The sequence below is a fragment of the Frigoribacterium sp. Leaf172 genome (genome assembly GCF_001424285.1).
GTDB lineage: Bacteria > Actinomycetota > Actinomycetes > Actinomycetales > Microbacteriaceae > Frigoribacterium.
In genome coordinates, this window is the sequence record NZ_LMPB01000002.1 from 1 (window position 1) to 115,343 (window position 115,343).

At 70.1% G+C, this 115,343-nt stretch carries 86 protein-coding genes, 1 tRNA gene, 3 rRNA genes and 1 pseudogene (1 of these 91 running past the window's edge); 60 read left to right on the plus strand and 31 right to left on the minus strand.

Annotation, left to right across the window (positions count from 1 at the left end; all coding sequences use genetic code 11):
• The first annotated feature begins 648 nt into the window (after positions 1 to 648).
• The 23 genes and pseudogenes from ASF89_RS06380 to ASF89_RS06495 all read left to right on the plus strand — a co-directional run bounded on the left by ASF89_RS06380 (position 649) and on the right by ASF89_RS06495 (position 27,842).
• Positions 649 to 2,170: ribosomal RNA gene (locus ASF89_RS06380) — 16S ribosomal RNA — on the plus strand.
• A 477-nt stretch (positions 2,171 to 2,647) separates the two neighbouring features.
• Positions 2,648 to 5,771 (plus strand): 23S ribosomal RNA (locus ASF89_RS06385).
• 173 nt (positions 5,772 to 5,944) lie between these two features.
• A 5S ribosomal RNA gene (gene rrf / locus ASF89_RS06390) occupies positions 5,945 to 6,061 on the plus strand.
• Together the 16S, 23S and 5S rRNA genes form the textbook arrangement of a ribosomal RNA operon.
• 897 nt (positions 6,062 to 6,958) lie before the next feature.
• Positions 6,959 to 7,918: a hypothetical protein gene (locus ASF89_RS06400; RefSeq protein ID WP_200937131.1), complete on the plus strand. Its 960-nt coding sequence runs from the start codon at positions 6,959 to 6,961 to the stop codon at positions 7,916 to 7,918.
• Entirely contained in the window at positions 7,911 to 8,915 is a 1,005-nt protein-coding gene (locus ASF89_RS06405; protein WP_235484013.1) for an HAD-IIA family hydrolase, read from the plus strand. Before ASF89_RS06400 ends, ASF89_RS06405 begins: the two co-directional genes overlap by 8 nt.
• A 13-nt stretch (positions 8,916 to 8,928) precedes the next feature.
• Complete coding sequence (locus tag ASF89_RS06410; RefSeq protein ID WP_156463337.1) at positions 8,929 to 9,117, plus strand: hypothetical protein; 189 nt, start codon at positions 8,929 to 8,931, stop codon at positions 9,115 to 9,117.
• Positions 9,114 to 9,941: a TlyA family RNA methyltransferase gene (locus ASF89_RS06415; protein WP_235484014.1), complete on the plus strand. Its 828-nt coding sequence runs from the start codon at positions 9,114 to 9,116 to the stop codon at positions 9,939 to 9,941. The genes ASF89_RS06410 and ASF89_RS06415 overlap by 4 nt, the downstream gene beginning before the upstream one ends.
• A 5-nt stretch (positions 9,942 to 9,946) precedes the next feature.
• Positions 9,947 to 10,867: an NAD kinase gene (locus ASF89_RS06420; RefSeq protein WP_235476507.1), complete on the plus strand. Its 921-nt coding sequence runs from the start codon at positions 9,947 to 9,949 to the stop codon at positions 10,865 to 10,867.
• A complete protein-coding gene (recN, locus tag ASF89_RS06425) occupies positions 10,864 to 12,570 on the plus strand; it encodes a DNA repair protein RecN (RefSeq protein WP_055813220.1) in 1,707 nt (568 codons plus the stop codon). The genes ASF89_RS06420 and recN overlap by 4 nt, the downstream gene beginning before the upstream one ends.
• A gap of 129 nt (positions 12,571 to 12,699) precedes the next feature.
• Positions 12,700 to 14,427: a CTP synthase gene (locus tag ASF89_RS06430; RefSeq protein WP_156357372.1), complete on the plus strand. Its 1,728-nt coding sequence runs from the start codon at positions 12,700 to 12,702 to the stop codon at positions 14,425 to 14,427.
• Complete coding sequence (locus ASF89_RS06435; protein ID WP_055798094.1) at positions 14,424 to 15,029, plus strand: NUDIX hydrolase; 606 nt, start codon at positions 14,424 to 14,426, stop codon at positions 15,027 to 15,029. The genes ASF89_RS06430 and ASF89_RS06435 overlap by 4 nt, the downstream gene beginning before the upstream one ends.
• A 42-nt stretch (positions 15,030 to 15,071) precedes the next feature.
• Positions 15,072 to 16,034 carry a site-specific tyrosine recombinase XerD gene (gene xerD / locus ASF89_RS06440; protein ID WP_055814693.1) on the plus strand — a complete coding sequence of 321 codons (963 nt, stop codon included), beginning with the start codon at positions 15,072 to 15,074 and terminating at the stop codon, positions 16,032 to 16,034.
• A 95-nt stretch (positions 16,035 to 16,129) separates the two neighbouring features.
• A complete protein-coding gene (locus ASF89_RS06445) occupies positions 16,130 to 17,041 on the plus strand; it encodes a ParA family protein (protein WP_055798087.1) in 912 nt (303 codons plus the stop codon).
• Positions 17,025 to 17,867: a ScpA family protein gene (locus tag ASF89_RS06450; protein ID WP_055813221.1), complete on the plus strand. Its 843-nt coding sequence runs from the start codon at positions 17,025 to 17,027 to the stop codon at positions 17,865 to 17,867. Before ASF89_RS06445 ends, ASF89_RS06450 begins: the two co-directional genes overlap by 17 nt.
• Positions 17,857 to 18,543 carry an SMC-Scp complex subunit ScpB gene (gene scpB, locus ASF89_RS06455; RefSeq protein WP_082489845.1) on the plus strand — a complete coding sequence of 229 codons (687 nt, stop codon included), beginning with the start codon at positions 17,857 to 17,859 and terminating at the stop codon, positions 18,541 to 18,543. The genes ASF89_RS06450 and scpB overlap by 11 nt, the downstream gene beginning before the upstream one ends.
• Positions 18,533 to 19,315: pseudogene (locus tag ASF89_RS16085) on the plus strand (pseudouridine synthase); the annotation flags it as partial. The gene scpB and the pseudogene ASF89_RS16085, both read left to right, overlap by 11 nt.
• A 1,466-nt stretch (positions 19,316 to 20,781) precedes the next feature.
• A complete protein-coding gene (locus ASF89_RS06465; protein WP_055814696.1) occupies positions 20,782 to 21,858 on the plus strand; it encodes a prephenate dehydrogenase in 1,077 nt (358 codons plus the stop codon).
• Positions 21,855 to 22,658 carry a (d)CMP kinase gene (gene cmk / locus ASF89_RS06470; protein WP_082489846.1) on the plus strand — a complete coding sequence of 268 codons (804 nt, stop codon included), beginning with the start codon at positions 21,855 to 21,857 and terminating at the stop codon, positions 22,656 to 22,658. Before ASF89_RS06465 ends, cmk begins: the two co-directional genes overlap by 4 nt.
• Positions 22,659 to 22,709: 51 nt before the next feature.
• Positions 22,710 to 24,179 carry a ribosome biogenesis GTPase Der gene (der, locus tag ASF89_RS06475; protein WP_369814553.1) on the plus strand — a complete coding sequence of 490 codons (1,470 nt, stop codon included), beginning with the start codon at positions 22,710 to 22,712 and terminating at the stop codon, positions 24,177 to 24,179.
• A 382-nt stretch (positions 24,180 to 24,561) separates the two neighbouring features.
• On the plus strand, positions 24,562 to 24,909 hold the full coding sequence (locus tag ASF89_RS06480; protein WP_055798077.1) for a hypothetical protein: 348 nt from the start codon (positions 24,562 to 24,564) through the stop codon (positions 24,907 to 24,909).
• Complete coding sequence (locus tag ASF89_RS06485) at positions 24,909 to 26,654, plus strand: hypothetical protein (protein ID WP_055813224.1); 1,746 nt, start codon at positions 24,909 to 24,911, stop codon at positions 26,652 to 26,654. The genes ASF89_RS06480 and ASF89_RS06485 overlap by 1 nt, the downstream gene beginning before the upstream one ends.
• Positions 26,655 to 26,725: 71 nt before the next feature.
• Positions 26,726 to 27,181: a hypothetical protein gene (locus tag ASF89_RS06490; RefSeq protein WP_055813227.1), complete on the plus strand. Its 456-nt coding sequence runs from the start codon at positions 26,726 to 26,728 to the stop codon at positions 27,179 to 27,181.
• A 160-nt stretch (positions 27,182 to 27,341) separates the two neighbouring features.
• Positions 27,342 to 27,842 (plus strand): hypothetical protein, encoded by a 501-nt coding sequence (locus ASF89_RS06495; protein WP_369814554.1) that lies wholly within the window; start codon positions 27,342 to 27,344, stop codon positions 27,840 to 27,842.
• A 19-nt stretch (positions 27,843 to 27,861) separates the two neighbouring features.
• Here the strand turns inward: ASF89_RS06495 and ASF89_RS06500 are convergent, their stop codons facing one another.
• The 4 genes from ASF89_RS06500 to ASF89_RS06515 form a co-directional block, all read right to left on the minus strand.
• On the minus strand, positions 27,862 to 28,740 hold the full coding sequence (locus ASF89_RS06500; RefSeq protein WP_055813231.1) for an ABC transporter permease: 879 nt from the start codon (positions 28,738 to 28,740) through the stop codon (positions 27,862 to 27,864).
• Positions 28,737 to 29,819, minus strand: coding sequence for an aliphatic sulfonate ABC transporter substrate-binding protein (locus tag ASF89_RS06505; protein ID WP_055813232.1), 1,083 nt, complete (start codon positions 29,817 to 29,819; stop codon positions 28,737 to 28,739). The genes ASF89_RS06500 and ASF89_RS06505 overlap by 4 nt, the downstream gene beginning before the upstream one ends.
• Positions 29,816 to 30,754, minus strand: a complete 939-nt coding sequence (locus tag ASF89_RS06510) for an ABC transporter ATP-binding protein (RefSeq protein WP_082489847.1) — start codon at positions 30,752 to 30,754, stop codon at positions 29,816 to 29,818. Before ASF89_RS06510 ends, ASF89_RS06505 begins: the two co-directional genes overlap by 4 nt.
• A 70-nt stretch (positions 30,755 to 30,824) precedes the next feature.
• A complete protein-coding gene (locus tag ASF89_RS06515) occupies positions 30,825 to 31,754 on the minus strand; it encodes an HNH endonuclease (protein WP_055813236.1) in 930 nt (309 codons plus the stop codon).
• A 162-nt stretch (positions 31,755 to 31,916) separates the two neighbouring features.
• On the opposite strand from ASF89_RS06515, the gene ASF89_RS06520 reads away from it, so the two are divergent.
• The 5 genes from ASF89_RS06520 to ASF89_RS06535 all read left to right on the plus strand — a co-directional run bounded on the left by ASF89_RS06520 (position 31,917) and on the right by ASF89_RS06535 (position 39,967).
• Positions 31,917 to 31,993 (plus strand) — tRNA-Pro (locus ASF89_RS06520).
• Positions 31,994 to 32,369: 376 nt separating this feature from the next.
• On the plus strand, positions 32,370 to 34,334 hold the full coding sequence (locus ASF89_RS06525; RefSeq protein WP_055814702.1) for an N-6 DNA methylase: 1,965 nt from the start codon (positions 32,370 to 32,372) through the stop codon (positions 34,332 to 34,334).
• A 527-nt stretch (positions 34,335 to 34,861) separates the two neighbouring features.
• Entirely contained in the window at positions 34,862 to 35,758 is an 897-nt protein-coding gene (locus ASF89_RS15665) for a hypothetical protein (RefSeq protein WP_156463338.1), read from the plus strand.
• Positions 35,759 to 36,278: 520 nt separating this feature from the next.
• Positions 36,279 to 36,428, plus strand: coding sequence for a hypothetical protein (locus ASF89_RS15670; protein WP_156463339.1), 150 nt, complete (start codon positions 36,279 to 36,281; stop codon positions 36,426 to 36,428).
• A 1,304-nt stretch (positions 36,429 to 37,732) separates the two neighbouring features.
• Positions 37,733 to 39,967: a DUF262 domain-containing protein gene (locus ASF89_RS06535; protein WP_055813240.1), complete on the plus strand. Its 2,235-nt coding sequence runs from the start codon at positions 37,733 to 37,735 to the stop codon at positions 39,965 to 39,967.
• A 125-nt stretch (positions 39,968 to 40,092) separates the two neighbouring features.
• Here the strand turns inward: ASF89_RS06535 and ASF89_RS06540 are convergent, their stop codons facing one another.
• Entirely contained in the window at positions 40,093 to 41,361 is a 1,269-nt protein-coding gene (locus ASF89_RS06540) for a hypothetical protein (protein WP_055813243.1), read from the minus strand.
• 81 nt (positions 41,362 to 41,442) lie between these two features.
• Positions 41,443 to 42,726, minus strand: a complete 1,284-nt coding sequence (locus ASF89_RS06545; RefSeq protein ID WP_055813245.1) for an exonuclease domain-containing protein — start codon at positions 42,724 to 42,726, stop codon at positions 41,443 to 41,445.
• Positions 42,727 to 43,124: 398 nt separating this feature from the next.
• Between ASF89_RS06545 and ASF89_RS06550 the strand changes: the two genes are divergently transcribed.
• Both ASF89_RS06550 and ASF89_RS16290 read left to right on the plus strand, forming a co-directional pair.
• The gene (locus ASF89_RS06550; RefSeq protein WP_156463340.1) at positions 43,125 to 43,613 is read left to right on the plus strand and encodes a hypothetical protein; all 489 of its coding nucleotides are present in this window, start codon (positions 43,125 to 43,127) and stop codon (positions 43,611 to 43,613) included.
• A gap of 35 nt (positions 43,614 to 43,648) precedes the next feature.
• Entirely contained in the window at positions 43,649 to 44,257 is a 609-nt protein-coding gene (locus ASF89_RS16290) for a GIY-YIG nuclease family protein (protein WP_369814539.1), read from the plus strand.
• Between the two features lie 254 nt (positions 44,258 to 44,511).
• On the opposite strand, the gene ASF89_RS15675 is transcribed toward ASF89_RS16290, so the two are convergent.
• From ASF89_RS15675 to ASF89_RS06580, 6 genes are all read right to left on the minus strand, one after another.
• Complete coding sequence (locus tag ASF89_RS15675) at positions 44,512 to 44,688, minus strand: hypothetical protein (protein ID WP_156463341.1); 177 nt, start codon at positions 44,686 to 44,688, stop codon at positions 44,512 to 44,514.
• A 29-nt stretch (positions 44,689 to 44,717) separates the two neighbouring features.
• Complete coding sequence (locus ASF89_RS06560; protein ID WP_055813255.1) at positions 44,718 to 45,272, minus strand: hypothetical protein; 555 nt, start codon at positions 45,270 to 45,272, stop codon at positions 44,718 to 44,720.
• Between the two features lie 273 nt (positions 45,273 to 45,545).
• Positions 45,546 to 46,235 carry a hypothetical protein gene (locus ASF89_RS06565; protein WP_055813258.1) on the minus strand — a complete coding sequence of 230 codons (690 nt, stop codon included), beginning with the start codon at positions 46,233 to 46,235 and terminating at the stop codon, positions 45,546 to 45,548.
• Positions 46,235 to 46,921, minus strand: a complete 687-nt coding sequence (locus tag ASF89_RS06570) for a GNAT family N-acetyltransferase (RefSeq protein WP_082489849.1) — start codon at positions 46,919 to 46,921, stop codon at positions 46,235 to 46,237. Before ASF89_RS06570 ends, ASF89_RS06565 begins: the two co-directional genes overlap by 1 nt.
• Before the next feature lie 161 nt (positions 46,922 to 47,082).
• Positions 47,083 to 47,427: a hypothetical protein gene (locus ASF89_RS06575; RefSeq protein WP_156463342.1), complete on the minus strand. Its 345-nt coding sequence runs from the start codon at positions 47,425 to 47,427 to the stop codon at positions 47,083 to 47,085.
• A 7-nt stretch (positions 47,428 to 47,434) separates the two neighbouring features.
• Entirely contained in the window at positions 47,435 to 47,797 is a 363-nt protein-coding gene (locus tag ASF89_RS06580; protein WP_055813264.1) for a hypothetical protein, read from the minus strand.
• A 119-nt stretch (positions 47,798 to 47,916) separates the two neighbouring features.
• On the opposite strand from ASF89_RS06580, the gene ASF89_RS06585 reads away from it, so the two are divergent.
• Positions 47,917 to 48,399, plus strand: coding sequence for a hypothetical protein (locus tag ASF89_RS06585; RefSeq protein ID WP_055813266.1), 483 nt, complete (start codon positions 47,917 to 47,919; stop codon positions 48,397 to 48,399).
• A 269-nt stretch (positions 48,400 to 48,668) separates the two neighbouring features.
• Here ASF89_RS06585 and ASF89_RS06590 read toward each other — a convergent pair whose 3' ends face one another.
• Positions 48,669 to 49,934 (minus strand): ROK family transcriptional regulator, encoded by a 1,266-nt coding sequence (locus ASF89_RS06590; protein ID WP_162240687.1) that lies wholly within the window; start codon positions 49,932 to 49,934, stop codon positions 48,669 to 48,671.
• Between the two features lie 106 nt (positions 49,935 to 50,040).
• On the opposite strand from ASF89_RS06590, the gene ASF89_RS06595 reads away from it, so the two are divergent.
• The 6 genes from ASF89_RS06595 (at position 50,041) to ASF89_RS06620 (ending at position 58,475) form a co-directional block, all read left to right on the plus strand.
• The gene (locus ASF89_RS06595; protein ID WP_055813272.1) at positions 50,041 to 52,524 is read left to right on the plus strand and encodes a glycoside hydrolase family 2 protein; all 2,484 of its coding nucleotides are present in this window, start codon (positions 50,041 to 50,043) and stop codon (positions 52,522 to 52,524) included.
• 253 nt (positions 52,525 to 52,777) lie between these two features.
• Positions 52,778 to 54,481, plus strand: coding sequence for an ABC transporter substrate-binding protein (locus ASF89_RS06600; protein ID WP_082489851.1), 1,704 nt, complete (start codon positions 52,778 to 52,780; stop codon positions 54,479 to 54,481).
• A gap of 65 nt (positions 54,482 to 54,546) precedes the next feature.
• On the plus strand, positions 54,547 to 55,536 hold the full coding sequence (locus tag ASF89_RS06605; RefSeq protein WP_055798018.1) for an ABC transporter permease: 990 nt from the start codon (positions 54,547 to 54,549) through the stop codon (positions 55,534 to 55,536).
• Between the two features lie 103 nt (positions 55,537 to 55,639).
• The gene (locus ASF89_RS06610) at positions 55,640 to 56,620 is read left to right on the plus strand and encodes an ABC transporter permease (protein WP_055798015.1); all 981 of its coding nucleotides are present in this window, start codon (positions 55,640 to 55,642) and stop codon (positions 56,618 to 56,620) included.
• Positions 56,617 to 57,573 (plus strand): ABC transporter ATP-binding protein, encoded by a 957-nt coding sequence (locus tag ASF89_RS06615; protein WP_055798012.1) that lies wholly within the window; start codon positions 56,617 to 56,619, stop codon positions 57,571 to 57,573. Before ASF89_RS06610 ends, ASF89_RS06615 begins: the two co-directional genes overlap by 4 nt.
• The gene (locus ASF89_RS06620; RefSeq protein ID WP_055813275.1) at positions 57,570 to 58,475 is read left to right on the plus strand and encodes an ABC transporter ATP-binding protein; all 906 of its coding nucleotides are present in this window, start codon (positions 57,570 to 57,572) and stop codon (positions 58,473 to 58,475) included. Before ASF89_RS06615 ends, ASF89_RS06620 begins: the two co-directional genes overlap by 4 nt.
• A 183-nt stretch (positions 58,476 to 58,658) precedes the next feature.
• Here the strand turns inward: ASF89_RS06620 and ASF89_RS06625 are convergent, their stop codons facing one another.
• Positions 58,659 to 59,090 carry a GNAT family N-acetyltransferase gene (locus tag ASF89_RS06625; protein WP_055813278.1) on the minus strand — a complete coding sequence of 144 codons (432 nt, stop codon included), beginning with the start codon at positions 59,088 to 59,090 and terminating at the stop codon, positions 58,659 to 58,661.
• A gap of 133 nt (positions 59,091 to 59,223) precedes the next feature.
• On the opposite strand from ASF89_RS06625, the gene ASF89_RS06630 reads away from it, so the two are divergent.
• The 7 genes from ASF89_RS06630 to ASF89_RS06660 all read left to right on the plus strand — a co-directional run bounded on the left by ASF89_RS06630 (position 59,224) and on the right by ASF89_RS06660 (position 67,836).
• Complete coding sequence (locus tag ASF89_RS06630) at positions 59,224 to 60,873, plus strand: ABC transporter substrate-binding protein (protein ID WP_082489852.1); 1,650 nt, start codon at positions 59,224 to 59,226, stop codon at positions 60,871 to 60,873.
• On the plus strand, positions 60,870 to 61,952 hold the full coding sequence (locus ASF89_RS06635) for an ABC transporter permease (RefSeq protein ID WP_082489853.1): 1,083 nt from the start codon (positions 60,870 to 60,872) through the stop codon (positions 61,950 to 61,952). Before ASF89_RS06630 ends, ASF89_RS06635 begins: the two co-directional genes overlap by 4 nt.
• Positions 61,949 to 62,890, plus strand: coding sequence for an ABC transporter permease (locus ASF89_RS06640; protein WP_082489854.1), 942 nt, complete (start codon positions 61,949 to 61,951; stop codon positions 62,888 to 62,890). The genes ASF89_RS06635 and ASF89_RS06640 overlap by 4 nt, the downstream gene beginning before the upstream one ends.
• Positions 62,887 to 64,845, plus strand: coding sequence for an ABC transporter ATP-binding protein (locus ASF89_RS06645; RefSeq protein WP_082489855.1), 1,959 nt, complete (start codon positions 62,887 to 62,889; stop codon positions 64,843 to 64,845). The genes ASF89_RS06640 and ASF89_RS06645 overlap by 4 nt, the downstream gene beginning before the upstream one ends.
• On the plus strand, positions 64,842 to 65,051 hold the full coding sequence (locus ASF89_RS06650) for a hypothetical protein (protein ID WP_055813281.1): 210 nt from the start codon (positions 64,842 to 64,844) through the stop codon (positions 65,049 to 65,051). Before ASF89_RS06645 ends, ASF89_RS06650 begins: the two co-directional genes overlap by 4 nt.
• A gap of 86 nt (positions 65,052 to 65,137) precedes the next feature.
• Complete coding sequence (locus ASF89_RS06655) at positions 65,138 to 67,099, plus strand: CocE/NonD family hydrolase (RefSeq protein ID WP_082489946.1); 1,962 nt, start codon at positions 65,138 to 65,140, stop codon at positions 67,097 to 67,099.
• The gene (locus ASF89_RS06660; protein ID WP_235484017.1) at positions 67,096 to 67,836 is read left to right on the plus strand and encodes a TetR/AcrR family transcriptional regulator; all 741 of its coding nucleotides are present in this window, start codon (positions 67,096 to 67,098) and stop codon (positions 67,834 to 67,836) included. The genes ASF89_RS06655 and ASF89_RS06660 overlap by 4 nt, the downstream gene beginning before the upstream one ends.
• Before the next feature lie 46 nt (positions 67,837 to 67,882).
• On the opposite strand, the gene ASF89_RS06665 is transcribed toward ASF89_RS06660, so the two are convergent.
• From ASF89_RS06665 to ASF89_RS06680, 4 genes are all read right to left on the minus strand, one after another.
• Positions 67,883 to 68,056 (minus strand): CsbD family protein, encoded by a 174-nt coding sequence (locus tag ASF89_RS06665; protein ID WP_156463343.1) that lies wholly within the window; start codon positions 68,054 to 68,056, stop codon positions 67,883 to 67,885.
• Between the two features lie 198 nt (positions 68,057 to 68,254).
• A complete protein-coding gene (locus tag ASF89_RS06670) occupies positions 68,255 to 71,740 on the minus strand; it encodes an ATP-binding protein (RefSeq protein ID WP_055813287.1) in 3,486 nt (1,161 codons plus the stop codon).
• Positions 71,737 to 72,690 (minus strand): DUF4194 domain-containing protein, encoded by a 954-nt coding sequence (locus ASF89_RS06675; RefSeq protein WP_055813290.1) that lies wholly within the window; start codon positions 72,688 to 72,690, stop codon positions 71,737 to 71,739. Before ASF89_RS06675 ends, ASF89_RS06670 begins: the two co-directional genes overlap by 4 nt.
• Entirely contained in the window at positions 72,687 to 74,486 is a 1,800-nt protein-coding gene (locus ASF89_RS06680) for a DUF3375 family protein (protein WP_055813293.1), read from the minus strand. Before ASF89_RS06680 ends, ASF89_RS06675 begins: the two co-directional genes overlap by 4 nt.
• A gap of 97 nt (positions 74,487 to 74,583) precedes the next feature.
• On the opposite strand from ASF89_RS06680, the gene ASF89_RS06685 reads away from it, so the two are divergent.
• The 4 genes from ASF89_RS06685 to ASF89_RS06700 all read left to right on the plus strand — a co-directional run bounded on the left by ASF89_RS06685 (position 74,584) and on the right by ASF89_RS06700 (position 81,859).
• Positions 74,584 to 76,053, plus strand: coding sequence for a hypothetical protein (locus tag ASF89_RS06685; RefSeq protein ID WP_055813296.1), 1,470 nt, complete (start codon positions 74,584 to 74,586; stop codon positions 76,051 to 76,053).
• A gap of 136 nt (positions 76,054 to 76,189) precedes the next feature.
• On the plus strand, positions 76,190 to 77,149 hold the full coding sequence (locus ASF89_RS06690; RefSeq protein ID WP_055813299.1) for a RimK family alpha-L-glutamate ligase: 960 nt from the start codon (positions 76,190 to 76,192) through the stop codon (positions 77,147 to 77,149).
• A 177-nt stretch (positions 77,150 to 77,326) separates the two neighbouring features.
• Positions 77,327 to 80,776 carry a TM0106 family RecB-like putative nuclease gene (locus ASF89_RS06695; RefSeq protein ID WP_235484018.1) on the plus strand — a complete coding sequence of 1,150 codons (3,450 nt, stop codon included), beginning with the start codon at positions 77,327 to 77,329 and terminating at the stop codon, positions 80,774 to 80,776.
• Positions 80,777 to 80,785: 9 nt separating this feature from the next.
• Entirely contained in the window at positions 80,786 to 81,859 is a 1,074-nt protein-coding gene (locus tag ASF89_RS06700; protein WP_055813303.1) for an SseB family protein, read from the plus strand.
• A gap of 261 nt (positions 81,860 to 82,120) precedes the next feature.
• Here the strand turns inward: ASF89_RS06700 and ASF89_RS06705 are convergent, their stop codons facing one another.
• The 4 genes from ASF89_RS06705 to ASF89_RS06720 form a co-directional block, all read right to left on the minus strand.
• Complete coding sequence (locus ASF89_RS06705) at positions 82,121 to 82,582, minus strand: hypothetical protein (protein ID WP_055813307.1); 462 nt, start codon at positions 82,580 to 82,582, stop codon at positions 82,121 to 82,123.
• A 64-nt stretch (positions 82,583 to 82,646) separates the two neighbouring features.
• The gene (locus ASF89_RS06710; RefSeq protein WP_055813310.1) at positions 82,647 to 84,464 is read right to left on the minus strand and encodes a DEAD/DEAH box helicase; all 1,818 of its coding nucleotides are present in this window, start codon (positions 84,462 to 84,464) and stop codon (positions 82,647 to 82,649) included.
• 80 nt (positions 84,465 to 84,544) lie between these two features.
• Positions 84,545 to 86,056 (minus strand): threonine/serine exporter ThrE family protein, encoded by a 1,512-nt coding sequence (locus tag ASF89_RS06715; protein ID WP_235476459.1) that lies wholly within the window; start codon positions 86,054 to 86,056, stop codon positions 84,545 to 84,547.
• Between the two features lie 204 nt (positions 86,057 to 86,260).
• On the minus strand, positions 86,261 to 86,797 hold the full coding sequence (locus tag ASF89_RS06720; RefSeq protein ID WP_055813313.1) for a hypothetical protein: 537 nt from the start codon (positions 86,795 to 86,797) through the stop codon (positions 86,261 to 86,263).
• Between the two features lie 239 nt (positions 86,798 to 87,036).
• Between ASF89_RS06720 and ASF89_RS06725 the strand changes: the two genes are divergently transcribed.
• Together ASF89_RS06725 and ASF89_RS06730 are read left to right on the plus strand one after the other, a co-directional pair.
• A complete protein-coding gene (locus ASF89_RS06725; protein ID WP_082489948.1) occupies positions 87,037 to 88,197 on the plus strand; it encodes an SDR family oxidoreductase in 1,161 nt (386 codons plus the stop codon).
• A gap of 233 nt (positions 88,198 to 88,430) precedes the next feature.
• Positions 88,431 to 90,098 carry an alpha-amylase family protein gene (locus tag ASF89_RS06730; protein ID WP_055813316.1) on the plus strand — a complete coding sequence of 556 codons (1,668 nt, stop codon included), beginning with the start codon at positions 88,431 to 88,433 and terminating at the stop codon, positions 90,096 to 90,098.
• A gap of 8 nt (positions 90,099 to 90,106) precedes the next feature.
• Here the strand turns inward: ASF89_RS06730 and ASF89_RS06735 are convergent, their stop codons facing one another.
• On the minus strand, positions 90,107 to 91,549 hold the full coding sequence (locus tag ASF89_RS06735) for an APC family permease (protein WP_055797959.1): 1,443 nt from the start codon (positions 91,547 to 91,549) through the stop codon (positions 90,107 to 90,109).
• A 161-nt stretch (positions 91,550 to 91,710) separates the two neighbouring features.
• Here ASF89_RS06735 and ASF89_RS06740 point away from each other — a divergent pair, with 161 nt between their 5' ends.
• A complete protein-coding gene (locus ASF89_RS06740; protein WP_055797956.1) occupies positions 91,711 to 92,013 on the plus strand; it encodes a putative quinol monooxygenase in 303 nt (100 codons plus the stop codon).
• Positions 92,014 to 92,102: 89 nt separating this feature from the next.
• On the opposite strand, the gene ASF89_RS06745 is transcribed toward ASF89_RS06740, so the two are convergent.
• Both ASF89_RS06745 and ASF89_RS06750 read right to left on the minus strand, forming a co-directional pair.
• Positions 92,103 to 95,459 carry a DEAD/DEAH box helicase gene (locus ASF89_RS06745; RefSeq protein ID WP_055813319.1) on the minus strand — a complete coding sequence of 1,119 codons (3,357 nt, stop codon included), beginning with the start codon at positions 95,457 to 95,459 and terminating at the stop codon, positions 92,103 to 92,105.
• 40 nt (positions 95,460 to 95,499) lie between these two features.
• Positions 95,500 to 97,035 carry an MFS transporter gene (locus ASF89_RS06750; protein ID WP_235484019.1) on the minus strand — a complete coding sequence of 512 codons (1,536 nt, stop codon included), beginning with the start codon at positions 97,033 to 97,035 and terminating at the stop codon, positions 95,500 to 95,502.
• A gap of 75 nt (positions 97,036 to 97,110) precedes the next feature.
• On the opposite strand from ASF89_RS06750, the gene ASF89_RS06755 reads away from it, so the two are divergent.
• The 3 genes from ASF89_RS06755 (at position 97,111) to ASF89_RS06765 (ending at position 101,318) form a co-directional block, all read left to right on the plus strand.
• Positions 97,111 to 97,731 (plus strand): TetR/AcrR family transcriptional regulator, encoded by a 621-nt coding sequence (locus tag ASF89_RS06755; protein WP_156463344.1) that lies wholly within the window; start codon positions 97,111 to 97,113, stop codon positions 97,729 to 97,731.
• Positions 97,732 to 97,959: 228 nt separating this feature from the next.
• Positions 97,960 to 98,820, plus strand: coding sequence for an HAD family phosphatase (locus ASF89_RS06760; protein WP_200937134.1), 861 nt, complete (start codon positions 97,960 to 97,962; stop codon positions 98,818 to 98,820).
• Positions 98,817 to 101,318: a glycoside hydrolase family 65 protein gene (locus ASF89_RS06765; RefSeq protein ID WP_055797946.1), complete on the plus strand. Its 2,502-nt coding sequence runs from the start codon at positions 98,817 to 98,819 to the stop codon at positions 101,316 to 101,318. Before ASF89_RS06760 ends, ASF89_RS06765 begins: the two co-directional genes overlap by 4 nt.
• Positions 101,319 to 101,434: 116 nt before the next feature.
• Here the strand turns inward: ASF89_RS06765 and ASF89_RS06770 are convergent, their stop codons facing one another.
• Positions 101,435 to 101,800 carry a hypothetical protein gene (locus ASF89_RS06770; protein ID WP_055813326.1) on the minus strand — a complete coding sequence of 122 codons (366 nt, stop codon included), beginning with the start codon at positions 101,798 to 101,800 and terminating at the stop codon, positions 101,435 to 101,437.
• Between the two features lie 60 nt (positions 101,801 to 101,860).
• Between ASF89_RS06770 and ligD the strand changes: the two genes are divergently transcribed.
• On the plus strand, positions 101,861 to 102,877 hold the full coding sequence (gene ligD / locus ASF89_RS06775) for a non-homologous end-joining DNA ligase (protein ID WP_055813330.1): 1,017 nt from the start codon (positions 101,861 to 101,863) through the stop codon (positions 102,875 to 102,877).
• A gap of 34 nt (positions 102,878 to 102,911) precedes the next feature.
• Here ligD and ASF89_RS06780 read toward each other — a convergent pair whose 3' ends face one another.
• Positions 102,912 to 103,994, minus strand: coding sequence for an ATP-dependent DNA ligase (locus ASF89_RS06780; protein ID WP_055813333.1), 1,083 nt, complete (start codon positions 103,992 to 103,994; stop codon positions 102,912 to 102,914).
• A 39-nt stretch (positions 103,995 to 104,033) separates the two neighbouring features.
• Between ASF89_RS06780 and ASF89_RS06785 the strand changes: the two genes are divergently transcribed.
• Positions 104,034 to 104,321 carry a hypothetical protein gene (locus tag ASF89_RS06785; protein ID WP_055813336.1) on the plus strand — a complete coding sequence of 96 codons (288 nt, stop codon included), beginning with the start codon at positions 104,034 to 104,036 and terminating at the stop codon, positions 104,319 to 104,321.
• A gap of 48 nt (positions 104,322 to 104,369) precedes the next feature.
• Positions 104,370 to 105,989, plus strand: coding sequence for a molybdopterin-dependent oxidoreductase (locus ASF89_RS06790; RefSeq protein ID WP_369814540.1), 1,620 nt, complete (start codon positions 104,370 to 104,372; stop codon positions 105,987 to 105,989).
• Here the strand turns inward: ASF89_RS06790 and ASF89_RS06795 are convergent.
• Positions 105,976 to 106,758, minus strand: a complete 783-nt coding sequence (locus tag ASF89_RS06795) for a response regulator (RefSeq protein WP_082489858.1) — start codon at positions 106,756 to 106,758, stop codon at positions 105,976 to 105,978. The genes ASF89_RS06790 and ASF89_RS06795 overlap by 14 nt on opposite strands.
• The gene (locus tag ASF89_RS06800) at positions 106,755 to 108,398 is read right to left on the minus strand and encodes a sensor histidine kinase (protein WP_200937136.1); all 1,644 of its coding nucleotides are present in this window, start codon (positions 108,396 to 108,398) and stop codon (positions 106,755 to 106,757) included. The genes ASF89_RS06795 and ASF89_RS06800 overlap by 4 nt, the downstream gene beginning before the upstream one ends.
• Before the next feature lie 139 nt (positions 108,399 to 108,537).
• On the opposite strand from ASF89_RS06800, the gene ASF89_RS06805 reads away from it, so the two are divergent.
• The 3 genes from ASF89_RS06805 to ASF89_RS06815 all read left to right on the plus strand — a co-directional run bounded on the left by ASF89_RS06805 (position 108,538) and on the right by ASF89_RS06815 (position 112,709).
• Positions 108,538 to 109,974 carry a cation:dicarboxylate symporter family transporter gene (locus ASF89_RS06805; protein WP_082489950.1) on the plus strand — a complete coding sequence of 479 codons (1,437 nt, stop codon included), beginning with the start codon at positions 108,538 to 108,540 and terminating at the stop codon, positions 109,972 to 109,974.
• A gap of 123 nt (positions 109,975 to 110,097) precedes the next feature.
• Positions 110,098 to 111,099 (plus strand): zinc-binding dehydrogenase, encoded by a 1,002-nt coding sequence (locus ASF89_RS06810; protein ID WP_055813345.1) that lies wholly within the window; start codon positions 110,098 to 110,100, stop codon positions 111,097 to 111,099.
• The gene (locus ASF89_RS06815; RefSeq protein WP_235484022.1) at positions 111,096 to 112,709 is read left to right on the plus strand and encodes an NAD(P)/FAD-dependent oxidoreductase; all 1,614 of its coding nucleotides are present in this window, start codon (positions 111,096 to 111,098) and stop codon (positions 112,707 to 112,709) included. Before ASF89_RS06810 ends, ASF89_RS06815 begins: the two co-directional genes overlap by 4 nt.
• Positions 112,710 to 112,787: 78 nt before the next feature.
• Here the strand turns inward: ASF89_RS06815 and ASF89_RS06820 are convergent, their stop codons facing one another.
• On the minus strand, positions 112,788 to 114,911 hold the full coding sequence (locus tag ASF89_RS06820) for an ATP-dependent DNA helicase RecQ (protein ID WP_055813349.1): 2,124 nt from the start codon (positions 114,909 to 114,911) through the stop codon (positions 112,788 to 112,790).
• A gap of 86 nt (positions 114,912 to 114,997) precedes the next feature.
• On the minus strand, positions 114,998 to 115,343 hold the 3' portion of the coding sequence (locus ASF89_RS06825) for a DoxX family protein (protein ID WP_082475173.1). Its footprint extends 149 nt past the window's final position; 346 of the gene's 495 nt are visible here — the last part of the coding sequence; its start codon lies beyond the right edge, outside the window — the gene reads right to left on this strand; it ends in the stop codon at positions 114,998 to 115,000.

The window sequence follows — 115,343 nt, forward strand, 5'->3', positions numbered from 1 at the left end:
CGAACAGCCCCCTTCGAAGGTGCGCGTCGTCGTGTCCACGTGCCCCTCCGCGGCCGTGTGTGGCTGTGTGGGGGCCGATCGGCTTGTTTTCGGGCTTTTTGGGTGCGACACGCCCGGGATGCGTGGAGGTTTGGACGTGTGGGCGGATGTCCGTGTAGTGTTCTTTCTTGTCACCCCAAAGGTGCGGCGGAGCGAAGCTCCTCCGGCCTCAAGCGGGACCGACTTCCAAGTCCTCGAGTTGCCGATTACGGCCTCGGACCAAGCAAGTTGCAACACTGGGAAACATGATGTAGGTTCGTGACTCGTTCCAATCGGAACGGATGCTTCTTCGGGAGCTGCTCTTCGGAGTGATTGTCACCGGTTTTACAGAGTGATTTCTGGTGCTAAGGTTTCACAGCTGCCTCGGACGAGGGCCTTTATAAGGTCGGGTTTCGGGTGCGTTTGGTCCTTGAGAACTCAACAGCGTGCACATTGTCAAATGCCAAATTATACCCTGGCATTGCTTGTGGCTTCACCGTTCGGTGGGGTTGTGAGTGGTGTTTAGGTTTCTTTGAGATTGATGGACAACAACAATCGTCAGATTGTTTTGTTCTTTGGTCAGCATCAAATTCAGCAGTTCCGGCCTATTCCGGTTGGACTGTTTTTTCTTTTACGGAGAGTTTGATCCTGGCTCAGGACGAACGCTGGCGGCGTGCTTAACACATGCAAGTCGAACGATGAACTGGAGCTTGCTCCAGGGATTAGTGGCGAACGGGTGAGTAACACGTGAGTAACCTGCCCTTGACTCTGGGATAAGCGCTGGAAACGGCGTCTAATACCGGATACGAGCTTCAGCCGCATGGCTAGGAGTTGGAAAGAATTTCGGTCAAGGATGGACTCGCGGCCTATCAGCTAGTTGGTGAGGTAATGGCTCACCAAGGCGACGACGGGTAGCCGGCCTGAGAGGGTGACCGGCCACACTGGGACTGAGACACGGCCCAGACTCCTACGGGAGGCAGCAGTGGGGAATATTGCACAATGGGCGAAAGCCTGATGCAGCAACGCCGCGTGAGGGATGACGGCCTTCGGGTTGTAAACCTCTTTTAGTAGGGAAGAAGCGAAAGTGACGGTACCTGCAGAAAAAGCACCGGCTAACTACGTGCCAGCAGCCGCGGTAATACGTAGGGTGCAAGCGTTGTCCGGAATTATTGGGCGTAAAGAGCTCGTAGGCGGTTTGTCGCGTCTGCTGTGAAATCTGGGGGCTCAACCCCCAGCCTGCAGTGGGTACGGGCAGACTAGAGTGCGGTAGGGGAGATTGGAATTCCTGGTGTAGCGGTGGAATGCGCAGATATCAGGAGGAACACCGATGGCGAAGGCAGATCTCTGGGCCGTAACTGACGCTGAGGAGCGAAAGCATGGGGAGCGAACAGGATTAGATACCCTGGTAGTCCATGCCGTAAACGTTGGGAACTAGATGTGGGGGCCATTCCACGGTCTCCGTGTCGCAGCTAACGCATTAAGTTCCCCGCCTGGGGAGTACGGCCGCAAGGCTAAAACTCAAAGGAATTGACGGGGGCCCGCACAAGCGGCGGAGCATGCGGATTAATTCGATGCAACGCGAAGAACCTTACCAAGGCTTGACATATACCGGAAACGTCCAGAGATGGTCGCCCCGCAAGGTCGGTATACAGGTGGTGCATGGTTGTCGTCAGCTCGTGTCGTGAGATGTTGGGTTAAGTCCCGCAACGAGCGCAACCCTCGTTCTATGTTGCCAGCACGTAATGGTGGGAACTCATAGGAGACTGCCGGGGTCAACTCGGAGGAAGGTGGGGATGACGTCAAATCATCATGCCCCTTATGTCTTGGGCTTCACGCATGCTACAATGGCCGGTACAAAGGGCTGCGATACCGTAAGGTGGAGCGAATCCCAAAAAGCCGGTCTCAGTTCGGATTGAGGTCTGCAACTCGACCTCATGAAGTCGGAGTCGCTAGTAATCGCAGATCAGCAACGCTGCGGTGAATACGTTCCCGGGCCTTGTACACACCGCCCGTCAAGTCATGAAAGTCGGTAACACCCGAAGCCAGTGGCCTAACCCCTTGTGGGATGGAGCTGTCGAAGGTGGGATTGGTGATTAGGACTAAGTCGTAACAAGGTAGCCGTACCGGAAGGTGCGGCTGGATCACCTCCTTTCTAAGGAGCATGTACCAGCCCTGCTGTTTACACAGGGATTATCTGGTCAAGTCAGTTTCGAAGCGAATGTCTTCGTCTGGCGCTCATGGGTGGAACATTGACAATGGCTCTTCGTTGAGGGCATCAGCATCAGTACGACATCTTCGGGTGTTTGGAACGTGAGGGTGTTCGAGGTGGGGAGTGTGCACGCTGTTGGGTCCTGAGGGACCAAACTTCCCTGCGCTTCGGTGTGGGGGGTTGAACTCCTCTGGGCCATATGAGTCCTGCATTATTAGCAGGGTGAGTATGGGACCCGCCCGTATTTTGAGAACTACACAGTGGACGCGAGCATCTTAGTCGCAAACGGTATCTGGCCTTCGGGTTGGGTGGTTGTTTGTGATACTAAGTGCAATTTCTTAGACCAACCCGCTCCTTCGGGGGTGTGGTTGGCGAATGAGATAACACTGAGCTGCCGGCTTCGGTCGGTGGCAACTTTGTGGTCAAGTTTCTAAGAGCAAACGGTGGATGCCTTGGCATCTGGAGCCGAAGAAGGACGTAGAAATCTGCGATAAGCCTCGGGGAGCTGATAATCGAGCCCTGATCCGAGGATTTCCGAATGGGGAAACCCCGCCAGGCATTTTGACCTGGTGACTCCCGCCTGAATATATAGGGCGGGTAGAGGGAACGTGGGGAAGTGAAACATCTCAGTACCCACAGGAAGAGAAAACAAAAGTGATTCCGTCAGTAGTGGCGAGCGAAATCGGAAGAGGCTAAACCGGTCATGTGTGATAGACGGCGGTCGTTGCATGGTCGGGGTTGTGGGACCCGTTGTCCTGTTCTGCCGGACAGGAGCAGTTACAGCGCAGTATAGGCGAACAGCTTTGAATGGCTGGTCATAGAGGGTGCGAACCCCGTAGCCGAAATGCTGGCGCTGGCTGAATGGGGATCCCAAGTAGCACGGGGCCCGAGAAATCCCGTGTGAATCTGTCAGGACCACCTGATAAGCCTAAATACTCCCAGATGACCGATAGCGGACAAGTACCGTGAGGGAAAGGTGAAAAGTACCCCGGGAGGGGAGTGAAATAGTACCTGAAACCGTTTGCTTACAAACCGTTGGAGCCTCCTTGTAGGGGTGACAGCGTGCCTTTTGAAGAATGAGCCTGCGAGTTAGCGATATGTGGCGAGGTTAACCCGTGTGGGGTAGCCGTAGCGAAAGCGAGTCTTAATAGGGCGATCCAGTCGCATGTCCTAGACCCGAAGCGAAGTGATCTATCCATGGCCAGGTTGAAGCGACGGTAAGACGTCGTGGAGGACCGAACCCACTTCAGTTGAAAATGGAGGGGATGAGCTGTGGATAGGGGTGAAAGGCCAATCAAACTTCGTGATAGCTGGTTCTCTCCGAAATGCATTTAGGTGCAGCGTTGCGTGTTTCTTGCCGGAGGTAGAGCTACTGGATGGCCGATGGGGCCCAAAAGCTTACTGACGTCAGCCAAACTCCGAATGCCGGTAAGTGAGAGCGCAGCAGTGAGACGGTGGGGGATAAGCTTCATCGTCGAGAGGGAAACAACCCAGACTACCAACTAAGGTCCCTAAGCGTGTGCTAAGTGGGAAAGGATGTGGAGTTGCATAGACAACCAGGAGGTTGGCTTAGAAGCAGCCACCCTTGAAAGAGTGCGTAATAGCTCACTGGTCAAGTGATTCCGCGCCGACAATGTAACGGGGCTCAAGCACACCACCGAAGTTGTAGATTTCGTATTATAGACAAGCCTTCGTGGTTCAGTCGTACGGAGTGGTAGGAGAGCGTCGTGTGGCCAGTGAAGCGGCGGTGTAAACCAGCCGTGGAGGCCACACGAGTGAGAATGCAGGCATGAGTAGCGAAAGACGGGTGAGAAACCCGTCCTCCGAAAGACCAAGGGTTCCAGGGCCAGGTTAATCCGCCCTGGGTAAGTCGGGACCTAAGGCGAGGCCGACAGGCGTAGTCGATGGACAACGGGTTGATATTCCCGTACCGGCGAAGAACCGCCCAAGCTAATCCAGTGGTGCTAAGAGTCCTAACCCGGCTGAGTGGATCCCTTCGGGGTGATGCCGGCCGGTCTAACGCTCGACCCCATGCTGGTGCGGTTAACGTATTAACAGGTGTGACGCAGGAAGGTAGCTGAGCCAGGCGATGGTATCCGTAAGGTGAACCTGGTGTAAGGATGTAGGGCTGACGATAGGCAAATCCGTCGTCAATGCGCCTGAGATCCGATGCGTACCCCGTATGGGGGAAATCAGTGATCCTATGCTGCCGAGAAAAGCATCGACGTGAGGTTCAAGCCGCCCGTACCCCAAACCGACTCAGGTGGTCAGGTAGAGAATACCAAGGAGATCGAGAGAATCGTGGTTAAGGAACTCGGCAAAATGCCCCCGTAACTTCGGGAGAAGGGGGGCCGGAACCGTGATGGGATTTACTCCCGGAGCGGGAAAGGCCGCAGAGACCAGTGGGAAGCGACTGTTTACTAAAAACACAGGTCCGTGCTAAGTCGCAAGACGATGTATACGGACTGACGCCTGCCCGGTGCTGGAAGGTTAAGAGGAAGGGTTAGCGCAAGCGAAGCTCAGAATTTAAGCCCCAGTAAACGGCGGTGGTAACTATAACCATCCTAAGGTAGCGAAATTCCTTGTCGGGTAAGTTCCGACCTGCACGAATGGCGTAACGACTTCCCAGCTGTCTCAACCGCGAACTCGGCGAAATTGCACTACGAGTAAAGATGCTCGTTACGCGCAGCAGGACGGAAAGACCCCGTGACCTTTACTACAGCTTGGTATTGGTGTTCGGAGTGGCTTGTGTAGGATAGGTGGGAGACTGTGAAGCTTGGACGCTAGTTCAGGTGGAGTCATTGTTGAAATACCACTCTGGTCACTTTGGATATCTAACTACGAACCGTGATCCGGTTCTGGGACAGTGCCTGGTGGGTAGTTTAACTGGGGCGGTTGCCTCCCAAAAAGTAACGGAGGCGCCCAAAGGTTCCCTCAACCTGGTTGGCAATCAGGTGTCGAGTGTAAGTGCACAAGGGAGCTTGACTGTGAGACTGACAAGTCGAGCAGGGACGAAAGTCGGGACTAGTGATCCGGCAGTGGCTTGTGGAAGCGCTGTCGCTCAACGGATAAAAGGTACCTCGGGGATAACAGGCTGATCTTGCCCAAGAGTCCATATCGACGGCATGGTTTGGCACCTCGATGTCGGCTCGTCGCATCCTGGGGCTGGAGTAGGTCCCAAGGGTTGGGCTGTTCGCCCATTAAAGCGGTACGCGAGCTGGGTTTAGAACGTCGTGAGACAGTTCGGTCCCTATCCGCTGCGCGCGTAGGAAATTTGAGAAGATCTATCCCTAGTACGAGAGGACCGGGATGGACGAACCTCTGGTGTGTCAGTTGTTCTGCCAAGAGCACCGCTGATTAGCTACGTTCGGAACGGATAACCGCTGAAAGCATCTAAGCGGGAAGCCGGCTTCGAGATGAGATTTCCATACCCTTCGGGGTGAGAGGCTCCCAGCTAGACTACTGGGTTGATAGGCCGGATGTGGAAGTGGGGACTAACGACCCATGGAGCTGACCGGTACTAATAAGCCGATAACTTGACAACACTCCCTCCCTGTAGAGGTGGGGGAAAGATTGCTCGCGTCCACTATGTGGTTCCCGAAATACGGTCGGGAACAAATGAACAGACAGTCGTCTGCTGTCACCTTTCGGGGTGGTGGTGGGTGCATGGTCTGAAACAGACTTCACCATCAACTGTTGTTGGTGTGTGGTAAATGTTTCGGCGGCCATAGCGAGAGGGAAACGCCCGGTCACATTCCGAACCCGGAAGCTAAGACTCTCAGCGCCGATGGTACTGCAAGGGGGACCTTGTGGGAGAGTAGGACACCGCCGGACTCCTTTTAGTAACACCAGATGGGCCCCTTCTTCGGAAGGGGCCCTTCTGCGTTTAAGGCTGCAAGGGGGACCTTGTGGGAGAGTAGGACACCGCCGGACTCCTTTTAGTAACACCAGATGGGCCCCTTCTTCGGAAGGGGCCCTTCTGCGTTTAAGGACGTCTCGGATCGCCGCTCCCAAGCCACGGGACGGCAGGTAGACTCGACCCCTACAACACAACAGCTGGCAGAGATTTTGAGGAGCACCTCCGTGAGTGACCGAGACGACGACGACCGTAGAGACCGTCCCCGACGCTCCGACGACTCCGGTTCCGCTGCCGACCGTCGCCCCGCCGACGATCGGCGCGGGCCTCGCCGAGACCAGTCTCGTGACGGTCGTCCTCCACGAGACGACAGGGCACCTCGTTCCGATCGTCCGTTCTCCGGTGATCGTACCCAACGCTCCGACCGTCCTTCCGGTGATCGTCCCCAGCGTGGGGATCGCCCATCGTACGGTGATCGTCAGCAGCGTTCGGATCGCCCGTCGTCGGGCGACCGTCCCCAGCGGGGCGATCGCCCGTCGTACGGTGATCGTCCGCAGCGTGGGGATCGCCCGGCTTACGGTGATCGTCGGCAGCGTTCGGACCGTCCTTCGTCGGGCGACCGCCCGCAGCGTGGGGATCGCCCGTCCTACGGTGATCGCACCCAGCGTTCCGACCGTCCGTCTTACGGGGAGCGGTCCCCTCGACCGGACCGCGCCTCCTCGGGGCGTCCGGGAGGAGACGACCGCCGTTCGTCGAATGGGCCGCGGAGCGGGGGTCCGCGCACGGGTCGCGAACCGTTCCGCCCTCGCGAGACGCCTGAGGACCGTGATCCCTTCGGCCTCAAGTCCGTGCGTCCCCCTCAGGACGTCGCGCACGTGCCCGACGACGTCGAGCCTCGCGATCTCGACAAGGTCGCCCGGGGGGAGCTGAAGACGCTCAGCAAGGACAACGCCGACTGGGTCGCTCGGCACCTGGTCATGGCGGGGCGCCTCATCGAGGAGGACCCGGAGGAGGCGCACAAGCACGCCCTCTCAGCGGGTCGTCGTGCCGGGCGCATCGGCGTCGTGCGCGAGACCATCGCGATCACGGCCTACACCGTGGGTGACTACGCCATGGCGTTGCGCGAGCTGCGGACGTACCGACGCATCTCGGGGCGCGAGGACCACCTCCCTCTGATGGTCGACAGCGAGCGCGGCCTGGAGCGCCCGGAACGGGCACTCGAGCTGGGTCGCTCGGTCGACCCGGGCACTCTCGACGTCCCTGTGCGGGTCCAGCTGGCGATCGCGATGTCCGGCGCCCGACTCGACCTGGGGCAGGCCGAGGCCGCGCTTCGCGAGCTCGAGATCCCGCAGCTCGATCGGACGAAGGCGTTCTCGTACAGCCCCGACCTGTTCGACGCCTACGCGACGGTGCTCGACGACCTCGGCCGCGAGGTCGAAGCTGACGAGTGGCGCGCCCTCTCGGAGCGCGCCTCCTCGGCGATCGAACGGCACCTGCAGGGTGACGACGGCGAGACCGTCGAGATCGTCGAGGAGGAGCTCGAGTTCGACGAGACCGAGCTGCCGCTCGATTCCATCGACGAGGTCGACGAGGTCTATGAAGCCGACGGGGTCGATGAAGGCGACGTGGCTGAAGTAGCCGACGTGGCTGAAGTAGCCGACGAGGCTGACGAAGTCGACGTGGCTGACGAGGTCGCGGTTGACGAAGACGAGGCCGGCGAGGCCGAGGTCACGGACGGCGGCGAGCTGGCTGACGGTGACGACGAGGCGGACGGCGAGGTCGGCGTCGAGTCGCACCAAGGGGACGACTCCGAGGAGGCGCACGATCGTGGCTGATGCGCCCACACCGCTCGAGGGTGTCGACACCGTCCTGGCCGATCTCGACGGCGTCGTCTACCGGGGCAGTCAGGCCATCGATCACGCGGTCGAGTCGCTGACGGCCATCGCCGAGACTCGACGCGTCGGCTACATCACGAACAACGCGTCGCGCACGGCTGCGGCCGTCGCCCAGCAGCTCGCTGCCTACGGTCTGAACGTGACCGCCGACGATGTCGTGACGTCCCCGCAGGCGGCCGTGCGCCTCCTCGGTGAGACCGTCCCTGCGGGGTCGACCGTGCTGGTGGTCGGGGGAGAGGGGCTGACGTCCGTTCTCGAGGAGAACGGCTACGTCGTGACCCGATCCGCCGACGACGAGCCGGCCGCGGTGATGCAGGGGTTCAGCCCGGAGGTGGGCTGGCCTCAGCTGGCCGAGGCGTCGTTCGCCCTGCACACCGGCATCCCCTGGATCGCGACCAACACCGACTGGACCATCCCGCAGGAGCGCGGCATCGCGCCCGGGAACGGCACTCTCGTGTCGGCGGTGCACACCGCGGTCGGGCGTCTGCCCGAGGTCGCGGGCAAGCCCGAGACGCCCATCTTCACGGCCGCCGTCGAGCGGTTCGGTGCGACGAAGGCGCTGTTCATCGGCGACCGCCTCGACACCGACATCATCGGCGCGAACCGCGCGGGTCTCGTGTCGGTGCTTGTCCTCACCGGCATCGACGGCTCCAAGCAGCTCCTGTCGGCCGAGGCCGCCTCGCGCCCCGACTTCATCGTCGGGGACCTCCGCGAGCTGCAGCAGCCCTATCCCGAGATCGTCGAGCACGACGAGGACGACGTGCGCGTCGTCAGCGTCCGCGATGCGAGCGTCGCCGTGCGCGGCAACGTCGTCCGCGTGCTCTCCGCGGGCACGGATCCGACCGATCTCGTCCGGGCGGGCACCGCCGCGGTCTGGGGGACGAATCGGGCGATCTACGGCCTCGACGTCGACCCTGCCCTGCACGCGGCTGACTAGGGTGGACGCCACCATGGACGACCACCCCGAGATGACTTACGCGCCCACGGACGGTACGGAGGCCATCGAGGGTCTGGAGGCGCGCCTCCGGGACATCGAGCAGCAGCCGCTGGTCTCGCGCGCCGCGGCGTTCGGCGAGCTGCACGACGACCTGCGTCGCGTGCTCGAGGGCGCCGGCGACGACACCGCGGCGCCGTCGTGATCGACGCGCCGACGGCTCCGGGGGCCGACGGGGAGCGCCTGGACTCGGCCCTCGCACGGCGGGGCCTGGCTCGTTCGCGGACGCACGCCGCCCGACTGGTCGCCGACGGTCTCGTCTCGATCAACGGCTCGGGTGTCGTCAAGGCGTCGGCGCGGGTGTCCGAGACGGACCGCATCGACGTGGCGGGTCTCGACCACTACGTCAGCCGCGCCGCGCACAAGCTCATCGCCGCGCTCGACGGGTTCGGCGTCGACCCGGGAGGACGCGTCGCGCTCGACGTGGGCGCCTCGACCGGCGGGTTCACGCAGGTGCTGCTGGAACGCGGCGCTCGGCACGTCGTGGCACTCGACGTCGGGCACGGACAGCTGTCGCCCGGGGTGCGGTCCGATCCGCGGGTGACGACCGTCGAGGGCGTCAACGCGCGGTACCTGACGCGACCGCAGCTGAGGGCCATGTCGGCGGAGTCCGCCTCGATCGACCTGGTCGTGGCCGACGTCTCGTTCATCTCGCTGACGATGGTGCTGCCGGCCCTCGTCGAGAGCGTGGGTGTGGACAGCGACTTCGTGCTGCTGATCAAGCCGCAGTTCGAGGTCGGTCGTCAGGGCATCCGCGAGGGCGTCGTGCACGACCCGGGGCTCCGGAACGAGGCGGTCACGAGCGTGATGTGGGCCGCGCACGACCTCGGGCTCGGAACCGCGGGGCTCATCCCCTCACCGGTCGTGGGAGGCGCGGGCAACCAGGAGTACTGCGTCCGGTTCTCGGCCTCCGCCGGGACGAATCCGACAGAATGGCTCAGCACGGCCGACAGCTTGACGGGAGCGTGAGAGACATCACTTCGACGAGACACATCCTCGTCGTGTCGCACACGGGGCGACGCGACTCGATCGACGCCGCCCTCGTGGTCTGCGGGCTGCTCGCGGCGGCCGACGTCGTGCCCGTCCTGCCCCACGACGAGTACGACGACATCAAGGCCGCCGAGCCCGGGCTCGCGCGAGTCGGCATCCTCGGCGACGACGTCGGCTGCGACGACCTCGAGTGCGTCATCGTGCTGGGCGGCGATGGCACGATCCTCCGCGCCGCCGAGCTGACCCGGGGCACGTCGGCTCCGATCGTCGGAGTCAACCTCGGCCATGTCGGGTTCCTCGCCGAGAGCGAGCGCGACGAGATGACCGACACCGTCCGCCGCGTGCTCGCCCACGACTACGACGTGGAGGAGCGCTTCGCGCTCGACGTGACCGTGACCCGCGGCTCCGAGGTCGTGTACCAGACCTGGGCGATGAACGAGGCGACGGTCGAGAAGGCCTCGCGAGAGCGCATGCTCGAGGTCGTCATCGAGGTCGACGGTCGACCCCTCTCGTCGTTCGGCTGCGACGGGGTGGTCATGTCGACCCCCACCGGCTCGACCGCCTACTCGTTCTCCGCCGGCGGCCCCGTGGTCTGGCCCGAGGTGCAGGCCCTGCTGCTCGTTCCGCTCAGCGCGCACGCCCTCTTCGCCCGGCCCCTCGTGGTCGGCCCCGACTCCGTGCTCGCCGTCGAGGTGCTCAACCGCACCGAGGCGAAGGGCATCCTCTGGTGCGATGGTCGCCGCGAGCACGACCTCCCGCCGGGAGCCCGGGTCGAGTGCACCCGCTCGACCCAGCCCGTTCGCCTGGCGCGTCTGCGGCACGGCCCGTTCACCGACCGGCTCGTCGCGAAGTTCCACCTGCCCGTCACGGGCTGGCGCGGCCCCGATCAGGCGGCTACGTCGTGATCGAAGAGATCTCCATCCGCGATCTCGGCGTCATCGGCCGCGCGACCCTGCCGCTCGGACCGGGCTTCACCGCCGTCACGGGCGAGACGGGTGCGGGCAAGACCATGGTCGTCACCGCGCTCGGACTCCTGCTCGGGCAACGGGCCGAGAGCGGCATCGTCCGCTCGGGCAGTGCGCAGGCCGTCGTCGACGGTCGCTGGCTCGTCGCCGCCGACGGTCCGGTCGTCGACCGTGTGACCGAGGCCGGCGGCGACGTCGACGACGGCGAGCTGCTGCTCAGCCGCGTCGTGTCGGCCGAGGGTCGCAGCCGGGCCATCGTGGGCGGTCGCGCCGCTCCCATCGGCGTCCTCGGCGACCTCGCCGACCACCTCGTGGTCGTGCACGGTCAATCCGAGCAGATCCGCCTGAAGTCCGCCTCCGCGCAGCGCGCCGCCGTCGACGCGCACGGGGGAGCGCCGCTCGCCGAGGCCGCGACGTCGTACCGGGTCGCCTACGAGGCCTGGCTCGCCGCCCGCGCCGAGCTCGACGAGATCACGCGAGACCGCGACGCCCGTCGCGCCGAGGCAGACGACCTCCGGGCCGCCATCGCCGAGATCGAGGGCGTCGCTCCGGTCGCCGGAGAGCTCGACGAGCTCGACGCGTCCGCCGAGCGCCTCAGCAATGCCGAAGACCTGCGTCTCGCCGCCGGACTCGCGCACGAGATCCTCTCGACGGAGGCCGTCGACGGCACCCGCGACGTGCTGGGTCTCGTCGAGGAGGCGCGGCGCCAGATCGATCGCGTCGCCCCGCACGACCCCGCTCTCGCCCCGATCGCGGACCTCCTGGCCGAGATGAGCGTGCAGGTCTCCGAGACGTCGTCACGGCTGTCGAGCTATCTGGGCGGACTCGACGGCGATGCCGCCGGCGACCTCGAGGCCGTGCAGACCCGCCGGGCCGACCTGGCCGCCCTGGTCCGGCGGCACGGGCCGACGCTCGACGACGCCATCCGCCTCCTCGACGACGGCAGCCGTCGTCTGCTCGAGCTCGACGGCGACGACGACCGCCTGGCCCGGCTCGACGACGAGGTGCGCGAGTTCCGGACCGAGGCCGAGGCCAGGGCGGGGAGGCTGACCGAGCTGCGCCGCGCCTCCGGGGCGGATCTCTCGGAGCGGGTGAGCGCCGAGCTCGGAGCCCTCGCGATGACCGGGGCCGAGATCGTCGTCGAGGTGTCGCCGCGCGACGACCTCGGGTCCTCGGGGGCCGACGTCGTCTCGCTGCTGCTGCGCCCTCACCCGGGCAGCGAGCCGCGGCCCCTCGGCAAGGGTGCGTCGGGCGGCGAGCTGTCGCGCGTCATGCTCGCCCTCGAGGTGGTCATGGCGGGGTCGAGCGATGTGCCCACCTTCGTCTTCGACGAGGTGGACGCCGGGGTCGGGGGATCGGCCGCGATCGAGATCGGGCGACGGCTGGCCGCGCTCGCGGAACGCGCCCAGGTGATCGTCGTGACGCACCTCGCCCAGGTGGCGGCGTTCGCGACGAACCACCTCCGCGTCGTGAAGGACGCCTCGGGCGAGGTCACCGCGAGCAGCGTCCAGCAGCTCGAGGGCGACGACCGCGTCGCCGAGATGGCGCGTCTGCTGTCGGGACTGCCCGACAGCTCGAGCGGACTCGATCACGCGCGCGAGCTGCTCGATCTCGCCCGCGACCGCGCCGACACACGTTCGTAACACCCGGTGGCTGGTCTCGGCCCCTCGCGTGACATAGGATGGAATCCCGTGGTGAACGTACAGAACTTGGGCCTTGATTCCTCCTCGATCGACGGGAGCGGCCCTTCTGACGCCGGCTCGTCCGACAGCATCGACCGCACGACGGGGGCCTCGCAGCCCACCGTCACGAAGCACATCTTCGTCACCGGAGGCGTCGTGTCGTCGCTCGGCAAGGGCCTCACCGCAGCGAGCCTGGGCAATCTGCTCACCGCCCGCGGTCTGCGCGTCGTCATGCAGAAGCTCGACCCGTACCTCAACGTCGACCCGGGCACGATGAATCCGTTCCAGCACGGCGAGGTGTTCGTCACCGACGACGGAGCCGAGACCGACCTCGACATCGGGCACTACGAGCGGTTCCTGGACATCAACCTCGATCAGGCCGCGAACGTCACCACCGGCCAGATCTACTCGACCGTCATCGCGAAGGAGCGCCGCGGCGAGTACCTCGGCGACACCGTCCAGGTGATCCCGCACATCACCGACGAGATCAAGCGCCGCATGCGTCAGCAGGCCGAGGGCGACCTCAAGCCCGACGTCATCATCACCGAGGTCGGCGGCACGGTCGGCGACATCGAGAGCCAGCCGTTCATCGAGTCCGCCCGTCAGGTGCGTCACGAGCTCGGCCGCAAGAACGTGTTCTTCGTGCACGTCTCGCTCGTGCCCTACATGGGCGCCTCGGGCGAGCAGAAGACCAAGCCGACGCAGCACTCGGTCGCCGCGCTCCGCTCGATCGGCATCCAGCCCGACGCCCTGGTGCTCCGCAGCGACCGCCCCGTCAGCGAGGGCAACAAGCGGAAGATCGCCCTCATGTGCGACGTCGACGAGGACGCCGTCGTCAACGCGATCGACGTGCCGAGCATCTACGACATCCCCACGATGCTGAACGACCAGGGCCTCGACGCCTACATCATCCGCCACCTCGGTCTCGACGAGAAGGCCGGCGAGGTCGACTGGTCGGGATGGCAGTCGGTGCTCGACGCCGTGCACGAGCCCAAGCACGAGGTCACCATCGGTCTCGTCGGCAAGTACATCGACCTGCCCGACGCGTACCTGTCGGTCACCGAGGCCCTCCGCGCCGGGGCGTTCGCGCATCAGGCGAAGGCCAAGCTCGTCTGGATCCCCTCCGACGACTGCGAGACCCCCGAGGGCGCCGCGAAGGCCCTCTCCGAGGTCGACGGCATCTGCGTCCCCGGCGGCTTCGGCATCCGGGGCATCGAGGGCAAGCTCGGCGCGCTCCGCTTCGCTCGCGAGAACGGGATCCCGGCGCTCGGCCTCTGCCTCGGTCTGCAGTGCATGGTCATCGAGTACGCGCGCAACGAGGCCGACCTGGCCGGCGCCTCCTCGTCGGAGTTCGACCCCGACACCGAGTTCCCCGTGATCGCCACGATGGCGGAGCAGGTCGACATCATCGCCGGGGGAGACCTCGGCGGGACCATGCGACTCGGTCTCTACCCGGCGGCGCTGACGCCCGGTTCGCTGGCCGCCGAGCTCTACGGCTCGGAGCTCGTCGACGAGCGCCACCGTCACCGTTACGAGGTCAACAACCAGTACCGCCAGCAGATCGCCGACGCGGGTCTGCGCTTCTCGGGCACGTCGCCCGACGGCACGCTCGTCGAGTACGTCGAGCTCGACCGGGCCGAGCACCCGTTCTACATCGGGACGCAGGCGCACCCCGAGCTGCGGTCGCGTCCGAACCACGCGCACCCCCTCTTCAGCGGGCTCGTCGAAGCGTCGCTCGACCGCCAGAACTCGAGCCGTCTGTTTGCCGACGACGCGGACGACGCGACCGGCGCCCTCACCGAGACGGCGACGGCATGAGCGACTCGCGACCTTCGGCGGGTGGGGCCGGTGGGCGCGACTCGTCCGGTCTCCTGGCGGACGAGCCGTTCGAGCCGCGCGTCATCTCGTCCGACGTCGTCTTCGAGGGCGCCGTCTGGAACGTCCGTCGTGACGCCTTCGACTACGACGGGTCGACGATCGTCCGCGAGTACGTCGCCCACACGGGTGCGGTGGCCATCCTCGCGGTCGACGACGAGGGCCGGGTGCTCGTCATCCGCCAGTACCGTCACCCCATCCGCTCGCGCGAATGGGAGCTCCCCGCCGGTCTGCTCGACGTCGACGGCGAGCCCGAGCTGGCCGCCGCGCAGCGCGAACTCGCGGAGGAGGCGGACCTCGTCGCGACCGACTGGCGCGAGCTCGTCGTGTTCAAGACGACCCCCGGCGGCAGCGACGAGACCGTGACCGTCTTCCAGGCGACCGGTGTCTCGGCCACCGAGACGGCATTCGCCCGTGAGGCCGAGGAGGCCGACATCGAGGTGCGCTGGGTCGCCCTCGACGACATCGTGTCGGGCGTCCTCGCCGGTCGGCTCCGCAACTCGATCCTCGCGATCGCGGCGCTCGCGGCCCACGCCTCGCGCTGACCACCCCGGTCGACGAGTCGTGACGGAATGACCGGCCCCCTGATGACCGTCGAGCAGGCCGTCGACCGGTACCTGCGGCACGTGACGGTCGAGCGGGGGCTCTCCGTCAACACGGTGGCGGCGTACCGACGCGACCTCGCGCTGTGGCAGGCGCATCTCGAGGAAGCGCACCGCGCCTCCCCGGGGGACGTCACCGTGGCCGACGTGGCCGCGTTCCCGGTCGCGCTCTCGACCCGGCCCGAGCGGCCCCTCGGCGCGGCGAGCATCGCGCGGGTGCTGTCGTCGGTGCGGGGGCTGCACCGGTTCCTGCTCGAGGAGGGGCTCGTCGACGCCGACGTCGCGGCGACGACGCGACCGCCCAAGCTGCCGAGTCGGCTGCCGAAGGCGATCTCGGTCGCGCAGGTCGAGGCGCTTCTCGCGGCCACGGACGGCGACGACCCCGTCCGCGTGCGGGACAAGGCCCTGCTCGAGGTCCTCTACGCGACCGGGGCGCGGGTGAGCGAGGCGGTGTCGCTGAACGTGGACGACGTCGTCGAGGGCGATGTCGTCCGTCTGTTCGGCAAGGGCGGCAAGCAGCGCATCGTGCCCCTCGGCGGGTTCGCTCGCCGAGCGCTCGACGCCTATCTCGTCCGAGCCCGGCCCGTGTTCTCGGCTCGGGGCGAGGCGTCGCCCGCGCTGTTCCTCGGGGCGCGGGGGGCCCGGCTGTCGCGTCAGAACGCCTGGCTGGTCATCCGGGCGGCGGCCGAGCGCGCCGAGCTCGGAGTCGACGTCTCGCCGCACACGTTCCGCCACTCGTTCGCCACCCATCTCCTCGAGGGCGGAGCCGATGTGCGGGTGGTGCAGGAGCTGCTCGGGCATTCGTCGGTCGCGACGACGCAGATCTACACGCTCGTGACGGCCGACGCCCTCCGCGACATGTACTCGCAGGCGCACCCCCGGGCTCGATGGAAGACACCGCGGCCCGGCGCCGCAGGGCCGGGCGCGGTCGCGGCATCCCACTCCTGACCAGGCAAAACCCTCAGCCACGGCATGAACCTTCTTCGGTCGGGAGCCGGGCGCGGCAGCCCGCCCCCGTCGGGGGTCGCGGTTACCATCGTCGTGTGAGCACCAAGCCGACATCGAGCACCCCCGCCCTCTTCGAGAGCGCTCCGTCGACCCCGGCGTCGACCGGGCCCGTCAACGGCCCCACCGGTCGCCCTCGCACCGAGTTCCCCGTCCCCGCGCCGCTCGACGGGCACGGCCCCGCCCGCATCATCACCCTCTGCAACCAGAAGGGCGGCGTCGGCAAGACCACGACGACCATCAACCTCGGCGCCTCGTTCGCCGAGTACGGCCGCCGCGTGCTCGCCATCGACTTCGACCCGCAGGGCGCCCTCACCGCGGGGCTCGGGGTCCAGGCTCACGATCAGGCGACGATCTACGACCTCATGATCGGTTCGGAGCGCGACGCGCACGCCGTGATCGTGCCCACCCGGGTCGAGAACCTCGACGTCATGCCGGCCAACATCGATCTGTCCGCCGCCGAGGTGCATCTCGTCAACGAGGTGGCCCGCGAGCAGATCCTCGCCCGCATCATCCGCCAGGTCAGCGACGAGTACGACGTCATCCTCATCGACTGCCAGCCGTCGCTCGGCCTGCTCACCGTCAACGCCCTGACCGCCGCCCACGGCGTGCTCATCCCGCTCGAGTGCGAGTTCTTCGCCCTGCGCGGCGTCGCGCTGCTGGTCGAGACCATCGAGAAGGTCCGCGACAGGCTCAACCCGGCCATCACGCTCGACGGCATCCTCCCGACCATGTTCGACTCGCGCACGCTGCACAGCCGGGAGGTGCTCGAGCGCGTCGTCGAGGCCTTCGGCGACGAGGTGCTCGAGACCGTCATCGGCCGCACCGTCAAGTTCCCCGACGCGTCCGTCGCCGGCACGCCCATCACCCAGTTCGCCCCCGAGCACCCGGCGGCCCAGGCCTACCGGCAGTTGGCCCGAGAGCTGATCGCGCGTGGCGCCGCGGCCTGACGCCGGCGTCGTGATCGACGCGTCCTCCGCCCCCGGTGCCGCCGGCACCGGGTTCGCCGTCACCCTCGACAACTTCAGCGGCCCGTTCGACCTGCTGCTGTCGCTGATCGGCAAACGCGAGATGGACGTCACCGAGGTGGCCCTCAGCGCGGTCACCGACGAGTTCATCTCGTACCTCAAGACGGTCGACACGGGCGAGAACCTCGACAAGGCCAGCGAGTTCATCGTCGTGGCCGCGACCCTGCTCGACCTCAAGGTCGCGGGTCTGCTGCCGCAGGGCGAGCTCGTCGACGCCGAGGACGTCGCACTGCTCGAGGCGCGCGATCTGCTCTTCGCCCGGCTGCTGCAGTACCGGGCCTTCAAGCAGGCGGCCGAGTGGTTCGGCGAGCACGGCGCCTCAGAGGCCGCCCGGCACGCCCGAGCGGTCCGCCTCGAGCAGAAGTACCGGGTCACCACCCCCGAGCTCGTGTGGACGCTGAGCCCCGCCGACTTCGCGGCGCTCGCGACCCTCGCCCTCACCCCCCGCGAGGTCCCCACGGTCGGGCTCGACCACCTGCACGCACCGCTCGTGAGCATCCGCGAGCAGGCGGCCGTCATCGTCGCGATGCTGCGCAGCCAGGGCGGCCTGACGTTCCGCGAGCTGGTCGCGGGCGTGAGCGAGCGAGGCGTCGTCGTCGCGCGGTTCCTCGCCCTGCTCGAGCTCTATCGCCACGCGAGCCTCACGTTCGAGCAGATCGAGCCGCTCGGCGAGCTCAGCGTCCGGTGGACGGCGCTCGACTGGGACGACGACGCGCTCGAGAGCCTGGGGGCCGACTATGACGACTGAGGCGACCGGCGTGCGAGAGCCGACCCGCGCCTCCTCGGGGCGCCGCGCCTCCTCGGGGCGCCGCGCCTCCTCGACGACCGACACGTCGTCGGGGGCCGCCGTCGACGAGCGGGCCGCGGGCCCCGCGGTGCCCATCGCCCGCTCGCTCGAGGCGATCCTCATGGTGGCCGACGAGCCGCAGTCGCTCGTGTCTCTGGCGGCGGCGGTCGGTGCGCCGACGGCCGCGGTGCGGCAGGCGGTCGAGGGGCTCGTGGCCGACTTCGACGGCTCGGACGGCGGCACCCGCCGCGGCTTCGAGCTGCGGGAGGTCGGCGGGGGCTGGCGTTTCTACGTCCGACCCGAGTTCGACCCGGTCGTCCGCGATTTCGTGCTGACGCAGAACCCGTCCAGACTGTCGCAGGCGGCTCTCGAGACGCTGGCGGTCATCGCCTACAAGCAACCCATCACCCGCAGCAGCATCGCGCAGATCCGCGCGGTGAACGTCGACTCGGTCGTCCGCACGCTGCTCGGGCGCGGTCTCATCACCGAGTCGTCCACCGACTCCGAGACCGGAGCCATCACCTACGAAACGACGGAACTCCTGTTGACCCATCTCGGCATCAATTCTCTCGATGAGCTGCCGCTCATCTCCCCGCTGCTCTCCGACGGTCAAGAAGGGTTCGACGATGTCGCCTGAGAACGAGAACGATCTGCCCTCGGGCGAGCGTCTGCAGAAGGTCATGGCCGCCGCCGGCGTCGCCTCGCGTCGGGTGTCCGAAGACCTCATCGCCGCCGGCCGGGTCACGGTGAACGGCAAGGTCGTCACCGAGGCCGGTCGACGCATCGACCCCGAGAAGGACAAGGTCGTCGTCGACGGCAGCGCCGTCCAGCTCGACACCACGCGCCGCTACGTGATGCTCAACAAGCCCGTCGGCGTCGTCAGCACCCTGAGCGACGAGAACGAGCGACCCGACCTGCGGCAGTTCGCGAACGAGTTCGAGGAGCGCCTGTTCAACGTCGGCCGCCTCGACGTCGAGACCTCGGGTCTGCTGCTGCTGACCAACGACGGCGAGCTCGCCCACGTGCTGTCGCATCCGTCGTTCGGCGTCACCAAGACCTACATCGCGAAGGTGCGCGGCGTCATCACGCCGAACGTCATCGCTCAGCTGCTGTCGGGCGTCGAGCTCGACGACGGCCACATCGCCGCCGACAAGGCGGCGCTCGTCGGCGGAGGGGCGGGTCTCTCGCGCTCGAACGACTCGTCGCTGATCGAGATCACGCTGCACTCCGGCCGCAACCGCGTCGTCCGCCGCATGCTCGAGGCCGTGGGCCACCCGGTCATCGACCTCGTGCGCCGCTCGTTCGGTCCGTTGCACCTCGGCACGCTCAAGGTCGGTCACATGCGCACCCTGAACAAGGCAGAGCTCGGAGCGATCCTGACGATCGCCCGCGACGCCACCGCCTCGCCCCGGGTCGACGCCGCCCCCGTGACCGAGAGCGCCGACGCGCCGGTCGTCGAGGCCGACGTGGTCGAGGTGGCGCTCGACGACGCCGAGGTCGAGAAGGAGTTCTACGACGAGGACGACGAGGAGTTCGACCCCGCCACCGACGCCCGCGACGCCAAGCGCCGCCGGGGCCCGTCGGGTTTCAAGGGCGACACCGGCGCCGCGACGTCGCGTCGCTCCGAGGTGCGACGCCAGCAGGCCGGTCGCCGCGAGAACCGCGACGACCGCGGCGCCGGAGCGGCCCGCCCGGCTCGCGACGACCGGGGTGGGTACCAGGGTCGCGACGACCGTGGGGCTCGTCCTGACAGTGACTCGCGTGGTGGGTACCAGGGTCGCGATGACCGTGGGGCTCGACCCGACCGCGATTCTCGGGGTGGGTACCAGGGTCGCGACGACCGTGGGGCTCGTCCTGACCGTGACTCGCGTGGTGGTTACCAGGGGCGCGATGACCGTGGGGCTCGTCCCGACCGCGATTCCCGGGGTGGGTATCAGGGCCGTGACGACCGTGGTGGGTACCAGGGTCGCGACGACCGTGGGGCTCGCCCTGACCGCGACGCGCGGGGCGGCTACCAGGGGCGCGACGACCGCGGGGCTCGTCCCGCGCGCGACGACCGCGGGGGATACCAGGGGCGTGACGACCGTGGCGGCTATCAGGGTCGCGATGACCGTGGGGCTCGTCCGGCCCGTGACGACCGTTCCGGTCGACCCGATCGCGGCGGATACGTCTCGCGCGACGATCGCGGTGGCCGCCCCGACCGCGGAGGCTTCGTGTCGCGCGACGACCGTGGCGCGGCCCCTCGCGGCGGCGACCGACCGTTGACCCCCGGCGAGGAGCGCGCCGCGGGCTACCCGAACCGCGACCAGAACCGCGACCCGCGCACCGGGCGCCCCTCCGGCGTCCGCGCCGGTGGTCCCGGTCGCGGCGGTCGCGAAGACCGCAGCGGCGACCGCGGTGCCGACCGCGGCGAGCGTGGTGGCGGCTACCAGGGCCGCGATGACCGTGGCGGTCAGCGTGGCGGGTACCAGGGTCGCGATGACCGTGGCGGCGAGCGTGGCGGGTACCAGGGTCGCGACGACCGCGGTGGTCAGCGTGGCGGGTACCAGGGTCGCGACGACCGCGGTTCCGATCGTGGCGGATACCAGGGTCGCCCCGACCGGTCGAGCGACCGCGGCGGCTACCCCGGGCGCGACGACCGGGGCGGCTCGCGCGGCGGACCGGCTCGTGACGACCGCGGCGGCGACGACCGCCGTGGCGGCTCACGCGGCGGCGACCGTCCGTACAAGCCCCGTGGCGACGACGGAGGGCGTGGTCCTCGCGGGGGTGGCCGGTCGTGACCGAGCCGACCCGCGCCTCCTCGGCTGACGCGGTCGGCTCCGACGGACGCACCGGCGGTCTCGTCGCCCACGACCTCGACGAGGGCAGCCGTCGGCTGGTCGGTCAGGTGAGGATCGTGGGCTCGGGCCTCCTCGGCACGAGCATCGGGCTGCGCCTCCGGCAGCACGGCGTCGACGTCATCCTCGACGACGTCTCGCCCGCCGCCCGCAGCCTGGCCATCGACTACGGCGCCGGGCGCGCCCCCTCCGACGACGACCGGCCCACGCTGGTCGTCGTCGCGGTGCCGCCCGACGTCACCGCCACCATCGTCGCGAGCGAGCTGCAGAGGTTCCCGGAGGCGCTCGTCACCGACGTCGCATCGGTCAAGGTCGCGCCGCTGGTCGAGCTGCGGGCGCTCGGCGCCGACGTCTCGCGCTACATCGGGTCGCACCCCATGGCCGGTCGCGAACGGGGCGGGGCCGTCTCGGCCCGCGCCGACCTCTTCATCGGCCGCCCCTGGGTGATCGCCGGGCACGACGACATCACCTACCGACGCGCCGCGGCCGTCGAGGATCTCGCGCTCGACCTCGGCGCGACCCCGATCGAGATGACACCGGAGGAGCACGACGCCGGCGTCGCGCTCGTCAGCCACGTGCCGCAGGTCGTCGCCAGCCTCATGGCCAGCCGACTCGCGGAGGCACCCGACTCGTCGCTCGACCTCGCCGGTCAGGGCGTGCGCGACGTCACGCGCATCGCCGCGAGCGACCCCGCGCTGTGGGTGCAGATCCTCGGGGCGAACGCCTCGCGCGTCGTCGACGTGCTGCGGGCCCTGCGGGTCGACCTCGACGGGGTCATCGACGCGCTCGCCGAGCCCGAGGCCCCGGGAGCGCGGCGTGCCGTGGCCGAGGCCATCGGCTCCGGCAACGGGGGAGTCTCGCGCCTGCCCGGCAAGCACGGATCGACGGCCCAGTTCAGCTCGGTGATCGTGCTCGTCGACGACACCCCCGGGCAGCTCGCCCGGCTGCTCACCGAGATCGGTGAGATCGGCGTCAACCTGGAAGACCTGCGCCTGGAGCACTCGCCCGGCGCCCCGGTAGGACTCGCGGAGGTGGCCATCGTGCCCGACCAAGAACAACGACTCGTCGCCGAACTCGAACGGCGCGGCTGGACCGTCGCGGGAGCGTTCGCATGAGCGCCGCGGGTGACCAGGGCATCGACCCCGCCGTCGACGTCGAGCGCGCGCCCGGCGAGCACGGCGTGGGGGGACCGGCCGGCGAGGCGCACACGGCCGAGCTGCGCGACGAGACCGCCGAAGCCGTCCACCGCCGCATCGTGGTGGCCGTCGACGGACCGGCCGGCAGCGGCAAGTCGAGCGTGAGCCGTGCCTCCGCCTCCGCCCTCGGCTTCGCGTATCAGGACACGGGCGCCGCCTACCGGGCGTTCGCGCTCCACGCGCTCGACACCGGCGTCGACCTCGACGACGCCGACGCGATCGTCGGGGTGCTGCCCTCGTTCCGGTACGACATCACGATCGACCCGGCCCGCGCCTCCTCGGTCACGGTCGACGGTCGCGACGTCACCGACGAGATCCGCACCCCGCGCGTCACCACCGCGGTCAGCCACGTGGCCAAGCTCCCCGAGGTCCGCCGGTACATGGTCGACCTGTTCCGCCGCATCATCGCGTCGACCGACCGGCCCGGCATCGTGACCGAGGGGCGCGACATCACGACCGTCGTCGCACCGGACGCCCAGGTGCGGATCCTGCTGACGGCGAGCGAAGAGGCTAGAATGGCCAGGCGTTCCGCCGAGGTCACCGGGCAGAGTGCCGATGAGACAGCTCGGCAGCTGTCGAACCGTGACCGGCTTGACAGCAAGGTCGTCGACTTCATGACCGCCGCCCCCGGCGTGTCGACCGTCGACTCCACCCATCTCGACTTCGACCAGACGGTGAACGCCGTGGTCGGGCTCGTGCGAGCGAGCACCCCCTCTTAATAAGGAATCACCATGGCAGACGACGACAAGTACCCCGAGCTCGACGAGCAGATGGTCGGCCGCATCCAGGCGATGCCCGACGAAGACGCCGACCAGCGCGCTCGTGCCCTGCGCGCGGGTCTCGCCGACTACGACCTCGACGATGAGGACGTCGACGTCCTCGAGGGCGGCGAGTGGGACCCTGACGCCCTCACCTACGCTCCGGCCCTGCCGGTCCTCGCCATCGTCGGCCGCCCGAACGTCGGCAAGAGCGCCATGGTGAACCGGATCCTCGGGAGGCGCGAGGCCGTCGTCGAAGACAAGCCCGGCGTAACCCGTGACCGGGTCTCGTACAAGGCCGAATGGGGCGGACGCCGATTCACCCTCGTCGACACCGGCGGGTGGGAGCCCGACGCGATCGGCATCGACAAGTCCGTCGCCATGCAGGCCGAGATCGCCGTCGACCTCGCCGACGCCGTGCTGTTCGTCGTGGACGTCAACGTCGGGGCCACCGCCACCGACGAGGCCGTGGTGCGCATGCTGCGCGCCTCGCACAAGCCCGTCATCCTCGTCGCCAACAAGAGCGACGACGCCCGCAAGGACCTCGAGGCCGCCTCGCTGTGGTCGCTGGGTCTCGGCGAGCCGTTCCCCGCGTCGGCGCTGCACGGCCGCAACGTGGCCGACCTGCTCGACCTCTGCATGACCAAGCTGCCCGCCGTGTCGACGGTCGCGAAGGAGGAGATCGGCGGACCCCGCCGCGTCGCGATCCTCGGTCGCCCGAACGTCGGCAAGAGCTCGCTGCTGAACAAGGCCGCGGGTGAAGAGCGCGTCGTCGTCAACGAGCTGGCCGGCACGACCCGCGACCCGGTCGACGAGCAGGTCGAGATCGCCGGGCGCGTGTGGACCTTCGTCGACACCGCCGGAATCCGCAAGCGCGTGCACCTGCAGCAGGGCGCCGACTTCTACGCCTCGCTCCGCACCTCGGCGGCGCTCGAGAAGGCCGAGGTCGCCGTCGTCGTCATCGACGTGACCGAGTCGATCTCGACGCAGGACCTGCGGATCATCGACCTCGTGCTCGAGTCGGGCCGCGCGCTCGTGCTCGCCTTCAACAAGTGGGACCTCCTCGACGATGACCGTCGCCGCTACCTCGAGCGCGAGATCGAGCAGGACCTCGATCACGTGTCGTGGGCGCCGCGCGTCAACATCTCGGCACGCACCGGTCGTCACCTCGAGAAGCTCGTGCCCGCGCTCGAGCTCGCCCTCGAGTCGTGGGACACCCGCATCCCGACCGGCAAGTTCAACGCCCTGCTCGCCGAACTCGTCGCCGAGCACCCGCACCCGCTGCGCTCGGGCAAGCAGCCCCGCATCCTGTTCGGCACCCAGGCGGCCAACCGCCCGCCGACCTTCGTGCTCTTCACGACCGGGTTCCTCGACCCGCAGTACCGCCGCTTCATCACGCGCCGCCTGCGCGAGATCTTCGGCTTCGAGGGCACGCCGATCACCGTGAACATGCGTGTGCGCGAGAAGCGCAAGCGCGCGTAGTCGTCGCTCGGTCGCAGTGCACCAGGAGGTAGACACGACGCCAGGTGTGAACCCGGCGTCGTGTCCACCTTCTGGCGTCATGGGGTGGTGCGGGGTGTGCGGGCGGCCGGCTGCTCGCTTCGGCGCCACGTCGTCGACATACCGCCGCCTTCTCGTGTGGCGGCGTGTCGATTCGGTGGCGGAATGGGGGCGAGCGGCGGCTGCTCGGGGGGTGGAGGGACTCTCTCGCGCCTCCTGGGGGCGGTGTCGGTCTCGCTCCCTCCCCAGGGGCGACGGGGCGGCGACGCTCTGACCGGTGCTTCCCCGCCGAGCTTTCCCCTTGCTAGTGTGATGCGAATCACATGCGATATGGCTATGTCGCGGAGCGAGGGCGAGGGTGCGAGTGGCGGATCTCGAGGTCGACGAGTCGGAGATCGCGGCGGTGGCGTCGGCCGTGTCGGCGGTGCATGCCCGGGTGGGGCTGGACCGGGCGCTCACCCGGGGCTCGCTCGACGCGGTCGGCGCGGTGCGGGTGGCCGAGGTGCTCGACAGCGTCACCGAGCGGTTCGCGCGGCGGGTGGAGCTGCTGCGGGATGTCCTCGAGCGACTCGGCCGGTTCCCTGACGCGTTCGTGCACGAGGTGTCGCGTACCGAGGCGGGGCTCGTGAGCAGCCTGGCGGCGGACGGCGGCGCCGGGGCGGGCGGCCCGGAGAGTGCCGGTGGGGTCGCGACATCGTCCGGGCGTCGCTGATGGTCCGGGCTGGTATCGGCGGCGATGCGGGTGCCGGGTCGGTTGACGAGATCTCCCGCGCGGCTCGGGTCAGGTCGGAGACCGCGGACGATGCGGAGCGGGCGGCTTCCGAGCTGCACCGGGTCGCCGGGTGGGCGGAGTCGTCGTGGCGGGGGCGGTCCGGCCGGGAGTTCGCGTCGTCGGCCGCCGATGTCGCCGCGGAGTTCACCGCGCTCGCCGCCGGCCTCGAGCACCACGCGGCGACGCTGCGGACCTACGCGGCTGCGGTCGAACGCATCCAGAGCGAACAGCGGGTGCTGGAGGCGCGGCGGACTCGAGCGCGCACGTCGCTGCTGCTGGGGGAGGCGCGGGTCGAGGCGATCGCCCGGGAGGCGGCTGAGGTCGCGGCGGCCGATCCGACCGGTCTCGCGACCGAGGCCGACCACCGGGCCGGCGAGAGGTCGAGCTGCCAGCGACGGGTCGACGACGACCGGCGCGAGCTGCTGGTCGTCGACCTGGCCCATGATGAGCTGGCGATCGAACGGGCCGACGCCGATCGTCGGTGCATCGTCGGGCTGGGGGATCCGGTCGCCGTCGGCCGTCTGCCCGCCATCACCGAGTCAGCGGTGGCGACGAGGTCGCCCGAGCAGCTGCTGGCGCTGCTCGGCGGCTTGACGCGGACGGACCTGGCGGTGCTGCTGCGGGAGCACCCCGCGCTGCTGGACACGGCGTTCCGGGCGGACCCCGAGCGGGTGCGGGCGTGGTGGGACGAACTGGGTCGGAACGGGTCACCGGACGCCGACGGGCTGACCGCCGCGCAGGCCGCGTTGGTCGGGGGAGCTCCGGTGCTGATCGGGGCTCTCGACGGGCTGCCGCCGGCGGCCCGCGTGCTGGCCAACCGGCTGAACGCACGGGACAGGCGGGAGGAGATCGTGCGGCTGCTGACGTCGGGTGAGCGAGCCGGGGTGTCGTTCACTTCCGACGAGATCGCGGCGCTGAAGCGGGAGGACGCGTACCTCGCGGGTGCGCTGGCCGAACCGCCGGCCGTGCAGCTGTACCTCTTCGACCCCGTGGCCGATCGCATCATCGAGATGATCGGCGCCTTCGGCCCGGAGACGTCGATGATCATCACGTACGTGCCGGGGACGGGCACGACGATGGAGTCGTTCCACCGGGACCCCCGCGGTGTGCAGCAGGTGGGCGACTGGTTCGCGACGCGGGACACCCGGACGATCGTCTTCGTCGCGAAGGACGGCCGGTTCCCCGAGACGCTCCTCCAGGCGAACCTGCCGGTCGTGGCGGAGCCGACGGGCGAGCGCCTCGCCGGCTTCCAGGAGGGGCTCCGGCAGTCGTACGACCCCGGCGTCGTCACCGAGGTCGGGATGGGGCACAGCTGGGGTCTCGCGAACGTCACGTCGTCCGAGGTGGCGGGTGCTCGGTACGACCATGTGGTGTCCCTCGCCGGGGCGGGCATGCCGCCCGCCTGGCAGCCGCGTGAAGGGACGACGTACACGGACCACCGGTACCTCGACCTCCTGCAGGTCGCGCAGTGGTCCGGGAAGGTGTGGGACGGCAGGAACCCCGGCAACCACTGGGCCTTCGAGAGCGATGGACTCCTGCGGGGTCCGGATGACGGAGAACTGGCCGTGACGAGCTCTCTCGAACGCAAGGCGGAGATCCTCGCCGAGAATCACTCGCTCATCGCGCAGAGCAACGTCGACAATCTGCGGGCACTCCAACGCATCGAGCGGGTTGTGACGCGATGAGGCGGAGAGCCCTGCTGTCGGCTTCGCTTGCTCTCACCGTCGCACTGACCGTCGGCGGATGCTCAGCGGAAATGAAGACGGAGACGGAGAACGAGATGGAGATGTCGGAGCCGGCCTCGGGCATGGCCCTGGCGGAAGCCAAAGAACAGACTCAGGAGACGACCCTCGAGGTGGCCAAGGTCATTCCCCAGCCGCTGGTCGAGTCGGTGGTCCAGAACCCGAAGGGCAGCATCCTCACCTCGAGGGACGGCACGCATCATTGGGCCGGGCATCTGGACATCGCCTTCGTCGGGCCGATCGACGCCGTGCCGTACTTCGAGACGGCCGTCGACGACTGGGGAGGCCGGGCGGGATGGGGCGCCGAACGCGACGAGATGTCCGACGGGTCTCCGCAGCTGGTCATCACCGGCCCGGGCGGCTCCGTCTATCTCCTGTCGATGGCCCTGGACCGTCGGTCGGCGCACATCGCCACCCTGTCGGCCAGCGCGGACATCCAGCCGGGGGAGGTCCGAGGGCCGAACTACTGAGCCCCACCCGACCCCGAATCCGAGTCGTCGGCCGCGGGGCGGGCTCGGGTAGGGCAGCATGGTCTCTCGTGAGACGCGTGGACGAGGTGCGACCGTGACGGGCACGGGGCTGTGGCACCGCGCCTCCTCGGTGACCGGGGTCTCGGCTGCGGCCGACCGGGTGTGGCAGCGGCTGCAGCTCGACCGCTTCGCCGGCGGGCGGCACGCCGGATACGTCATCCACGAGGACATGCGCGAGCACCCGCGGACGGTCCGCAGCTTCGGGGGCATCCGCTGGCTGCTGTTCGGCGAGACCGTCGTCGGACTCACCGCCATCTTCATCGCCGCGGTGCTCGCCAGCCGCGGCGAGCACGTGCCGTGGGCCGTGTGGTTCCGTTCGACGGTCGTGCTGTTCATCACCGCGTCGCTCTACGTCTTCGCCTGGCGCGCGCAGCTCGGCTACTACTGGGCCTACGCGCGGCTGCGGCTCTTCAGCCGCATCTTCCCGATCGTCACCCTCATCGTCGCCACCATCCCCGGGCTCTACCCCGGCTGGATGGTCGTCGAGCAGATCGTCTTCTCGCTACTCATGATCGGCATCGGCGACCTGCTGACCAGCGACCACATGCGGGCCGCGTTCCCGAAGCCCGTGCGCGCGGCGGAGGCCGACCCGACGCGCTGAACGGGGTCGGGCGGCGCGGTCAGCGCCAGCGGCGGAGGGCGACGCGCTGCACGACGTTGAGCACGGTGTCGCTCAGCGTCCCGAGCAGCGCCAGCAGCAGGATCGCCAGGTAGATGCGGTCGACGCGTCCGTTCGACTGCGACTCGGTCAGCAGGAACCCGAGCCCCATCGACGACGCGATCAGCTCGGCCGCGACCAGGAACAACCAGGCCTGCGCCAGCGCCAACCGCAGCCCCGACACGAGCGACGGGATCACGGCCGGCAGCTGCACCCGCGTGAACAACGACACGCGCCGCAGCCCGTAGGCCCGCCCGGCCTCGACGAGGTGCGGGTCGACGTGCCGCAGCGACCCGGCGACGGTCGTGAAGACGGGGAACGCCGCCCCGATCGCGATCAGGGTCACCTTGGAGTCCTCGCCGATCCCGAGGTACAGGATCAGCAGCGGCACCCAGGCGAGCGACGGCACGGCGCGTACCGCGGCGATCGACGGCGCCAGCACGGCCTCGCCCACCCGCGACAGCCCGACGACGGCGCCGAGCACCAGCCCGATCAGCGAGCCGACGGCGAAGCCGATGAGCACCCGCTGCACCGAGATCGCGACGTACTGCCCGAGCTGGCCGGTCTCGGCGAGCTGCACGCCGGCCGTCCAGACGTCGAGGGGCGAGGGCACGCGGTAGCTGGGCACGCCTCCGACGCCGGTGGCGAGGAGCCAGGCGGCGAGCACGGCCGCCGGGACCAGCGCCCCGAGCAGTGCCAGGGGGAGGCGTCGGCGACGCGGGGTGCCCGGGGAGGTGCGCCGCGCCTCCTCGGCTCCCGCTGCGGTCGGAAGGACGGACGCGTCGCGGACGGCCTGACGGGCGTCGGCTTCGCGGGTGCTGCCGGTGACGAGGTCGGTCACGACGGGTCGGCCTCCTCGGCGAAGGTGGGCTCGAAGAGCGAGTCGAGGGCGGTGTCGACGTCATCCTGCGAGGGGACGGCTCCGGTCTCGACGAGCACGGGGGCGACGATCTCGAGCACGGCCTGCTGGTCGGCTCCGGGCACGGGGTCGACGTCGAAGTGGGTGCGGTCGAGCACGGTGGTGGCGACGGAGGGGTCGATGGCGGCGACCTCGGCGAGGATGCTCGCGGTCTCGTCGGGGTTGTCCTCCGCCCAGGCGCGGGCCTTCTCGTAGGCGTTCACGACGACCTGGGCGACGTCGGGCGACTCGTCGATGAACGACTCGGTCGCGTTGAGGAACCCGTACGAGTTGAAGTCGACGTTGCGGTAGATCAGCTTCGTGCCGGACTCGGCCTCGCTGGCGGCCATGATCGGGTCGAGCCCGGACCAGGCGTCGACGCTGCCGTTCTCGAGGGCGGCGCGTCCGTCGGCGTGCTGGAGGTTCTCGATGGTGACGTCGGACTGGCTGAGCCCGGCCTCGTCGAGCGCCTGCAGCAGGAAGAAGTAGGGGTCGGTGCCCGTGGTCGCGGCGATGGTCTTGCCCTCGAGGTCGGCCACGTCGGTGATGTCGCTGCCCTCGGGCACGACGAGCGCCGACCACTCGGGCTGCGAGTAGATGTCGATGGTCTGGATCGGCGAGCCGTTCGAGCGGGCGAGCAGAGCGGCCGACCCGGCGGTGGAGCCGACGTCGACGGCCCCGGCGCGCAGCAGCTCGTTGGCCTTGTTGCTGCCCGCCGACTGGGTCCAGGTGACCTCGACGTCGTCACCCAGCGCCTCCTCGATGAAGCCCTGGTCTCTGACGATCAGGCTGAGGGGGTTGTAGGTCGCGAAGTCGATGTTCAGGGTGTCGGTGGACCAGTCGCTGGTGCTGCTGCTGCCGGCGGCTGCGTCGTCGGAGCCCGTTCCCGCGCCGGCCGCGTTGCCCTGGGCGTCCTCGCCGGCGACGCAGCCGGTGAGGGTGAGCGCGGTCGCGGCGGTCAGGGCGAGGGCGCCGGCCCAGGAGGTGCGGGTGCGGCGGGTGGGGGAGGTGCGGTTCGTCATCGGGTCGTCTCCGTGCTGTCGGGGGCGGTGCGGTGGGGGGTGCTGGTGGCGGTCAGGGTGGTGGTGACGGTGGTGGCCGCGCTGGAGCGGAAGACGCCGAGCTCGGCGAGCAGCTCGTGGCGCAGGTCGGCGAGGGCGGGGTCGTCGCGGTCGCGGCGGCCGAGGCCGGCGCCGGGGACGTCGACGATGCGGCGGATGCTGCTGCGGGGGGCGGTGTCGGGGGCCGGCACCGCGCCTCCTCGGCTCGGGTCTGCGTGGGCGTCGGTCGCGGCGAGGTCGTCGAGGAGGACGATGCGGTCGGCGAGGTAGAGGGCCTCGTCGACGTCGTGCGTGACGAGGACGACGGTGGTGGGCAGGGCATCGTGCACGTCGAGCAGCAGGTCCTGCATGCGGAGGCGGGTGAGGGCGTCGAGGGCGCCGAACGGCTCGTCGAGCAGCAGGATGGTCGGCTCGCGGGCGAGGGCGCGGGCGAGAGAGGTGCGCTGGGCCATGCCTCCGGAGACCTGGCGGGGGCGGTGGCCGGCGACTCCGCCGAGCTGGACGAGGTCGAGCAGTTCGGTGACGCGGGCGCGGTTCTGCTCCTTCGTGGGCTTGCTGCCGTCGGCGGTGCGCTTCGGGAGGCCGAGGGCGACGTTGTCGCGGAGGGTGCGCCAGGGGAGGAGGCGCGGCTCCTGGAAGGCGATGGCGCAGCGCTGGTCGGCGGGTCGGCTGGGGGAGTCGTCGATGACGACGGTGCCGCTGTCGGGCTCGTCGAGGCCGCCGATCTGGCGCAGCAGCGTCGACTTGCCGCAGCCGCTCGGCCCGAGCACCGCGACGATCTCGCCGGCCGCGACCTCGAGGTCGACCCCGCGCAACACGTCGCGCGCGAACCGTCGGCCGACACCGCGGACCGAGATCGGCAGGGCGCGGGAGGCGATGGTCGCGGTGGTGGGCATGACCTGACGGTAGGTGCGGGGCGGTGTTCCGCGCGCGGGGGCTGTAACCCGGCGCAACACTCGGGGCTGGTCAGGCCCAGGTGGCGAAGGCGGCCTTGGCGGCGTCGGTGCGGTAGAAGCGGCTCAGTGCCTTGGAGGACGGCTTCGCCGGCAGGTGGGTCAGGTCGTCGTGGGTGACCTGCAGGAGGGACTTCGAGACGCCCGGTGCGTAGGTGATGCTGCTGCCGTCGGGGGCGATGCGGAGGAGGAAGGCGTCGAAGGCGGTGTGGTGGTTGAGGCAGAGGGGGAGGCCGTTCAGGGCGTCGTCCGCGCCGCCGATGCTCTTCGGGATGAGGTGGGCGCCCTGGATGAGGCGAGGGGTGGTGATGTCGCACAGCGCGCACTTCTCGCCGTACCGCCTCAGGACATCGGTCTTGAAGCGGCGCTGCTGGGTGCGCTGCTGGACGAGGCGGAGGGTCTGCTCGGGGAGGCCGCCGAAGAGGGCTGCGTCGTCGTCGGTGGCGGGGAGCTCGTCGGGGGTCGCGAGAGGGAGGATCGACTCGACGAAGGTGACGAAGAACATGGCCTCGTCGTCTCTGTAGGCGTCGACGTAGCCGAGACGGACGTCGGTGCGGGACTTCTGGAGGCGGTTGGGGCTGGTGATGAACAGGGGGAGGCCCAGGCCCTGGGCGCGTTTGACGGAGGCGATCTCGTTGCGGTCGAAGCTGGGGTGCCGTTCAGTGCTGGGGTAGTGGTAGTCCAGCTGGTCGTCGGTCGCGTTGTCGGCGTAGGTCTTGTCGGTCAGCTTCAGGGTGAGTGCGACGCGGCCCGGGCCGCCGGTGTTCCAGCTGCCCTCCCCGTCGAAGAAGATGCCGGCCTGCCCGGCGTAGAGGCGCATGTCGCGGATGGTCGAGGGGGCGAGGCCTTCGGCGGTGCCTGTCTCGGTGAGGGTGCTCCACAGCTCGAGGCGTCGCCGGTGCTCGCCCTGCGTCCACGCCGTGATCCCCACGAAGAAGATCATGTCTCATGTATGCCAGATCTGAGTACTTGCCACACCCGGCCGGTCTCGGGGAGGGCTGGCGCGGCCCAAGGTGGACGCAGGACGCCGTGAGATCCGCTATGCTCGTTGAGTTGCCTCGGTCGGGGCAACACCAAGGATTCGGTTGCAGTGCAACGGTTTTCTCGGGCTGTGGCGCAGCTTGGTAGCGCACTTGACTGGGGGTCAAGGGGTCGCAGGTTCAAATCCTGTCAGCCCGACCAATTGAAATACGTTCTGCCGGGGAATCCGGGCTTGATTCCTCTTATGGACATTCTCGACACATCCCTACGAGCGCCTTCGCTAAAATTGCTGCATGGCTGCGTTGAGTGATACTCAAAGGCACGAATTGGTGCACCACAGCATTGATAACGATGAGACACGATTAGCTCAATGCTAAATCCAAGGATCAGAGCTAGCCTTACTCTGGTTCTCGCAAAACGCACAAATTTCACAAATGCGGGTAGCTGCTGAGCTCGTAAGGTTAGTTCTCGCGTCTTCCAGTAGCATTTATCCGCATCAAGACGCGCCTGGTCTCTCACGCAAGTTCTCTGCTGCAAGCCGGGCGCGTTGGTCACTAGGTATTCAAGGAGATAGACGATGGCTTTGATCCAAGACGACAATGTTAGCAAGTCATTTATTGTCCCACCAGGTAAAATTCTTGATTTTATCGATGGATCGATTCGCAGCGACACGCCTGAAGAATATGTTCGGCAGGAAATTTTGAAGTCTCTTGTCCGAGAGTATAAGTATCGAAAACAAAACATCGCCGTCGAGTGGCCACTGAAAATCGGCAGCAAGCGGGTCCGTGCTGATATTGCTATATTCCCAGACGGAATCGACTTTGATCACAGATCTCAATCCAATGTATCGCTTATTATTGAGTGTAAAAAATCGGGAACGAGTCCAAACTCAAAAACCGACGGAATAGAGCAGCTTGTAAGCTATATGTCCGCCTGTTCCAATGCTCATATTGGTATGTGGACTAACGGGACTGACCTGGCCGCGTACAGAATGGTGACAAAGGACGGACTTCGGATCCCCGACGAAATTCCAGACATACCTCATTTTGGGGACGTGTCTGAATCGGATCGTCCAGAGTTCAATCAGCTGCGACCAGCTGCCTCGGATTCTCTCTTATTTGCGTTTCGGCGAGCCCATGATTACATCTCGGGTAATCAAGGTATGCAAAAGCCAGAGGCCTTCTGGGAGCTGCTCAAGCTAATTTTCTGCAAGATACATGATGAACGCGAATCCGCACGTCCTGAGTTTTACGCTTCACCTCTGGAGAGGACAACAGCCGCTGGTTTGATTCGTATCAACAAGCGGATTGGAACACTATTTTCAGCTGTCAAAGCCACTTATCCACAGATATTTAAGGCCGCAGAGGAAATTGAACTACAGCCCAACATTCTCGCCTACATCGTAACTCAGTTGCAAATGTTCTCGCTCTTGTCGTCCGACGTAGACGTGAAGGGAAAAGCTTATGAAGAAGTCGTAGGCTCTAACCTTCGAGGCGACCGGGGAGAATTCTTCACGCCCAGAAACGTGTGCAGGATGATGGTTGAGATGATTGATCCCGACGAGAGGGATCTTATCCTGGATCCCGCTTGCGGTACAGGCGGATTTCTAATATCTGCGATGAACTACGTTGTTGAAGGCGTCAAAAGCGAAGTCAGGCACTCGGGCCGGTCGGACACGTCAAGGGACGACGCCATTCAGAGCCGAGTGCAGCGGTTTTTGCGTACTAATCTTATTGGTCTTGACTTCAATCCCAACCTCGTTCGGGCGACCAAAATGAACATGGTCATGAATAATGATGGTTCAGGTGGTCTATTTCAGGCAAACTCGCTGGCGCCGGCGGCTACATGGACCGAAGGACTGCGAGACCGAGAGCTCATAGGTAATGTCGATGTTATTATTACTAATCCACCTTTCGGATCAAAAATACCAATAGACGATCCCACTATCTTATCTCAGTATGAGCTAGGTCATGCGTGGACTTATGTCGACCGCGACGACCTGTGGGTACGCAAGGATGAAACTACGACCCGCCCGCCCGAGATTCTTTTTATTGAACGATGCGTGAAATTCCTTAAGCCGGGTTCTGGTGTCGCAGCCATGGTTCTACCCGATGGCATTCTTGGTAGCCCTGGCCTCGGTTTTGTTCGACAGTGGTTGCTGGAAAACACGATCATCTTGGCTTCGATTGATCTTCACCCGGATACTTTCCAGCCTGGTACTAGCGTTCAAACGTCTGTTCTTATTGTTCGACGGAAATCTCCTGAACAGTTGAGCATCGAAGCGGCGGCTGGACTGCAATCCGACTATGACATTTTTATGGCTATCTGCGATCACATAGGACATGATAAAAGAGGAAATACCGTTTATGTCCGTGATGAAGATGGTTATGAAGTGGTGGCCGAGGTGGAGGAAGCCGTAACCGCGAATGTCATGGGCCCTGACATTCCCGAAATGCACCGTGCACAAGAACGTGTCCCTGACGATAATACGTTGATGATTGCTAAAGCGTTTAGGGAATGGATGAGCCTGAAGGAGGAATAGTGAAGCATGTAAATGAATCCGAGACGCAAGGTTTTCCTTGGGGGCCAGTCAGGGCGCAACTCGCTGTGGGCGGTGACAGGCGACTTGAGGCACGATCCTATTTGACGGACGGTTTCGGCCTGCGTAATAGGATTGCTGGCTCATCGCACGAGACTAGAGCTGTTCGCGACATCGCTGAAGTATGGCTGCCTGGGCGACTTAAGTCTTACGTTGTCCCGCCTATGATGGGGCTGCCATACTTATCTGCCGGGCAAGTACTTGAAGAAAAGCCCCGCGTCCGAAAGTATATTGCTCGCTCAATGATAAGAAATCCTGAAGCACTACGTGTTCAGTCTGATTATTTGCTACTCACGCGCTCCGGTGAGGTCGGTCGCCTAACTGCTGTTTATGACGAACATTTGGGTCGAATCCTTACGGATGATATGTTGCGCATCCGTGCCCGCCAAGCCGAAAATTACGGATGGCTATATGCATATATGCGAACGCTGACATTCAAGGCAATGGCCCGAACAGCCCAGTATGGCCACATGATCAAGCATCTCGAGTCCGCGCACGTTGAGAACATGCCTGTTCCATGGCCGAATAGGGACGTTCGGGACAGCATCGGGCTGGATGCTACCCGTGCGATTGCTCTGCGCAGATCTGCCCGAAAGGTGCAACAGCGGGCGGATGATTTGTACGAGAGTGCCATCGGCTCTCTAGAGTCGCTCGATGATCCTGTCGTTAGCACAGTTCGTGCAAGCGTTCTTGCAGTTGGACGCAGGCGGCTTGACGCTCAGCATCATCGTGGCGATGTCGAAGGCTTGCGAACCCTCATATCCTCGTCGGCTACGCGGGGTGTAGTCGCGCTTAAAGATATTGCAGACGTATCGCTCGGGAATCGCTTCAAGCGGTTCTTTAGTGAGGGAGAGGCTGGTACACCTTACCGAAGCGCCGGCGAGCTCTTTGATGTGAACCCTCCTGTGACAAAACGTATATTTTCAGCATTGCTTGAAAAACCTGACAGTTATATGCTCGACGAGGGTTGGATAGTGATGGCTTGTTCAGGTCAAACATATGGTCTACTTGGGCGAACTAAATTGTTGTCAAGTGCCCATCGAGGCATTTTTGGAAGTCATGACCTTATTCGGATTATCGCTGATGAGGATCTTATTCGTCCCGGCTATCTTCAAACTGTGCTGAATCATGAGCGTTTAGGGCGACCTCTAGCTGTGAGTCATGCTTACGGGACATCGATTCCCCACCTTGACCCAGTCGATATTCGAACATTACCCATACCGCGTTTTGCACCTGATGTTGAGAATGAAATTGCTTCTCTGACTGAGCGATCCGTAACTCTGAATATGGAAGCTGATGAACTGGAATCCATGGCTACCGACCGGGCAGAGGCTATTGTTGCGGAGTATCTCGCAAATCCTCGTTGATCGAGTGACCGCTTGCTTAATCGATCCGGTCGTCTTCGCGCCACCCGGAGCAAGCCAGTGCTCTTCGTTGGCAGGCCGTCGGAAGCTCTTCCGGCACCCCTGCGTTTCGAAGCAGCTCGTCTGCAAGCTGAGCAGGGTGGCCAACGTGAACCACCGGTCTCGTCCTGAGTGGCCGCCAGGTCCGAAGATTGCAGATGCGTCGATGCGATCGGCACCAGATGGCGCGGTTCCTGCGGTGATATTAAAGTGGGTCAACTTTTCGAGTCTCGGGTCACAAGCTAAGCTCCCAAGACGAGTCGATCGATTCAACCCACGACGACCCTCTGGTCGCCCTGCGAACCTTCGACGCCAAAGTTGCCGCCAGGAGCGGGCGCCTGTAGCGGATCCAGCGCGAAATTGCGGTCATCACGCGGCAGGCGCCAGGACTCTCTTACCCGCAGGATTCTCCGATACGTGGCGCGACCTGAGCTCTGCGTATCAGTCGTTGCTGCTCATGTCGCACGTTTTCGACACCGAGGCGATGAGCGACCTCCGTCAGATGTTCGTCGACAGCCCCCGCACCGCCGCCGACATCGCCCTCGACCAACTCTCCGACGACAACGACAGTGACCTCGCCACCGCCACGGCCGCCGCCTCGGCGAACAGTACAAACCCGTCCTCTCGGCCTTGATTGCGAAGTACCTTTAGTTGCACGACCCTGGGTCTCGCTCGTTGGGAGTGCCTGCTCGACCCAGACGACCGTCACCGACTCAATCAGCGAGCTCTACAGCGGTGACCCACGCTAGTCACGACACCGCGCCGGCCTGGTGAGCCACAGGTGCGACCGACGCCCTGGCCGCCCTCGAGGCAGCGTTGCCTCCGGAGGGGGAGTGGGGTGCGTGTTCGCAGGTGGGGCGGGTTCTTGTCATCGGCGGCGGGTCAGCGTAGACCCGCCGCGAATAAGACTTACGCCGCACCCGCAGGCTTGGCCCATGGACAGACCGTTAGGGGCGCTCGTCTCCTTTAGCGACACCAATCAACGGAGATCACCAGGTCCATCACACTTACTGCTTCATCCATCACGTCTAGCGCTTCGCCTGTTGGGTCCGGCGGCTCGGGTGCCTCGCCTGGAGGCCGTTCGGCTGGTTCCAGGAGCTGGTAGGTCAGGTGTCCGAGATCGTGCAGCCGCTCGTGATCATGATGGCCAGGGCGGTGCCGTTCATCGAGGGGGAGAGGTCGGCCGTGCTGGGTGTGGCCGACAGGATGAAGCAGGCGGTGGCGGGGGCTCGCAGGCATCGTCGGGAACCTGCTGTGTGTAACGGTTGTGATATGCGTCGGATCGCGGGTGGGGGCGTCGGGAGTCGCAGGAGAAGGGGGCGTCTGGGATGGGAACGTCCGGTTAGGTTGGGCGTCAGGTTCGGGCTGTTGGTCGGGCTCGGCTGGTACGCCTCACTCGGCCGGTGCGTCGGATACGGCGACGGTCGTGGCGCCTAAGACATTTGCGGTGCCGGCTAGTGAGTTTCGGAGTCCCAGGAGCGAGCTTCCTCGAGTCGCACGCCCTCTCCACCATGTTCATCGCCGCCACTCTCGTCGGTCATTGAGCCCTCAAGAATCGAATGATGCTTTGGCAGGCCGTCGCGATCGTCATCTGGACTACGGTGCTGAAGATCCTGGCCGCGGTAATGGTGATCGTCCTGGGGTCGTAATTCCGCTTGCCACAGGAGTTGTCACGTGAGTTGCGAGTACCTGGCAAGGCGATCCGTCGCTATCTTCGCGCTCAGCACCCTGAGGGTCACTCGGACTACGAACGATGGCGCCCGCCGAGGGTCGGAACGGTCGCGGCGCGCTGCGAAGATACCGTTGGTGATCCTGAACATCAGCCGCCCTGTGTAGGTTCAGCTAAAGGCTTTCTCGGGCCATGCCGTCCGGAGAGCCGATGACGCTCGATCCACTCACCAAGGAATATGCACTCATGGCTATGAACGAGAACAGCGCATGAAGCCCGAGAAGGTCAGCCCGCGAGAGGTCTTCTATCAGCCATCGCGAATGGTGGTGCCTCTTTTCCAGCGCCCATACGTCTGGTCCAGGGAGCGGCAATGGCAGCCCCTGTGGGAGGACATTGCACGGCTCGCCGATGTCCTGGCCACGAAGAATCCGGCCGCAACGCACTTCCTCGGCGCTTTCGTGGTCCAGCAGCTCCCTTCCACGCTCGGCACCATGCAGGAGTGGAGTGTTATCGACGGGCAGCAGCGACTCACGACGCTGCAGATCCTCCTCGACTCGCTTCATTCGCAGCTTCACTCGCGCGGTTTGACGATGCTCGCGGCACAGGTCGAGCCACTCATCGTCAATCCGGCCGCCTTCCTCAAGAAGCCTGAGGACCGCTACAAAGTCTGGCCGACGAATCTCGACCGCGCGGGGTTCCAATCGGTCATGACTGCCCCTGCTCCGGTTGACTACTCAAGCGTCGTGCCATCGCGGCTCGCTGAGGCGCATCAGTACTTCAGCGATGTCATCGGCGCATGGCTCGACAACGCCGACGAACTCGAAATCAGCGCGAAGCTGCTCGTTGATGCCGTGTCCGGTCAACTTGAGATCGTGAGCATTCGCCTCGACGCGACAGAGGACGCGCAGGCCATCTTTGAGACGCTGAATGCACGGGGGGAGCCGCTGAGCGCCGCGGACCTCATTAAGAACTTCATATTCCAAAATCACGCCGGCACCGAAGCGGAAGTCGAAGTCGCGTACCTTGGCAACTGGGCTGAACTCGAGACCCCGTGGTGGGTAGCACCGGTCACTGCCGGACGCATCTCACACCCGCGGGCCTCCTGGTTCCTCTGGCACTGGCTGCGCGCCCGTTTGCTCGAAGACTTCCCCATCCGAGAACTATTCACGCAATTCAAGGGCTACATAACCGACAAGCGGCCCGACCTGTCCGGTTTGCTACCCGAGATCAAGTCTGCCGCGGACCGTTATCGGTTTGTCATCGAGGGGGCGCAGGCGGTGAACGGTCCGTTGACCCGGGCGCAATGGTTCACTTACCGCGTGGGCACTCTCGATTCCGAGGTCGTGCGACCGCTGCTGATCTGGCTCGATGAAGAGCCGCAGTCCGATGTTCCGGAGAAAGACAAGAACCAAATTCTCAAGTACCTCGAGAGTTGGTTCGTCCGCCGCGCGATTGTGAAAGCGCCCTCTCAGGGTACTAACCGATTCATGCTCGACCTCATCGTCCACCTCAGCAAGCAGTCGCATGATCGTCTACCCGATGAAGTCGAGTCCTACCTCACTTCGAACAAGACGCCCGTCGGATATTGGCCGGACGATGCGGAAGTCACGTCGGCTCTGGAGGACTCGTCCGCGTACAACAAATATCTCAGGGCTCGACTTCGAATGATCCTTGAAGCGCTCGAAGACCACCGCCGTGGTTACCCTGATTGGAATGCGCTCGGTATGGGGCCCATCGCGCGCGGCGTCGGTACGGTCGAGCACTTCCTCCCTCAGAAATGGCGTGCACACTGGCCGTCTTCGTGGGCGCCCGATGAAGCCGAAACAAGGGCGGCATCACGTGACCGCACCCTGCACGAACTCGGCAACCTCACCTTGGTTACCCAGAAATTGAATTCGAAGGTGTCGAACGGCTCCTGGGCGACGAAAGTAGAACACTTTCAGCACGTCAACGACGTTATCCTCACGAACGACGTCATTCAATCCGCCCCGACCTATTGGGATGAGACAGCGATCAAGGCGCGCACGGCGAGGCTTGCGGCATCGATCCTCAACGTCTGGCCAGCCCCAGCCGGACATCTTGGACTTGCGATGCAGCCGGGGTCGCATGAGGGCTCGGGAGTGGTCGACCTTGCTCTACTGGTCTCGGAGGGGCTCATTCAGCCGGGAACCGTGCTTGTCGCGCGTCCCGCTGTCCTGCACGGTGCAACCGCCGCGGTGGGGATCGACGGGCGCGTGTTTGTCAGCGACGTCGCTTACGACACGCCATCTGCTGCCGGAGTGGCTGCCAACTCGGCCGGCTTGTATCGGGGCGGTATCAATGGTTGGCGATTCTGGAAGATCCAAGGGTCTGTGAAGTCGCTCTGGGACGTTCGCAACGAATACCGCGCGAGTCTTGGCGAAGATGTCGGAGGAGATGAGCTCGGCGAGGAAGCCCAAAACTCTGAGCAGATCGAGGCCGAACTGGTCGCCGCGGAGAGCACGGACGAAATTGACGACGAATAGGTAAGCAAGCTTCTGACTTCTCGCAGGCACTTCGGACGCGCTGAGCGTAGGTAGCTGCGCAGGCCTGGCAGACGTCGCGAGAGACGAGTCAAGCGACGTGGCGCACGGCCCATCGAATTGGAGCTTTATTCGGCCTCACCGTGGTCCGTGTCCATTTGGATTGATTGCCGTCGTCGAGCGCGATCGGCGATGCCACCGGCTAGCTTCCCGGTCATCGAACGTGCTCGGTCTCGGCCCTCGGAGCCCAGGCGCTTGGTGGCGTCCACGCCTGTCGTCCCGGTCTCGACGGCCTTGTCCCGAACCTCCGCGACGGCAGACAGCCACCGCTTGGCCTCGAGCGACTCGCGACTGCCCTCGATGCCAAGTCCTTGGTGGAATTGACCCACTCCAGCAGCGACCTGATTGCTGGAGAGGACGACGGCGCCGGCCGCCATGGGGTGGAGCAGGACCTTCGCCCCTGCAATTCCCGCCGCAGCGTCCATCCGACTGATCAGGCGCTCCGTGCTCTTGGAGATGACAGCGAGGCGATTCTGTCTCGCGTTCTTCAGACCAAGGCGGTGCTGATCGAGCTCATCTGGCGATGCGTCGAGGACACGGTCGAGCTCAAGTACGCAGGGGGCGTCCTGGAGCTGGACGCACCGGGCCAGGACTGCCAGCCAGTCCTGAACCTGCGTCTCGGCCTTCTTCGAAAGGTCGGCGAGGTCCCCGATCTTCGTGGTGCCTTCGAGCTTCTCCGCGATGGCGTCGAGCTGGCGCAAGGCGTAGGCCTGAGTCCGAGCGACGGTGATCGACGTCGCCTGGACCTTCGACCAGGTGATCTCGGAGACCCGCCCGACGCTGCCGCGCACGGTCATCGCCTCCGCGATGACGAGATCCACTCCGATCATGTCCGCGAGGACGGCGTCCTTCTGGGCGCGAAGGATGTCGTCGACTTTCGCGTCGATGACGGCGAGGTAGTTGGTGATCTCGTCCATCGCCTGTTGCATAGCGGCCTGCGCCATGATGCCGCCCACGCCCGCCAGGATCGCCGGGTTGGCCACGAGCGTGCCCTTCCCAGCCGCAAATTGGACTAATCCGGTGATCTTGCCGTTGTCGGTCAGGACCCCGCGACTCAAGCCCGCCTGCGACCCCTTCATGAGAGGGAAGCGATTCATCGCCTGTGCCGACTCCTTGGTCAGCTTCACCCATCGCCCAGAGGACCCCGCGATCTGCGACCCGGTCTGCGCAGCTGCCGCAGCACCCCTCAGGACAGGCTTCAGTCGATCGAGCCCGAGGTCCTTGGACACCAGCCCTTCTGACTCGAGGAAACTCTGCACGGCGGCGTCACTGCCGATGACGGCCATCCCGTCGTCGTCTCGAATGAGCTCGATCTCATCGTCGAACGCTTCATCCATCGGTGACTCCTGGGGTGTGTGTGGTGGGCGGGACCGACGGTACGAGTCGCAGTCGGGGCACTATCTCTGGTTTCAGACCGACTACGCGGAGCGCAGCAAGGCGCGCAGCTCGGCCTCGCCGACGATCGGGATGCCGTACTGGCGGGCTTTCTGGGATTTGCCGGAGAGGCTGTCGGGGTCGGCGGCCACGAGGAGGGACGTCTTCTTCGTGATGCCGGCCTTCACGACCACTCCCAGCGCGACCAGGAGCGCCTCGATGCGATCGCGGGGTTCGGACATCTCGCCGGTGAGCACGACCAGATCGCCGGGTGCCAGACGCGTCATGGGTGCCGTCTCCGCGACGATCGCTGTGGCCGCCCGCGCCTCGAGTGCTGCGCGCCGCGGCCCGGCGGCGATGTCGAGCATGATGGCCACGGCCTCGATGTCGGCCTTCTCGGCCGGGGTGAGCACGCCGTCCGCCCACGCCGCATCGACGATCCCGTCGAAGTACTCGTGGTGGAGTTCGACACGACGGGTCGGGGTGACGCCGATGGCCTCGGCGACGCTGCGCAGTTCTTCGCTCTCGGACACCGACAGGAAGCCGTCGGACAACGCCCGGTCGAGCACGGCGACGTAGTCGAGCTCTCGACCTGTTCCTTCGATCGGTCGCAGACGATCGGTCGTCCGATCGAGGAACGACTTCGCGTCGCCGACCAGCGATGTGCCGGGCCGACCTGCGCGTACGAGAGTCGGAGCGTCGACACCGACTCCGCGACGCCGGGACATCCAGGGAGTGGACGACCCCGTCGTGAGCACCGGCCAGGGAGCCTGCGCGGCGAAGTCGCCCCACTGCGCCCACCAAGCGCTCTGATCGCGGCCCGCCTCGAGGTACGCGCTGAGGAGGTGCGCCGTCGCCCGCGCATCGGCCAGAGCCTCGTGGGCGTCGACCAACGGGATGTCGAACGCGGCGCAGCAGTCCGCCAGCTTCCGCCCCGAGCCCGGCAGATATGTGTTCGCGAGCTTCATCGTGCAGAGCGCGCTGTCGTCCGTGATGGGAGACGTCACACCGAGCCTGCCGAGCTCGTGACGCAGGAAGGTCGTCTCGAACCGGGCGTTGTGCGCGACGAGCACCCGGCCGCGGAGGTGCTCGACGAGCTGCGGCGCGATGTCGGCGAAGGGCGGGGCGTCTTTGACATCCGCACCACGCAGCTGATGGATGTGCGTCGGACCGAGGTCGCGTGACGGGTTGATGACGGTCTCATACGAGTCCTCGATCGTGCCGTCGGGAGCGACATGAACGATGCCGACCTCGATGATCCGATGGTGGTGCTGAGGTGAGAGCCCGGTCGTCTCGAAATCGATGACCGCATAGCCGTTGTGCGCCAAGTTCGTTCTCCCGATCCGACTGCGCACCGAAAGGGCGCATTTCTTGATCCATGCTCACATAGAGGCGTCCCAGGAATAGACTTGACGGAGACCCCGTTCTGGGGGTCGTCGTCTTCTCGTAACGAGCCCCCTGACGCCTGCCGGGTAAGGGTACGGGACCGCCACGACCAGCCCGTTGAGCACACTCTCACAATTAGTGAGCCACTCGGTTAGTCAGACAGGCTCCCCCGCCGGCCGCTTCATTAACCCGCCGGGCAACTCGAAGGGCACGGCGCTCATTGGCGCTCGCGGGTGTGCATGCGTGGGTGTTCGCGGCCGCTTATCGCCCGACGTGATCAAGGCCCACGCCCGAGGCTCATAGGCTGAGGCTCCGGCCACAAAATGGGAAGCAGGAATACTTGACGAATCAGCATGTCGACGGCCTGTTGACCAGGCGCACGACGCAGCACATCGGTGCTGCAGGAGAGTTGCTCGTCCAGTACCGGTTGCTCAAGCTCGGAATCGACAGTGCGCGTCTGACGACTGATTCGGGCATCGATCTCGTCGTCTACTCACCCGCCACGGGTTCGGCAACGACGGTGCAGGTCAAGACGGTCGAGCGTGCGACGCCGGCGGGCGGCACGGGACGGCACGCCATTGGCTGGAACTTTCCGCATGACACCCCTGCGCAGCTACTCGCCTTCACCTATCTGCAGGAAGACCTCGTGTGGTTCTTCACTGCTGCGGAGGCCAGACGGATCGCTCAGCAGAGGTCGCCGAAAGACATTCGGCGTCTCTACTGGTACACAGACCTCACCATGAGACAACGCGACGGGGTGCCACTGATCCAGTCGGATATGGACAAGTACCTGCTCTCGGTACGCGCTCCGGTCCTCTTTCCGCGCTGATGATTGCTCGACCCAACCGAAGGCGACGTGCAGCGATGACCGTCGCGTCAGAAGCCGTCGCTGCCACGGCGCAGCATGCTCAGCGGGAGCTCCTTGGGGCGCGGCATGACATCGTGCAAGCCGCGGTGCTCGTTCCGCCCAACGCAGGGCTCTATGCAGTCTGGGCGGACGAAGCCGCGTGGGACGCGCTCGGCCTCCGCCCCGGCGTTGATCACCAGCCCCTGTACGTCGGCAAGTCCGAGAGCAGTCTTCGGGGGCGGGAAGTCAACACTCACTTCGACGCAGGCCAAGGCGCCGCGTCCAAGACAGGTTCATCCACGGTCCGCCGCTCCTTCGCAGCCCTTCTCGCACCCAGTCTGGGTCTCCACGCAATTCCTCGGAACATCGACAAACCTGGTTACTTCTCTCAGTACTCGCTGCGGGCGGAAGATGATCTGCGCCTTACCCAGTGGATGCACGCTCGCTTGCAGCTCTCAACGTGGTCGCACGAAGCCTCATCGACCGCGTCCCTGGACAACATCGAATCAGTCGTCATCACCTCGTTTGATCCTCCGCTAAACATCAACAAGGCGCCTTCGCCACGGCCTCGTCTCAGGGCTGCTCGCGCAGCTCTGGCAAAAGAGGCAAGGTCTTTCAGGGGCTGAGGGCCGCGGGCGGCCGGAGCCGCTTCAAATAGCGGGTGCCTGAAACTTAGGGGCCGTGGGGGATGAAGCCTGGGCGGCCGGGCCCCCAGAGGGAAATAGGCTCGCCAGTTTCGCGAGGCTTGACGGCTCTTGGCCCTCGTCGGCTGGGCGCCCGCCCCAGCACCCGCCCCAGGGCACAGCCGCCGGCGCCATCGCCCGTGGCGGACGCCTTCGCTTCGCGCCCCGACCCGTTTCCCTCGAGCCGCTCAAGGCCATCAGGCAAAGAGATCGGACGAAAACTTCGCACCGCTGACCAGCACCTCGCCCCGCGGCAGACCGAACGCCACCTGCATCAGCCCCAAGTAAGTGCTGCTCGCCAACGGCACCCCACCCCGGTCGAACCCGCAGAGACGCGCCACCGCGGCTAAAGCCTGCTCGTCTTCACGACGCACCTTTCGTGTCGACCGACCGGAACGCGCCTTCACGTGCCCGTCGAGGGCCGCATCTGACCAGTCGCGCCACGCTCGAGCCGCCGCTGGCGCCTGCCGTGAAGCAAGACGACCACCGTCGTCGCCACAGCCGTCGCGCCCGCCACCGTCAGGGTCGAGACGAACGTCAATGGCGCCATCAGCGGCAGGTCCAAGAAGCGCACGTTCACGACCGCCCAGGGCACAGCCACAAGCACGGTGAGGATGAGGACGGCGAGCGCCGCGCCGAGCGGCCGCAGCCGAGGGCGGCGGCGCAACAGCCAGTCGGGGAGGCCGGCGAGCAGACCGGCGACGAGGCCGTAGAGCCAGAGGGCCACCGCTCCGCCGAGCATCACGGGGAAGACCATCGCGAGTGCGGCTATCCCGTTCGTCGTCTGCTCCACGACCACCGAGACCAGCACGAAGCCGATGGGTACGAGGCAGAAGGCCGCCGCGCCTCCCCAGGCTGTCGTCCAGGGGAGCAGCGACAGCAGCGTCGACCGACGGCGCTGCGGCTCGGCCTGGGCGGGCGTGCTGGCGGCGGCTGCGGGAGCGTGGATGAGGGCCATGGTTCGACGCTAGGCAGAAGCGGCGGCGGGGGCGTCGTCCGCAGAGTGCAGTGAGGTCGTCCTCAGGGACGGAACACGAGGCCGACGGAACGACACGGCAGGAGGCGCGGTGTCGGCCAGCAGGACGGGAGGACGTCGTGAGGGCGTCGCGCGGCTTCGCACGGTCGCGCAGCTCGGCGCGGGTTTGACTGTCGCCCTGGTCCGAAGGTGCCCGTCGTCGGCGGATGGAGAGCGCTGACGGGCCAGCCCGTGAGACTCGGAGGGCGCTCGGCCTTAGCGGACGGAGGGTGCTTGCCGACCACCCGCAGAAGGCTGGGGTTCGAGCGGGACGGCCGGCGCTCGCAGCGGCAGCCCGAGATCGGTCGCCGCCTCGACGTAGGCGCGATAGGTCGCGGCGTAGCGTGCTCTCGCCCGCGCGGCGCTCGCCAGCTGCGCGGGGCACTCCACCTCGACCTCGTACCCGATCGTCTCGCGTGCTCGGGCCTCGGCGTCGAGCGCCGTGCTCCAGAGCCAGACACGTCGCGGGCTGGGGCTGGTGACCTCGGTGAGGAGCACCTCCTCGGGCATCCTCACCACTGTCCCGGGAGCCGAGTCGCGCTGCGCCCACAGCATCGTCAGAAGGGCCACCCAGACCCCGACCAGGGCACCGATCGCGGCACCGACGACCACTGCCTCGGACGAGCCGCCGACGACGAAGTCGACGCCGGCTCCGAGCGCCGCGCACCCGACGAGCAGCAGCACCGCTCGGAGCAGCCGCGCGACCGACGCCAGACGCGCGCGTCTCCGGATCGTCCGCGGCTCGAACGCCTGGCGCCAACGACGCTCGGTCCCCGCCGTCAGACCGTCGCGGTCGACGTACCACCCGCCGTCGGGAGCCTGGAAGACAGGGAGGCGCGGGTGCGGTGACGCCCCGAAGGGCGCGTCGGGGGTGTGGCCGGGCCGGGCGGATGCGTCGTCACGCATCACCGGGGCCCTTCTGCGGGCGTCGGGGGCCGGGCCGAGTTCGGCGCCAGGGGTGGGGAGGTGCTGATCGGAGAGTCGGGCGGGTTGGTGGTCGTGGCCGGAGCTTCGGGCGTGCACGGGGGCGTGGGCGTCGGCGTGGACGGGGGCGGAGGCGCGGGCGTGGGCGTGGGCGGGGACGTGAGCGCGGGCGCGGCCGTGGACGGGGGCGGGGGCGTGGGTGCGGGTGTGGCAGGGCAGTCGAGCGGGCGTGACCATGCGACCTCGCGGGCGAGCTGGCCGGTGGCGGCGAAGAGGCGGAGCTGGTGGGTGTCTGCGAGCGCCGTGGCCAGGGCGTCGCGGTCGGCGGGGGAGAAGCCGAGCCTCTGCCAGAACGGTCCGGAGCGGCGCGAGAAGAGCCAGGCCCGCGTCGCCCCGGCGCTCGCCGCCTCGGCTAGGGCGTGGCCGGCGAGACGGGTGCCCGCGCCGGCGGCTCGGTGGGCCGGGGCGACGGCGACGCTGCGGAGGAGGGCATGCGCCCCGTCGACGCTCAGCTCGAAGCCGGTCGAGCCGACGATCGTGCCGGCCGCATCCCGCTCGATCCAGAGGCGGACGGCGGGGTCGTCGAGCCCGGCGAGCGTCAGATCGGCCTCGACGAGGAACGCGCGGAGGTCGTCGACATCGGCGGGGGAGACGGGGAGGAGCGGCACATCAGCGATTCTGCCGTGGCCCGTGCTGTTCCGTTGGCCGGGTCGGGCTGAGCCGGGGAACGGCTTCGCGGAATCGCTCTTTCGTTCCCATGCGTAATAGCTCGAACGAGCAAGACCCGCCCCTTGACGGCTCGACGGCCTCAGGAGGCGCGGCGAAAGCCCTACGAAGCGCGGCGACGACCGCCGATGCGTCGCACCACGACGAACGCCGCCAGCACGAGCGCCGTGACCGCAGCGACAGCCGCGATGAGACCGGCCACGACGGTCGTGTTGGCGCCGATGGTGAACCAGTCGATCCGCTGCTCGGTGGTGTAGACGACCGACGAACCGGCTCCGGGCACCAACAACCAGGTCAAGGCGAGCGCGAGCCCGTACGCGACCACGGCCACGACCCCGGCGACGATCGCTGCTCGCGCGACACGACTGAGCAGAGCACGTGGCGGCCGCTGCACGATGCCGTGAGCCGCAGGGCGTTCGGTGCCGGCCGGGTCCACTGATTCGGACATGATCCGGTCAGCGCGGAGTCGGCGCGTCAGGCGCGTCGACCACGTCGGGTCCGGCGTCGGCGGACGCGCCCGGCGCGACGGAGGCCGTGGGGGTCTCGGATACCGCGGGCGCGACGGATGCCGTGGGAGCCTCCGGCACCGCGGCTGCTCCCGGCGCCACGGGCCCAGCCTGCCCCGCCGTCCCTGCGGGCTCCACCGGCGCGACCTCGGCCTGCTGCCGCTTGCGGACGAGGTAGGAGATGAAGCCGAACTGCCCGAGACCCCCGACCAGCAGCAGCCAGCCCATCGGCTGCCCGAAGACGAGCAGCACGGCGCCGAACACCAGCGCGACGATCGCGTAGACGAGCAGGGTCTTCTCGGACTTGATCATTCCTCCACACTAGGGGCGCGTCGGGCAGCCGAGCCGCGCCTCCTCGTGGGGGTCCGGGCGTCGTGCTCAGGACACACCGACCACCCCACCGAGGAGGCGCGGGTCACTAGGGTCACCCCATGGACGACATCACGACATGGTCACCCGCAGACGTCGACCACCGCACGTCGCTCGTCCCGACCAGGCCGAGCCCGCTCGGGGCCGCGGGCGGAGTCGTGGTCATCGTCGAACGGATCGAGTGCACCGACCAGCGCGTCTGGCTGCAGGCCCGCGCCGTCCTGAACGACGAGGTCGAGCGTCTCACCCTCCGCCACTGGGCCGACAGTCGCACCTGGCGCGACCGCGTGGCGACCGACGGGTGGGACGCCGCGGGGGATCCGCCGACCGGACCCGGAACGGTCCTGACGGAGATCGACGTCCGGCTGGTCGAGGCGGGGGAGTCGGGCCACCGCGACCGGGTCGTCTCGTGCGGCGGGTCGGGCACCGAGTGGAGCGTGTCGTGGGAGTGGCCGCGTCCTGCCGGCGACGCGTGGACGTTCGCGGCGACCTCACCCGACGGCGAGGTGGTGACTCTGCGGGTCGACCCGCCCCTCCTGGGGTGAGCGCGTCGGCCCCCATCCTCGGAGGACGGGGCTGCGGGCGTCGGCCGCGCGCCTCCTGGGGGACGGCCTTCGGGCTGACGCCCGCGTGCGGCGTCGAGTGGTCAGAAGATGCCCTTCGCGAGCGTCGAAGGGGCATCTTCTAACCACTGGGCTCACCTTTCGCCGGGCGTGCTGGTCGGTGGGCTGCTACGCATCGATGCGTAATAGCTCGCGCGAGTGAGTATCCCGCCGGAGGTCGAGCGGGTCATCCCGAACCGAGGAGGCGCGGGTCAGGTCGGCGACACCGGCGCAGCGCCCGCAGCGCCCGCGGCCCCAGCACCAGCAGCACCACCCGGCCCACGGCGCGCCGCGACCTCTCGCTGCAGGACCAACGCCGCGCCTCCCACGGCCGCCGAGTCGGCGACGTGCGCCGACAGCTCGACCTTGACCTGATGCCGCCCCTGCGCGAAGAAGTCGTCGGCCAACCGCTGCCGCACCACCTCGAGATAGAGCGGCCCGGCCGTCGTCAGCGACGGCCCGGCGAGCACCACCGAGTCGAGATCGAGCAGGTTCGCCATCGAGACGACCGCGTTCGCGAGGTGGTCGGCCGACTCGGTGATGAGCTCCACGGCGAGCGCATCGCCCTCGACCGCCGCCGCGGCGACGAGCGAGAAGTCGGCGAAGGGATCCTCGTTCTGGGTCAGCACGAGACTCGACGCCCGACCCGCCGCCAACGCCGACCGCGCCCCGAGCGCCACGCTCACCGGGCCGGCCAGCTGCTCCGCCGACACCCGATGCGCCACCGGGCCGAGACCGCGGTACCGCATCTGCCCCAGTTCACCGGCGTTCGAGCTCGCGCCCCGGTAGATCGACCCGTCGAGCACGATCCCCGCACCGATCCCCGCCCCGAAGTACACCGTGCCGTGCGCCGCCGAGTCGCCGACCGCACCGCCCCAGAACTCGCCGATCGCCGCCGCCGTCGCATCGTTGTCGAGGATCACCGCGAAACCCGTCGCCTCGGCCGTCGCATCGCGGAGCGGGAAACCGGCCCACTCCTCGAACGGCGGCGCCCCGAGGATGCTGCCCGTCGTCAGATCGATCGGACCCGGCGTCACGAGCCCCAGGCCGGTCACCCGATCGGCCTCGACGCCGACCAACCCCAGGAACATCGACACCGTCGACGCGATCCACGCCACCGCCGACTCGGGCGACTGCCCCCAGACGCCGGCGACGCTCACCCTCCCCACCAGGGCGCCACCGAGATCCGTCAACACCACCGTCACGAAGTCCGCACCCAGCTGCACCCCGAGGGCATAGCGTGCTCGCGGGTCGATGCTCAACAGCACCCGGGGCTTGCCCCCGGTCGACTCACGACGGCCCGACTCAACGACGAGGCCGTCGAGCAGCAGCTGCCGCACGACGTTCGACATGGTCGCCTGGGTGAGCCCGGTCGACTCCGCGAGCTCGACCCGACTGATCGGGCCCTGCGAGCGGATCAGGTCGAACGCGAGAGCCCGGCTCGTGGGCACCGCCAACAAGGGCCTCGGGTTGACCATGTCGTACCTCCTGGCGATATCGTAGGCTCTGCTGTGCTTTATAAAGTCATTTGACAAAGTCCGACAGCGCGACAGCGACGTCGCGCACCTCCTAGCAAGGGCACCCATGGTCTTCTCACCCCTCCACGACGGCTGGACCCTCGAAGCCGTCTCCGGCCCCCTCCCCGACGACCTCGCCACCCGGCTCGCCGGCACGACGATCCCCGCGACCGTCCCCGGCTGCGCCCACACCGACCTCCTCGCCGAGGGCCTCATCACCGACCCCTTCGATGGCGACGCCGAGGCCGTCCAGCAGTGGATCGGCAGCACCGTCTGGCGCTACGCCACCACCTTCGACTGGAGCGACGACGGCTCCGACCGCCACGACCTCGTCGCCGAGGGCCTCGACACCGTCGCCCGCGTCGAGCTCAACGGCGTGCTCGTCGCCGAGACCGAGAACCAGCACCGCAGCCACCGCATCGACGTGAAGGAGGCGCTGGTCACCGGTGCGAACCGCCTCACCATCACCTTCGCCGCCCCCGTCGCCGAGGTCGAGGCGCGGGTCGAGCAGCACGGCGCCCTCCCGCACGTCAACCACCACCCCTTCAACATGCTTCGGAAGTCCGCCAGCAACTTCGGCTGGGACTGGGGCGTCGACGTCGCCACCAGCGGCATCTGGAAGCCCATCGGACTCGACAGCTGGTCGGGCGTCCGCATCGCGTCGGTCCGGCCGCTCGTCGACGTCACCGACGAGGGCGGCGTGCTCGACGCGCACGTCGACCTCGAATGGGCGGGCGGCGAGGGCGCGGGCGGCGGGTCGACGGAGGTGACCGTCGAGGTCGACGGGCACCGCGCCTCCTCGGCGATGACGGCCGGCGAGACCGCCGTGAGCCTGCGACTCGTCGTGCCCGACGCCGAGCTCTGGTGGCCGCGCGGTCACGGCGCCCAGCCGCTCTACCCCGTCAGCGTCACGCTGAGCACCTCGCCCGACGAACCGTGGGAGGCGCGGGTCGGCTTCCGCACGGTCGCCCTCGACACCGCACCCGACGCCCACGGCACCCCCTTCACGGTGTCGGTCAACGGCGAGGTCGTGCAGATCCGCGGCGCGAACTGGATCCCCGACCACGCGTTCCTCACCGAGATGGACGCCGCCCGCTACCGGCGCCGGGTGGCCGACGCCACCGACGCGAACATGAACCTGCTGCGGGTCTGGGGCGGCGGCATCTACGAGTCGCACGACTTCTACGACGCCTGCGACGAGGCCGGCGTGCTCGTCTGGCAGGACTTCCTGTTCGCCTGCGCCGCCTACGCCGAGGAGGCCTGGCTGGCCGACGAGGTCGAGGCCGAGGCGCGCGAGGCCATCACCCGGCTCAGCCGGCACGCGTCGCTCGCCATCTGGAACGGCAACAACGAGAACATCTGGGGCTTCGTCGAGTGGGGCTGGCGCGCCGAGCTGGCCGGCCGCACCTGGGGCGAGGGCTACTACCGCTCGCTGCTGCCGGCGCTCGTCGCGGAGCTCGACGGCACCCGGCCGTACTCGCCGGGCAGCCCGTACTCGTTCGGCGACTACCTGCACCCGAACGACGCCCGGCACGGCACGATGCACATCTGGGACGTCTGGAACGACCGCGACTACACCGCCTACGCCGAGTACCCGGCGCGGTTCGTCTCGGAGTTCGGGTTCCAGGGGCCGCCCGCGTGGTCGACCCTGGCCGCCGTCGTGCACGACGAGCCGATGGAGCCCTACGGCCACGAGATGCTCGTGCACCAGAAGGCCGACGACGGCAACCTCAAGCTCGAGCGGGGCCTCGTCGGGCATCTGCCGTCGCCGAACGGCATCGACGAGTGGCACTGGGCCACCCAGCTGAACCAGGCGGCCGCGATCCGCTTCGGCATCGAGCACTTCCGGTCACTCGCCCCGCTCAACACCGGCACGATCGTCTGGCAGCTGAACGACGACTGGCCCGTCGTCTCGTGGGCCGCCGTCGACTTCGACGAGCACCGCAAGCCGTTGTGGTTCGCCCTGCGAGCCGCCTACGAGCCGCGGCTGGCGACCATCCAGCCCCGCGCCTCCGGCCTCTCGCTCGTGCTGCTGAACGACACGGCCGCCGCCTGGCACGGCACGGCACGCGCCGCGGTCGCCTCCCTCGACGCCGGTGGCTCGCACCGCGACGTCGTCGACGTGCCGGTCGCCGTGGAGGCGCGGGGCGCGTCGACCACGTTGCTGCCCGCGGAACTCGTCGCCAGCCTCGACCCGGCCACCGAGGTGCTCGTCGTCGACCTCGACGGATTCGGGGCCGGGCGGGCCGTCTGGAACGCCGCCGAGGTCGTCGGGCAGCGACTCGACCCCGGTGCCGTCAGGGCGACGGCGACGCCCGACGGCGACGACGTGCTCGTCACGGTGACCGCCTCGGCGTACGCCCGCGACGTCACGCTGCTCGTCGACCGCGCCGCACCGCGGGCGACCGTCGACCGGGGGCTCGTGACGCTGCTGGCGGGGGAGAGCGCCGTGTTCCGCGTCTCGGCGACCGACGGGGTCGACGCCGCGCGGTTCGCGGCGGACGACGTCGTGCGGCACGCGGGCGCGCTAGTGGGGGTCGTCGCGCTCTGAGCTGAGAGCACGGGCCGCGCGGATCATCCGCGCGGCCCCTTCGGCGCGCCAGCAGAGAGCCGGCGCCCGGGTGGCGCCAGTCACGAGCAGCAGATCGCGCGGGGCGCTCGCCGAACCTGAGCGCTCCTCCGAAGAAACTTGACGGGCTTTATTTAGTCGGGTAACAATGGCCGGGCAGTGCGATGACGCCTGTGACAACGATGTCAGCACCGACCGCGGGCTCCCCGTGACCGGTGCAGCGAAAGGATCAACGATGTTCCTCCGTGCCTCGACCGGCCCTCGGCCCGTCCGCCCCCGCTGGGTCGTGGGGGCCGCGGCCGCCGCCTCCCTCGCGCTCGTCCTCACCGGCTGCTCCGCCGGCGGCTCGAACTCGAGCTCCACCCCCTCCGACACCCTGGTCGTCTACACCGGCCAGGCCGGCGACTACCAGATCAACTTCAACCCGTACTCGCCCTCGAGCATCGGCGGCATCGGCGCGATCTACGAGTCGCTGTTCTTCGTCACGAACGTCAACACCGAGGCCTACGAGCCCCTGCTCGGCACCGAGTACACCTGGAACGACGCCGGCACCGAGCTCGCCGTCACCCTGCGCGACGACGCCACCTGGAGCGACGGCGAGCCCTTCACGGCCGACGACGTCGTCTTCACGTTCCAGATGCTGCTCGACACCCCGTCGCTGAACACCAGCGGCTTCGACGGCGCCGTCACGGCACCCGACGACACCCACGTCGTCTTCACCTGGGACGAGCCCGCGTTCGTCGCCGGCCCCACCCTGCTCGGCCGCACCCCGATCGTGCCCGAGCACCTCTGGTCGGGCATCGACCCCACCACCGACGTCATGGCCGAGCCCGTCGGCACCGGCGCGTTCACGCTCGAGAACTTCAAGGCGCAGGCGTTCACGCTGGCCTCGAACCCCGAGTACTGGGGCGGCGAGCCCGAGGTCAAGAAGGTTCGCTACCTGTCGCTCTCGGGCAACACGGCCGGCGCCGACGCGCTCGCCGCGGGCACCATCGACTGGCAGACCGGGCCCGTCCCCGACATGGAGAACGTGTCCGAGAACTACCCGGGTTACGACGCGGTGACCATCCCGCAGAACCAGGTCGCGCTGCTGACCTGCTCGAGCGTCGAGCTCGGCTGCGAGGGCCCCCAGACCGACCCGGCCGTCCGCCAGGCGATCTACCACGCGCTGAACCGCGACCAGGTGAACTCGCTCGCGTTCCAGAACACCGCCAGCGAGATCTCGCCGACCTTCGCGCTCACCTCGACGCAGGAGGACCTCATCTCGGCCGACGTCGCCGAGCCCGTCGCCCCCTCCGCCCCCGACCTCGACAAGAGCGCCGAGCTCCTCGAAGGGGCCGGCTACACGAAGGGCGGAGACGGCGTCTACGCCAAGGACGGCGAGCCGCTGAAGCTCACCGTCGAGGTCGTCACCGGCTGGACCGACTACATCACCGCCATCGACACCATGGGTCAGCAGCTGAAGGCCGCCGGCATCGAGCTGACCGCGTCGCAGTCGTCGTGGAACGAGTGGACCGACAAGAAGAGCAAGGGGAATTACGAGCTCGCGATCGACTCGCTCGGCCAGGGCCCCGCGTCCGACCCGTTCTACCTGTACGACCAGTACTTCAACACGGCCTACACGGCCGAGGTCGGCGAGGCCGCTCCCACGAACATGGCGCGCTTCAGCGACCCCGCCGTCGACGCCGCGCTCGCCGAGCTGAAGGCCGTCGACCCCGCCGACACCGCGGCCCGTCAGGCGCAGTTCGACGTCATCCAGGCCGCGATCGTCGAGGACATGCCCTACATCCCCGTCATGACGGGCGGCACGACGAGCGAGTTCCACTCGTCGAAGTTCACCGGCTGGCCCACGATGGACGACCTGTACGCGTTCCCCGCCATCTGGGCCTCGCCCGACAACGCTCAGGTCTTCAAGAACCTGAAGCCCACGGGCGAGTAGGCGACCGTCGTGACCGAGGAGGAGACGGCCGGGCCCGAGACGACGTCGAGGCCGGGTGAGGGTTCGTGAACTACTTCGTCAGGAAGCTGGGCTTCTACGCCATCGCGCTGTGGGCGGCGTTGACCCTGAACTTCATGATCCCGCGCCTGCTGCCGGGCAACCCCGTCGACATCCTGCTGGCGAAGCTGCAGCAGCGAGGCGGCGTGGTGACGGCGGACACCCGAGAGGCCTACACGCTCCTCCTCGGCGGCGACTCGTCCGAGCCGCTGCCCGTGCAGTACGGGAACTACCTGATCAACATCCTCCGCGGCGACCTCGGGGTCTCGGTGAGCTACTTCCCGGCACCGGTCAGCGAGGTCATCGCGGGGTCGCTGCCGTGGACGATCATGCTCGTCGGCATCGCCACCGTGATCGGCGCCGCCCTCGGCGTCCTGCTCGGCGCCTTCGTCGGCTGGAAGCCGGGCACCTGGCTCGACTCGCTCGTGCCGGCGACGACGCTGCTCGCGGCGGTGCCGTACTTCTGGCTCGCGCTGATCCTCGTCTACGTGCTCGCCACGTCGATGAGGCTGTTCCCCTCGCAGGGCGGCTACGACGTCGTCCTCGACCCGGGCTGGGACTGGGCGTTCATCTCGTCGGCGATCGAGTACGGGTTCCTGCCCGCGCTGACCATCGTCATCGCGTCGCTCGGCGGCTGGCTGCTCGGCATGCGCAACATGATGGTGTCGACCCTCTCGGAGGACTACATCCTCACGGCGCAGGCCAAGGGACTCAGCCAGGGGCGCATCCTGCGCGGCTACGCGGCCCGCAACGCGGTGCTGCCGAGCGTCGCCGGGTTCGCCATCTCGCTCGGCTTCGTCGTGTCGGGGTCGATCGTCACCGAGCAGGTGTTCTCGTACCCGGGCATCGGCGGCAAGCTCCTCTCGGCCGTCACGAACAACGACTACGCGCTGATGCAGGGCATCTTCCTGTTCATCACGCTGGCCGTGCTCGGCGCCAACCTCGTGGTCGACCTGTTCTACGGGATCATCGACCCCCGCACCCGGGCCCGCAGCTGATGCGCGGCGCACGGACCGGAGCCCCGGAGGCGCGACCCACCCGGGTGGGCCGCTCCCGGACACAGACACCGCGCCTCCTGCAGGCCGATCGGAGAGACGACTCATGACGAACGTCGCGCCCCTCACGGAGGCCGCGGTCGCGGATCCGACCGCCGAGCTCGCGTCGGCGTCCGCCGACAGCGGCAAGCCGCCCCGCTCGCCCTGGCGGCTGATGCTGCCGACCATGACGCCGTGGCTCGCCACCGGCCTCGCCCTCATCGGCGCGATCGTGCTGTTCGGCGTCGTCGGGCCGTTCCTCGTCGGCGACCCGGCCGCCATCCGCGACATCGGTCTGACCGGGCCGTCGGCCCAGCACCTGCTCGGCACGACGCAGACCGGGCAGGACGTCTTCGCGCAGCTGGCCTGGGCCACCCGCGGCTCGCTGCAGATCGGGCTGATCGTCGGGGTGCTCGCCACCGCTCTGTCGGCCTTCTTCGGGATCCTCGGCGCGTACATCGGCGGCGTCACCGACGAGGCGTTCTCGCTCTTCTCGAACGTGTTCCTGGTGATCCCGGGGCTGCCTCTCGTCATCGTCATCTCGGGCTTCGTGCCGCAGGAGCAGCGCGGGCTCTGGACGATCGGCGTCGTGCTGGCGATCACCGGCTGGGCGGCGTCGTCCCGCGTGCTGCGGGCGCAGACCCTGTCGATCCGGTCGCGCGACTACGTCGCCGCGTCGCGGGTCGCCGGCGAGCGGCCGTGGCGCGTCATCACGGTCGAGATCCTGCCGAACCTGCTGCCGGTGCTCGCGTCGCAGTTCGTGTTCGCGGTCATCGCGGCGATCCTCGGCGAGGCCGGGCTGTCGTTCCTCGGGCTCGGGGCGTCGAACTCGTCGACCCTCGGCACGATGCTCTTCTACGCCCAGAACGGCTTCGCCCTGCCGCTCGGAGCCTGGTGGTGGTTCGGCCCTCCCGGTCTGATCATCGCGCTGTTCGGCACCGGCCTCTCGCTGATCAACTTCTCGATCGACGAGATCATCAACCCCAAGCTCAAGAACGTCCGACTGCACCGCAAGCAGGCGCGTCGGGCCCGGAAGGCAGCACGATGACCCCCACCCAGGAGGCGCCGGTCGCGTCGCGCACGACGACCCGCCGTGACGCCGTGCTCACCATCGACGACCTGACGGTCGTGTACGAGGTCGAGAACCCCGTCACCGCCGTGAAGTCGGCCAGCCTCACCCTCGGCCCGGGGGAGATCCTCGGGCTCGCGGGGGAGTCGGGCTGCGGCAAGACGACGCTCGCCTACGCGATCAACCGACTGCACCGGCCGCCGGCGCGCATCGCGAGCGGGTCGGTGACGTTCCACGACCGCGACGGCACCGACGTCGACCTGCTCGCCCTCGAGTCGGAGGAGCTGCGGGCGTTCCGCTGGTCGAAGCTGTCGATGGTGTTCCAGGGGGCGATGAACGCCCTCAACCCGGTCACCACCGTGCGGGCCCAGCTCGAGGACGTCCTGATCACGCATCGTCGCGGGATGTCGAAGAAGGAGCGCCGCGACCGGGCGGCCGAGGTGCTGACCCGCGTCGGCGTCGACCCCGTGCGCCTGTCGTCGTACCCGCACGAGCTCTCGGGCGGCATGCGGCAGCGCGTCATGATCGCGATGGCCATGCTGCTCGAGCCGCAGATCATGATCATGGACGAGCCCACCACGGCCCTCGACGTCGTCGTGCAGCGCGACATCCTGCGCGAGATCGTCCGCCTCCGCGACGAGCTCGACTTCGCCGTCGTCTTCATCACGCACGACCTGCCGCTGCTGCTCGAGATCAGCGACCGGATCGCCGTCATGCTGCAGGGCGAGATCGTCGAGCTGTCGACCGCCCAGCAGATCTACACCGACCCGCAGCACCCGTACACCCGCCGCCTCCTCAGCTCGTTCCCGAGTCTCAGCGGGTCGCGCGGCGCCTTCATCCGCACCGGCGTCGACGAGGGGTCACCCGTCGACACCGACACCCGCTCCGTCGTGCTGCCCACGCCGGACGACCTCGAGGACGGCCTCCGATGACGAGCATCCAGATCACCGACCTGACGAAGGACTTCTCGGTCGGGTCGGGCTTCTCGCGCAAGGCGTTCCGCGCCGTCGATCACGTCTCGTTCGACCTGCTGCCCGGACGCACCGTCGCCCTCGTCGGCGAGTCCGGCTCGGGCAAGTCGACCATCGCCCGGATGCTCGCCAAGCTCGAGAAGCCCACCTCGGGCACCATCGACGTTCAGCTCGACGACGGCACGCCCGTGATGGGCTCGCTCTACCGCCGGCACGTGCAGATGGTCTTCCAGGACCCGTTCGCGTCGCTGAACCCGTTCCACTCGATCGAGCACCACATCGCCCGCCCCCTCCGGCTGCACCGGCGCACCCGCGGCGCCGAGCAGACGCACGAGCGCGTGCTCGAGATGCTCGAGCGGGTGAACCTGCGGCCCGCGGCCGACATGGCGGCGCGACGACCGCACGAGCTGTCGGGCGGGCAGCGGCAGCGCGTCGCCATCGCCCGGGCTCTCGCGCCGGGCGCGCAGGTGCTCATCGCCGACGAGCCCGTCTCGATGCTCGACGTGTCGATCCGCCTGGGCGTGCTCAACCTGCTCGGGCGGCTGCAGCGGGAGGACAACCTCGCCGTGCTCTACATCACCCACGACCTCGCCACCGCACGGCACTTCTCGGACGAGATCCTCGTGCTCTACCGCGGCCGGGTCGTCGAGCGCGGACCCGCCGACGCCGTCATCCTCGACCCGCACCACGACTACACGAAGCTGCTCGCGCTCGCCGCGCCCGACCCCGAGCGCGTCGGAAAGATCGTCTCGGACGAGGCCGCCCCCGACCGGGCCGCCCTCGACAACTCGGTCTGCTTCAACCACTACACGGGCGCGTGGGAGACCGCGCACGTGAAGGGCGAGGCGCCCGCGCGGGTGTGAGGCGTGAGGCGCGAGGCTTGAGGCGCGGGGCCGGGGCTCGGGCGCGGGCTTCGGGATCGGGCTTCGGGATCGGGTTCCGCGTCGCGCGGGGATCGAGTGGTCGGTCGATGCGGTCAGGGGCGTCGGACGGGACATCTTCTGACCGGTCGATCCGCGCCTCCTCGGCTGATGCGGGGCGGCGGGTCAGGCGGGGCGATGCGTCATGTAGGCGTCGACGTCGTCGGCCGCGTCGAGCACGAAGCCGTGGCGCTCGTAGAGGCGGCGCGCGGCACTGCCGACGAGCACGTTGAGACGGAAGGAGGCGCGGCCCGGCTCCGCGAGCACGGTGCGGAGCACCTCGGCTCCGACTCCGCGGCCCTGCACCGACGGTTCGAGGTAGAAGTGCTCGATCCAGCGGGCGCCGTCGGCCGGGCGCACCGCGATGGACCCGACGTCGCGCCCGTCGACGACCACGACGCGCGTGTGCGCAGGCTCGTACGCATCGCGCATCCGCTGGCGCACGCGCACCTCGTCGAACACGCCGAGTCGGGTCAGATCGGGCCGCATCACCTCGGCCCGCAGCTCGAGCAGCCAGTCGAGGTCGTCGGCCGTCGCGGGGCGGAGCGTGATCTGCACCCGACCAGCCTAGGGCGACGCCGCAGGGGCCGGAGGCACGTAACGAGTGCGTTAAGCCTCGGCCCTCGACTCGTGGATGCCGCGCGACTCCCTTATCGTTCACCGGAACGATAAACCGGAAGGCCATACCCGTATGACACCGATCGTCCCCGACCATCCGCGCCTGCGCGACAGCAGAGAGGGCTCCCGCGGCGGAGTCTCCCACGGCCCGAGCCGCCGCACCGTCCTCACCGGCGCCGCGGGTCTCGCGGGTCTCGCCGGCCTCCTCACCCTCGCCGGCTGCGCCCCCGCCCGCAGCACCCCGACCATCCCCGAGGCCGCCGCCACGGGCACGGCGAAGCGGGGCGGGCGCCTCCGCATCGCGCGCCCGGCCGCCAGCGCCGCCGAGACCCTCGACTCCGCCAGCTCGCTCTCCGCCTACGAGTACCTCGGGGCCCTCTACAACCGCCTCGTGAAGCTCGACGAGCAGGGCGTCACGGTGCCCGACCTCGCCGAGGAGTGGTCCGCCACCCCCGACGGCATCACGTGGACGTTCCGCCTCCGCTCGGGCGTCCGGTTCCACGACGGCCGCCGCTTCACCGCCGCGGACGCGATCTACTCGATCGAGCACATCCTCGACCCCGAGACCGCATCGCCGCAGGGCGAGGTGCTGGCGGCGATGATCGGCCCGGGCAGCATGAGCGCCCCCGACCCGCTGACCCTCCGCATCGAGCTGCTGACCGCGAACGCCGAGTTCCCCTCGCTGCTGACCGCGTACCAGTGCTACATCATCCCGGAGGGCAGCGCCGACCCCGCGAACGGCCCCACGATCGGCACCACCGGCATCGGCACCGGTCCGTTCCGCCTCAGCGGCTTCGAGCCCGCGGGCACGGGCAGCATCGAGGCCTACGACGACCACTTCGCCGGTCGCCCCGCCCTCGACGGCATCGACTTCTTCTCGATCCAGGACACCACGGCCCGCGTCAACGCCCTGCTCGCCGGTCAGATCGACCTCATCTCGCAGACGAACCTCGACTTCGCCACCGCTCAGGTCGTCAGCGCGTCGAGCACCGCGACCGTCGCCCGCTCGGCGAACGCGCAGTGGTACACGATCCCGATGCTGCACACGAGCGCCGAGTTCAGCGACCCCCTGGTGCGCCAGGCGATGAAGCTCGCCTACGACCCGCAGGCGATCGTCGACACGGCCCTGCAGGGGACCGGCACCGCCGGCTGGGACAACCCCGTGCCTCCCACCCAGGCCGTCTGGCTCGACGAGCAGCGAGCGTACGACCCCGAGCAGGCGCGGGCGCTGCTGAAGAAGGCGGGCCGTGAGGGCCTCCGCACCGAGATCTTCACCTCGAGCTACGAGTCCGTGTTCACCCCGATGGCCGTCGCCTACCGCGACCAGGTGCGCGAGGCGGGCATCGACCTCGTCGTCCGCAACGCGTCGTCCGACTCGTACTACACGCAGATCTGGATGCAGAAGCCGCTGATGGTCAGCTACTGGTTCACGGGACGCCCGATCGACCAGCTGCTGAACCAGATCTTCCGCACCGGCTCGTCGTACAACGAGAGCGCCTGGTCGAACCCGACCTTCGACGCCCTGCTCGACGACGCCCGCGCCGAGATGGACGACGCCCGCCGCGCCACGCTCTACCAGGACGCCCAGCGCCTCATCGTCGACGACGCGGCCGACATGACCCCCATGTTCGGCGACCGCCTCGTCGGCATCGGCCGCGACGTCGTCAACTACCGCGAGTACGGCTTCGAGTTCGACTACCTCCAGATCGGACTGCGCGCATGAGCACCACGACACCGACCCCCGCCCCGAAGACGCCGCCCACGGTCGACGCGGGCACCGGAAGCCGAGGAGGCGCACCCACGACCCCGCGCCCGTCACGCCCCGGCCGCCCGGCACTCAGCACCCTGCTGCTCGTGCTGCGTCGCATCGGCACCGCCCTGCTCACCGTGCTGCTCGCGTCGTTCCTGGTGTTCTTCGCCGTGCAGGCGCTGCCGGGGGACGTCGCGCAGCAGCTGCTCGGACAGGACGCCACGCCCGACGCCGTCGCCGCCCTCCGCGAGACGCTCGGGCTCGATCAGAACGTCTGGGCCCGCTACGGCGAGTGGCTGCTCGGCGCGAGCCACGGCGACTTCGGCGTCTCGCTGGTCAGCGGCGCCCCGGTCGGCCCCGACCTGCTGATCGCGTTCCGCAACAGCATGCTGATCGCCGTGCCCGCGCTGCTCGTCGGCGTCGCGGTCTCGCTGACCCTCGGCGTCATCGCCGGGGTGCGTCGCGGCCGACCGAGCGACCACGCGATCTCGCTGATCAGCCTCATCGTCATGAGCGTCCCCGAGTTCATGGTGGCGACCATCCTCGTGCTCCTCTTCGCGGTCGCGATCCCGATCTTCCCGGCGGTGGTGCTGCGAGGCGACAGCGCGACGGTCGCCGAGCTGCTGCCGAGCGTCTGGCTGCCGGCGATCGTGCTGACCCTCGCCATGGCGGCCTACATCGTGCGGACCGCCCGGTCGTCGACGATCGACGTCATGGCGTCCGAGTTCGTCACGACCGCCGAGCTGAAGGGGCTGACGACCCGGCAGGTGGTGTGGCGCCACGCCGTGCCGAGCGCGCTGCTGCCGACGCTCACCGTCGTCGCGCTCAACGTCGCCTGGCTGCTGGGCGGCGTGGTCGTCGTCGAGAACGTCTTCAACTACCCGGGCATGGGCAAGCTCATGCTCGAGTCCGTCTTCAACCGCGATCTGCCCACCATCCAGGCGATCGCCGTCGTCAGCGCCCTGGTCTACGTCGTCTGCAACCTCGCGGCCGATCTGATCGCCCTCGCGCTCGACCCGCGACTCCGCACCCGACGGAAGGCCCGCTCATGAGCACCACGACGAACGGGACCGAGGAGGCGCGGGTCGCGTCGACCGGTCGCCCCGACGCCCCGAAGACGATCGGCGCGCGACTGCGCGGTCTCGCGACCGGTCTGACCAGCAGCATCAGCGCCTCCTCGGCTCTCGGCATCGGCCTGGGGCTCATCGCCCTGCACATCGCGCTGGCCCTGCTCGCACCGCTGATCGCGGGGCACGACCCCGTCGCCACCGACTCGACGGCCGCCCTGACCGGCACGAGCTGGGCGCACTGGCTCGGCACCGACCAGTACGGTCGCGACATCCTCTCGCGCACCCTGCACGGCGGGCAGTACGCGCTGCTCGTGACGTTCCTCGCGACCACGATCGCGGTGAGCGTCGGCACGGTGCTCGGCTGCATCACCGCGTACGCCGACGACTGGTTCGACGAGGTCGTCATGCGCATCGTCGACGCGCTGCTCAGCGTCCCGTCGATCCTCGCCCTGCTGGTCGTCGTGACCGTCTTCGACTCGGGGCTGTGGGTGATCGTGCTCGCCGTCACCGTCGTCTACGCGCCGGCCGTCACCCGGGTCGTGCGCGGAGCCGCCCGCACCGTGATCACGCAGGACTACGTCACCGCCGCCCGGGCCCGCGGCGAGGGGGCGCTGAGCATCGTGTTCCGCGAGATCCTGCCGAACGTGCTCGACGTCGTGCTGGTCGAGTTCGCGATGCGCGCCTCGTGGATCGTGCTGCTCATCTCGACCCTGTCGTTCCTCGGGTTCGGGGCCAACCCGCCGACTCCCGACTGGGGGCTCATGGTCCAGGAGAACCGCACGGCCCTCACCGTCGTGCCGATGGGCACCCTCGCGCCCGTCGTCGCGCTCGCCACCCTCGTCATCGGCCTCAACCTCAGCGCCGACGGACTCAGCAAGACGCTCGGCGTGGACCGCGCGCAGAAGGGGGCCGTCGCATGACCGCCGTGAACCCGGACCGAGGAGGCGCGGCGCCCGTCGCCCCCACCGCCTCCGATCCCGTCGTGGTCGTCGACGACCTCTCGATCTCGTACGCCGCAGGGCGCCGCGAGGTGCCCGTCGTGCGCTGCGTCGGCTTCACCATCGCCCCCGGCCGCGCTCTCGGACTCGTCGGCGAGAGCGGCAGCGGGAAGTCGACCGTGGCCCGCACGCTGCTGGCGCATCTGCGGCGGGGCTCGCGCATCGTCGGCGGCAGCGTCCGCGTCGCCGGCGACGACGTGTTCGCGCTCGACGACCGCTCGCGGCGCGCCCTCCGCGGGGGCACGGCGGCCCTCGTCGCCCAGAACGCCGGTCAGGCGCTGACCCCCTCGATGCGGGTCGGCCGCCAGCTGCGCGAGGCGCTCGAGAGTCACGGACTCCCCGGCGGGGACGACCGTGTGCTCGAACTCGTCCGTCACGTGCGGCTGCCCGATCCCGAGACGATCGTGCGGCGCTACCCCCACCAGCTCTCGGGAGGTCAGCAGCAGCGGATCGCCATCGCCATGGCCATCGCCGCCCGCCCGCGCCTGCTCGTGCTCGACGAGCCGACGACGGCGCTCGACGTCGTGACGCAGTCCGCCGTGCTCGAGCTGATCCGCGACCTCGCCGTCGAGCTCGACATGGCGATCGTGCTCGTCAGCCACGACCTCGGCGTCGTGTCGAGCATGGCCGACGAGATCGCCGTGATGCACGACGGCGAGATCGTCGAGCACCGGCCCACCGCCGACCTGTTCGCCGACCCGCGACACGAGTACACGCGCGAGCTGCTCGCCAGCATCCCCCGCGTCCACGGAGCGGACGGTGCTCGACACGCCGCCGGGCATGCGGCGTCCGCCGACGGCGACTCGCTCGCCGCGCGACTGATGCGGCGCGCGGAGTCGTTGCTCGGGAAGGTCACGGACGGCGCGGCGTCGCGGTCCGTCACCGGAGGCGCGGTGTCGCCCGCGTCGCCCGCCGCGGCGACCGGTGCTGCGAGGTCGGACGCGGTGACGGGTGCCGCGGCGTCGGATGCGTCCGACGCGTCGGCCTCGACCTCGGCGGCCCCCGTCGTGCAGGCGCGCGAGCTCGTCGTCCGGTACGGGCGCGGGCTCCCCGCCGCCGTCGACGGGGTGTCGTTCGAGATCGGCCGCCGCGAGACGCTGGCCGTCGTCGGCGAGTCCGGCAGCGGCAAGTCGACGCTCGCCCTGGCCATGGCGGGGCTCATCCCGGCCGAGTCGGGGGCGTTCGCCTTCCGAGGGGCGGGAGGGGGCGTGGCCGTCGACGGCGACCTGACCCAGCCCGTCGCCCGGCGCAGCGCCGAGCTGCGGCGCGCGGTGCAGCTGATCTTCCAGAACGCCGATACGTCGCTCAACCCGCGACGGACCGTCGGCGCCGCCGTGGCCCGTCCGCTGAAGCTCTTCACCGGCAGCACGTCGCGCGACCGGGTCGCCGAGCTGCTCGTCGAGGTGGGTCTCACGCCCGACTTCGCCACGCGCCTCCCCGCGCAGCTCTCGGGCGGTCAACGTCAGCGCGTCGGCATCGCCCGGGCGCTCGCCGCCGGCCCCGAGCTGATCATCGCCGACGAGATCACGACCGCGCTCGACGTCCGCGTGCAGGCCGGGGTGCTCGACCTCCTCGCGGGGCTGCGCGACGACAAGGGGCTCAGCTGCCTCTTCATCAGTCACGACCTCGCCGTCGTCCGCGGGGTCGCGGATCGGGTGGCCGTCATGACCGGCGGCCGCCTGGTCGAGGTCGGTCCCGCCGATCGCGTCTTCGGCGGTCCGAATCACCCGTACACGCGCACGCTGCTCGAGGCGACGCTCGACCCCGGCACCACCGAGCTGCCCGGGGTCGGCGACGGTCGGCCGCGGTGGCGCGACGCCGACGGCTGGGACGACCTCGGCGACGGACACCGCATCAAGCACTGGGAGGCGATGTGAGCACGACCGAGACGACCACGGCCGAGACGACCGAGACGACGGAGACGACGGGCGCGACCGGCGCCTCGCGGTCGACGCTGCGCGAGCGCGCCCGGGACGAGGAGGCGCAGGCCGGCCTCCGCGCCGAGGCCCACCTCGAGCGCCGGGTCGAGATGCGGGCCGTCGCCTCGGAGGGCCGCGGCCGACGCGACGGGACCGCCTCGTGACCGGGGGCGGTGGCTCGGCCGACCCGCGCCTCCTGGGTCATCCCCGCCCCGTGCACGCGGTCGACGTGCGCGACGAGTGGGTGCCGATGCCCGACGGGACGCGTCTGCACGCGCGCATCTGGGCTCCCCGGGTCGAGCATCCGGTGCCGGTGCTGCTCGAGTACCTGCCGTACCGGCTCGACGACTGGACGGCCCCGCGCGACAGCGAGCGGCACCCCTGGTACGCGGCCCGCGGGTACGCCTCGGTGCGCGTCGACATCCGCGGCACGGGCTCGAGCGACGGCCTGTTCGACGACGAGTACTCCGAGCAGGAGCTCGACGACGGCATCGTCCTGATCGAGTGGCTCGCCGCGCAGCCCTGGTCGACCGGAGCGGTGGGCGCGTTCGGCATCTCGTGGGGCGGGTTCAACGCCCTGCAGCTCGCGGGCCGGACCCCCGCCGCGCTCAAGGCCATCGTCACCGTCTGCTCGACCGACGACCGCTACGACAACGACGTGCACTACATGGGCGGCGCCGTGCTCGGCATCGACATGGCCGCCTGGGGCGGCACCATGCTCGCGTTCAACTCGCGCCCCCCGCGCCCCGAGGTGGTCGGCGCCGACTGGGTGTCCCGCTGGCGCGAGCGCCTCGAGCACAACAGGCCGATGACCCCGACGTGGCTGGCCCACCAGGAGCGCGACGACTACTGGCGCCACGGCAGCGTCTGCGAGGACTACACGACGATCACCGCCGCCGTCCTCGCCGTCGGAGGCTGGGCCGACCCCTACCGCGACGCCGTGCTGCGGCTGGTGGCGAACCTCGACGCACCGGTGAAGGGGATCATCGGGCCCTGGTCGCACCAGTACCCCGATCGCGGACTCGCCCCCGGACCGGGCATCGGATTCCTGCAGGAGACCCTGCGCTGGTGGGACCGCTGGCTGCTCGACGAGCCGAACGGGGTCGACGACGAGCCGGCGCTGCGGGCCTGGATCAACGACTCCGAGCCGCCCGCGACGTATTACGCCGAGCGCACCGGGCGCTGGGTCGCGGCCGAGGCCTGGCCCTCGTCGGCGACGCGGTCGCGGGTCGAGCCCCTCGAACTGATGATCGGCGGCGAGCACGGGCCGGTCGTGGTGCGCTCGCCGCAGAGCACCGGGCTCGACGCCGGACGGTTCTTCCCGTTCGGCAACGCGACGGACCTGCCGCCCGACCAGCGCGCCGACGACGGCCGGTCGGTGTGCTTCGACCTCGACGTGGACGACGCGCTCGACGTGCTCGGCTCCGTCGTCGTCGACCTCGCGGTCACGAGCGACCGGCCCGACGCGACCGTCATCGTGCGGCTCTGCGACGTGGCGCCCGACGGCGCCTCGACGCTCGTCACCCGCGGCGTGCTCAACCTCAACAAGCGGCACGGCCGCGATCGCGACGACCCCATGGAGGTGCGGGTCGAGCAGAGCGTGCGCCTCGCCCTGGTCTCGACCGGGCACTCGTTCCCGGCCGGCCACCGCCTCCGCATCGCCGTGTCGTCGGCCTACTGGCCGTGGGTCTGGCCGCACGCCGACGAGGCGGCCCTGACCATCGACCCGCAGCGGAGCTCGGTCACCCTGCCGGTCTGGACGCGCACCGGCGACGACGGCGTGCGCTTCGAGGAGCCCGAGCGCGCGACGCCGCTGGCCGTCCGCGCCCTGCCGCCGACGTCCGATCTGCCGGAGCGCAGCGTCACGCACGACGTCGGCACGGGGGAGTGGGTGCTCGACGTCGACCCGGGCTACGGCGGCGGCCGCGAGTACCCCGACGGTCTCGTCTTCCGCGAGGAGAGTCGCGAGACCTACCGCATCGTCGACGGCGACCCGCTGTCGGCGTCGGCCGAGTCGCGCTGGGCGATCGGCCTCGAGAAGCCCCACTGGCGGGCCCGACTCGAGACGACCTCGCGGGTGACGGCGACGGCGGACGACTACGTGGTCGTCAACACGGTCCGGGCCTGGGCGCGCGACGGCGGGCCGGACGCGCCGGAGGTGCTGGTCGCCGACCGGCGCTTCGAGGACGTCGTGCCGCGGACGTCGGCGTGAGCGTGGGTGCTGCGGGTGGCACGGGCGCGGCGGGTGGCACGGGCGCCGCGGCTGCCGCGGACGCCGCGGGGGCCGCGCCCGGCGGCGGTCTGCGGCGCAAGCCCGCCGAGCGTCGTGCGCAGATCGTCGAGGCGGCCCGCGGGGTGATCCTCCGCGAGGGGCTCGGCGCGACGCGCCTGCGTGACATCGCGGCCGAGGCCGGGGTCTCGGTGGGCACCGTCACCTACCACTTCGAGAGCGTCGCAGAGATCCTCAACGAGGTCGTGGTGCTCGAGACGGCGCGGTTCTACTCGTCGATCATCGCCGCCGTCGACGCCGAGCCCGATCCGGTCGCCGGTGTGCGGATGCTCGTCGAGCCGCTGTTCGCCGCGACGGACGCCAGCGACGAGCACTGGCGTCTGTGGTCGGACTACTGGACGGCCGTGGCGCGGAAGCCCGCCGTCGCCGCCGAGTACGTCGAGCGCATCCGCGTGTGGGAGGCGTGCCTGACCCGCACGCTCCGCCGCGGGGCCGGCGGAGCGTTCCCGGCGCTGACCGCCGGTCGGGCGTCGGAGGTCGCGCTGAAGCTCGCCGCCTACAGCGACGGGGTGGCGACGCAGCTGGCGCAGAAGGCGCCCGGCCTGACGTCCGAGCTGGCGCTCGAGTGGATGTGGGTGTTCGCCGGGCACGAGACCGGGGCGCACTTCGGCGGGACCGGGACGGGCGTCGGACGGAGCGAGAGCCCGACCCCCGAGTGACGGGGCCGGGCTCTCGCGGATCGCCGCGATGCGGCGGGGAGGCTGACTACTTGAGGTCGCCGTCCTTGGCCTTCTCGGTCTGCAGACGGTCCTCGCTCATGGCCTTGTCCTTCTGGCCCTGCGCGGTGAGCTCGGCGTCGTCGGTCTTCTTGCCGACGGCCTCCTCGACGTGTCCGGCGGCCTTCTGGACGAAATCTTTTGCCTTGTCTCCAACGGACATGATGTCCCCTTCGGTCATATGCCAGCGCGTCACCGGCTGCGGTGCACGGTAGGCCGAAGCGCACCAGGGGGTCGGCGGCCGGGTGTTCTCCCAGCGCGTGCACGGCGGGGGTGCAGGTGGGGTCGACCCGCGCCTCCTGAGGGGCCGCCGTCGGGGGCGGCACCGGGCAGGAGGCGCGGGCTCGGTCGGACCCTCCGCTCAGCTGAGGGCGGCGGGGTCGAGCCCGTGGCGCTCGACCTCCATCGCCTGGCGGATGGTCAGGGGGTAGATGCGCGACAGCTCGGGGCGCGCGGGATCGCTCGAGATGTACGCGACGCTGTCGACGTGCCTCTCGAACGCGTTCACCTTGTCGCGCGGCGCACCGACCACGAGCTGGAACCCCAGGGACGTCAGCGCCGCGAGCGACCGCCCGGTGTACTCGTCGTCGGCCTTCACGAAGCCCTCGTCGAGCACGATCGGCGCGTAGGTCGGCACCCGGTCGGTGCCGTCGCCGAGTCGGAAGCGCAGGGCCGCGCCGAGCACGAAGGCGATGAGCTCCTGCCCCTCGCCGCCCGACTTGCCGGCGACCCCCTCGTGAACGATCTGCGTGCCGTCGACCCGCGTCTCGATCGCCCGGAACTGGTAGTGCTCGCGCGCGTCGAGCACCCGGCGGCGCCAGGCGTCGCCGATCTTCGAGCGCTCCTCGAGGTGCGCCAGGTCGCGCCGGAGGGTGACGAACCGGCGTTCGATCTCGGCCGGGTCGCGCGGGGATTCCGCGCGGTCGCCGATGTGCTCGCGCAGGGTCCGCTTGAACTCGACGAGGTCGCCGTTCGACACGGGCCGCGGCTCGATGTCGAGCGTCGACCCCTCGCGGAACTCGATCGACCGCAGAGCCTGCGAGATGGGCCGGACGCCGCGCCGGATGACGTGACCGTCCTCCTCGATCTGCACGAGCAGGGCCCGGAGGCTGTCGCCCATGTCGGCGCCGGCCTTCGCGAGCCAGTCCTGCTTCGCGCTCGGCAGGGCGTCGTCGACGAGGGTGCGGTGGATGGCCCTGACGGCGCCGAGGCTGTCGATCGACGCGTCGAAGCCGGCCGTCCGGTCGAGCTCGAGGTACCGCTCGAAGATCAGCACGAGGGTGTTCTCGGCCTGCGTGCGCTCGCGCTCGTGGCCGTCGATCTGACCACGCAGCAGACCAAGCGCCTCGCGGTACGACCGCTCGACGTCGGCCACCTCGCGCGGAGCGGCGAAGGGCAGGGGCGCGAGCAGTGCGCGCTCGTGGTCGGTGAGCGGGTCGGCGCCGCCGAGGGCGTCGCTGAAGGCGTCCTCGATGTCGACGAGGGTCGAGTGCTCGGCGTCGAGACGGGCCAGCTCGTGGTCGAGCTCGGCGAGGCGGCGGGTCGCGGCCGACCGCTCGTCGTCGTGGCGGCGGGCGTCGGCCTGCAGCGTCGCGAGCTCGGGGCGCTCGTCGGACAACCGGTCGAGCTGACCCTGCAGGTCGTCCAGGCGGGCCTGCGCGGGCGCGGTGTCGATGTCGGTCCACGAGAACTCGGTCGACCGGGCCACGGCGTCGAGCACGCGGCGGCGTGCCGACGACTCGGCCTCGGCGGAGTCCCATGCGGCGCGGGCGACGGTCAGGTCGCGCTCGAGCGATGCGATCTCGTCGGTCAGCTCGGCGATCCGGGCGCTGTTGTCGAGTCCGATCCACGACCGTGATCGCCGGTCGTCCTTCACGACCCGGCCCCCCGACCCCGTCCGGAGGCCGGCCCGCGTGACCGCGCCGCGGGCACCGGCGGGCACGGGCGAGTCGAGGTCGTCCGGACCCTCGACGCACAGCACGCTGCGCTCGCGCACGATCTCGTCGACGAGCCAGCCGGCGAACGGGCTCCGCTCGTCGAACTGCAGCATCGCGGGGACGGTCCGGGCGACGGCCTCGCGCGTGGGCTCGGCACCGGTCGAGGCGGGGACGAGCGTGATGCGGCCGCGCATGTCGTTGTCGTTGACGAAGCGGCGGACGGCGTCGAACCTCGACCGGTCGACGAGGAGGTGCGTGGCCAGGTCGCCGACGACCCGCTCGATCGCCACGCTCCAGTCGGCGTGCGCCGCGGCGACCTCGAACAGCTCGCCGGCGTAGGGCAGACCCGCGACCGGGATGCCGGTGCCCTCGGCGATGCGCAGTCGACGCTCGGCCGCGTCGTCGGGGACGTTGCCACCGCGCTGCTCGAACGAGCGGCGCTGCGCCTCGCGGGCCGACAGGGCGCGCTTCGTCTCGCCGATGCGGGCGGCGAGCTCGCCGCGCACCTCGTCGGCCGCGGCGCGGGCGGCGGCGTCCTCCGCCGCGATCACCTCGGCACGCTGCCGCAGGGCCACGAGCTGCTTCTCGCTGGTCGGCACGGACTCGCCCGTGCCGTCGAGCGCCGTCGCGAAGCGCCGACGCTCGCGTTCGATAACGGCGAGGTCGCGCTCGGCGGTGGCCACGAGCTGGCGGAGCGACTGGGAGGGGTCGCCGCCGAGATCCGAGATGCGGGCCAGGGCCTGCTCACGGGCACGGTACGCGGCGGTGTCGTCGGCGGCCGCGCGCCTCCTCGACTCCGACAGGGCGCGCTTGTCGCCGGTGACCCGGTCGACCTCGCCGCTGACCCAGCTCCCGACCTTCTCGGCGAGCCAGACGCGCAACCGGCTCGGGCCGTCGGTCTCGTCGACCAGGCGGCGCTTCTCGGTCGCATCGTGGCCCGCGATCTCGTAGCGGTCGGCGAGGCCCGGCACCGGCTCGAGCACGGCGAGCTTCCTGCGCGTCGTCTCGAAGACGTCGTAGAGAGCCGAGGCCTCGCGGTACGTGCCGAGCGTGGTCTCCCAGCGGGAGAGGGCCTTCGGCTGCGTCAGCACGAACTGCTTGAACAGCTCGTCGATCGAGAAGACGCCCTTCGAGGCCTGCGCCCGACGCAGCAGCGTCAGCGCCTTCAGCTGCGACTCGTCGCTGCCGCCGATGCCGAGCTCGCCGCAGAGCCGCACCCGGAACTCGGGCTGCGAGGAGGTGACCAGGTCGCGCAGGGGATCGAGGAGGCGCGCGAGGGAGCCCTTCGTCAGCGGACTCGAGCTGCTGGCGTCGCGCTTGACCTCGGTCAGTCGGCTGAGGTCGAAGGGCCCGCGGACGAGCAGGTAGACGCTGGCCTGCGTCACGTCGTCCTGACTCGAGGTGTCGGTGCCGATCCAGGCGAGACGGACGGCCGTGAGGGTCTGCCCGAGCTCGGTCGCGTACGTGATCGCGGCGCCGCTCGCGAAGGCCTCGCCGAGCGGTCGGAGGAACCGCGTCGTCGTCCGGTCGGAGGCGGCGTCGCGGATCTCGTCGGTCTTGCCGCGCGCGTAGCTGTAGACCGTGCGCTCGGAGCGCTGGCGGCTGTCGTCGCGGGCGGCGCGGTTGAACTCCTGCGGGTTCGGCATGATGACGGCGGCCATGGCGTCGAGCACGGTCGACTTGCCGCGCCCGGTGGGGCCGAGGATCGCGATGCCGCCGCGGCCGACGGGCATGCGGTGCAGCCCCGAGTAGCTGCCCCAGTTGAGCAGCTGCACCTGCTGGATGCGGTACTGCCCCGAGTGGAACATGCCGAGATCGGGCGTCGCCTCGTCGTCGGAGGTCGACTCGGGGGCCGTCTCGGGGGCCGTTCCGGAGGCCGGGGAGGTGCGGGTCGCGTCGGCGGGGATCATGCCTGGTCTGCTTCCGGGTCGAGAGGGATGTCGAGCGCGACGGCGGTCGGGTCGGGGCGCGGGGCCTCGTCGGCGTCGGGTGCCTCGGCGGCGTCGGGCGCCTCGTCGGCGCCGGAATCGCCGACGGCGGGGTCGGCGACGAGACGTGGCCCGTCGTCGGGGCGTCCGTCGTCGGAGTCCTCGTCGTCCGACGGCTCGTCGTCCTCGACGCCGAGCGGGGCGTCGACGGGCGCATCGGCCCCGGCCGCCTCGAGGAACACCCTCTCGAGGTGCGCGAGCTGCTCGGCCGTCACGAGAGGCACGATCGCGGGTGCGACGACGAACAGCGCGGGGTCGTCGGGCTCCGGCTCGAGCAGGTCGCGCGTCACCATGGCCGCGATGGCCGCGTCGACCCGCCGCATCGAGCGGATCTCGTCGTGCGAGGCGTCGTCGTGGTACCGGTCGAGGAACTCCGCGATCTGGTGGCGCGACACCACGACGGACTCGTCGTGGGCGTCGCTGAAGGCGTGCTCCCGGCGGAGGAACACCAGCAGCAGCGAGGCGTCGCGCGACATCGGCTTCTCGCGACGCAGCAGGATCGGCACGTCGTCCTGTCCGCTCTGCCGCTTGAAGGCGACCTCGTACTCGTGATCGACGATCAGCACGAGGAACATCTCGTCCAGTCGCGCGCGGATCTCGGGCTCGTAGGCGACGAGGGCGGCCCAGGCCTCCCCCTGCCGGGACCGCGACACGAAGCGATGCGTCAGCAGCGTCACGAGCGCCTTGCGGCCGGCGAGCGGAAGCTCGTCGCGCAGCCGATCCGGCGACCCGTCGCCGCCCCGGTCGAGGGCCGCTCCGGCGGTGGCGGCGTCGACGCCGTCCGCCGTCGCCGACCCGGTCACCTCCTGCGCCCCCGAGGAGGTGCGGGTCGGCGTGGCCGCGTCGGTCGCGTCGTACTGGTCGGGGCTCATGCGGGGTCTCTCTCGGACTGCGGGGCGGAGTCGGGGGCGTCGTCGCCCCGTGCGGGCGGTCGCCGGAAGACGAGGCGGGGGAGGACGACCCGGCGATCCGCGCCTCCTGCGTCGTCGGCGCTCGTCAGCGTGACGGTCTCGGTGCTCTCGTCGACGAGGCCCTGGTCGATGGCGAGGTCGAGCATGCTGAGCACGAGCCCGAGCCGGCGGAACTCGGGGTCGGTCGCCTCGTGCAGATCGGCGCTCGTGACGGTCTCGTCGGCCTCGAGCAGACGCTCGAGGGTCGCCGCGACGGCCGCGGTGCTCGTGCCGGACGAGAGGCGGAGCGCGGCCCGGTCGGCCGCCGGCAGCATGGCGTCGCCCTCGGGCACCTGCACGTCGACCGTCGGCCGCCCGCGGTCGCTGTGCAGCTGCGCCTGGCTGATGTCGACGACGTCGAGCGCACCGAGGCCGAGCACGTCGACGGGCAGCACGGCCGGGCCGGGTCGGCGTTCGGCCCAGACGCCGCCGGCGTGCAGGGCCCGGTCGGCGAGGGTGAGCAGACGCTGGTGCCGCTCCGTCGACGACCGGCTGAGGAACCGGCGGAGCGACGACGTCCAGCGCCCGTACGTCTCTTGCACAGACTGCTCCTCGGCGAGCAGCGACGAGATCAGCGACTCGAGCTGCGTGCGCTGCCGCTCGGTCAGATGCTCGCCGGCGGCCGGATGGTCGAGGATCAGCTCGATGTCGGCCCGCATGACGTCGATCTCGCGCGACGACAGCATCTGCGCGAACCCCCGGTAGGCGCGCCCCTCGGGGGTCTGCTCGAGCAGGTCGTTCTCGCGCAGGTACTGCTCGACGAGCGCGCCCTTGCCGACGTGCTCGACGGTCGCCCGGCGGGCCACCTCGCGGTGCCGCTGCTCGACCATGCTGCTCAGCTGGCGGAAGTCCTCGGGGAGCGACGCGGTCAGCCGCACCACCTCGCGCACCTGGCGCTTCAGCACGTCGGGGCCGACCGGCTCGGTGCCGTGCTGCTCGATGCGGTCCCGGCGACGCTGCAGCTCGGCGATCTGCTCGTCGATCCGCGCCGTCTGCGCCTCGACGCTCGGGTCCGCGAGACCCGCGAGCTGCCCGACGGCGTGGGCGATGCTGCCGAGTCGCGCCTCGCTCACCGCGTTGTCCTGCTCCACGAGCTCGCGGACGATGCGCAGCGCCTTGAGCGCGGAGGGGGAGAGCCGGTACTGCGCGCGGGCCTCGCCGCGCGGGGGCGGGCTCGAGGCGCGCGTCGGGGCCGACCCCGCCGCCGTGCCGCTCGGATGAGCGGCGCCGAACGCGCCCCAGCCGTCGGCCACGGGGGAGGTGCCGGTCGTCGTGCTGCTCGAGCCGCCGTGGCCGGCGTCGCCGTGGCGTGCCCCGCCGTCGTCCGTCGAGGAGGCGCGGGTGCGGATCAGCCACCGGCTGGCGACCCAGCTCCGGCAGTAGTCGACCGGGGTGGTGCGGGTCTCGGGGGCGGCCGTCGCCCCGGATCCGCCGACCCGCGCCTCCTCGGTTCCGGCCTGGACTGGCGCGCTCCGGTCTGGCGCGGTCTGGTCGGGCGCGGTCTGATCGAGCGCGTTCAGCTCGAGGGCCTGGGCGACCTGCTGGTGGAACCAGTCGGCCGAGACGGGACCCTCGGCGTGCTCGAGATGGCGCGAGAAGAGCGGGAGCATCCAGCGGCTGTTGTAGCTGCGGAGCAGGGCCCACGTGGGGTCGTCCTCGTGCGCGACGCGCACGTCGTCACGGCTCAGGGCGTCGTCGGGCCCTGACGATTCGTTCACCAAGCGGACCTCCGGCAGTCGTCGGACGAGGATACCAACTGGCGCGTTCCGCCCTGCGACGGAAGCGCCGACGGTGCTCCGGGGTCAGACTGAGCGGATGCGGAGCGGTCTGAGACGATGCGTCGCGGGGGCCGTCGTCGCGGCGGTCGTCCTCGCCGGGGCCGGGTGCGCCGACTCCACGGACCTGACCCAGCGCTTCGAGACCCTGATGGAGGGTGTCGACGGTGTCGTCGAGATCGAGACCGGCGGCATCGACTACCCCTTGGGCAGCGCCACGGCCGAGGCGACGGTCGTGGTCGAGGGCGATCTCGGCGACGACGACCTCGCCGCGGTGGCCGAGCGGATCAGGCCGTTCGTGGCCCGCGAGGTCGGCGACGCCTTCGGCTGGCAGTACGTCGACGTGCGGCGGGGCGCCGTCACGTTCGAGGTGCTCGCCGACGAGGCCGACACGGCGGCGCAGCTCGACCTCGCCGGCCGGGTCGCCGACGACCCGGTCTTCGCCGAGGCGTCCCTCGGCACGCACGAGTTCGGTGCGACGACGAGCGACTCGGAATCGCCCCGGCGGGGGTTCGGGATCACGGTGGTCCCTTCGGCGTCGTCGGACGTCCTCACGGCGTGGGAGCGGGCGCGCTCCCTCCGGAATGCGGAACCGCAGCTGGCCGAGGTCGACGTGTCCGCCTGGAGCCCGGACTCCCGACGGTTCATCACCGAGAACGTCAGCGGGTTCCCCTCGACCCTCGACGACCCCGCGACGTCCGACGTCGTCCTCGACGCCGCCGACCAGGCGGAGCTGCTCACCGCGGTCGGGGACGACGATCTCGGTGCGGGGCGGGTCCTCGTGCTGCCGGAGGGCATCAGGGTCGACCTGAAGCAGCCGACCGTCACGGGGCAGCAGCCCCCGGACGAGGTGGCCGAGGCGTCCGGCCGTGCCGAGCGGATCGCGAGCGCCCTCGCGGCGACGTCCGGCGTCTCGGGCACGACCATCGGCACCGTCTCGTCGCCGGACGAGTCGCGCGAGGTGGACGGCGACCTGTCCGGCGCCGAGTCGGTCGTGGACGCCGTCGACTCCGACGTGGTGGCCTACTCCGCCATCAGCGCCCGGTCCGTCGAGGTGCGGACGGTGCGGCTCGATCAGGTCGTGCCCGCCCTGCGGGCCATCGGCGGGTCGGCGGACGTGTCGCGTCTGGATGTCGTCCGCGTCTCGGCCGACCGGTCGGATCCCCGCGGCCTCGCGTTCTCGAGCGATCCCGCGACCCTCGACGGGCTCGTCTCCGTCGCGGACGCGATCACCGCCTCGCCCGGGATCGAGGGCGTGACCGTCGCGAGCACGGATGGTGGGCTGAGCGTCGCCCTGGGCGACGCCGTGACCGAGGGGTCGCTCGACGACGTGGTCGCCGCGGTGCAGGCGGCGCCGCGCGGCACCGTCGTCGCGTTCCGTCGCGACGTCCGGGAGCCGGTCGACCTCGCCGTCGAGACGGTCGGCGACGAGGCCGTGGCCGACTGCTCCGCGCTCGAGACCGACGATCAGCGCCTGTGCGAGGTGGTGCGCGCGGCCTGGGCGGAGTAGCTCGCGTCGGGTCGTCCGTGTCGAGCCTCTCCCTGCGAGCAGCGCGCGCGGGCAGCTCGCCGGGCGGGTGCGCGTGCCCGTCGTCATGCGCCGACATCTGCAGGATCGCCGGAGGCGCGTGGTGCAGTCTCGGGGGATGAGCGCTCCCGCAGACGTCGCCGACCCGACGCCCGTCGTCCACATCCTGCACGACAACGCCGAGTGGCTCCCTCCGCTCGTCACCGCCCTCGACGCGGCGGGTGTGCCTCATCGCGAGCACCTGCTCGACGGGAGCTCGTTCGATCTGTCCGCCGAGCCTCCTGCCGGGGTGTTCTGGTCGCGCCTCAGCGGGTCCGCCCACACGCGAGGTCGGGCGACGGCCAAGGAGGTCGCTCGCGCGACGCTCCGCTGGGCCGAGCGCCACGGGCGGCGCACGATCAACGGCAGCGGCGTCGTCGAGCTCGAGGTGAGCAAGGTCGCGCAGTACCTGGCGCTCGCTCAGGCCGGCTTCGACGTGCCCGCCACGACGGCCGTGTTCGGCACCGCCGACCTGAAGGCCCGGGCGCGCGAGCAGAAGCTGCCGTTCATCACCAAGCACAATCAGGGCGGCAAGGGTCTCGGCGTGCGGCGCTTCGACGACCTCGAGTCGTTCGACGCCTACGTCGACGGACCGGACTTCGAGGTGCCGGTCGACGGGATCACGCTGCTGCAGGAGTTCCTGCAGGCCGAGGAGCCCTTCACCACGCGTGTCGAGTTCGTCGGCGGGCGCTTCGTCTACGCCGTCCGGGTCGACACCTCGGCGGGCAGCTTCGAGCTGTGCCCCGCCGACGCGTGCGTCGTGCCCGACGGCGCCGACCCCGCCGCGTTCGCCCCCTTCGCCATCCGGTCGTCGGTGACGGCGTCGCACCCGCTCGTCCAGCGACTCGAGTCCTTCGTCGCCCAGCAGGGCATCGAGGTGGCGGGCATCGAGTTCATCGAGACCGCCGACGGACGCGTCGTGCCGTACGACGTCAACACGAACACCAACTACAACCCCGACGTCGAGCGGTCGTCGAGCGTGTCGGCCGCGGCGACGCTCGCCGGGTGGCTGGGCTGGGTGCTCTCGAGCGAGGGGTAGCGCGGCCGACCGCTCGGTCCCTCGTCTGCGTCGCCGTCGCTGGGTGCCGATCCGGTGGGGGAGGCGGATCGCCCGGCTGATCGATGTCGGGGGCCGGGGTTAGCGTGTGGAGCACGGGCCGACGTCCGTGCGGACCGTGAAGCGAAAGGCGACGCCATCTACCTCGACGACGACACCGTGGTCACGAGCCCGTCCGACCTCAGCACGTGGGCAGCGTGCGAGTGGGCGTTCCTCCGCCGCCTCGACGCGAAGCTCGGGCGCATCCCGGCGGTGCCCGAGGTGGCCGACGCCATGCTCGAGCGCACGGCGCGGCTCGGCGACGAGCACGAGATCCGCTTCCTCGAGCAGCTGCGAGCCAGCCACCACGTCGTCGAGTTCGAACGGCCCGACCGCGCCGACTACCCGGCCGCCGCGGCGGCCGCCGAGCAGGCCATGCGCGACGGCGTGCCGGTGCTCTATCAGGCGACGTTCTTCGACGGGTCGTTCATCGGCTTCTCCGACTTCCTCCTCCGCACCGACGACGGCGCCTACGAGGTCTACGACACCAAGCTCGCCCGTCACGCCAAGATCCCCGCGCTGCTGCAGCTCGCCGCCTACGCCGAGCAGATCACCGCCCGCGGCATCCGCGTCGGGCCGCGCGTGCACCTCGTGCTGGGCGACGGCACGACCTCGAGTCACGCTCTCGCCGACATCGCCCCGGTCCACCGCGCCCAGCGCGACCGGCTGAGGTCGGTCGTCGACAGCCGACTGCACGCCGACGCCCCTCTGGCCTGGGGCGCCCCCGGGGTGGTCGCCTGCGGCCGCTGCAGCCAGTGCTCCGCGCAGGTCGACGAGCACCGCGACCTCGTGCTGGTCGCCGGGCTGACGCTCGGTCAGAGGACGGCCCTGCAGGCGGCCGGCATCACCACCATCGACGAGCTGGCAGGCAGCACGGGCGGGGTCGCCGGAGTGGGTGGCGCGGCTCTCGAGCGACTGAGAGGGCAGGCGCGCCTCCAGCTCGACAGCGCCGGGGCGGCGGCGCCCCGGGTCATGGTCGTCGACGCCGGGGCGCTGTCGGCGATCCCGGCACCCGACGCGGGCGACGTGTTCTTCGACTTCGAGGGCGATCCGCTCCACACCGAGGGCGACGGCTCCGTCTGGGGGCTCGACTACCTCTTCGGACTCGTCGACACCGAGGCGCGCTTCACGGCGTTCTGGGCCCACGACCTCCGGGAGGAGCGCAGGGCCCTGGTCGAGTTCCTCGCCTTCATCCGAGAGCGCCGGGCCGCCCACCCGGGCATGCACATCTACCACTACGCCTCCTACGAGCGCACCCACCTGCTCTCGCTCGCCGCGCGACACGGCGTCGGCGAGGACGACGTCGACGAGCTGCTGCGGGCGAACGTGCTCGTCGACCTCTACCCGATCGTCCGCGCTGCGCTGCTGGTCGGGTCGCGCAGCTACTCGATCAAGAAGCTCGAGCCGCTCTACATGGGCGCCGACTACCGCGACGGCGACGGCGTCGTCTCGGCCGTCGACAGCATCAGCGCCTACGTCGAGGCGGCGGCCGCGATGCGCGCCGGCGATCCCGCCGGTCAGGCGCGCCTCGACCAGGTGGCCGACTACAACGAATACGACTGCCGGTCGACGCTGCGTCTGCGCGACTGGCTGCTGACGATGCTGCCCGACGACGTCGCGACCGACGACGCGATCGCCCTCGTCGACGACGAGCGGGTGCGCGCCGAGCCGGACCCGGTCTTCGTCGAGCTCAGTGCCCAGCTGGCCGACGTCGACCCGCTCGACCGCACTCCCGACCAGACGGCCCTCGCCCTCGCGGCCGCGGCGATCGACTACCACCGTCGAGAGGCGAAGACGTTCTGGCAGGAGCACTACGACCGACTGCGGAGTCCGCTCGACGAGTGGGCGGGCACCCGCGACGTCGTCGTCGTCGAGCACGCCGACGTCGTCCGCGACTGGGAGAAGCTGCCGCGCAAGCGCACGCTCTCGCGTGACCTCCGCCTGGTCGGCTCCCTCGCGCCCGGCAGCCGCCCGCCCCTCGGCTCGACGCCGATGGCCGTGTACGACACCCCGCTGCCGTCGTCCGTGAACCGCGCGGGGCCCGGCTCGCGCGGATGGGCGGCGCGCGTCACCGTCGTCGACGCCGACACGGGCGACGACGACGTGGTGCTGCTCGTGACCGAGACGGTGCCGACCGGGGCCGAGCCGCACGAGGCGTTCCCAGTGGCGCTGACCCCCGCCGCACCTCCTCGGGCCGCACCGCAGCCCGAGGCCATCTCGGAATGGGGCCGCAGCGTGCTCGACTCGCTGCCGGAGTTCGCACCCGACGCCGCACTCGACCTGCTCCGCCGCGTGCCGCCCCGCGGCCCCGTGCACCCCGTCGCCGGCGACGACACCGTCACCGCCGTCACCGAGACACTGCTCGGGCTCGACCGGTCGTATCTCGCCGTGCAGGGCCCGCCCGGCACGGGCAAGACGTACGTCGGCTCGACCGTCGTCGCCCGCCTCGTGCGGCACCACGGCTGGCGCGTCGGCGTCGTCGGGCAGTCGCACGCCGTGGTCGAGAACTTCCTGGCGGCCGTCGTCGGCAAGGGCGTCGACCCCGAGCGGGTCGTCAAGGTGCCCAAGAAGGGCACGAGCCCCGAGGCGCTCGAGGCCGCCGCCTGGACCCCGCTCGCGAACAACGGCGCGGTGAGCGGATTCCTCAGCGGCCCGGGCGAGACCGGGGGAGTCGTCGGCGGGACGGCCTGGACGTTCGCGAACGCCGAGACCGTGCCGCGGGGCTCGCTCGACCTGCTCGTCGTCGACGAGGCCGGCCAGTTCTCGCTCGCACCCACCATCGCGTCGTCCGTGGCGGCGCAGAGACTGCTGCTGCTCGGCGATCCGCAGCAACTGCCCCAGGTGAGTCAGGGCTCGCACCCGGAGCCCGTCGACCAGTCGGCTCTGGGCTGGCTCGCCGACGGACACGACGTGCTCCCCGCCGGACTCGGCTACTTCCTGTCGCGCACCTACCGCATGCATCCGGCCCTGACCGCTCCCGTCTCACGGCTGTCGTACGACGGGGCCCTCGAGTCGCGGGCCCCCGCCCGGCACCTCGCGGGCATCGAGCCCGGGCTGCACGTCGTGCCGGTGGTCCACCACGGCGACACGACGTCGTCGGCGGACGAGGCCGAGCGCGTCGTCGCCCTCGCGGCCGACGTCGTCGGTCGCCTCTGGACCGATGGCGACGTCACGCGTGCCCTGACCGCCGCCGACGTGATCGTCGTCGCGCCCTACAACGCGCAGGGCGCCCTCATCCGCGAGGCGCTCGACCGAGCCGGGCTCCCCGCGACGACCGTCGGCACCGTCGACCTCTTCCAGGGGCGCGAGGCGGTGGTCTCGATCCTGTCGCTGGCCGCGTCCTCGGCCACGGACATCCCCCGCGGACTCGACTTCCTCCTCATGCCCAACCGGCTCAACGTGGGCATCTCCCGCGCGCAGTGGGCGGCGTACCTCGTGCACTCGCCGGCGCTCGCCGCCTCGATGCCGACGTCGATCGCCGGGCTGGGGCTGCTGTCGCGATTCATCGACCTCGTCGCTCCGGCGGGCGGGGCTCACGACCCGCGCCGCGCCTCCTCGGCTTCGCCCTAGGCTCGACTCATGGGGCTTTTCTCGCGCAAGAAGAACACGACGACCGACGAGACCGCGACGGACACCACGGTGGCCGCCGCCGGAGGCGCCGACCCGGACGGCGCAGTAGACGGAACGCACGCGGCTGCGGCCCGCGCGACCCCTGGGGCCTCCGCCGGCTCGGGGAGTCCGGCAGCCTCGACGACCGAGGCGCCGCGCATCACCGTGTCCCGTGCCGCTCCGACGAACACGTCGAGCGCGGACCCCGCGGCCGTTCCGACCGGGGCCCGGACCGCCGCCCCCGTCCCGCCGCACCGCAAGGCCGCACCCGTCGTGCACACCGCCCTCCAGGAGGCGCTCACCGGCTGGAGCACCACCAAGAACGTCCAGACGATGTACTCCGTCGTCAAGGAGCTCGCCGCGGGCAGTCTGCTGCTCGACATCGGCTCGTCGTCGCTGGCCGACCCGAAGCGCGGACCTCAGAAGGGCGACACGATCTCGATCGCCCACCAGGTCGACAACGCCGGCAAGAAGGTGCTGCTCGCCTTCACCAGCGGAGAGCGCCTCGGCTTCTACCGCAAGACCAGCGAGCCCGTGTCGCTCGTCGAGTCGGCGCCCCACGTCGTGGCGATGGCCGTGTCGAAGTACGACGGTCTCGTGCTCGACCCGGGCTCGCCCGAGACGCAGTGGATCGGCTACACCGACGAGCTCGTGCGAGGCCTCACCTCCGACCCCTCCGAGAACCACGCCGTGAAGCAGGCGATGGCCGAGAAGCGCATCGCTTGGCCCGAGATGCTCCGGCTGGTCCGCGACGCGCCGTCGCTCTACATCGCGTCGGTCGCCCAGCGCGACGAGACCGGCGAGATCACCTCGATGGGCGTCGCCACGGTGACGACGCACGAGGGCGACACGCTCTCCGTGCTGCTCACCTCGCCCGCCGAGGTCGGGGCCTGGGCCCCCGGGGCCGACGCGAGCCCGACGCGGTTCGCCGCCGTCGCGAAGGTCGCGCTCGACCAGGGGCACGCGGGCATCGTCGTGAACCCCGCCGGCTCGATGCTGACCATCACGGCCGCCGAACTGCGCGCCCTCCTCGGCGACGCCTGACGACCCGCACCGGGCGACGGGTCGGGCTGGACCTCGTCCGGTGGTCGGGTGCGCCGCGTCGCCACGGGCGCAGGCGCCCTGCCCCACCCGGTGGATCCGCCACGGTGGTCGGAAAGCGCCCTGCGGGGCCGAGCGGAGGGCGTCTTCTGCCCACCGACTGGTGCGGGCTGGCGAGGGGGGTCGGAAGGTGCCGTTCGGCGCCGCGCGGAGGGCGTCTTCGGCCCACCGTTGAGCCCCGGGAACGCGAGGGTGGCCCGGGCGTCAGCGGCCGGGCGAAGGGGACGCGGCGTAGGCCACGGCGGACACGACCGTCAGGGTCAGCGCCGCGATGTTCAGCGGCACCAGGGGGCCCGCGAAGGCGTTCACCAACCCGATCGAGGTGCCGAGCCCGAGCACGAGCTGCCCGACGAGCAGCAGCGCGAGCCCGAACGCGGAGCCGAGCAGCGCCACCCGTGCGAGGTCGTGGGCGCGCTGACGGGCGGCGACGTCATCCGCGCCGCGGCTGCCCGTGACAGCACCAGCACGCGAACGCGCACCGGCACCGGCAGCAGTGCCCGCGACAGGGCCCGCCCCAGCACCCGCGTCCGCGCCCGGCAGAGCCCGCCGCGTCCGGAGGAAGAGCACGAGGGCCACGAGCCCCAGCAGCAGCGGGATGAGGCTGCCGATGGTGAGCGCGGCCTGCACCACCCCGAACAACGCGTCGGTACCGGTGGCGGGGTTCATGCGGGCTCCTCGGCGGGGACGTGCTGAGGGCGGACCCGGATGGGTCCGCCCTCAGAGGATGCGGCTAGTGACGCGGCTTGCGGGCCGGCCGGTCGGAGCCGTACGACCCCGACGAGCGCTCGGGACGGTCGCCCCGGTCGTCGCGACGGGCGCCGCCGCCGCCGCCGCGACGGTCGGGCTTGATCTCGATGAGCTTGCCGCTGATGCGGGTGTCGCTCAGACGGTCGAGCATGTCGCTGCTGACGTCCGACGCCAGCTCGACGATCGAGAAGTCCGGGCGGATGGCGATCGCACCGAAGTCGTCGCGGCTGAGACCGCCCTCGTTGGCGAGGGCGCCCACGATCTGGCGGGGCTCGACGCGGTGACGACGACCGACCTCGATGCGGTACGACGTCATCGGCTTCGAGGTGCGCGGGCCGCGTTCGCGACGCTCGCCGCGATCGTCGCCCTGGCCGCCGCGCGGTGCGCGGTCGTCGCGCTCGCGGATCGGACGCTCGTCGCGCTGCGGGCGCTCGTCGCGCGGGTCGAGCAGCAGCGGCGTCTCGCCCTGCGCCACGACGGCGAGAGCAGCCGCGACGTCGGCCTCGGGCACGTCGTGGTGCTCGACGTAGTGCGCGATGATGTCGCGGAACGCCGAGATGCGGGCCTCCTGCGACAGAGCCTCGGTGATGGCGTCGTCGAACCGCGTCAGGCGGGTGCTGTTGACGTCGTCGACCGACGGCAGCTGCATCTGCGTGAGGGGCTGACGCGTCGCCTTCTCGATGGCGCCGAGCAGACGGCGCTCGCGCGGGGTGACGAAGCTGATCGCCGCGCCGCTGCGACCGGCACGACCGGTGCGGCCGATGCGGTGCACGTACGACTCGGTGTCGATCGGGATGTCGTAGTTGACGACGTGGCTGATGCGGTCGACGTCGAGACCGCGGGCCGCCACGTCGGTGGCGACCAGGATGTCGAGCTTGCCGCTCTTCAGCTGGTTGACGGTGCGCTCGCGCTGGGCCTGCGCCACGTCGCCGCTGATGGCCGCCGCCGAGTAGCCGCGGGCGCGGAGCTTCTCGGCCAGCGTCTCGGTCTCGCTCTTCGTGCGGACGAAGATGATCATGCCCTCGAAGTTCTCGACCTCGAGGATGCGCGTCAGGGCGTCGACCTTCTGGGGGTACGACACCATCAGGTAGCGCTGCGTCGTGTTGACCGAGGTCGTGGTCTTCTGCTTGACCGTGATCTCTTCGGCGTCGTTCAGGTACTGCTTCGAGATGCGGCGGATCTGCGGCGGCATGGTGGCCGAGAACAGCGCGACCTGCTTGTCGTCGGGGGTGTCGGCGAGGATCGTCTCGACGTCTTCCGCGAAGCCCATCTTGAGCATCTCGTCGGCCTCGTCGAGCACGAGGTACTTGAGCTCCGAGAGATCGAGGGTGCCCTTGGCGAGGTGGTCCATGATGCGACCGGGCGTGCCGACGACGACGTGCACGCCGCGGCGCAGCGCGCTCAGCTGCACGCCGTACGCCTGGCCGCCGTAGACGGGGAGCACGTGGACGCCGCGCATGCCGGAGGCGAACTGCTCGAACGCCTCGCAGACCTGGAGGGCGAGCTCGCGGGTGGGCGAGAGCACGAGCGCCTGCGGCTTCTTCGCGCTGACGTCGAGGCGCGACAGGATGGGCAGCGCGAACGCGGCCGTCTTGCCGGTGCCGGTCTGGGCGAGGCCGACGACGTCGCGGCCGTCGAGGAGTGTGGGGATGGTGGCGGCCTGGATGGCCGAAGGGGTCTCGTAGCCGATGTCTCGGATCGCCTTGAGCACCTGATCGCTCAAGCCCAGATCGGCGAACGTCGGCGTCGTGTCGGCTTGCTCTGTGGCGTCGCTCGGGGCTTGTTCGGTGGTGTGGCTCATAGTGCAACGGTAGCCGGTATCGCGGCCGGTGCCGTGCTGACATGGCGGGCGGGTCCGATCGGCCGACCCGCGCCTCCTCGTCAGTCGGTCCGCGGACCCTCCGGCTCGGGGGCGACGATGATGTTGATCGGCGTCGTGTCGCTGTGCAGCGACTGCACGTAGACCTTCTTGCGGCGGCGCAGCCAGCGGCGCGCCCCCGGGGTGGCGAGCAGGCTGCCGAGCACGAGACCGGCGCCGATCGCGAGCGTCGTCAGCATCGAGAAGATGAAGTCGACCTCGGCGCCGTCGGTCCCCGACATGAAGTTCAGCAGGGCCGACGCCACGGCGAGCGAGGGCAGCAGCGATCCGCAGAACGCCGGCACCGCGATCACGGTCGCGGCGGTGCGCAGCCGGGCGGCCGCGACCGTCGACAGGGCGCCGAGCAGCGTCGCCGCGAGGAACGTCGCGCCCATCAGCGGCACTCCGAGAAGGCGCAGGGTGAAGAGCGACAGGTTGCCGACGAGGGCCACGCCGATGGTGATGGGGATCATCCGGGCGCTCGAGCCCTGCGCGACCGCGTTCGCCGACGCGGCCGCGAAGCTCGAGCAGAGCGACAGCCACAGGGGCAGCGCCTGCAGCGTGATGTTCGTCGGGTCGACCTCGATGTCGACGAACCCGGCCGTGACGGCGATCCCGGCGGGGATGCCGCAGACGATCCCGGCGACGATCAGCCCGATCACGAGGGCCCGTCCGAGCGCCATGGCGCGGAACCCCGAGATGGCGTCCTGCGCCCAGGTCACGATCGTCGGGTGCGGCAGCGTCAGGACGACCACGGCCGCGACCATCGCCGCCGCGCCTCCGGCCGAGAGCAGATCGAGCGAGATCGCGACCGTGCCGAGGGCGGCCGTGGCGCCGGCCTGCAGGCCGACGACGAAGAACTGGGGGATGCCCCGGGCGGCGAGTCCGCGCCCCGTCGCCATGACGCCGATCATGATGACGAACGCCCCGATGGCCGCCTGCCAGGTGCCGCCGGCCTGCAGCGTGACCGAGACGCCGAGCATGCCCATGGCGAGATCGGTGATCCACGACGGCCACCGCGGGGGAGAGCGGAGCACGTCGACGAGCCCGGCGACGGCCGTCGTCATGTCGCGATCGTCGTGCAGCAGGTCGTCGACGATCTGGTACACCAGCGACAGGCGGTGCAGGTTGGACCCCTCGGCGTAGATGACGCGGGTCTTGATCAGCGGCGGGCCCTCGACGGGCGCGTACTGGATGGTGATCGCCGTGCCGTTGATGTCGAGCTCGAGCGGAGCGAGGTTCCACTTCGTGCTGACGGCGACGATGGCGACCTCGGTGCTGCGGACGTCGGCGCCCGACGCCAGCATGACGTCGCCGAGGTCCAGGCAGAAGTCGACGATCTGCCGAGGCGAGTAGAGGTCTCCGCCGATGCCGTGCTCGGGGGTCGTCCCCTCGTAGATCGTGCCCCGCAGGCGAGCGCGCACGTCGCGCATCTCCTGCGGGTTGACGTTGCGGGCCCTGACCCGGGGCGGCCGCGCGGGCGGGCGGGGCGGCTTGGGCCGGTCGCGTCGGCCGGGTCGCTGGGGATCGCTCACGGTCGAGCTCCGATCGGTCGCGTCGGGGTGGTGCTGCGGAACGGGGGAACGGCCTGACGACCGGCGGCGACGTCCCGGCTGATCACACCGCGTCGAGAGCCGATCGGACCGGCTGGATCGAGTCTAGGAGGCGCGGGTCGGCACGTCGGGACGCACGCCGCACGAGGGCGGGGCGAACCGGGGCCGCCTCGTGCCGTCGTCGGGTCAGGCCGAGCGGTCGTCGTCGCCGCGCCGCCGCTCGGCGGGCTCGCCGAACCCGTCGAAGGCGTCGAACCCGTCTCGGTCGTCGGCCGTCGAGGGGCCACCGGGCTCCGCGTCCCGGTCCGCACGCGCATCCGCGTCCGCCTCCTCGTCGGCGACGAAGCGCGTCCCGGGCTGGGTCTGCGCGAGCACGGCCTCGGCGGCCGATCCGAGGACGGTGCTGGTGTCGACGCCCTTCGTGTGGGCGAGTGCCTCCGACAGGCCGGCGGCGAGACTGCCGCCCGCCGCGCCGAGCGTCGCGACGACGTCCTCCTGGCGGGGCGTGAGGGGTTCGTCCGAGAGGCCGGAGACGACGTCGCGGAGGTTGTCCTCGCTGGCGTCCAGCGCCTCCTCGTCCCCCTGCGTGATGGCGGAGGCCTGCGACACGATCGCGAGGGCCAGAGCCGCGGCCTCCTCCTCGGGCGTCGCCGGGGCCGACCCGTCACGACCCGTCGTGTCGTCGGTGCCGTCGGCGGGGTCGTCGTCCCTGAACTGATCCATCGCTCGACCGTACGCGAGGGGCGGCCGAGGGGCTCACAGACGGGGTCGCAGGAGGTTCCGAGCGCGACAGCCGTCGCCCGGCGCGGAATACCCGGCGGCCGATGCGACTTGTCGGAGGGATGAGCGACGACCGCACCCCGCAGACCGACCGCCTGCAGAACGACCGCCCGCAGACCGACGTCGCCCCGACCGACGTGCCGCAGACCGACGTCGTCCCGACCGACCTCGAGCAGACCGACCTGGCGCAGCCCGACATCGTCGACCCCGAGACCGGCGCACCCGAGGGGGCGCCGGCGCCCGACACGAACGGCCGCGACGCGAGCTCCGCCGCCCGCCCGGGCACGGCGCTCGTCGTCGGCGCGAGCGGTATCACCGGCACGGCTCTCGTCGAGCAGCTGACCCGCGACGGGTGGGACGTCCTCGCGCTGTCGCGCCGCGCCTCCTCGGCTCCCGGGGTGACGGGCATCGCCGCCGACCTCCTCAGCGCCGAGAGCCTGAGCGAGGCGCTGGCCGACGCGAAGCCGACGCACGTGTTCTTCGCGGCGTGGCAGAAGCGCGACACCGAGGCCGAGAACATCGAGGTCAACGGGGGGATGGTCCGTGATCTGCTCGCCGCCCTCGATCACGCGCCCGTCCGGCACGTGTCGCTCGTCACCGGGCTGAAGCACTACCTCGGCCCGTTCGAGGCGTACGGCCAGGGCGTCATGCCCGACACGCCGTTCCACGAGGACGAGCAGCGCCTGGAATACCCGAACTTCTACTACGCGCAGGAGGACGAGCTCTTCGCCGCCGCCGAGCGTCAGGGCTTCACCTGGTCGGTGCACCGCTCGCACACGGTGATCGGATTCGCCGTCGGCAACGCCATGAACATGGGGCTGACGATCGCCGTGCAGGCGGCTCTCACGAAGCGCCTCGGCCGGCCGTTCACGTTCCCCGGCAGCGAGACCCAGTGGAACTCGCTCGTCGACATGACCGACGCCGGCGTGCTCGCCGAGCAGATGATCTGGGCCGCCACCGAACCGGGCGGCGCCGACGAGGCGTTCAACATCGTGAACGGCGACGTCTTCCGCTGGCGCTGGATGTGGCCCCGCCTCGCCGCGCACCTCGGCATCGACCCGGCTCTCGTCGAGGGCTTCGAGGGCGAGCCGCGCCCCCTCGAGCAGCAGATGGCCGGTCTCGAGGGCGAGTGGCGCGAGCTCGTCGCCGAGCACGACCTGGTCGAGCCCGAGCTCGCCCGCGTCGCATCGTGGTGGCACACCGACGCCGACCTCGGCCGCGACATCGAGGTCGTCGCGGACATGGGCAAGGCGCGTGACGCCGGCTTCACCCGCTACCGCCGCACGGAGCAGGCCTTCGTCGACCTCTTCGAGCGCTACCGCGCCGCCCGCCTGATCCCGTAGGCGCCGCGACGACCCGCCCGGGGCCGTGACGACGGCCCGTCACCCCCGGCGGGTCGGGCCGCCGCGTCCTCATGGCGACCCGGCGTGTCCTCACAGCGACTCGACAGGGCCGAGGAGGCGCGGCGTCGGTACGGTCGGCGGAAGCGACCCACCCGAGACGGAGCCGACATGACCCGCCCGACCCGCGCCTCCCGCGCCCGCACCGCTCGCGCCCGGCGCGGCGCCATCGCCCGATGAGAGTCACCGACACGAGCGACCTCTGGTGGAAGACGGCCGTCTTCTACAACCTCGACGTCGAGACCTACCTCGACTGGAACGACGACGGCGTCGGCGACCTCGAGGGGCTCGCCCACCGCCTCGACCACCTCGCCGAGCTCGGCGTCACCTGCCTCTGGCTCGCCCCGTTCTACCCGTCGCCGCAGCGCGACAACGGCTACGACATCTCGGACTACTACGGCGTCGACCCCCGCTACGGGCACCTGGGCGACTTCGTCGAGGTCGTGCGGACGGCCAGGGACCGCGGGATGCGCGTGATCGTCGACCTCGTGGTCAACCACACGAGCGACCAGCATCCCTGGTTCCGCGCCGCGCGCTCAAGCCCCGACAGCCGGTTCCGCGAGTTCTACCAGTGGCGGGACGACGTGCCGGCCGACCAGCCGGCGAACATGTTCCCCGACGTCGAGGACGGCGTCTGGTCGTACGACGACGAGGCCGGCCAGTACTACCGGCACTCGTTCTACTCGCACCAGCCCGACCTGGCGACCGACCGGCAGGCCGTCCGCGACGAGATCGCGAAGGTCATCGGCTTCTGGCTGCAACTCGGCATCGACGGGTTCCGCGTCGACGCGGTGCCGCACCTCATCGCCACCGACGACGGGGCCGAGCACGAGTTCCTCCAGGCGCTGCGCGGCTACGTCTCGCGACGGAGCGGCGGCGGCATGATGCTCGGCGAGGTCAACCTGCCCTACGACGAGATGGTCCCGTTCTTCGGCGCCGACGACGGCGACGAGCTGACCATGCAGTTCGACTTCGTCGCCAACCAGGCGCTCTACCTCGCTCTCGCCCGCCAGGACGCCGGCCCGCTGCGGGCGGCGCTCGCCGCGCGGCCCGCGCTCGCCCGCGGCAATCAGTGGGGCAACTTCGTGCGCAACCACGACGAGCTGACGCTCGACCAGCTGAGCGACGACGAGCGAGACGAGGTGTTCGAGGCGTTCGCTCCGCTCGAGTCGCAGCGGATCCACGGGCGGGGCATCGTGCGGCGCCTCCCGCCGATGCTCGACGGCGACCCCCGGCGCATCCGCATGGTCTACAGCCTGATGTTCTCGACGCCGGGAGCCCCCGTGCTCTTCTACGGCGAGGAGATCGGCATGGGCGAGAACCCCGCCGTCCGCGGGCGGGGCGCCGTCCGGACGCCGATGCAGTGGACCGACGAGGCCGGGGGAGGCTTCTCGCGGGCCCCCGCCGACGACCTCACCGCGCCGCTCGCCGTCGAGGGCTGGGCACCGGAGCACGTCAACGTCTCGCGGCAGCGACACGAGACCGACTCGCTGCTGCGTTTCGTGCAGGGGCTCGCGCGGCACTACCGCGCGTCGCCCGAGATCGGCTGGGGCGAGCTGACGCTGCTCGAGTCCGGGCACGACTGCGTGCTCGCCCACGCCGTGTCGAGCAGCACGGGCACCCTCGTCGCCGTGCACAACTTCGCACCGGACGGCCGCTCGGTCGACCTCGACCTGGCACCGCTCGGGCTCGACCTCGGCGACGGCGTGCGGTTGACCGATCTGCTCGGCGAGCGCACCTCCCCCGACGAGGCCTCCGCCGCGGGACGGCACCGCGTCGAGCTCGAGGGCTACGGTCATCGCTGGCTGCGTGTGCTGCGACCGGACGAGAAGCGGCTGGTCTGACCCGGCGGTCAGGGGCGGGGGTCGGCGTGCTCGGCGTCGGCGATCGCCTCGCTCGGCACCGGCTTCCCGCGGCGCGACACGAACGTCGCCGCCCACAGCACGATGCCGATGACGAGCAGACCGCCGGCGATCTCGTACTGCTCGGCGCCGCGCCCCGACGAGACCGGCAGCACGAGCCACAGGCAGGCCACGACCCCGATCACGGGCAGGACGGTGCCGGCCCGGAAGTGCTTCTGGGTCACCCGGTCACGCCGCAGCACGAGCACCGTGACGTTGACGACGGCGAAGACCGCGAGGAGCAGCAGCGAGGTGGTGCCGCCGAGCACGGCGACGATGGGCGATTCGGGTGAGAGCGACACGTAGCCGATCAGGGCGAGCGAGAGGGCCGTGGTGAACAGGATCGAGGCCCAGGGGGTCTGACGCTTCGCGTGCACCTTCGACAGGAACCCGGGCAGGACTCCCTGCCGGCTCATGCCGTAGAGCAGACGGCTCGCCATCATCATGTTGATGAGCGCGCTGTTGGCCACGGCGAACATGGAGATGAAGGGCAGCAGCTGCCCGATCGGGAAGTCCGGCGCCGCCGTGTTGACGACCGTCACGAGGGGCGTCTCGTTGTCGGCCAGTTCGCCGATCGGCACGACCGCGACGGCGCAGATCGCGACGAGCACGTAGATGACGGCGGCGATGCCGAGACCCGTGAGCATGACCTTGGGGAAGATCCGGCTCGGGTCCTTGGTCTCCTCCGCCATGTTGACGCTGTCCTCGAATCCGACCATGGCGAAGAAGGCCAGCGACGTGGCCGTGCTGATGCTCAGCAGCAGCGACTTGTCGCCCGGCGTCTCGAACAGCACGACCCGACCCCAGTCCGCGTTCCCGCCCGCGATGAACCAGAAGCCGATCATGATCACCATCAGCAGCCCGGAGAGCTCGACGAGGGTCAGCACGACGTTGGCCTTGACGCTCTCGCTCACACCGCGGAAGTTGATGGCCATCACCAGCAGCATGAAGCCCATCGCGATCGCCATCACAGCGCCGTTCGACAGCTCGACGCCGATGCCGGCCGCGAGGTTCGCGGCGAAGGCGCGCGCCGCGGTCGAGGCGCTCGTGATGCCCGAGCACATGACGACGAAGCACACGATGAAGGTGACGAAGTGGATGCCGAACGCCTTGTGCACGTACAGCGCCGCCCCGGCCGTCTGCGGGTACTTCGTCACGAGCTCGAGATACGAGAAGGCCGTGACCAGGGCGACGGCGAACGCGATGAGGAACGGCAGCCAGGCCGCACCGCCCACCTCGGCGGCGACCTGACCGGTCAGCGCGTAGACGCCCGTGCCGAGGATGTCGCCGATGATGAACAGCAGCAGGAGCTTCGGGCCGATGGCCCGCTTCAGCTCGGTGGGCGTCTCGCCCGTGTCGGTGGTGGGCGGTTTCGTGTTGCTCGTCGCGGTCATGGTGACCTCCGGGTGCGTCGATGGAGCACGGATGTCTGCGACATCCTGCCCCCGTCGCGGTGCCCCTGTCGAGAGCGGCCCGAGGAGGCGCGGGTCGGGTCCGGTCGGCCGCCCGAGGCCGCGGCACGCGTAACGTCGGGTGTCCGACCACAGGAGGCCCCATGACCACGACCGTCCACCTCGAGATCCACGTCGACGGCGACAAGCTCGACCTGGCCCGCGACATCGTCCGCGAGACGCTGGTCGCCACCCGCGCCTGGCCCGGCTGCGAGGGGCTCGAGGTCATCGTGGACGACGACGACCCCTCGCGCGCGATCGTCGTCGAGACGTGGGCGACGGCGGCCGACCACGAGGCGTACGTCGCCTGGCGCGCGACGCCCGAGGGCGCGAACCGCCTGCCCGAGGTGCTCGTCGAGCCGCCCGTCACGCGCTCGTTCTCGACGACGATCCCGCTGGGCGCCTAGCGGAGCTCGCGGGCGCCCAGCGGATCTCGCGGGCGCCCAGCGGGTCTTCCGGCGACCGGCGGTCCTCCCGGGCGGCCGCGGGGCGCGGCTCAGTCGTCGAGCAGACCACGGATGTCGTCGGCGGTCAGCGCCGAGCTGAAGACGGCGTCGTCGTCCATGACGGCGTCGAACAGCTGCGCCTTCTTCTGCTGCAGCGCGAGCACCTTCTCCTCGATGGTGCCGTTCGCGATCATGCGGTAGACCATGACGTTCTTCGTCTGGCCGATGCGGTGCGTCCGGTCGACGGCCTGCGCCTCGGCCGCGGGGTTCCACCACGGGTCGAGCATGAACACGTAGTCGGCCTCGGTCAGGGTCAGCCCGAAGCCACCGGCCTTGAGGCTGATGAGGAACGCCGGGGCGTCGCCCGTCCGGAAGCGGCGGATCACCTCGGCTCGACGTCGGGTCGAGCCGTCGAGGTACTCGTGCGCGATGCCGCGTTCGTCGAGCCGGGCGGCCACCCGCCCGAGGAACGACGTGAACTGGCTGAAGACCAGCGCCCGGTGCCCGCCGGCGACGACGTCGTCGAGCTCGTCGATCAGCTGCTCGAGCTTCGCGGACGGGATGTCGGCGTAGCCGTCGTCGAGCAGCGCGGCGTCGAGCGAGAGCATCCGCAGCAGAGTCAGCGAGCGGAACACGATGAAGCGGTTGCGGTCGAGGTCGTCGATGAGGTCGAGCAGCTTGAGTCGCTCGCGCTGGAGGAACGCGTCGTAGAGCTCGCGGTGGGCGGGCGCGAGGTCGACGCGCAGCACCTGCTCCTGCTTCGCGGGCAGATCCGCCGCGACGAGCTCCTTCGTGCGCCGCAGGAGGAGCGGCCGGATGCGGCGTCGCAGCCGTTCGAGGTGCTCGGCCCCGGCCCCGGACTCGATGGGCTTGACGTAGCTCTCGGTGAACGTGCTCGCGCTCGCGAGGAGACCCGGCGCCACGATGCGGAAGAGGGACCAGAGGTCCATCAGGCTGTTCTCGAGCGGCGTGCCCGTGATGGCGATCGTGACGCGCGCGTCGAGCTCGACCGCGGCTCGATGGGCCTGCGACCCGCGGTTCTTGACGAACTGCGCCTCGTCGAGCACGAGCACGGCCCACTCGTGCGCCCGGTAGACGGCCGCGTCGAGTCGGAAGAGGGCGTACGACGTGACGATCACGTCGGGCAGGGGGCCCGCCTCGCCGGCCAACGCGGAGGCGAGCCTGCCGCGACTCTTCCTCTCGGTCTCGGTGACCGCGTGCACGACGAGCCCCGGGGCGAAGCGGGCGGCCTCGAGCGCCCAGTTCGACACCACCGAGGTCGGGGCGACGACGAGGAACGGGAGCCGGTCGGCGGGGTCCTCGGTCTCGCGGACGTGAGCCATGAGGGTGAGCGTCTGCAGCGTCTTGCCGAGACCCATGTCGTCGGCGAGGACGCCGCCGAGGCCGTGCCGGTGGAGGAATGCGAGCCACTCGAAGCCCTCACGCTGGTAGGGGCGCAGCGTGGCCTCGATCGAGCGCGGCACGGGCGGGGGATCCGCGAGGGCGTCGCCGGCGTCCCCGTCGTCGCGACGGGCCAGGGCGAGCAGCCCGCCGACGGCCGCCTGCCATCGATCCGCCTCGACGGTCTCGTCGGCGAGGGCGTCGATCTCGGCCCAGAGCCCCGCCTGATGGCGGTTGATGCGGGGACCGGTCTCCCATTCGTCGAGGGAGGTCGCCTCGTCGAGGAGTCTCTTGAGCTCGTCGAACACCGGCGACCCGAGCGACAGGTACGACCCGTCGACGAGCAGCATCCTGCGCTGTCGCTTGGCGATCGCCGTCAGCAGCGGCACGAGCGGCACGGTCCGCCCCTCGACGGTGACGAGCACGCCGAGATCGAACCAGTCGCGCTTGTCGGTCTCGATCGTCGTCACGGTGAGGTGGGGCTCGTCGGTCAGCCGGCGGTAGTCCGGGCGGGCGCCGACGAGCTCGACGACGACGTCATCGCGCGCCTCGAGCCCCGGCAGGACCTCGGCGGCGAACTCGGCGGCGGCGAGCCCGGTGAGGACGGTGTCGCGCGGCGGCCCTCCGAGCTCGTCGAGCACCGGCACGGGGCCGTGCCCGTCGAGGGGGAGCCGTCGCCCGTCGATCGACCAGCCCCAGCCGAGCCGGATCGTGTGCGAGGCCTCGAAGCCGACCGTGACGTGCAGCGCCGGCGGCATCAGCGCGGGCAGCTCGACCGACGCGTCGGAGCTGACGACGTCGACCGACCGGCGGAGGGCCGGCGAGAAGTCGGTGAGGAACTCGTCGGTCTCGTCGGCCGGGACGACGATCTCGGGGGTGACGGTCAGCAGTCGTCGCTCGTCGACCCCGAGGGGGCTCGCCGTCGGCGCCAGGGTCACGCGCAGCGCCGGAGAGGTCTCGGCCGTCCAGACGCCGTGGTCGCCGACGACGCCCGTGACGGCGGCCGGCCCCTCGCCGCCGTCGACGGCGACGCCCGCGACGAGTCGGAGCGAGCCGTCGTCTTCGCGCGTCACGTCGAGGGTCACCCGCGCCCCGTCGGCGATCATCACGTCGGTGGCGCGCTTGCCCGTCACGAAGGCCACGCCGAGTCGCCGGGCCTCGGCGAGCAGCGGCCACAGCAGGGGGCTGGCGAAGTCGTCGAGATGCAGCCACTCGGAGTCGCCCGGCACGTACGTCGCGACGACGGATCTGTGGAGGGCCGAGAACTGCCCGAACCACGCGTGCTGATCCGGATCGACCGCGAGGCGGTTGAGCTGGTACGGCAGCGACGACCAGGTGAGGGATCCGCGCACCCAGTTGCCCGTGCCGCTGAGCGTGACCGGTCGGACGCCGAGCCGCCGGGCCACCCGCCCGCCCTGCGGCCGACGGGACCCCGATCGCGATGCCCCCGCCCGGTCGCGCAGCTCGAAGAGCAGACCCATGCCGGTCGTCCGAGCCGAGGAGGTGCGGGTCGGCCGCCCGAGGGAGCCCACGACGGACCGCCAGTCGCCCGCGTCGCCCCCGAGCGGATCCGCGCTCGCCGACGGCAGGCCCGCCCCGCCGCCCGGGGCGGCCGTGGCCGCGGCGTTCCGCAACCCGCCGGCCGTCGTGCCACGGCGCTGCAGCAGGGCCGCGGTGTTGCTCTGCAGCAGCACGGCGGCGACGTGCTTGCAGTCGCCGCCGATGGGGCAGCTGCACGTGCTGCGGACCGGACGGCTGTAGTCGCCGCGCCCCGCCCGCACGACGATCTCGCTGAGGTACGGAGTGGCCTCGGTGCCCTGGACCGTGCCGGTGATGCGTTCGTCGGCCGCATGCCAGGAGGTCTCGGTGACCGCACCGGAGGCCGCGTACTCCTTGGCGCGGTTGAAGGCGCGGGGCCCGACGAGACGGATGACGTCGACGGCGTCGATCAGCGGCGCGAGGGGGGAGAACTCGCCCGCGGGCCCGTCGTCGATCATGGCGTCCATGATGTCAGCCGCCCCCGACGTCGAGGCCGCCGGGTGCGGGTCAGGCGGGGACGCCGACCGGGCCGGTCGACCCGGCGGTGGCGGGCTCCGTCGGGGTCCCGCCCCGCGCCTCCTCGTCCGGGCCCTGCGGCACCCGGCGACGGAACAGCAGCGCGGCGATGACGGCGCCGACGGCGAACAGGCCCGCACCCCACCAGTACGCCGCGGCGTAGCCGGTGACCGCGGCCTCGGCGGCCACGGCGCCCGTGGTCGGCAGGTGATCGGCCAGGTAGTCAGCCGTCGCCGTGGCCGCCAGCGTGTTGAGCAGCGCCGTCCCGATCGAGCCGCCGACCTGCTGGCTCGTGTTGACCATCGCCGAGGCGACGCCCGCGTGCTCGCGGTCGACGCCCAGGGTCGCGGTCTGGATCGACGCGGGCATGATCGAGCCCATGCCGAAGCCGAGCACCATCAGGGCCGGCAGCACATGGCCGGCGTAGCCGCTGTCGAGGTCGAGCCTCGTGAGCAGCAGCATGCCGATCATGCCGAGGGTCATGCCGAACGGCACCATGATCTTCGGCCCGAAGCGCGGCACGAGGATGTTCGTCGACAGCTGGGCCGCGAGCACGAGCATGCCGATCATCGGCAGGAACGCGAGCCCCGTCCTGGTCGGCGTGTAGCCGAGCGAGGTCTGCAGGTAGTAGGTCACGAAGAGGAAGATGCCGAACATGCCCGCTCCGGCGATGGTGACCGAGCTGTAGGCGGCCCCGCGATTGCGGTCGAGCACGATCGACAGGGGCAGCAGCGGGTGCGCGGCACGGCGCTGCCAGAGCACGAAGGCGCTCAGCAGGACCCCGGCGGCGACGAGGAACCCCCAGGTCAGCGGTGAGCCCCAGCCCTCGTCCTCGGCGTTCGAGAAGCCGTAGACGAGCGAGAACAGGGCGGCGGACACCATGACGGTGCCGGGGACGTCGAGCTTCGGTCGCGGCCCGCTGCGGGTGACGAGCGAGACGAAGACGGCCGCACCGGCGATGGCGACGGCGGCGATGACGACGTTGATGTAGAGGTTCCAGCGCCACGAGGCGTACTGCGTCAGGAACCCGCCGAGCAGCAGGCCGATGGCTCCGCCGGCGCCCGCGATCGCGCCGAACACGCCGAAGGCGCGAGCGCGCTCCTTGGGCACGGTGAAGGTGGTCGTCAGCACGGCGAGGGCCGTCGGGGCGAGCAGGGCGCCGAACGCGCCCTGCAGTGCGCGGGCGGAGACGAGCAGACCGAAGCTTTCGGCGGCCCCGCCGAGGGCGGAGGCGAGGGCGAAGCCGATCAGACCGATGATGAAGGTGCGCTTGCGGCCGATCAGGTCCGAGACCCGCCCGCCGAGCAGCAGGAGGCTGCCGAAGGCGAGCGAGTACGCGGTGATGATCCACTGCCGGTCGCCGTCCGAGAATCCGAGGTCGCTCTGCGCGGCGGGCAGGGCGATGTTGACGACCGTGGAGTCGAGCACGACCATCAGCTGGGCCAGGGCGACGGTGGTGAGCGTCCACCAGCGGCGGGACGAGGAGGCGCGGGTCGCGTCGTCCGCGAGGGAGGGGGTCCGAGACATGAGCGCGAGCATATACGAGTCGGGCCGGTTTCGGATATGTCCGGTCTCGTAACTCGGCGGGGTAGAGTCGCGGCCATGACCGACGCACCGACTCCCGGACGTCCGGGGCGGAAGCGCGATCACAGCCGCGACCCGGAGATCCTCCGCTGCACCATCGACGTGCTCGCCGAGACCGGCTTCGAGGGCATGACCATCGAGATGGTCGCCGCCCGCGCGAAGGCCGGCAAGGCGACCCTGTACCGGCGCTGGGCGTCCAAGGGCGAGCTGGTGGTCGACGCCGTCGCCTGCCTGAAGCAGGGTGCCGTCGACCTCGACGACCTGCCCGACACCGGCAGCCTGCGGGGCGACCTGATCGCGATGATCAAGCCCCAGAGCATCGAGGAGGCCGAGAAGAAGATGCGGGTGATGGCCGGTGTCGTCACGATGCTCTCCACCACGCCCGAGCTCGCCGAGGCCGTCGACAGCGCCATCGTGCAGCCGCGCGCTCAGGCCAACCGGCTGCTCATGCGTCGCGCCCTCGACCGCGGCGAGATCGACCCGGCCACCGACATCGAGGCTCTGGCCCTCGTCACGCCGTCGATGGTCTCGTACCGCGTGCTCGTGCTGCGGAAGCCCGTCGACCGCGAGTTCCTCGTCTCGCTGATCGACGGCGTCCTGCTGCCGGCCGCAGGGGTGCGGCAGAGCACGGACGCCTGACACCGCCGCCCCGAGGAGGCGCGCCCGGCGGGCCTCCCGGCCTGCGGGCCCGAGACGGCCGGCCCCGTCCTGGCCGCCATCGGTCCCTCGCCGACACGCGGTCCCGCCGGGCGCCCCGGACCTGGCAGACTGAGGCGCGCTCTCCCCGCGGAGCGGCGCGCCTCACCGGACCGCCGCCGCTCCGATGACGACCTCCCCACTCGACATCGCCTCGAAAGTGATCGGCCTGTGACCGTTTCCTCTTCTTCCGAGAGCCCGCGCGACGTCTCCCGTCTCGGGTCGCTCGACGCCCTGCTCTTCGACCTCGACGGCGTGCTGACGCCGACGGCCGAGGTGCACATGCGCGCCTGGTCGCGCCTGTTCACCGAGTACTTCGAACCCCGCGGACTCGAGCCGTACACCGAGGCCGACTACTTCGAGCACGTCGACGGCCGTCCGCGCTACGACGGGGTGCGCGCGATGCTCGCCGCCCGAGGCGTGACGCTGCCCGAGGGGTCCGACGACGACGCGCCCGACGCGGAGACCGTCCGCGGTCTCGGCAACCGGAAGAACGCGGCCTTCGCGGCCGAGCTCGCCGAGAACGGCGTCGCCCCGTACCCGGGGTCGGTGGAGTTCCTCGATCGGGCGATCGCGCTCGGGATCCGGGTGGCCGTCGTGTCGAGCTCGCGCAACGCCGTGCCCGTGCTCGCGGCGGCGGGATTGCGCGACCGCTTCGACGTGATCGTCGACGGCGTCGTCGCCGCGGCCGAGGGCATCAGCGGCAAGCCGGCGCCCGACACGTACCTCGAGGGCGCCCGTCGGCTCGGGCTCACCGCCGCCGACTGCGTCGTCGTGGAGGACGCCCAGTCGGGCGTGGAGGCCGGGCGACGCGGGGCCTTCGGCCTGGTGCTCGGCGTCGACCGCGGAACCGGCGCCCAGACCCTCATCGACTTCGGGGCCGACGTCGTCGTCGACGACCTCGGGGAGGTCGTCGGGAGCCTCGGCTCGTCGCGGACGCGGGACGACGGACCCACGGACCCACCGCCTCCTCGGATCGCTCCGAACACCGACCACGACATCAGCACCAGCCCGCGAGAGGACCAGCCGTGAACCACATCACGTCGGACCCCCTCGACCGCCGCCGGTTCCCCGTCGACGAGTGGGCCCTGATCGAGGACGAGTACCACCAGGGTGACGAGGGTCGCACCGAGACCGTCTTCGCGGTCGGCAACGGCTACCTCGGTCTCCGCGGCAATCCGGACGAGGGGCGCGGCGGGCACTCGTTCGGCACGTTCATCAACGGGTTCCACGAGACGTGGCCCATCCGCCACGCGGAGGAGGCCTTCGGATTCGCGCGGGTCGGTCAGACCATCGTCAACGTGCCCGACGCCAAGGTCATCCGGCTCTACGTCGACGACGAGCCGTTCGTGCTCTTCGAGGCCGACATCCTGCGGCACTGCCGCCGGCTCGACTTCCGCGACGGCGTGCTCCGCCGCGAGATCGAATGGCGCACCCCGTCGGGCAAGCGCGTCCTCGTGACGAGCCGCCGCCTGGTCTCGTTCGAGGAGCGTCATCTCGCGGTCATCGAGTACGAGGTCACGGTGCTCGACGCCGACGCGTCCCTGCTGATCTCGAGCCAGATCCTCAATCGTCAGGACATGGGCGACGAGTACCACGCCGGCATGCGCGCGGCGGCCGACGCCTTCGACCCGCGCCGCGCCGAGTCGTTCGACGACCGCGTGCTGCAGCCGGAGCTGCGCCGCAACGGCGGCTCGCGGGCCATCCTCGGCTACCGCACGACCAACTCGGGCATGACCATCGCCGTCGGCGCGGACCACGACCTCGACACCGAGAACGAGTGGGACGAGTCGTCGCAGATCGACGCCGACATCGCCAAGCACGTCTACCGCGTGCGGGCGAAGGCCGGCAAGAAGGTCACGCTGACCAAGACGATCACCTACCACACGTCGCGCGGCGTCCCTCCGCGGGAGCTGGCCGACCGCTGCGACCGCACCCTCGACCGCATCGCCGACAAGCCCATCGACGACGTCTTCGCCGCGCAGCGCGCCTGGCTCGACGACTACTGGGCCCGCAGCGACGTCCAGATCGCCGACCAGCCCGAGATCCAGCAGGCCGTCCGCTGGAACCTCTTCCAGCTGGCCCAGGCGACGGCCCGCACCGACGGCCAGGGCGTCGCCGCGAAGGGCGTCACGGGATCGGGCTACGGCGGTCACTACTTCTGGGACACCGAGATCTACGTGCTCCCGTTCCTGACGTACACGGCGCCGAACGTCGCCCGCAACGCGCTGCGGTTCCGCCTCGGCATGCTCGACGCGGCGCGCGACCGGGCCGTCGAGCTGAACCAGCGCGGTGCCCTGTTCCCGTGGCGCACCATCAACGGGCTCGAGTCGTCGGCCTACTACGCGGCCGGCACGGCCCAGTACCACATCGACGCCGACATCTCGCATGCGCTCAGCCAGTACGTGCAGGCCACGGGCGACCAGGACTTCCTCGAGCGGGGAGCCGTCGACATCCTCGTCGAGACCGCCCGGCTCTGGGCCGACCTCGGGTTCTGGCGGTCGAACGGCGATCAGCGGTTCCACATCGACGGCGTCACCGGCCCCGACGAGTACACGACCGTCGTCGACGACAACCTGTACACGAACGTCATGGCCCGAGCGAACCTCCGTGCCGCCGTCCGGACGGTCACGTGGCTCGCCGAGGAGTCGCCGGCCGCCTACGACCGCCTGGTGGCGCGTCTCGCCCTCGAGGATCACGAGGTCGACGGCTGGAGCCTCGCCGCCGAGGCGATGCACATCCCCTACGACGAGCACCGCGGCATCCACCCCCAGGACGCGCAGTTCCTCGACAAGGAGCTCTGGGACCTCGACGCCACGCCGGCGAACAAGCGACCCCTCCTGCTGCACTACCACCCCCTGGTCATCTACCGCTTCCAGGTGCTGAAGCAGGCCGACGTCGTGCTGGCCCTCTACCTCCAGGGCGACGAGTTCACCCCGGAGCAGAAGCTCCGCGACTTCGAGTACTACGACGCGCTGACGACCGGCGACTCGACCCTGTCGGGCGTCGTGCAGTCGATCGTCGCCGCCGAGGTCGGGCACCACCAGCTGTCGCAGCAGTACTTCCTGTCGTCGCTGTTCGTCGACCTCGCCGACCTGCACAACAACACCTCGGACGGCGTGCACGTGGCGTCGACCGGCGGCATCTGGAGCGCCCTGGTCAACGGGTACGGCGGCATGCGCGACTGGCTCGGGCGCTTCAGCTTCGACCCGCGCCTCCCCGGCGACTGGACGGAGCTCGCCTTCCGGGTGCAGATCCGCGGCAGCCGCGTGCGCGTCGACCTCGCGCAGCACGAGATCGTCTTCACGCTCGAGACCGGCGACGCCGTCGAGGTGTGGGTGCGCGACCAGGCCGTCACGGTCACCGCCGAGGCGCCCTCGCGGGTCGCCCTCTCCGACCAGGGGCCGCGCATCACGACCAAGGTGCCGACGACCAACGACCTGCGGGGTCTCATGCGCGCCGACGGATCGGTCATCACGGCGTCGATCCCGACGATCAGCATCGACCGCGACGACGAGGCCGGCGCGTAGGGTCGCGCACCGGCCCCCCCAACGGTGGTCGGAAGCGGTCCTTCGCGAGGTGGCGGAGGGGCGCTCTCCGACCACCGTGGGGCGTTTCGGGTGCGCGGGCGGCGCCGCCGGTCAGGTCAGAACGGGCCGGCGGCCACGGCCAGCGCCTCGAAGAACGCCGTCGCATCGTCATCGCGCCGTTTGACCGACGCGCCGATCGTGCCCGACGGGGGGCGCAGCTCGCCGTCGACGCGGGTGCCGCCGTCGACGGGCGTGAAGGTCAGCCGGAACGCGACGTCGCCGGTGGCCGTCGCCGATCGGCGCGAGAGCACGGCGCCGTCGTCGTCGACGCTCGTGACGGTGAACGACGGGCTGGTCTGCACGGCGCGGCGCACGAGCGCGGGCAGCATGGCGGGCGGGAGACCGAGCACCAGGGAGGCGCGGGTCAGCTCGGCGTCTCCCCGCTCGATCCGGGGACCTCTGGGTTCGCGGGAGCTGCTCATGCGCACAGGCTAGCGCGAGCGGTCGGCCAGCCGCCCGTGCCGCGGACTAGCGTCGCGCGCATGGCCTCCGAATCGACGACCCTCCGCGTGGGCGACCGCGACGTCCGCGTGAGCAGCCCCTCCCGCGTGCTCTGGCCCGAGCTCGGGGTGACCAAGCTCGATCTCGCCCGCTACCTCGTCGAGGTCGGCGCACCCTTCGTGGCGGCGAACGGCGACCGCCCGATCTCGCTGCAGCGGTTCGGCGGTGACGTCGACGGCGAGCAGTACTTCTCGAAGAACCCGCCGCGCGGCACGCCCGACCACGTGCGTGCCGTCGACGTCACCTATCCGAGCGGTCGGACGCACCCGCAGCTCGTGATCGACGAGCCGGCCGCCGCGGTCTGGGCGGCGCAGATGAACACGCTCGTGTTCCATCCGTGGGCGTCGCGCGCCGAGCAGCCCGATCTGCCCGATCAGCTGCGCATCGACCTCGATCCGCAGCCGGGCACGACCTTCGCCGACGCGGTCGCCGCGGCGCTCGACCTCCGCGCCGTGCTCGACGAGGCCGGCCTGACCGCCTTCGTCAAGACGAGCGGCAACCGCGGCGTGCACGTGTTCGCGCCCATCGAGCCCGAGCACGAGTTCCTGGACGTGCGTCACGCCGTCATCGCGGCGGCCCGCGAGCTCGAGCGTCGCGCCCCCGACCGCATCACGACCGCCTGGTGGAAGGAGCAGCGGGGCGAGCGCGCCTTCGTCGACTACAACCAGGCGAACCGCGACCGCACCATGGCGGGTGCCTGGTCGCCCCGGGCGCTGCCCCGCGCCTCCGTGTCGCTGCCGGTCTCGTGGGACGACCTGCCCTCGATCGACCCGGGCGAGCACACGGTCCTGACGGTGCCCGACCGTCTGCAGCGGCTGGGCGACCCCTGGGCGTCGATGCACGAGAGCCCCGGTCGCATCGACGTCCTGCTCGGCTGGTGGGAGCGCGACGTGGCCGAGGGGCTCGGCGAGCTGCCGTTCCCGCCGGACTTCCCGAAGATGCCGGGCGAACCGCCCCGCGTGCAGCCGAGCCGGGCTCGCGCCGCGGCGACCGACTGACGCGCGGACGAGGAGCCGAGGAGGCGCGGGCCGACTACCCGAGCACCTCGCCGAGGTCGTACGCCGCGGGCACCTCGAGCTGGTCGAAGCCGCACGACCGCGCGTCGCGGTCGGGTCGCCACCGCGCGAACTGCACCGTGTGCCGGAACCTCGCGCCCTCCATCTGGTCGTAGCGCACCTCGACGACCCGTTCGGGTCGGAGCGGAACGTACGAGACGTCCTTGCCCGACGAGAAGCGGCTGCGCTCGGTCTCGGCGTGCAGCACGTCGCCGTCGTCGCCCCGGGCGACCAGCGGTTCGAGCTCGTCGACGAGCTCGAGGCGACGGGCGTCTGAGAAGGCGGACACGCCTCCCACGGTCCTCAGCTCGCCGTCGTCGTCGTAGAGGCCGAGCAGCAGCGAGCCGACGCCCGCGCCGCTCCTGTGCACGCGGTAGCCGAGCACGACGACGTCGGCCGTGCGATGGTGCTTGATCTTCAGCATGGTCCGCTTGCCGGGGGAGTACGGCGCGGCGAGGGGTTTCGCGACGACGCCGTCGAGCCCCGCGCCCTCGAACTCGGCCAGCCACCGGCGGGCCAGGCCGACGTCGTCGGTGGCTCGGCTGACGTGCAGCGGCGCACCCCGACCCTCGAGGGTCTCGACGAGGAGGGCGCGACGCTCGGCGAAGGGAGCGTCGACGAGGTCCCGGTCGCCGAGGGAGATCAGGTCGAAGGCGACGAACTGCGCGGGGGTCTCGACGGACAGCGTGGCTATCCGCGAGGCGGCGGGGTGGATCCGCTGGCCCAGCGCCTCCCAGTCGAGCCGTTCGCGCCCGGGCTCGCCCGAGCGCACGACGATCTCGCCGTCGAGCACGCACGGACCCGGCAGCAGCTCCGCGAGAGCGGCCACGAGCTCGGGGAAGTACCGCGTCAGCGTCTTCGACCCGCGGCTGCCGATCTCGATCTCGAGAGCCGGACCGCCGTCCGCCCCGGCCTCACGCCGTCGCGCGTAGACGATGCCGCGGAATCCGTCCCACTTCGGCTCGTACGACAGACCGCCCGGCACCGAGTCGGGTCCGGGCACCTCCGCGACGGCCTTAGCGAGCATGGGGACGACAGGGTTCTCGGCGTCGTAGGTCATCACCCGAGTGTGCTCCGCCGCGCCGCCTAGGGTGTGGGGATGAAGACGCTGCACTACGCCGGATCCCGCCTGACCGTGAGCGACGAGCTGGCCGAGGTGCTGCTCGCCGCGTCGATGGAGTTCGCCGACGACGACCGCACGTTCCGCGTGCCCGTCGCCTGCCGACTCGAGGGGCGCGCCGAGATGGCCCAGCTGCTGCTCGGCCCCGGCATCCCGCTGCTCGTCGTCGACGCCCCCGACGCCGACGCCGGCGACCCGCCCGGGTCGGAGTCGTCGGTCGCGCTGATCAGCGAGCTCATGGAGAGCCTCGTCGGTGACGACGACTGACGGGCCCGGCCGGGCGGGCTCCCGGGAGGCGCGGCCTACCCTGGGCGCATGTCCGTACGCCTGGAGTCCCCGCCCCGCCCGGTCGACGACGGGATGACGACCCGCGCCTCCTCGGCCTGGGCCGCCCTCACGGGCGTCGTCGCGGTGGCCGCGTTCCTCGCGTCCGCCGAGGCCGCCGCCTGGGTGACGGGCGCCGGCGGCAGCCCCCTCTTCGGCGTCGGCTCGGCGGCCATCGACCTCGCCCCCGCGGCGGTCAAGAACCTCATGGTGTCGGTGTTCGGCACGGGCGACAAGGTCGCGCTCTTCGTGCTGATGGGCGTGCTGCTCGTCGTCATCACGGCGGGTGCCGGCCTCCTCGAATGGCGCAGGCCGCCCGGCGGCAAGGTCGTCTTCGGCATCGGAGGGGTCGTCGCCCTCGTGGCCGTGCTGACGCGGGCCGACAGCTCGTCGCTCGACGGGGCTCCGACGGCCGTCGGGACCGTCGTGGCACTGGTCGTCCTGACCGCCCTGCAGGCCCGGCTGCGTCGCTGGGTCGCGTCCACCGAGCCGCAGCGGGCCTCGGCCGCCGTGCCGGCCCCGCCGCTGCGCACCCCGGGTCTCGAGCGCCGGGGCTTCCTGATCATGGCGATCGCCGTGGGCGCGGCGTCGGTGGTCGTCGGCACGGGCACCCGCATCGTCAACGCCACGCGGGCGAACGTCGGGGCCCTCCGCGACGCCCTGACCCTGCCCGCCCCGGCCCAGGCCGCGCCCGCGGTGCCCGCCGGCGCCTCCCTCGACATCGACGGCATCACGCCGTACGTGACGCCGAACGCCGACTTCTACCGCATCGACACCGCCCTGCAGGTCCCCTCGATCGACCCGGCCGAGTGGAGTCTGCGCATCCACGGTCTCGTCGACCGCGAGGTCGTCATCACGTTCGACGAGCTGCTCGCCCTGCCCCTCGAAGAGCACCACGCGACCCTCAGCTGCGTCTCGAACGAGGTCGGCGGCGACCTGATCGGCACCGCCCTGTGGCTCGGGTACCCGATCCGCGAACTGCTGCGACGGGCCGGCCCGCAGAGCGGCGCCGACATGGTGCTGTCGACGAGCAGCGACGGGTTCACCGCCGGCACGCCGCTCTCCGTGCTGGTCGACGACGGCACCGACGCCCTGCTGGCCGTGGGCATGAACGGCGAGCCGCTGCCGCAGCAGCACGGGTTCCCGGTCCGCATGGTCGTCCCCGGACTGTTCGGCTACGTCTCGGCCACGAAGTGGGTCGTCGACCTCGAGGTCACCCGCTTCGCCGTGACCGAGGGCTACTGGACCCCCCGCGGCTGGGACGCCCTCGGGCCGGTGAAGCTCGAGTCGCGCATCGACACCCCGAAGGCGGGCGCCACGGTCGACCCGGGTCGGGTGCCGATCGCCGGGGTGGCCTGGCACCCCCACACGGGCGTCCGGGGCGTCGAGGTGCGCATCGACGACGGCGACTGGGTCGCGGCCGAGCTGGCCGAGTCCGTCTCTGCCGACACCTGGGTGCAGTGGGTGCACCGGTGGGACGCCACCTCGGGTGATCACACCGTGCGGGTGCGCGCGACCGGCGCCGACGGCGTCACCCAGTCCGACCGCGAGCTGCCGCCCGCCCCGAACGGCGCCGAGGGCTGGGACGAGCACTCGTTCACCGTGCGCTGAGCCACCGGTAGGTGCTCTCGGGCCGCCCGGGGGAGCCGTAGAGCTGCTCCCGCCGCACGAGTCCCGCCGACTCGAGGTGCTCGAGGTAGCGGCGCGCCGTCACGCGGGAGACCCCCGCCGACCCGGCCAGCGCCTCCGCCGTCCACGGGTCGGGCCGACCGCGCACCACCGCGACGACCCGATCGAGCGTGGCGGGCGAGAGGCCCTTCCCGAGGGTCGGCGAGGTCGCCGTCCGGAGGGTCGCCAGCCCGGCGTCGACGTCGCCCTGGGTCACGAGACCGTCGCCGACGGTCAGCGACGCGCGGAACGTGCGGTACGCCCCGAGACGGTCGGCGAAGGCGGCGTACGTGAACGGCTTGATCAGGTACTGCACGATGCCGAGCGAGACGGCCGCCCGCACGACCTGCACGTCGCGGACGGCCGTCACGGCGATCACGTCGACGGTCGACCCCGCGGTTCGCAGGGCGCGGCAGAGCGCGATCCCGTGGGTGTCGGGCAGGTTCATGTCGAGCAGCACGAGGTCGATCGACGGGTCGTCGCGGAGGCGGGCGAGCGCCGCCCGGCCGTCGTGCGCGACGCCTGCCAGCGCGAAGCCGTCGACCCGGGCGACGTAGGCGGCGTGCGCCTCGGCGGTCAGCGGTTCGTCGTCGACCACGAGCACCCGCACGACGTCGGCGCCGGGCGCCCCGTAGCCGAAGCGGTCGTGGGAGCCGGGACCGTCGCCGGAGCCGTCGTCGGACGGAGGCGGACCCGAGGAGGCGCGGGTCATCGCCGCCCCCCGCCGAGGTCCGCCCGGGGCTGCGGGGCCGCGTCCACCGCGCCGGCGAAGCGCACCGAGAAGACGGTCCCGTCGTCGCCCGTGGTCACCGTGATGCCTCCGCCGGCGCGCGACACCGCCTGGCGGACGAGGGCGAGGCCGACCCCGCGACCGGTGCTTCCGGCCTCCTTGGTGCTGAAGCCGCGGCGGAAGGCCTGCTCGACGTCGCCGAGCCCCGGTCCGTCGTCGGCGACCTCGAAGACGACGCCGTCCGCGTCCCGCCAGGCGGTCACCCGCACGGTGGCCTCCGCGGCGTCGAGGGCGTTGTCGAGGAGGTTGCCCAGCACGGTGACGAGGTCGCGCGGCTCGACCTCGAGGCCGCCGAGCCCCGGGTCGACGTCGATCACGAGGTCGACGCCGCGTTCCCGCGACTGGGCCGTCTTGCCGAGCAGCAGCGCGGCGAGGGCCGGCTCCTCGACGGAGTGGATCAGGCTGTCCGCGAGACGCTGGTCGACGTCGAGCCCGGTGGCGGCGAAGGCCATCGCCTCGTCGGTGCGTCCGAGCTCGATCAGCGACACGATCGTGTGCAGCCGGTTCGAGAACTCGTGGGTCTGCGACCGCAGGGCGTCGGCGAGGGTCCGCATGCTCTCCACCTCGCCGGCGAGGTGGGTCAGCTCGGTGCGGTCGCGGAGGGTGGTGACCGTCCCGAGCGTGCGGTCGGGGCCCGGGCGACCCGCGCCTCCCGGGCTCTCTGCTCCGGTGGGCTGCTGGTTGACGACCAGCACGCGGTCGTCGGTGACGTGCACCTCGTCGTCCGCCCGTCGACCCTCCACGAGGAGGCGCGCGAGGGAGTCCGGCAGCTCCAGCCCGTCGAGGGGCATCGGCCGGTCGACCCCGCCCGGCGGCAGCCCGAGGAGTTCGGCGGCCTGGTCGTTGTAGAGCGTCAGGCGCCCGCGGTCGTCGACGAGCAGGAGCCCCTCGCGCACCGAGTGCAGGACCCCCTCGTAGTAGTCGAAGAGGCGCCCCAGCTCCTCGGGGCCGCGGCCGCGGGTGACGCGCCGGAGGTAGCGGCTGAGCAGCCACGAGGCGACGGCGCCGAGCAGCACGGTGGTCGCGGCCGCGACGAGCACGAGGGCCAGACGCTCCTCGAGCGTGTCGGCGATGGCCGAGACGGTCACGCCCGCGGAGACGAGGGCCACGATCTCGCCGTCCGCCGAGCGGACCGGCACGACGGCGCGCACCGAGGGGCCGAGCGTCCCCGTGTAGGTCTCGGTGAACGACCGGCCCTCGAGCGCGGGGTCGATCGTGCCGACGAAGGGGCGGCCGATCTCGGCCGGGTCGGGGTGGGTGAGGCGGGTGCGGTCGGTCGTCATGATGGTGACGAAGTCGGTCGAGGTGTCGCGCATCAGGTCGAGGGCGTAGGGCTGCAGCAGCGCGCTCGGGTCGGTCGTCGTCAGGGAGTCCCGCACGAACGGGTTGTCGGCGACGCCGGTGGCGAGGGCGAGGCACGCGCGGGCCGCCGAGGAGTCCGCGTCGGTGCGCGCGGTGCGGATCGTCCAGACGGCGGCGAGGGCCGCGATCAGCACGATCACGACCACCTGCAGCGCGAACAGGCGCGCGGCGATGCTCCACCGGGGGTGGCGTCGGGTCATCGGGTCGCTCCTCGCTGCGCTGCGCATGACCAGTATGACCAGAACCTCGACGGTCGCGCCGCCGCAGGCGATGCTCGCCGGACGCACTCCGCAGACCGTCGACGACGACGTCGCCGGACATGAGAACGAGGAAGTCCCCATGGCTAGGACGCACAAGGGCGGCAGCACGCCCGCCGCCGGTGACACGACGACGACGGGCGGCGTCCGCACCAGGCGCCGCATCGACCGGTCGCACTGGCTCTACATCGCGGTGATCGTCGCCGTCGCGGCCGGCATCCTCGTCGGCCTCGTGGCCCCCGACGTCGCCGTGCAGCTCAAGCCGATCGGCACGGCCTTCGTGTCGCTCATCTCGATGATGATCGCCCCCGTCATCTTCTGCACGATCGTGCTCGGCGTCGGCTCGATCGCCAAGGCGGCGACCGTCGGCAAGGTCGGCGGGCTGGCGCTCGGCTACTTCATCGCGATGTCGACCTTCGCCCTGGCGATCGGCCTCGTCGTCGGCAACCTGGTGCACCCGGGCGAGGGGCTCATGGTCGGCTCGACCGGGTACGAGGCCCCCGCGTCGGAGGAGGCCGGCGGCACGGCTGGATTCCTGCTCGGGATCATCCCCGAGACGCTCGTCTCGTCGCTGACGTCGGGGTCGATCCTCCAGACGCTGTTCGTCGCCCTGCTCGTCGGATTCGCCCTGCAGCGGATGGGCTCGCGCGGCGCGACGATCCTCGAGGGGGTCCGCAATCTGCAGGTGCTGGTCTTCCGCATCCTCGCCATGATCATGTGGGTCGCGCCGATCGGCGCCTTCGGGGCCATCGCCGCCGTGGTGGGCGAGACCGGCGTCGCCGCCATCGTCGCCCTCGGCACCCTGATGATCGCCTTCTACATCACCTGCATCCTGTTCGTCGCGGTCGTGCTCGGCACGCTCCTGAAGCTCGCCACCGGCGTGAACATCTTCCGTCTGATGAAGTACCTCGGACGCGAGTACCTGCTGATCGTCTCGACGTCGTCGAGCGAGGTCGCGCTGCCCCGCCTCATCGCCAAGATGGAGCACCTGGGCGTCTCGAAGCCGGTCGTCGGCATCACCGTGCCCACGGGCTACTCGTTCAACCTCGACGGCACGGCGATCTACCTGACGATGGCGTCGCTGTTCATCGCCAACGCGATGGGCACGCCCCTCAGCGTCGGCGAGCAGATCTCGCTGCTGCTGTTCATGATGATCGCCTCGAAGGGCGCCGCCGGGGTCACCGGCGCCGGCATCGCGACCCTCGCCGGCGGGCTCCAGGCTCATCGTCCCGACCTCGTCGACGGCGTCGGCGTCATCGTGGGCATCGACCGGTTCATGTCCGAGGCCCGCGCGCTCACGAACTTCACCGGCAACGCCGTCGCCACCGTGCTCGTCGGCACCTGGACGAAGCAGATCGACAAGGACCGCGTCGAGACCGTCCTCTCGGGCGGGGCGCCGTTCGACGAGGCGACGATGAACGCCGACGGGCACGGCGCCTCCCGGCCCGCGGTCGCCGACGCCGCCGCGGCGGGCGAGGCGCCCTCCGCCGCCGCCGTCGAGGCCGACGCCCGACGCTGAGACGTCCCCTGGCCGTGCGTGGGGCACGGCCAGGGGACCGGGCGTACCGTCGCCCCGGAGGCGCGGTGCGGGCCCTCGGATCACCGACGATCGCGAGAGCGCCGCCCGCAGAACGGATCCACCATGCTCGCCGGACGTCTGACCGTCACCACCCGCCGCTTCGAGGTCGTCGAGGTCCCCACCCCCGACGCCGGACCGGGAGAGGTCCGCATCGCTGTGGCCGCCGCCGGAGTCTGCCTGTCGGACGTCCATCTCATCCAGGGGTCGCTGACCCCGCTGCACCTGCCGGGCGACACCGTCACCCTCGGCCATGAGGTCGCGGGCACCATCGACCAGGTCGGCGACGGGGTCGCCCACCTCGCGGTCGGCGACCGCGTGCTGCTGCAGGCCGGTCAGGAGGACGACGGCCGCGTGCTCACCCGCGGCGTCGACTACGACGGGGGGTGGGCCGAGCACGCCGTCGCGCGAGCCGACACCGTCGTCCCCCTGCCGGCCGACCTGCCGTTCGAGCAGGCCTGCTTCATCCCCGACGCCGTCTCGACGCCATGGGCGGCGATCACCACCACGGCCGGCACCCGCCCCGGCACCGCCGTCGGCGTCTGGGGCGTCGGCGGTCTCGGCGCCCACGCCGTGCAGCTGCTCTCGCTCGTCGGGGCGGCCCCGATCATCGCCGTCGACCCGCTGCCCCGGGCCCGCGAACGAGCACTCGCCTTCGGCGCCGACCTCGCCCTCGACCCGGCCGACCCGACCTTCGCCGAGCAGCTGGGCCGGGCCACCCACGGTGCGGGGCTCGCCCGCGCCTTCGACTTCGCCGGGGCGCCCGCCGTCCGCGAGCAGGCCATCGCCTGCCTCGGATACCGCGGACGACTCACGCTCGTCGGCCTCACCGACGCGCCCCTCACCGTCGCCGACGGTACGCGCTTCAGCTATCTGCAGCAGCAGGTGCTCGGACACTACGGCTCGGAGCCCGCCGACGTGACCACGCTCGTGGCGCTCGCCGGTCAGGGCCGACTCGACTTCTCGCGATCCGTCAGCGCCACCGTCCCCCTGGCCGACGCGGCCCGGGCGGTCGAGATGCTCGAGCGCAAGGAGGGCGACCCGATCCGGATCGTGCTGGTGCCGTGACCGGGACGACCCGCGCCGCCTCGACACCCGCCTCCTCGGCCCGCACTACCGCGGCGGGCGACCCGCTGCCCGAGCACGTCGACGTGCTCGTGGTCGGCGCGGGCCTGTCGGGGGTCGGCATGGCGGCGCGACTGCTGCGCGACTTCCCCGGGCGGACCCTCGCCGTCGTCGAGGCGCGACACGCGATGGGCGGCACCTGGGACCTCTTCCGCTACCCGGGCGTCCGCTCCGACAGCGACATGTTCACCCTGGGCTACGCCGACCGGCCCTGGCGCGATCGCCGCTCGATCGCCCCGGGCGAGGCGATCCGCGACTACGTGCGCGACACGGCCGACGAGTCCGGCGTCGCCGACGTCGTCCGCTACGGGCACCGGGTGGTGTCGGCCGACTGGTCGAGCGCCGAGGCGCTCTGGACGGTCACCGTCGACGTCGAGGCCGCCGACCGGGCGGAAGCGGATGCGCGCGTCGACGACCGCGCGGCGACCGTCGACGCCACCGACCGTCTCGGCCCGGCCGCGCCCCGCCGGGTCACCGTGACCTGCGGCGTCCTCGTCGCGTGCTCGGGCTACTACCGCTACGACGAGGGCTACACCCCCGTCTTCACCGGGCAGGACGACTTCACCGGCCGGGTGGTCCACCCTCAGCACTGGCCCGACGACCTCGACGTGACCGGACGACGCGTCGTCGTCATCGGCTCGGGCGCGACCGCGATCACGCTCGTCCCGGCCCTCGCCGAGCGGGCCGAGCACGTCACGATGCTGCAGCGCTCGCCGACGTACGTGCTGTCGCTGCCGTCCCGCCGTCGTCGGCCCCGTCTCTGGCGGCGGCTGCTCCCGGTGGGGATCGACGACGCGCTGACCCGGTGGCGGAGCATCGGCATGGCCCTGCTCAGCTATCAGGCGAGTCGGCGATCGCCCGCCCGCATGAAGGCGTTCCTCCGATCGGGCGTCGAACGGCGGCTGCCCGAGGGGTTCGACGTCGACCGGCACTTCCAACCGTCGTACGACCCCTGGGATCAGCGCCTGTGCATCACCCCCGACGGAGCCCTGTTCGCGGCGCTGCGGGCCGGAACGGCGTCGATCGTCACCGACGGCGTCGAGCGCTTCGTGCCGGAGGGCGTGCGGGTCGAGGGGCGGGACGGGCAGGAGGCGCGGGTCGTGCCCGCCGACGTCGTCGTCACGGCGACGGGGCTCAACCTGCTGCTGTTCGGCGGCATGCGGCTGTCGGTCGACGGGGCGCCGGTCGACCCGGCGACGAAGCTGACGTACAAGGGGTTCATGCTGGCCGATGTGCCGAACTTCGCGTTCGCGATCGGGTACACGAACGCCTCGTGGACCCTGAAGATCGATCTCGTCGGGCGGTACCTCTCGCGGCTGCTCCGGCACATGGACCGGCGGGGGTGGCGGTGGGCCGCGCCGTCGTCGCCGACCCGGGAGGGGCGGACGATGCCGCTCATCGACCTCTCGAGCGGCTACGTCGCCCGGGGTCGGCACCTCCTGCCCCGTCAGGGGGTCCGGGCACCGTGGCGGATGCACCAGAACTACCCGCGCGACGTGCTGTCGATGCGCTTCAGCAGCCTCACCCGCGACGGCATGCGCTTCGGCCGCTGAATCGGGGCGCTGGGAGCCGGGAACCGGGTGTTGGAAGCCGGGCGTCGGGCGTCGCGAGTCGCGCGTCGCGCGCCGCGGCTAGCCGACGACGGCCAGGGCGAACGGCAGCACCGCCGAGGCGCCGGCCCGCCGCAGCTCACGACCGGCGACGGTGATCGTCCAGCGGCTGTCGACGAGGTCGTCGACGAGCAGCACGGGCCCCTCGACCGTGGCGAGCGCCGCGGCGAGCTCGGGTCCGACCTCGAACGACTGCCACACGTCGGCCAGGCGGTAGACGCTGTTGCCGCCCTGGCCCCGACCGGTCGAGGGCCGGGTCGCCGTCAGCGTTCCGAGCAGGGGGAGCCGCCCGACCGTGCTGATCGCCTCGGCGAGCGATCCGACCAGCAGGGGCCTCGACGTCGACGGCAGGGCGACCACGCCGACGGGACGTTCGGCCCAGGGCCAGTCGCGGAGCACGCGGACCACCCCGTCGAGCAGGTTCTTCGAGAGGGGAGCGTCGGGTGCTGACACGGCGAACACCTCGCGGAGCGTCGTGCCCCAGCCGAGGTCGGTCAGGCGGGCGAGAGCGCGACCCTGCTCGAGGCGCTCGCCGTCGGCGATCTTCCCCTTGACGGGCACGCCGGCGCGATCGGCGCCGGTCGGCCACTGCGCGCGAGGGTCGATCTCGACCCCGACGCGGTCGAGCGAGGTCGAGGCGGACGACGCGGCGGCGCCGTCGATGCCGGTGGGGTACCAGGCGCCGGCGCAGACGTCGCACCGACCGCACGGCTTCGCGTCGGGATCGTCGAGGTCGACCTGGAGCATCTGCATGCGGCAGGTGGTGGCGTGCTGGTAGTCGAGCATCGACTGCTGCTCGGCCACCCGAGCGGTGGCGATGCGGTCGTAGCGCTCGGCGTCGTAGACCCAGGGTCGCCCCGTGCTCACCCAGCCGCCCTGCACGCGCCGCACGGCCCCGTCGACGTCGAGCACCTTGAGCATCAGCTCGAGCGGGGTGCGCTTGACGTCGACCCGCGCCTCGAGCGCCGGCGTCGACAGCGGGGTGTCGCCGAGCTCGGCGAGCACGGCCGAGGCCCGCGCCTCGGAAGGCATCGACGCGGTGGCGAAGTACTGCCAGATCTCGGCGTCCTCACCGCCGGGCAGCAGGAGCACGTCGGCGTTGTCGGTCGCGCGACCGGCGCGGCCGATCTGCTGGTAGTACGCGACGGGTGACGAGGGGGCGCCGAGGTGGACGACGAAGCCGAGATCGGGCTTGTCGAAGCCCATGCCGAGTGCGCTCGTGGCGACGAGCGCCTTGAGGTCGTCGTCTTTGAGTCGCTGCTCGAGCTGCTCGCGCTCTTCGGGGTCGGTGCGGCCCGAGTACGAGCGGACGTCGTGGCCGGCCTCGCGCAGCAGGCGGGCGGTGTCGTCGGCCGCCGAGATGGTGAGCGTGTAGATGATGCCGCTGCCCGGAAGGTCGGCCAGGTGACTGAGGAGCCAGCCGAGCCGGTCGCGCGACGTCGGCAGCTGCAGCACGCCGAGCCGGAGGGAGGCGCGGGCCAGCGAGCCGCGGATGGTCAGGACGTCGTCGCCCGGCCCCACCGCGAGCTGCTCGGCGACGTCGGCGACGACGCGGGCGTTGGCCGTAGCGGTCGTCGCGAGGACGGGCACCCCCGCGGGCAGGGTGCGGATGAGATCGGCGAGTCGCCGGTAGTCGGGGCGGAAGTCGTGGCCCCAGTCGGAGATGCAGTGGGCCTCGTCGATGACGAGCATGCCGAGGCGGGCGATGAGCACCGGCAGCTGCTCGTCGCGGAAGCGCGGGTTGTTGAGTCGCTCGGGCGAGACGAGCAGCACGTCGATCTCGTCGTCGACGAGCTGCTGCTGCACGTCGGACCACTCGTGCGCGTTCGCGGAGTTGACCGCCACGGCCCGGACCCCGGCTCGCGCGGCGGCGGCGACCTGATCGCGCATGAGCGCGAGCAGGGGAGAGACGAGCAGCGTCGGGCCCGTGCCCCGACGGCGCAGCAGCAGGGTCGCGATGAAGTAGACCGCCGACTTGCCCCATCCGGTGCGCTGGACGACCAGGGCCCGGCGACGGTCGGCCACGAGGGCCCTGATGGCCTCGAGCTGACCGTCGTGGAACACCGCGTCGTCGCGACCCGTCAGCGCCCGGAGGAGTTCGAGGGCTTCGGCGTCGATGTCGGTCGTGGTGCTCGTCGAGGTCATGCCGTCATGCTGTCAGACGCCACCGACAGAGCCGCGGCGCCGTCGGAGGCCGCGCCGCGCCTCCTCGGCGGTCGCGCGGGGCGGGGTCAGGCGTCGGGCGCGGCGCGTCGGCCGAGCTCGACCACGACGAACGATCCGATCGTCCCGGCGACGAGGGCGAACAGCGCACCCGGCGTGCCCCAGGTCTTCCTGCCGAAGGCCTGGTCGACGGAGGGGCCGCCGGGGCCCGCGGCGACGGCGGCGGCCGCGGCGATCAGCACGGCGTTGTACTCGAAGCCGCCGGAGGTGTTCCAGGGGCCCTTGGAGCCGTGCACCTTGCGGACGGCCGTGACCATCGTGGCGACGACGCTGGCCGCGGCGAGCGGAGTCGCGGCGCCGAGCGCGAGAGCCGCTCCGCCGGCCGTCTCGGAGATCGCGACGAGACGCGCGTTG

Excerpts from the sequence above, each read along its gene's own strand:
- ASF89_RS06410 (WP_156463337.1), top strand. The coding sequence starts at position 8,929 with ATGGACGACCACCCCGAGATGACTTACGCGCCCACGGACGGTACGGAG.
- ASF89_RS06435 (WP_055798094.1), top strand. The coding sequence starts at position 14,424 with ATGAGCGACTCGCGACCTTCGGCGGGTGGGGCCGGTGGGCGCGACTCG.
- xerD (WP_055814693.1), top strand. The coding sequence starts at position 15,072 with ATGACCGTCGAGCAGGCCGTCGACCGGTACCTGCGGCACGTGACGGTC.
- scpB (WP_082489845.1), top strand. The coding sequence starts at position 17,857 with ATGACGACTGAGGCGACCGGCGTGCGAGAGCCGACCCGCGCCTCCTCG.
- cmk (WP_082489846.1), top strand. The coding sequence starts at position 21,855 with ATGAGCGCCGCGGGTGACCAGGGCATCGACCCCGCCGTCGACGTCGAG.
- der (WP_369814553.1), top strand. The coding sequence starts at position 22,710 with ATGGTCGGCCGCATCCAGGCGATGCCCGACGAAGACGCCGACCAGCGC.
- ASF89_RS06485 (WP_055813224.1), top strand. The coding sequence starts at position 24,909 with ATGGTCCGGGCTGGTATCGGCGGCGATGCGGGTGCCGGGTCGGTTGAC.
- ASF89_RS06490 (WP_055813227.1), top strand. The coding sequence starts at position 26,726 with ATGAAGACGGAGACGGAGAACGAGATGGAGATGTCGGAGCCGGCCTCG.
- ASF89_RS06505 (WP_055813232.1), bottom strand. The coding sequence starts at position 29,819 with ATGACGAACCGCACCTCCCCCACCCGCCGCACCCGCACCTCCTGGGCC.
- ASF89_RS06510 (WP_082489847.1), bottom strand. The coding sequence starts at position 30,754 with ATGCCCACCACCGCGACCATCGCCTCCCGCGCCCTGCCGATCTCGGTC.
- ASF89_RS06515 (WP_055813236.1), bottom strand. The coding sequence starts at position 31,754 with ATGATCTTCTTCGTGGGGATCACGGCGTGGACGCAGGGCGAGCACCGG.
- ASF89_RS06525 (WP_055814702.1), top strand. The coding sequence starts at position 32,370 with ATGGCTTTGATCCAAGACGACAATGTTAGCAAGTCATTTATTGTCCCA.
- ASF89_RS15665 (WP_156463338.1), top strand. The coding sequence starts at position 34,862 with ATGATCAAGCATCTCGAGTCCGCGCACGTTGAGAACATGCCTGTTCCA.
- ASF89_RS15670 (WP_156463339.1), top strand. The coding sequence starts at position 36,279 with ATGAGCGACCTCCGTCAGATGTTCGTCGACAGCCCCCGCACCGCCGCC.
- ASF89_RS06535 (WP_055813240.1), top strand. The coding sequence starts at position 37,733 with ATGAAGCCCGAGAAGGTCAGCCCGCGAGAGGTCTTCTATCAGCCATCG.
- ASF89_RS06540 (WP_055813243.1), bottom strand. The coding sequence starts at position 41,361 with ATGGATGAAGCGTTCGACGATGAGATCGAGCTCATTCGAGACGACGAC.
- ASF89_RS16290 (WP_369814539.1), top strand. The coding sequence starts at position 43,649 with ATGACCGTCGCGTCAGAAGCCGTCGCTGCCACGGCGCAGCATGCTCAG.
- ASF89_RS06560 (WP_055813255.1), bottom strand. The coding sequence starts at position 45,272 with ATGGCCCTCATCCACGCTCCCGCAGCCGCCGCCAGCACGCCCGCCCAG.
- ASF89_RS06565 (WP_055813258.1), bottom strand. The coding sequence starts at position 46,235 with ATGCGTGACGACGCATCCGCCCGGCCCGGCCACACCCCCGACGCGCCC.
- ASF89_RS06575 (WP_156463342.1), bottom strand. The coding sequence starts at position 47,427 with ATGTCCGAATCAGTGGACCCGGCCGGCACCGAACGCCCTGCGGCTCAC.
- ASF89_RS06580 (WP_055813264.1), bottom strand. The coding sequence starts at position 47,797 with ATGATCAAGTCCGAGAAGACCCTGCTCGTCTACGCGATCGTCGCGCTG.
- ASF89_RS06585 (WP_055813266.1), top strand. The coding sequence starts at position 47,917 with ATGGACGACATCACGACATGGTCACCCGCAGACGTCGACCACCGCACG.
- ASF89_RS06590 (WP_162240687.1), bottom strand. The coding sequence starts at position 49,934 with ATGGTCAACCCGAGGCCCTTGTTGGCGGTGCCCACGAGCCGGGCTCTC.
- ASF89_RS06595 (WP_055813272.1), top strand. The coding sequence starts at position 50,041 with ATGGTCTTCTCACCCCTCCACGACGGCTGGACCCTCGAAGCCGTCTCC.
- ASF89_RS06600 (WP_082489851.1), top strand. The coding sequence starts at position 52,778 with ATGTTCCTCCGTGCCTCGACCGGCCCTCGGCCCGTCCGCCCCCGCTGG.
- ASF89_RS06610 (WP_055798015.1), top strand. The coding sequence starts at position 55,640 with ATGACGAACGTCGCGCCCCTCACGGAGGCCGCGGTCGCGGATCCGACC.
- ASF89_RS06615 (WP_055798012.1), top strand. The coding sequence starts at position 56,617 with ATGACCCCCACCCAGGAGGCGCCGGTCGCGTCGCGCACGACGACCCGC.
- ASF89_RS06620 (WP_055813275.1), top strand. The coding sequence starts at position 57,570 with ATGACGAGCATCCAGATCACCGACCTGACGAAGGACTTCTCGGTCGGG.
- ASF89_RS06630 (WP_082489852.1), top strand. The coding sequence starts at position 59,224 with ATGACACCGATCGTCCCCGACCATCCGCGCCTGCGCGACAGCAGAGAG.
- ASF89_RS06635 (WP_082489853.1), top strand. The coding sequence starts at position 60,870 with ATGAGCACCACGACACCGACCCCCGCCCCGAAGACGCCGCCCACGGTC.
- ASF89_RS06640 (WP_082489854.1), top strand. The coding sequence starts at position 61,949 with ATGAGCACCACGACGAACGGGACCGAGGAGGCGCGGGTCGCGTCGACC.
- ASF89_RS06645 (WP_082489855.1), top strand. The coding sequence starts at position 62,887 with ATGACCGCCGTGAACCCGGACCGAGGAGGCGCGGCGCCCGTCGCCCCC.
- ASF89_RS06655 (WP_082489946.1), top strand. The coding sequence starts at position 65,138 with ATGCCCGACGGGACGCGTCTGCACGCGCGCATCTGGGCTCCCCGGGTC.
- ASF89_RS06665 (WP_156463343.1), bottom strand. The coding sequence starts at position 68,056 with ATGTCCGTTGGAGACAAGGCAAAAGATTTCGTCCAGAAGGCCGCCGGA.
- ASF89_RS06670 (WP_055813287.1), bottom strand. The coding sequence starts at position 71,740 with ATGATCCCCGCCGACGCGACCCGCACCTCCCCGGCCTCCGGAACGGCC.
- ASF89_RS06675 (WP_055813290.1), bottom strand. The coding sequence starts at position 72,690 with ATGAGCCCCGACCAGTACGACGCGACCGACGCGGCCACGCCGACCCGC.
- ASF89_RS06685 (WP_055813296.1), top strand. The coding sequence starts at position 74,584 with ATGCGGAGCGGTCTGAGACGATGCGTCGCGGGGGCCGTCGTCGCGGCG.
- ASF89_RS06690 (WP_055813299.1), top strand. The coding sequence starts at position 76,190 with ATGAGCGCTCCCGCAGACGTCGCCGACCCGACGCCCGTCGTCCACATC.
- ASF89_RS06700 (WP_055813303.1), top strand. The coding sequence starts at position 80,786 with ATGGGGCTTTTCTCGCGCAAGAAGAACACGACGACCGACGAGACCGCG.
- ASF89_RS06705 (WP_055813307.1), bottom strand. The coding sequence starts at position 82,582 with ATGAACCCCGCCACCGGTACCGACGCGTTGTTCGGGGTGGTGCAGGCC.
- ASF89_RS06710 (WP_055813310.1), bottom strand. The coding sequence starts at position 84,464 with ATGAGCCACACCACCGAACAAGCCCCGAGCGACGCCACAGAGCAAGCC.
- ASF89_RS06720 (WP_055813313.1), bottom strand. The coding sequence starts at position 86,797 with ATGGATCAGTTCAGGGACGACGACCCCGCCGACGGCACCGACGACACG.
- ASF89_RS06730 (WP_055813316.1), top strand. The coding sequence starts at position 88,431 with ATGAGAGTCACCGACACGAGCGACCTCTGGTGGAAGACGGCCGTCTTC.
- ASF89_RS06735 (WP_055797959.1), bottom strand. The coding sequence starts at position 91,549 with ATGACCGCGACGAGCAACACGAAACCGCCCACCACCGACACGGGCGAG.
- ASF89_RS06740 (WP_055797956.1), top strand. The coding sequence starts at position 91,711 with ATGACCACGACCGTCCACCTCGAGATCCACGTCGACGGCGACAAGCTC.
- ASF89_RS06745 (WP_055813319.1), bottom strand. The coding sequence starts at position 95,459 with ATGGACGCCATGATCGACGACGGGCCCGCGGGCGAGTTCTCCCCCCTC.
- ASF89_RS06750 (WP_235484019.1), bottom strand. The coding sequence starts at position 97,035 with ATGTCTCGGACCCCCTCCCTCGCGGACGACGCGACCCGCGCCTCCTCG.
- ASF89_RS06755 (WP_156463344.1), top strand. The coding sequence starts at position 97,111 with ATGACCGACGCACCGACTCCCGGACGTCCGGGGCGGAAGCGCGATCAC.
- ASF89_RS06770 (WP_055813326.1), bottom strand. The coding sequence starts at position 101,800 with ATGAGCAGCTCCCGCGAACCCAGAGGTCCCCGGATCGAGCGGGGAGAC.
- ligD (WP_055813330.1), top strand. The coding sequence starts at position 101,861 with ATGGCCTCCGAATCGACGACCCTCCGCGTGGGCGACCGCGACGTCCGC.
- ASF89_RS06780 (WP_055813333.1), bottom strand. The coding sequence starts at position 103,994 with ATGACCTACGACGCCGAGAACCCTGTCGTCCCCATGCTCGCTAAGGCC.
- ASF89_RS06785 (WP_055813336.1), top strand. The coding sequence starts at position 104,034 with ATGAAGACGCTGCACTACGCCGGATCCCGCCTGACCGTGAGCGACGAG.
- ASF89_RS06790 (WP_369814540.1), top strand. The coding sequence starts at position 104,370 with ATGTCCGTACGCCTGGAGTCCCCGCCCCGCCCGGTCGACGACGGGATG.
- ASF89_RS06795 (WP_082489858.1), bottom strand. The coding sequence starts at position 106,758 with ATGACCCGCGCCTCCTCGGGTCCGCCTCCGTCCGACGACGGCTCCGGC.
- ASF89_RS06800 (WP_200937136.1), bottom strand. The coding sequence starts at position 108,398 with ATGACCCGACGCCACCCCCGGTGGAGCATCGCCGCGCGCCTGTTCGCG.
- ASF89_RS06805 (WP_082489950.1), top strand. The coding sequence starts at position 108,538 with ATGGCTAGGACGCACAAGGGCGGCAGCACGCCCGCCGCCGGTGACACG.
- ASF89_RS06810 (WP_055813345.1), top strand. The coding sequence starts at position 110,098 with ATGCTCGCCGGACGTCTGACCGTCACCACCCGCCGCTTCGAGGTCGTC.
- ASF89_RS06820 (WP_055813349.1), bottom strand. The coding sequence starts at position 114,911 with ATGACCTCGACGAGCACCACGACCGACATCGACGCCGAAGCCCTCGAA.